Genomic DNA, 115,343 nt, shown 5'->3' on the forward strand with positions numbered 1-115,343 from the left:
AACAGTGAGCAGGATGCATTAAAACAAAAAGATCAAATGCAAGGCATATTAAAAGAATTAAATTCAAATGCTAATGTGATTGTAGTGGAATAAGTTTTAAACCCTAACTCTAAAAATAAGAGTTAGGGTAGAAATAATTAAACTCAAACAATCAATCAAGGAGGGAAAAAACTAAAAGATGCAATGCATCAATGTTCTTTAAAATAAAGAGAAATCTTTCTTTCTCTTGCCACCACTTAATTTTTTTCTTTTTTTATTTTTTAAAGATTTTTTTAAAACAAATCTTTAGCAAGTTACACAACAAACTATACAACAAAATATGCTTTTTTGAAAGTTTTGGCATATTCATAATGAACTCCTGTTAAGTGGTGGTAGGAGAGGGAAAAAATATTACTATCTTTAAAATTATTTGTTCCATTTTTTTATTCTAAAACTATTACCAATTACCAAAAGCGAACTAAAACTCATACTTAAAGCCGCAAACAAAGGAATAATAAAACCACAGAGTGCAAGAGGTATCATCAGGATATTATAAATAATACTAAGCACGATATTTTGCTTAATTATTCTATAGGTTTTATGTGAAATTCTAAAAATCTTATTTAAAGAAGTCAGGCTCTGATCCAAGATTATGACATCTGAAGCAAGGGATGCAATACTATTTTGGGTATTAAAGGCTATACCTATACTACTTTTACTTAGAGCCAAAGAATCATTGATTCCATCCCCTACCATAATGGTTATAATCCCTTGATCTTGATACTTTTGAACAAAATCTGCCTTTTGCATAGGTAGAAGGTTAGAATAATATTTATCAATTCCTAAACTTTTTGCAATAGATGCAACACTTCTTTCATTGTCTCCACTTAGCAAGGCAATATTTGGGAATTGATGGCGGATACTTTCAATAATGGGTTTAGCATCTTCTTTTAGAGAATCCTCTAATAAAAAAATTGCACATAATTTCTTATCAAGAGCAAACCCAAAATTAGTAAAGTTCTTTAAATCAAAATCTCCAATTTCAACTCCCTTTTCTTTTAAAAATAATAAACTTCCTCCAATTAACTCTCTACCATCGCTAAATCCTATAATCCCTCTTCCCAATATTTCTTGAACCTGATCTAATACTGGAATATCTTCTTGTGAAAAATACTCTTTAATTCCCTCAGCAATTGGATGTTTTGTATAGGAGAGTAAAGCCACTAAAAGCTTTGTATCAAAATCTTGAATCTTTAAAAAATGCTTTACTTGTGGCCTACCCAAAGTCAAAGTTCCTGTTTTATCAAAAAAAAGATGTGTGGCTTTTGCAATTGTTTCTAAAAATTTTACCTCCTTTAAAATTATTTTTTGTTTATAAGATTCTGTAATTCCTACAACCGAAGCTATAGGGGTTGCCAATGCCAAAGCACAGGGACAAGAGATAACAATAACTGAAATTCCAATCATTAATGCTTGTTCAAACGAACTATGCAATAAAAAATACCAAACCAAAAATCCACAAACTGCAATAAGCAAAACAACATTAGAAAAATACCTTGAAAGCTTATTGGCAAGATTTTGTATTTGTGGCTTTTGAGATAAAGAGTGCTCCAAAATATCCACAAGCCTAAAGAGTAAAGAATCACTAAAACATTTTTGAGCCCTATACCTTAAAATCTTTTGTGTATTAATACTTCCAGATAAGATCTCATCTCCTCTATTCTTTAAAACAGGAAGAGATTCTCCACTAATATTTTGCATATCCAATAATGCCTCATCTGAGAGCAAAATACCATCAATAGGAATCACCTCATTAGGTAAAACCTCTATAACATCATCAACCTGAACTTCTTGAGGTGAAAGCGCTATTCTTTTTTTGTTTTTTATCACATTGACTTGAGTAGGTAAAATAAAAGTAAGTTTATCAAGATTATTTCCTGCATCTTTTTTTACCTTAACTTCTAAAAACTTTCCAATAAAGACAAAAGTAATAATCATACTTACTGCTTCAAAATATGTTTCACCACTTTGAGTGATACTCACATAAATAGAGTAGCAATAAGTTAGCACAGCCCCAACACTTACTAAAAGGTCCATACCTATAATTTTATTTTTTAATTGATTAAAGGCATTAAGATAAAAGAATCTCCCTGTCCATAACAACACAGGTGTAGCAAGCAAAAATGAAGCAAAATTTAAGACATTTTTCATAGTTTGAGAAATATCAGAAAAATAACCCGCATATTGCGCAACTGCGATCCACATTATATTCATTGTGCAAAAAATTGCCACAATCATTGCAATATAGTACTTTTTATTCTGATCTTGAAAGCGTTGCTCGGAGAGATTTGGATCATAGACATTTGCATCATAGCCTAACTTTCTTATAATTCTCACAATCTCACTAGGTTTAATTTTATCTTTATTAAAGCTCACTTGTATCTTGTTATTGGTGTAATTGAGAGAAACCTCAAAGATTCCCTCTTGTTTTTCTAACATCTTTTCAATTAGCCACACACAGGCCGTACAATGAATTCCCTCCAACACCAAAGCAAAACGATCAAATCCTTGAGAATCTTTATAAATATATCTTTGAGAGAAGCTAGGAGTATCAAAAAAATTTAAAGTCTCATCAATTTGTATCTTAGGGGGTGTTAAGCTCTGATGAGACAATTTATCATAAAAGCTATTAAGGTTATTTTGGTGCAACAAAAAATACACTCCCTCGCAACCATTGCAACAAAAAAAGAGTTCATTATCATTATGAATAACTTTTTTAAGCATTTCCTCTTTATAGAGATTTTGACAATGAGAACAAGCGCGCATCTTCTTCCTTAATATCCTGAGAGCAAACCTTAATGCTATATGTATTGCAATCCTTGTAGATTCTTTGAACTTCTGGGGTATTGTCTTTTTGTTCCATACTATTATGGGTAATTAAAGGAGGTAGGATCTTAAGGCTTGATTTTGAATTTATTTTCGCCTCTATAAGAATTAATGTAGCCTCTTTATCCACCCTAGGATAAACAAAGCGACAGGTTCTTGCATACAACCCATTGTCTTTAAGTGTGTGAAAAATATGATGCACCTCTTTTGCATCATAACAAAAGATAAAATGCCCATTTGGATGCAGATTTCTTTTTACCTTTTTACACAAAAGATCAAATGGCATGTACCTTGCATTTCTTGCAACCCTTATCCTTTCATTTACAGAATCTATAATTTCCTGTCGATAAAAAGGAGGGTTTGACAAGATGACATTAAATTTTTTATCAAAATCAATTTCAAAGATATCACTGCAAAATACTTGCGCATCTAAACCATTAAGCAAAGCATTTTTATGTGCCAAAAAAGCACTATACAAATCCTTTTCCACAAGTGTTGCTTTAAGCCTAAAATCCCTAGCGCACAATAGGCCTATAATCCCACTCCCGCAACCTATATCTAAAATCTCCCAATGAGATTTTAGATATAACTTTGCAAAATCAAATAAAAAAAGACTATCGCTGTTATAACAATACCCATCTGAAAGCTGATAGATTCTTAAAAGTTTTTTATCCATAAAAGCAAATCTTCCCCAAGTTTTCTTGAATGCAAAATCTCTCCTTTATAGGCAAAGCCAGTTGTAAATGTATCCTGTGACAATGTAGGTGATAGATGCAAAAGCAACATATCTATTTGATCTTTCAAGCTCTTAAAAAGTTCCCATCCCCCCTCAACTATATTAAAGCCCTCACCCAAGATAGGGATTTGATTAAAAATATTAACTTCTTGATGTATCTTAAAAACCTCTAGCGTTTTAGGTATATTGCTTCGCCTTGTTAAAATATTAACCCTTGGAAGATGTGTATTTTCATAAGGTTTATTGGCAAAACGAGAATCTAAAAGGGGGTTATCATGAACTAAAGTATTACCACTAATATAAATACTACTGCTGACACTTCTTTGATTATGTGTAAAAATTCTTGCCTCTTGAGAAGATATTTTTCCACTTTTATAATCACCATTTAATCTTTGTGCGATCTTAAAAAGATTGAATTTCTTATTTTTCACATAGATTTGGAATGGTAAAAGTAGTTTCTTGCATTCTTGCTCTTGGATATGCGTTTTGACAGCAATTCCCTCTTGTATCAACACTTTTGCTCCGCCTTGATTACAAGTAGTTTCCATAGCACCAATAATCACTTCTTTGGGTTTTAACTCTTTTAAAAGACTGGCACAAGATGGTGTTTTCCCCTCTAAGCTACAGGGCTCAAGCGTGACATAAATCGCACAATTTGAAAATACTCCTTGATGATTTTGAAGCAAAAAATCATAAACCAATCTAGGCTCTTCTAGTTGCAGTATTTTAGCATCTGCAGTCAATGTGACATAGGCCTCTTTGAGGGCTAATAATTCTGCGTGTGCATTACCACTTTTTTGATGTGCCTGAAGAGATAAAATCTTACCAAATTGATCTACAACCATAGCACCAACTGATGGATTTGGAAGCGTGAGAGTTTGGAATTCCCAAGCCTTATTTATACACAGTGACATTAGTAAGTTATCGCTTAATTCCATCTGTAACCCTTTTGGCAAAATTATAATGTTTTTTATTTTATTTTTCTATAGAAATCATATTTTGCTATGCTAAAATAATCACCACTAAATATCTCACAAATAGGCAACAAGATGAAAAAATGCTTCATTTTCTTTTTGAGTTGTATGTTTGTCTTTTCTCAAAATCTAACTCAAGAAGATGTGCAAGAAACAACCAAAAAAGAAGAAGTAGAACCTAAAAAATCTTGGAAAGACAATCTAGTGCCTCCAGAAGTATCAGGCAACTCTTATGGTGTCTTTAGAATAGGTTATAGCTATCAATACCAAAATGGAGGCACTATCACAAAAAACAATACCACAAGCTTTGATTATAAAGGAAATTTCAATGGTGTTTATTTTGGCCTAGAAAGGGGTTGGATTGGTGGAAAAAATAAGATGTTTATGGCAAGTGGATATCTGGATGGAGTTGTAGGACAGACTTACTCTTTATCTGTTGGAGCCAAAGGATCACTTTTTTTACTCAATGGTTGGTTAATCCCCTACATTGGAATAGGCTATCAGCTTCAACATCTCTCATTTAATAATGACAGTAACCAATATAATATGCACACAGCTGTTGTGTCTTTGGGAACACATATCACTATTGCAAAAGGTTTTGGTATTGATTTGGAACTTAGAAGTGGTGCTCCTTTTTATATTCTAAAACCAAAAGATGCACAAACTTATGGCAACCCTAATATTAATCATGTAGGTTTTATTCTTAGCTTTTCTTTCTATGACTTTAACATATGAAATATATTCTTAGCTTCATTATTCTATTTGTTAGCTTATATGCTTGTACTGGGGATTGCGCAAGCTGTCATTATAATCTAGATTACAAAAAAGATGAGCGACATTCTCCAATGCTTGATTGCAAAACCTGTCATACAAAAGAAAAAATGAGTTCAATTAACATGGGAGATACTTGTGGTGAAGACTGCTTTGCTTGTCATAATGCAGAAAAACTCCAGAGCAAAGAGCTTAAAAAAGCTCACGGTGTGATCATTGATTCTTGTATGCAATGTCACAAGAATCTTGTCAAAGAAACTTTAGACAAAAGTTTTATGAAACAAGGAATTATCCACCAAAATTTTTTCAATCAATCATTGGAATCTAAATAAGAGCATCCCACTAAAATCCTTATCTTTATAAAATTCTGCCCTAAAAATCTTTCCGTTTTTATCAATTGAAAATTTATTCTGACATTTTTGCAATGTAATTTCTATACCAACTTCATTAGGCTTAGATGTATTTGCATTAGGTGCTACAAATCCAATTACATTGGCACGATATCCCTCATGTTCTAAAATCTCAAAGGATTTTTTCACATCTATGATACTTCCTATTGCAACTTCTTTTTTAATGCCATCTACTTTTATCTTTACCATCTTCAAAGAATGATCAAAAGTAGTATATTGTGGATTTAGCTTTGTCATAAGTTTATTGCCATATTTCAAAAAAACCTGATTAGCTCTTAGAGAAAGTCCAACTATATGTGAATTGCTCTCAACTTTTATATGATGGATATCTTTTTTTGGCAAAGGAAAAAAGTTTAACTCACTTCTTAGGCCAAATAGGGGTAGTCCAATAATCTCTTCAATCTTAACTTCCAATTTTGTGTCATTAATGAGACGATAAATTGTTTGTGGATTTAACACAAATTGTCTTTCATATTTAATTCCAATCTGTTGCATAATTCCCTCAATAGCCAATAAATGATAATAGACTCTTTGCTCCACAGTAAGATTCTTAGAGGCTTCATTTGCAAAAGCTGATTTATTGTTTCTAACTGCAAAAAATGTAAGAGCCTTTTCCATCTCAATATCACCCTTTGCAGTCTGTGTATCTCTTTTATAATATTTGTGTTCTGGTTTTAAAAGATATTGATTAATATGAAGAATTGTGTGTGTAACAATCTCATCTAAGTTTGGAAATTTAGAATTAGGCAAAAATGCCTGATCTATGATGCTACAAGACCCCCATCTATTTGGATTCATATTTGCATTGATATATGTAGGACGATAAAAACCACTGCCATCATGCAGATGCAAAACTACATCAACTTGGGGATTTACAATTAAAGTTTTAATATCTTGGATAAGTTGATATTCTGGATCTTTTTGAGATAAGGTTGCAAACTTTCTATTCATATCATCATAAACACCACGATGATTTAAAAGCATAGAATGTCTATTTAATACAGGCACCACCCAAACATTTCCACTCAAAATCTTATAGTATTTTGAAAAAACATTAGTGGCATTAAATCCCCCTGGCTCATCGCCTTGAATACCACCTATGAGCAATAGGGTTGGAGCAGTAGCATCGCCTTCTTTTTTAACAACTTCAAAATCAAGAACAGGTATTTTTTGTGCAAAAACAGCGCTTAAAAAAATAAAAATTAACACAAAAAATCTCACATTCTATCCTTACTAAGAATACTTTAAAAACACACTGGGCCCGTATTATATCAAAACTAAATGGAATAAAAAGTGCTTGCAAGTGTGATTGATAAAGTAAAAATAAAAGGCTTAGCTATGTTGAATAAAGAAATATTAAACACTTTAAAAAAACATTTGAAAGATATTGAAGGAACAGATTTTGAGAGCATTGGAGCAACACATTCTAAAAATAAAATATTAAAGTTTGGAGAGGATATTAAAAGTGCCAATGAGTTTATAGGGGCCCTTCAAGTATTGGATATAACAATTAGAAAAATTATTGCTGAGGCAAGAAAAATAGATACAGAATTGCTAGAGGATGCAGTTCAACTCAATTGCACAACCTTTAATATTGAGCAATTAATTCAAAAATGTAGCTTTATGGGAAAAGGCCTTTTTGATGTAACTATGGCTACAACGATGGGAGATTGTGAAATTGAGCTTGAAGTTGCATCTCCTCTTAACTTTGCGCTCCAAAAAGATTTTGATAGCCTTATCCAATATCTTGAAGATAAAAGAGAAGAAATTAAACAAAAACTTGCTCTAATTAGCCAAAATATTTCCAACAGTAAAAAAGAGGACAATGCTTATCATCAGGATTTTTCACAAGATTTTAAAGCAAAAGATTTTCTAAAAATGTTTTGAGTTGAAATGATGTTTTGGTAGAATCCTAAAAATTTTTACAAGGATTAAGGGATTTATGTTACGTTTTGCTCCATCTCCTACTGGGGATATGCATATTGGAAATTTGCGCGCAGCTATTTTTAATTTCATTCTTGCTAAGCAGAAGGGTGAAAAGTTTTTAATCCGCATTGAAGATACGGATTTTTCTCGTAACATAGATGGTAAAGATAAAGAAATCCTATCTACTCTTAATCTTTTTTCCCTGCTTTGGGATCAAGTTGTTTATCAAAGTCATAATTTTTCTAAACACCAAAGATTTGCACAAATGCTAATTGATCAAGGATTGGCATTTTATTGCTATTGTACAAAAGAATTCTTAGAGCAAAAAAAACAAGAAGCTATTGCTAGCAAACAGCCCTTTAGGTATCAAGATTCTTGGGCAGAGTTACACAAAGACACAAACCCAAAACCTGTAATAAGACTAAAAGGAAGCAGTTCTTCTTTATTTTTTGAAGACAAAATCAAAGGAAAAATAGAGTTTGATCATCACGAACTAGATAGCTTTGTTATCTTAAGAGAGGATGGCATTCCCACTTATAACTTTGCGTGTGCAATCGATGATATGCTTTATGATATCTCCTTTATTGTTAGGGGCGAGGATCATGTAAGCAATACTCCAAAACAAATGTTAATTCAAAAATATCTTCATTATGAAAAAGAAATACAATATGCTCATTTGCCAATAATTTTGGGCGAAGATGGTAAAAAAATGAGCAAGAGGGATGCAAGTTCTTCGGTAAATTATCTTTTAGAACAAGGATTTTTACCTCAAGCAATCACTAACTATCTTATTGGTATGGGAAACAAAACCCCCACAGAAGTCTTTAATCTAAATGAAGTAATTGGATGGTTTGACATCTCTCATATTGCAAAATCCCCTGTTAAATTTGATCTCAAAAGACTTAGATTTTTAAATCGCGAACATTTAAAAAGATTAAACGAATCTGAGTTTGCTCTCTTGCTCGAAACACAGGATTTAAGTGTGGGTGCTTTGGCTAAGCTATTTTTAGAAGAAGCAAGCACCTTAAATGAGATTAGAGAAAAAATAAATCTTATCTTTATGCCAAAAGATATTCATAAAATATATGAAGATCAAAGCTTTTATCCTCAATGCAAGGTTCTTTTTGAAACTTTAAAAGAAATTTCAGATACACAAGATTGCTCAAAAATGGACTATTCTACATTTAAAACCCAAGCAATGCAAAAAAGTCAGCTTAAGGGTAAAGATTTTTTCAAGCCCTTGAGAATTCTTTTGACAGGAGAATCTCACGGATTAGATCTTGAAACTTTATTTAATTATCTTAGACTGCATTTAAAAGAAGTTTTAAAAATAAAAGAAGGATAATAAAAGAATGTTAGTCAATGAGTTAATTCTTATTTTACACTACCTTATTAATATTTATATTTGGATTGTAATTATTGCAAGTTTAATGACTTGGTTTAGAGTGGATTATTCTCATCCAATTCCAAGGTTTCTTATTCAAGTAACAAATCCAGTATTTGAATTTTTAAGATCTAAGATAACCCTACAATATCAGGGTATGGATTTTGCTCCTTTGGTGGTTGTTTTAGTTTTAAGCATTATAGATAGGATGTTATTAGGAGTGTTTTAAGTGTATTTTAGAAAGATATTATTATTACTTTCATTAAGTCTTTGCGGTTTTAGTAAAGATGTTAATTTGGATTTTATTAAAAAACAACCTGCGGGGATAGCTAGAGACTTTTATATTTGGTATTTTATTGACAAGAATAGCACAAGCATTGATGAAGCAAAACAGGCTTATGATTTGGTTTTTAAGAAAACCTCTCGTATCGAATCTGTTATGGAAAAAAAGGGTGTTATTCACGAAATGCCTCGTGATATTTTCTGCAAAAAACTTGACTTTGATCAATTAAAAAATGAGGATATTGATTGCATTGTCTATGGGCTAAAACTAAGCAATGTTTTAACGCTAAAGCAAGAGGATGCTGATCTTTTACTCCAAAAACTACAAGGTCAAGCTCAAGCAATTGATCTTTATGAGCAAATCAAAATCCTAAGAAGTGATGATGTTACAAAATCATTAATGCAAGCATCAGCAAAGAATTTTGCAGCCATATTTACTGGCTTAACTTATGTTCAAAAATTATCTCTTTTAGAAAAGAGCATCAACCCCAAAAATTTAGCACGTCTTTTAAATGAAAATAATCCTGCATTAAATCGTGTGATGACAACAATTATTCTTGATGCAAAATTTGATTCCATAAAAAAAGCATTAGGCAAAATCGAAGTAACTAGTTCTGATACCAATACTTTTTTTCTTCTAGGCATCAATGAACTTATGCTCCAAAATACAACAAGGGCTTTAAGTTACTTTAGTAAATCTCAAAATAGCGCTTATGATCCTTTTATGAGAGATCGTGCTTTATTTTGGCAATATCTAGTCTCTGAAGATGAAAAATATCTCCAAGAATTGCAAACAAGCACTTTTGTAGATATTTTTTCTATCTATGCAAATCAAAAACTCAAGACAACTCCAAACTATAAGATAGTTTCAGAATTTAATCTTCCAAAAGATAAAAAGAATTTTGAAATCAATAATCCTTTCACTTGGCAAATAGCTCGATCTGAGGTTTTAAAACTCGATGGAGAGGAGTATGAAAATAAAACTAAAGATTTTTTATATCAAGATACTCTACCCCATTATCTCTTTTTCCTAAGTCGCAAGCACCGCTATCAGTATAATTATTTTATTTTTGCCTATGATGATCCAAAAATGTGGAGAGATAATGAACAAAAAGCTATCACCTATGCAGTTGCTAGACAAGAAAGTCATCTTTTGCCCGCACTTGTATCCACTTCTTATGCACTAGGGATGATGCAAATTATGCCATTTAATGTTATGCCATTTGCCAGAGATATGGGATTAAAAAATATTAGCTATTTTGATATGTTTGACCCAAAGACAGCACTGCAGTTTGGAAGCTTTTTCCTTGATCAACTCAAAAAGGAATTTAAGCATCCATTGTTTGTGGCATATGCCTATAATGGAGGTCCTGGTTTCTTGCGTCGCACACTTGAAAAACAGAGGCTTTTTTTACAAGATAGAAAATATGAACCTTGGATTTCTTTAGAGCTCTTGCCTTATGAAGAATCTAGATTTTATGGAATGAAGGTATTGGCAAACTATCTCATCTATATGCAAATGCTAAATCAAGAGATTGATTTAGAATCCCTTCTTCAAGAAACTTTAATTTACAAAAAGGGAAAGTAATGATTACTAAATGTTTATTTCCAGCAGCAGGATATGGAACTAGATTTTTACCCGCTACAAAAGCAATGCCAAAAGAGATGCTTCCTGTTGTTGATAAACCGCTCATTCAATATGGGGTTGAAGAGGCATTGAGTGCTGGATGCCATACAATGGCAATTGTTACTGGAAGAGGGAAAAGAAGCATTGAGGATCATTTTGATATAAGTTATGAATTAGAGCATCAAATTCAAGGTACAGATAAAGAAGATCTTCTTAAAGAAGTAAAAACATTGATGCAAAATTGCACTTTTTCTTACACAAGACAAAATGAAATGCTTGGTTTAGGGCATGCAATACTTACAGGTCAAACGCTCATAGGAAATGAGCCCTTTGCAGTGATACTAGCTGATGATTTGTGCGTTACAGAAACAAGTGATAGTGTATTGGCTCAAATGGTAAATCTCTACAAAAAATATCAATGCAGTATTGTTGCAATTGAAGAAGTGATGATGAGTGAAGTAAATAAATATGGAGTCATTGCGGGAGATGAGATAGATGAGGGAATATTTCAAGTAAATTATATGGTAGAAAAGCCAAAGCAAGAAGAAGCGCCAAGCAATCTTGCTGTAATTGGTCGTTATATTCTAACCCCTGATATCTTTGATATTCTACGCATTACCAATCCTGGAAAAAAAGGAGAAATACAAATCACAGATGCCTTAATGCAACAGGCAAAATCTAAAAAAGTATTAGCCTATAAATTCCGGGGGAAACGCTATGATTGTGGTAGTATTGATGGTTTTGTAGAAGCCACAAATGCTCTTTATAAAAAGATGAAATCAGGGAGTGTGATTGTATAACATTCATTTTTATGTCTGTTGTCTACTTCTTGCATTTTTCATTGGAGTTTTTTGTCTTTTAATCCTTTCTATTATTGCTTGGAACAATAGCCTTAAAGCAAGAGATCAAATAACACTGGCTTTAATTCACAATAAGGTTAAACTTGCTAGAAATAGCAAGGAGCTAGAGATTGTTTATAATAAATTTTTAGAGCATTTTAAAAAAATTCCTGAAAATAGCTTTCAAGAGTGGATACAATGCGTAAATGATCTTATTGCTACTGATTTGGCAAGTTTGGATATGATTATACAACTTAAAGAAGAGCTAGAAAATGAGAATCCTACAAAACGGAAGGAAATTGCAAATACCGTGGCTCTTATATTGAAAAATAAGAAAAATTAGGAAGAAGATAAATGGATTTTTTAAGAATATTGGGGCAACAAAAAATTAATGGTAGTGTGTCTATAGGAGGAGCAAAGAATTCTGCTTTACCAATTCTAGCAGCCTCATTACTCTATGAAGATTTTTTAGAAATTAAAAACCTTCCTGATGTTGTTGATGTAAAAACACTTGTCAGATTACTTGAATATCTTGGTTGTGAAATTCAATGGAGTAACAATCATCATATAAAAGTGAGTGCAAGAAGATTGGTGCATACAAAAGCAACCTATGATATTGTAAGAAAGATGCGTGCTTCTATTCTAGTCCTAGGACCACTATTGGCAAGATTTAGAAAATGTGAAGTAAGCCTGCCAGGTGGTTGTGCCATAGGAGCAAGACCCGTAGATTTGCATATTAAGGCAATGGAAAAAATGGGAGCGGAAATACTCATAGAAAATGGGTATATCGTAGCTAGAGCTCCACAGGGATTACAAGGCGCACACATTACTTTTGATAAGATTACTGTAACAGGAACAGAAAATGTTTTAATGGCTGCTGCACTTGCAAAAGGTAAAACAACAATTGTAAATGCTGCTAAAGAGCCTGAAGTCGTTCAATTATGCCAACTGCTCCAACAATCTGGAATTAAAATTGAAGGGATTGGAACAGATATTTTAGTCATTGATGGCAATGGAGGAGAGGCCTTAAAAAACAATAGTCTAAGCATTATACCCGATCGTATTGAAGCTGGAACCTATATGTGTATTGGTGCAATAATGAACACTAAACTGCGCATTCAAAATATTATCCCTGAACATCTTCAAAGTCTTATTGATAAATTCCAAGATATTGGTTTTACAATTAATCTAGAAAATGATGCATTAGAAATATTGCCTGCAAAAAAGCTAAATGCATTTGAAATTATCACAACAGAATATCCTGGCTTTCCTACAGATATGCAAGCACAGTTTATGGCATTGGCTACACAATGCGAGGGAATGAGTATTATAGAAGAACGCCTATTTGAAAATCGCTTTATGCATGTAAGTGAATTACAAAGACTGGGTGCCCACATTTCTTTAAAAGGAAAGATTGCACAAATTACTGGAGGCAAGGAATTAAGAGGTGCTGATGTAATGGCTACAGATTTGAGGGCTTCATCTGCTTTAATTCTAGCAGCTCTTGTATCACAGGGCTACACACAAATCCATAGAATCTATCACCTTGATCGTGGCTATGAAAATATTCAAGAAAAGCTAAGTAAAATTGGGGTTTTTATTGAAAGATTAAAAGAATAATAAAATCAACACAAAACCATACTAATAGAACTTAAAATGGAGTTTTTCTTGTATCAACTAAAAAATATTTTATGGCAGTCCTATTCGAACAAATTCTCAAGGGCTAGTACCCAATGCAACAAAGATTAGAAGATTTATATAGACTGCAAGACCTTTATATGCTACAGTCTTTTGGGCAAATTTACATTGATGCAAAGCAACCCAAAACCCTCCCCTCTCAAGATTCTTCTCAAGATAGCATTCAAAACTGCAATCTCTGCGATAGAAGCAAGATATCAAAACCCACCATTGGTGTTTTAAATCCCAAAAGCAAAATTATATTTGTAACACAAACACCACTCACTGATGAAAAGGGATTGTTTCTACAAACTCGTAGTGCAAAAATGTTACAAGATATTATTCAAAAGGTTCTTTATCTTAGAATCCAAGAATGTAGCATTCTTTCTTTATTAAAATGTGGAAATATATTTGAGTATAATAACGATGTTGAAGTTTGTAAAAAGTATTTATTTGACCAGTTAAAAGCAAGGCCTGATGCCTTGATATTATGCTTTTTAGATCTTCCGGCATTAAAAATATTTGGTTTTAAGGAAGATTATTTATTTGGTAGGTTTATAAAATGGAACAATCAGCAAATTATCTTCACCCATTCGCTCAAAACTTTATCAAAAAATCCCTCCCTAAAAAAAGAAACAATGACACACCTACTAATGGTTAAAGAACTTTTATGAGACTTTTGTTAGTATTTTTATTTTCTGTTTGTGTTTATTCTAAAAGCTTTGTTATTTCCCCCCTTCCATTACCTCGTCAAGAAGTTTTAGATATCAATATACAAGAATGTGATGAAAAATGTTTGAATGCTTTATATGAAGATAAGAAACTCTTCTCTTTTGTTGCAAAATTTAACCCAACAATAAGAAATCAGGATTTAAGAGCAAAACTTACAGAAACCCTAACAAGCTTGGACTTATTTATGAAAGAGGACTTTTTTGAAAATATTCAAGATGTTAAAAAAATAAAAATTGCGCTTTTAATACCTAGAGAAATTATTGGGCGTTACTCTGCTACAGGCATCAATACCATTTTGGCTTATCTTACAAGTAGAAATGCTTCTTTTTCTTTTGAAGTTTTTGATAGCAGGAATGAAGAAGCTCAAAATTTACACCAAACTTATGAGGAAATTAAGCAAAAAAAATTTGATTGTACAATCGCATTGCTCACAAAAGATGGTGTTTTAAATCTTTTAGAAGATACCACAATTACTATCCCTACATATATACCTACAGTCAATAGACTTCAAATTGGAGAATTTAAAGCTTCTCAAAAAATATTTTTTGGAGGCATTGACTATCAAAAACAAATCCAAATGCTCTATGAACTTGCAGGACAAGATGAAGTCGTAGAATATGATGATTCTAGCAGTATTGGATCTTGGCTACAAACCCTCTCTGATCAAAAAGGTTTTAATGTAGTTTTTAGAGATGTAATTACAAATGAAAAAGCTGCACGCTTTATGGAAGAGATTGCACGACACAAAAACTATATCAAAAATCGTGCAATTTTATTAAATATCCCTGTGATTAGAACAGGACTTATTCTCCCTCAAATCGGTTTCTTAGAAGAAAAACCTACAAAATTTCTTTCCACACAAATAAATTACAATCCATCTTTATTAATGCTCCTAAAACCAAAAGATAGAAAGAATTTTTTTATCATTAATGCGATTGGGAAAACAGATCCCTATCTTATTGAATATGGATTATTGCTAGGAAGCGATTTTCAATATGATTGGGTGAGCTATTCTATTGGCATAGGCATAGAAATGTTTCTTTTAAATAGAGGTGAGAAGATTAGTAAGTTTTTTTCTGAGAGCATTGAAGAATCTCAAGTGGAATATACAAATAAGATTTATAAAACCTATAAAAATTCTTTTATAGAAGTTAAATAAAAACTAAAGGATATTATTTTGAAATCAAAACTTAAAAAAAGAATTAAAGTTCAAAGAGAAATGCAAAAAGTTGCATTTGTTTTAGGATTTTTGTTCTTAGTCGCTTATCTTGGTATGCTCTTTGGCAATACAGGAGAATATCCTATCCTTATTATTTTTGCCTGTGTTGTAGGTGCATACATGGCAATGAATATTGGTGCAAATGATGTTGCCAATAATATGGGTCCTGCAGTTGGTTCAAAATCTCTTAATATGGTAAGTGCTATTATCATTGCAGCAATTTGTGAGGCTGCGGGAGCTATTTTTGCGGGGTCTGATGTTGTTAATACTGTTAAATCAGGCATTATCAATCCTTTGGCATTTGAAGATGCCAAAATCTTTGTAATGGTAATGCTTTCAGCACTAATATCAGGGGCAATTTGGCTACATCTTGCAACCATTATTGGAGCTCCTGTATCTACCACACATTCCATTGTTGGTGGTATTTTGGGTTCAGGGATTGCTGCAGGAGGCTTGGGAGTTGCAAAATGGAGTGTTTTAGGAAGCATTGCTCTAAGTTGGGTAGTTTCTCCACTACTAGGCGGAGTGATTGCTGCACTTTTCTTGTGGATTATTAAAAAGACAATTACTTACAAGCAAGATAAAAAAACTGCTGCTAAAAAAACTGTTCCTTTTTTAATCTCAATTATGGGATTTGCCTTTAGTCTTTATCTTATCAACAAGGGACTAAAAAATATTATCAAGCTCAATATTTTTCAATCCCTAACCCTAAGCTTTTGTATTGGTTTTTGCATCTTCTTGATAGTTAGAAATATACTCTTAAAGCAGACTCAAAAATTAGAAAATACAAAAGAAGCGGTGAATTCACTCTTTGCAATCCCACTCATTTTTGCTGCTGCATTTTTAAGTTTTGCCCACGGTGCAAATGATGTTGCCAATGCAATTGGACCATTAGCTGCAATCAATCAAATGCTTGGGGATTTAAATAGTATCAATACAAAAGCAACCATTCCTCTTTGGATTATGATAATTGGAGGATGTGGAATATCCTTAGGACTCGCACTTTATGGGCCTAGGTTAATTAAGACAGTTGGAACAGAAATAACAGAGTTAAACAAAATCCGAGCCTTTTGCGTTGCAATGTCAGCTGCAATAACAGTTTTAATTGCCTCTGCTCTTGGTCTCCCTGTAAGCTCTACTCATGTGGCAATAGGCGCAATCTTTGGTGTTGGTTTTTTAAGAGAATTTTTAAAGAGACGCTATGCAAGAGCAATAGATACAATACACCAAGCACACACAAAAAAAACTGAGCTTGATGTATTCTTAGAGAGATTCCATAAAGCAAGTGTAAAACGCAAAGGTTTGATGCTAGAAAGTCTTAAAAAAAATAAACACAAAGAGATTTTATTAGCAAAAAATGAAAAAAAAGAACTTAAAAAAACCTACAAACAAGAATTAGTAAAAAGAAGTGCTATGCAAAAGATAATTGCTTCTTGGCTAATTACAGTTCCTATATCATCTTTATTTTCTGCCTTTGTATATTGGATTTTAAAAATTGTCCCATTTGCTTTTTAGCAAACTATGCTAAAATAAAGGCATCTTAGTTAATTTAAAATTTTAAGGAGATTACTTTTTGGACCCCTACCAGTCGGTTTTGATGTTAATTACGGTTCTAGTATTAGTTTTTTTAAACGCTTTCTTTGTTCTCTCTGAATTTGCTATTGTTAAGGTTAGAAAAACAAGACTTGAAGAGTTGGCAAAAACAAATACCAAAAATGCGGCTCTTGCCCTTAAAATTACAAACAATCTTGATACCTATCTTAGTGCTACTCAACTTGGTATTACACTCTCTTCTCTTGGGTTGGGTTGGGTTGGAGAGCCAGCCATTGCAAAGATCTTAAACACTTTATTTTCAAGCTTTTTCACTGATGATAGTATTTTGTTGCATACTTTAAGCTTTGTTATTGCCTTTACTTTTATTACATTATTACATGTTGTTTTGGGGGAAATTGTTCCAAAATCTATTGCAATTGCTAAAGCAGAAAAATGCACCTTGGTTGTTGCAAGCTTCTTGCATCTATTTTGGATTATTTTTTACCCCATTATTTGGTTTTTTGATAATTTGGCTGCATTCTTTTTAAAAAAGATTCGGATTGAGCCTGCAAAAGAGCACGAAAGTGTCCATTCTGAAGAAGAATTAAAAATCATTGTAGGAGAGAGTCTAAAGGGCGGATTAATAGATTCTATTGAGGGTGAAATCATCAAAAATGCTGTTGATTTTTCTGACACAATTGCTAAAGAGATTATGACACCAAGAAAAGATATGATTTGTTTAAGCGCGGACAAAACATATGAAGAGAATATAGAAATTATTATGGAAACAAAACACACAAGATATCCCTACTATGAGGGAAGTAAGGATAATATTTTAGGAATGATACATATTCGTGATCTCTTGCGCAATACTTTCACAAGAGAAGAGACTGATTTAAAACAAATTCTTAGAGATATGATTATTGTTCCTGAGAGCGCATCAATTGCTCAAATCCTTATTAAGATGAACAAAGAACAAAAGCACACCGCGCTTGTGGTAGATGAATATGGTGGAACAGCAGGACTGCTTACAATGGAGGATATTGTAGAGGAGATTATGGGAGATATCTCTGATGAGCATGATGAAAAATCTCAAGGATTTCACAAAGTAGATGATAATACATTTATTTTTGATGGTATGACTGATCTTGAAAGTATTGAAGAGATTTGTGAGATTAAATTTGATGAAACCTTTGATCAAGTTACTCTTGGTGGCTATGTTTTTTCTCTATTGGGTAGACTCCCTGTTGTTGGGGATACCATCTCAAATACAAACTGTCAGTTTGAAATTCTAGAAGTTGATGGTGCAAGAATCAAAAAACTAAAACTAAGTAAAAATCAAGATGCCCCTGAAGATGAATAAATTCTAAAGGTCAAATCTATAAATGTAGCAGGACTTTTTAGTCCAAATATTCAAATATCAAAGTGTTATAATTACAGGACTATTTAAAGAGGATTTTTATGGTAGATTATGGGATAAAATTTTGGTCAGGTGATGACTTTATTATTGAAGATGGTGTAATAAAGGTTAATGATGCAGGGAAACCTGCTTTGATTAATATTGTAAAGGATGTCCGCGAAAAAGGCTTTAGGGGTCCTTTATTAATTCGCTTTCCTCATCTCATCAAAAAGCAAGTGGATAAGCTTTTTGATTCCTTTGCACACTCAATGGATATCTATAAGTACAAGGGTCAATTTCACGCTGTCTTTCCTCTAAAAGTAAATCAAATGCCACATTTTGTTCTTCCTTTGATGCAACTTTCTACTCATAGAAGCTATGGCCTTGAAGCTGGAAGTAAATCTGAGCTTATTATCGCAATGGCATATACAAATAAAAATGCTCCAATTACAGTTAATGGTTTTAAAGATAAAGAAATGATAAAACTGGGTTTTATTGCAGCAAATATTGGTCATTCCATCACCCTAACAATTGAAGGATTAAATGAGCTTGAAACTATTATACAAGTAGCAAAAGAAATGGGAGAGCCCTATCCAAATATAGGGCTTAGAATCCGACTGCACTCTACAGGAACCGGGATTTGGGCAAAAAGCGGAGGAATTAATTCTAAATTTGGCCTCACAAGTACAGAACTTTTAGAAGCCATCTCTTTGTTAGAAAAATCAAATCTCTTGCATAAATTTACAATGATTCATTTTCATATCGGTTCTCAAATTAGTGATATTTCCCCTCTAAAAAAGGCAATTAGAGAGGTGGGTAATATTTATGCTGAATTAAGGAAAATGGGGGCAAAAAATCTCACTGCTGTTAATATAGGAGGGGGACTTGCTGTAGAATACACTCAACATCAAGGAAATAATAACAGAAACTATACCCTAAATGAATTTAGTGGTGATGTTGTTTTCTCACTTAAAGAAATTGCAAAAAACAAAAAAGAAAAAGAACCTGATATTTTTATAGAATCTGGTCGCTTTATTTCGGCAAACCACGCTGTTTTAATCGCACCCGTATTGGAACTTTTCTCACAAGAATATGATGATAAGGCACTCAAGCTCAAAGAAAAAAACCCTCCATTAATTGCGGAAATGTTTGACCTTTATCAGAGTATTACAGAAAAAAATGCAATTGAATATCTCCACGATAGTCTAGATCACATGGAATCTTTGCTTACACTCTTTGATCTAGGTTATATTGATTTGCAAGATAGAAGTAATACAGAAGTTTTGGTTCATCTTATCATCAAAAAAGTTATTAAGCTTTTAAAACATAAAAACCACAATGACATTATCCGTATTCAAGAACAGGTACAAGAGCGCTACTTATTAAATTGTTCTTTCTTTCAAAGCTTGCCAGATTATTGGGGGTTGGGACAGAACTTTCCTGTAATGCCTCTAGATAGACTGGATAAAAAACCTACCCGATCTGCTAGTCTTTGGGATATTACATGTGATAGTGATGGTGAGATTGCATTTAACTCTACAAAACCCTTATTTTTGCATGATGTAGATGTTACCCAAGAAGAATACTTTTTAGGATTTTTTCTAGTTGGAGCCTATCAAGAAGTTCTTGGAATGAGACATAATCTCTTTACACATCCTACAGAATTTAGTGTCATCTTAGATGATAAACACTACAAAATTGAAAGGCTTTTAGAAGCCCAAACTATTTTAGATGTTCTAGATGATCTTGATTATGATACTAAAGAGATTGAAAGGATATTGAAACAAAAAATTGAAGATTCTATACTTTTAGATGATGAGAGAAGAAAAGAAATACTAGGACAACTTTATATTATGCTAAGTGAGAATGGTTATCTTAGGACAATTATTAATGGTGATAAAGAGTGATCTGCCCACACTTTGATATTTGTGGTGGTTGTCAAACCAAAGAAGATTATCCCATAGCATTAGAGCAAAAAACCAAAGTCTTTAAGGACATTTTTTGCTTTTCACCCAATAAGGTTTTTGAATCTAAAATACGCGGTTTTAGAGCAAGAGCAGAATTTAGAATCCATAGAGATGGTGAAAAGATATTTTTATCAATGAATACTCTTGGAAAAAATGAGCGCGTTGCTATACAAAATTGTCCAAATCTTTTGGAACACCTACAGCATATCCTATACCAACTACCAAATCTGCTAAATCAAGAAATCTTAAAACACAAGCTTTATGCAATCAATGTATTAGGAAGCACCAATCAACACGCAATCATTACACTTATTTATCACAAAAAGCTTGATTTATTATGGCAGGAAGAGGCTTTGTTACTTGCCAAGCATCTTAATGCCTCTATTATTGGTCGTAGTAAAAATCAAGAAATCATATTAGGAACAAACCTTATAGAAAGCCATATAAAAACTAAAAATAAAATTTTAAGATACTTTTACAAAGAAGGTAGTTTCTCTCAACCCAACCCCTTTATCAATGAAAAAATGATCAATTTTATTATTGATAATATCCAATCACATCATCGAAAAGATTTATTGGAAATGTATTGTGGTAGCGGGAACTTTACCATTGCACTTGCACAATACTTCACTAAGGTTTTTGCAACAGAAGTTGTAAAATCAGCAATCCCTATTTTGCAACAAAATGCACAAAACAATCAAATAAAAAATCTCTATTATGCAAGATTAAGTGGTATTGAAACTATAGAAGCCCTAAGCTTTTCTCGTAAATTTTTTCGCCTAAAAGATATCAATCTTTCTACTTTTAACTTTTCACACATTCTTGTAGATCCTCCAAGAAGTGGCATTGCAGATATTAAGATTTTAAAATTTATGGCAAATTTTGAATACATCATTTATATTTCTTGCAATCCCCTAACTCTTAAAGAAGATTCTACTCACTTACTAAAAACACATAAAATTACTAAAAGTGCCATTTTTGATCAATTCCCGCATACCCACCATTTAGAATCAATTTTTATTTTCCAAAAAAACTCTTAAAAAACCTAATATTTTAAAAATTAATTAACTCTCTATAACTCTTGCTATAATTTTAGGCAAACTAGTCCTTAATCAAGAGAGAAGAATGAATACTGAAGAACAAATTTTAAGAATTATGCACCAAGAAATACAACCATCTCTGGGTTGTACAGAACCTGTATCAGTGGCTTATGCTTGTGCAATTTTAAAAGAAAATCTCGAAAGTGAAATTCAAGAAATCACACTTTTTGTTTCTGCAAACCTTGCTAAAAATGCAATGGCTGTAACCATTCCAAAAACTAATGTGTGTGGATTAAAATTTGCAGCTGCACTGGGGTATTTATGCGGTCAAAGCAGTTTGCAACTTGAGGTTTTGAAACATATTACTCAAGATGATATAGAGAATGCAAAAGAAATGCTCAATGCTATCCATATCCATATCAAAGAAAATGTTCCAAATCTCTACATTGAAGCAATTGGTCGCGATAAAACAAACACTGTGCGCATTATTATCCAACAGGATCATACCTATGTTCTACTTTTAGAAAAAAATCAAGAAATACTGATACAAAATCCTCCAATTAATGAAGAGGATTCTATGAAAGTCTTTGACTCTTTAAGTCTAAAAGATATTTATGACTTTGCTTGTTGTATAGAAGAGGACAAAATTGCCTTTATTGCAGAATCCGCTGTATTAAATACTCGTCTTTCTGAAGAAGGTCTAAAAAAATCTTATGGATTGGGTCTTACAAAGACATTTCAAAAATATATTGACAATAAGCTTTTAAATAATGATCTCTCCACACAGATTCTAATGCAAACTACCGCTGCCTCTGATGCAAGAATGGGGGGTGCTCCTTTTCCTGCAATGACTAACTCTGGATCTGGGAATCAAGGTATTACTGCAACAATACCTGTAGTTGTAGTAGCAAAACATTTGGATAAAGAAAATGAACTCAATCGAGCACTCTTTCTTTCTCATCTTATTGCAGTTTATATCCATTCAAAGCTTCCAAGACTCTCTGCGCTCTGTGCTGTAACTACTGCTGGAATTGGAAGCTATGCTGGAATTGCCTGGCTATTTAGTAAGGATTTTGAAGTTGTTTCGATGGGAATTTGCAATATGATTGGGGATATTAGCGGAATACTTTGTGATGGCGCAGGAAAAAGTTGCACAATGAAAGTATCATCAACTGTGCAATCTGCCTTTAAGTCCCTCTTACTTGCCCTTGAAAAAAAGCGTGTTAGTGGGATGGATGGCATCGTTGATGATGAGGTTGATAAAAGCATCCAAAATCTCTGTAGTATTGCATCAAAGAGCATGTCTGCTGTAGATAAACAAATCTTAGAAATTATGCTTGCAAAGAATTCTCAATGATATGCTGTACTATCTCCTTTGCACCATCATTTTGAATACTATTTTGCAGTCTTTTGCTCACCGTAGCTATTTCAGCTTTCATTGTTTTTATAAAATCAAAAAGCTTGTTGGCATCTAAATATTCTTGTTCTACTATTACTCCTAGATCCATTTTTTCAAAAAACAATGCATTATAATATTGATGATTGCCTGCTGCATGTGGATAAGGAATATAAAGACAGGGGATTCCATTTGCTGCCAGTTCCCACACGCTACTTGCCCCTGCTCTGCAAACACAAAGATCAGCTTTTGTAATTTTTGAGAGTATGTTGGCATCAAAATCAAATAGGGTGATTTTTTCTAAAATCCCCAATCGCATATATTCTTGCCTCATCCTCTCTAGATCCTTGGTGCCACATTGATGAATAATTTCAAACCCCTGATCTAATAGCTCAAATACGACCTTTAATGCAAAATCATTAATAGCTACCGCACCCTGACTGCCACCTAAAAAAATAATAGTCTTAATCTCTTTACGCTCCCTAGATTCTAAGAAAAATTCTCTTCTAACAGGATAGGAAGTCTTTATAAAATTCTTCGCCTTATCATCAAAACTTCCAAAAATATTAATAGCAAATGGAGTAAGTTTTGCATTGAGCTTGCCCTTGATTGCATTTTGTTCGTGAATAAAAAGTTTTTTTCTAAATAAAACTGCACCAATGCTTGCAGGTCCTGCACTAAATCCTCCAACGCTAATAACGCTGGTAATTTGATATTGATTAAAAATTTTTCTTACTTTCAATAAAGCCTTTACTTGAAGAAATAAAGCTTTTAAAAAACCTATGCCTCTTTTATTTACAACTCCCGTAGTATCTAAAAAATAAACCGCATCAAACAAATCACTTTTTTCAAACCAATCCCTATCTTGTCCTTGAAGAGATCCTATGTAGATAATATGCTGTTTCCTAGCTTTTAATTCTACTGCTAAAGACTTTGCAATAGCTAAATGTCCTCCAGTTCCACCTCCTGTAATTACAAACATAAAAAAACTCCAAACATTAAAATATAACCAAATCAAACTTTTTAGAATTTTACAGAATTTGTATAAATCTCAAATCATAAGCATTTAGGGGCGTATTTTTTGATATTATTGTGAAAATATTTTGGAGCCTATATTAAGGAGTGAATGAATGAGCACTGTTTTACAAATTGGTGCTGGTGGGGTTGGGTGCGTTGTAGCACATAAACTCGCAAAAAACAGAAACACTTTCAGCAAGATTATTTTAGCCTCAAGAAATATCAAAAAATGTGAGGCAATTGCAAAAAGCATTAAGGAAAAGAATCTTGGAGAGATTATCTGCGAAACTGTAGATGCAGATAAAGTAGAAGAATTGGTTGCTTTGATAAATAAGTATAAACCAAAGATTGTTATTAATGTTGCGCTTCCCTATCAGGATTTAAGCATTATGGAGGCTTGCCTACAAACAAAAACTCATTATCTTGACACTGCAAACTATGAACATCCAGATACCGCAAAATTTGAGTATAAAGAGCAATGGGCTTATAATGATAGATTTAAGCAAGCAGGTATTTTTGGATTACTTGGCAGTGGTTTTGATCCAGGTGTTACAAATGTATTTTGTGCTTATGCACAAAAACATCTATTTGATGAAATTTATACTATAGATATCTTAGATTGCAATGCTGGGGATCACGGTTATCCCTTTGCAACAAATTTTAATCCAGAGATTAATCTTAGAGAAGTAAGTGCAAATGGAAGATATTGGGAAAATGGAAAGTGGATTGAAACAAAACCATTAGAAATAAAGCAAACTTGGGCATATCCTGAAATTGGCGAAAAGGATTCTTATCTGCTCTATCATGAAGAACTAGAATCTTTAGTCAAACACATAAAAGGATTGCAACGCATTAGATTCTTTATGACTTTTTCACAAAATTACATTACCCATATGAAATGCCTTGAAAATGTAGGTATGTTAGGCATTCATGAGGTTGAACATGAAGGAAAAAAAATTATCCCTATACAATTTTTAAAAACACTGCTTCCAGATCCTGCTTCCCTTGCAGGTAAAACAGTTGGAAAAACAAATATTGGTTGCTATATTGTAGGCTCTCAAGGTTCTCAAGATAAGAGTGTTTATCTTTATAATGTATGTGATCATCAAGAAGCTTATAAAGAGGTTAATGCTCAAGCTATTAGTTATACAACAGGGGTTCCTGCTGTAATTGGAGCCAAGCTTATTTGTGAGGGCATTTGGGGTGATATTCCTGGTGTATGGAATATAGAACAACTAGATCCAGATCCATTTATGGAAGAATTAAATAAACAAGGATTGCAGTGGCATCTCATAGAGAAGGTGGGGAATTAGATTTTACCTACCTCTTTTTATAAAATAAATATCAGCAATCCCTTATACCAACTCCCAAGAAATTGAAAACAAGGATAAAAATGAAGAAGATTTTTGAGAGTATTTTATGGAATGCAAGGCTTATTATATTGCTTGCTGTAGTTTTGTCTTTAGTAGGGTCCATACTTCTTTTTATTGTGGCAAGTTGGGATATTATTAATGCTGGTATCCAAACTATGTATTATTACACAGGCAAAGGTGGTCAGGGTCATGATATTCACAACATCTTGCTTAATGCTATTATTAGCTCCATTGATCTTTACTTAATTGCTGTTGTCTTAATGATTTTCTCATTTGGACTCTATGAACTTTTTATCTCAAAAATATCCATTAAAGAACTATCAAATATTAAAGTCTTAGAAATTCATACACTAGATCAACTAAAAGACAAACTAGCAAAAGTAATTGTAATGGCTTTAATTGTTGCTTTTTTCTCAAAAGTTCTTAATATGGATGTAAAATCTACTCTAGATATGATCTATTTTGCACTCTCTATCCTTGCGCTCTCCCTTGGTTTATATTTTTTACATAAGGATGCCTCAAAACATTAAGTTTTGAGCCACAAACCCCCTATCTAAATCCGCATAATCCTTAAAAAAATAGGTTGCATAGCCTAGATTATTCAAATACTTTTCAAGTACTTTCTTTTGATCATATCCCATTTCACAAGCAATGATTGCAATCTCTCTTTTGTGGCATTCAAGGATCAATCGTTCCAAAATCTCTGTCCCCCTATCACCTCCAAATAAAGCACAATGAGGTTCTTTCATTACACTTGTTTCTAATGGATATACTTTAGCAATGTATGGAGGGTTGGATATTAATAAATCAAATTTTTCACTTACCCCTTCTAACAAATCTGTTTGGATTAAACAAATACGATTTTTTATATCAAATTTTTCAATATTTATCCTTGCTACTTCAAGCGCATCTTGAGAAATATCTGTTGCAACAATTTCCAAAAAGGGAAATTTTAAAGCAAGAATAATTGAAATAATCCCGCTACCAACCCCCACTTCTACAATCTTTTTTGGCTGAGTTCTCTCAATCCATACGCTCACTTGATCAATTAAAATTTCAGTTTCTGGTCTTGGAATCAGCACTCTTTCATCAACAAAAAAATTTTTAGAATAAAAGCTTATTGTATTTGTAATGTATGCAAGTGGCACACCTGATTTTCTTTTTAAAATACATTCTTGATAGTATTGAAACACCAAAGGTAAGATCTCTTTATCCCCCCAAATATGAATTTTTTCTCGAGAAACCCCAAGAACAAAAGCAAGCAACAACTCGCTTTCTAAATTTGGACGGATATTTGGCTGTGATAATAATTCCCCTCTTCCCCAAGACAGAGCATGCGAAATTCTCAAAATTGATACTCCAATGCCTTTAGACGATCCAATAATGGTGGATGGGTATAATAAAAAAATACATAAAGAGGATGAGAATATGGAAAGGCTTTATTCTCATTTACAATCCTCACCAATGCATTTGCCAATGTGGATTTGCTGAATAAATTAGCACTAAAATTATCAGCATTATACTCAGCCTTACGACTAAAATATCCAATAAATGGCATCATCCAAAAGCTAAAAATAGGAGATAACAAGACAATAAAAGCAAAGATACTACCGCTATTGCCATCAAGTCCCAGTCCTTTTAATATCTCTTGGGTAAAACAACCCATCAATACAAAAAGAATAAATATAAACAAAATGGTAAAAAATAAATTTTTGAAAATATCTTTATGTTTAAAATGACCTAGCTCATGCCCTAAAATTGCCAAAAGACCATCACTGCTTACTTTCTCTAAAAGAGTATCAAACAATATTACACGCTTGGTTTTTCCCAATCCTCCAAAATATGCATTTAACCTCCCATCCCTTTTGCTTGCATCCATTACAAAGATTCCATTACTTTTAAAATCTACCTCTTCTAAAAGACCCTCTATCCTCTCTTTTAAATTCTCATCTTCTAGGGGAGTAAATTTATTAAAAATTGGAGCAATTATTGTGGGATAAAGGACATTAATCAGGAGCACCACCAAAACAATAAAAATAAATCCATAAACCCACCAAAATTCAAAATTAGAAACAAGATAAATCAAAACATAACCAATCAATCCACTAAATACTAGCGTAAGCAAAAGACCTTGTAATGTATCTTTTAAAAAAAGCAAAAAGTTTGTCTTGCTAAAGCCAAACTTTTTATCAAGAACCATTGTGAGATAAAATGAAAGAGGAATATGAGTGAGTGTGTAAATAAGAAAAAAAGATAATAAAAAAAACAGACTGTAGTTATATGGATTATGAAAGAATTTTCCTACAAAATCTTGCAGAGCAAAAAAACCAAAACCAATCCAGCAAAAAAAAAGCACGCACTCATACAATGTAGAACAAATTGAAAATTTCAATTTCTGTATCGCATATATCCCTGCTTTCTTATAATCCTGCTCTCCTAAAATCATAGGAGAAGAATTGAGTTTTTTTTTCACAAAAGAAATCTGAACTAGGTCAATGTAGATTTTTGGTAAGATATACAGTGATATGAAGATCACAGACAAAAAAAGCAACATTTTCTTCTCCCTTATAATTGTTGGGAGGATTTTACGCTAAAAATATAAATCTTTATTAAAAATTAAAAAGGGTTTTTATACTATTGCATAAAAATTTTGTTTTTCTATGGAATGATGAGGTAATTTAGATGCAACCAAAATATATTTTTGTAACAGGCGGTGTGTTAAGTTCTCTAGGAAAGGGGATTTCTTCCTCTTCTATTGCTACACTACTTCAAGCTTCTGGTTTTAAAGTTTCAATACTAAAAATTGATCCTTATATTAATGTGGATCCTGGAACAATGAGTCCCTTAGAACATGGTGAAGTTTTTGTCACAGCAGATGGTGCTGAAACAGACCTAGACATCGGACATTATGAAAGATTTTTAGATACCAATTTAACAAAGCTTAATAACTTTACAACAGGGCAAATCTATCTTTCTGTGATTGAAAATGAGAGGCAGGGAAAATATTTAGGAAAAACCATACAAGTTGTTCCTCACATTGTTGATGAAATCAAAAATAGAATCAAGAATGTAGCCAAAGGCAATGACTTTTTAGTTGTAGAGCTAGGTGGCACAGTGGGTGATATAGAGGGCATGCCTTATTTAGAAGCAATGCGTCAAATGAAACACGAGCTAGGAAGCAATAGTGTAATTAGTATTCATGTAACCCTGATACCTTTCATCAAGGCTGCAGGGGAACAAAAAACAAAACCCACTCAACATTCTGTGCAAGAATTACGCCGTATAGGTATTAGTCCTCAAATTATTCTTGCAAGATGTGAAAAACCTCTTGGCAAGGAATTAAAAAAGAAACTAGCGCTAAGTTGTGATGTAGATGATGATAGTGTGATTGTGGCAGAAGATGCTCAAAGCATCTATCAATGTCCTCTTAATTTCCTAAAAGAAGATATTCTCACTCCTATTGCAAAATACTTTAATCTTAGCCCAATTAAGCCAAATATGGATGAATGGGATATTTTGGTTAAAAAAATTATTTCTCCAAAAAATCAAGTCAATATTGGTTTTGTAGGAAAATATCTTGATCTAAAAGAATCTTATAAATCTTTGACAGAAGCATTGATACACGCGGGAGCCAATATTGATACAAAGGTAAATATCAAGTGGATTGATAGCGAAAACCTTGAAGATCAAAATTTACATTTATTAGAAGATGTGGATGGGATTTTGATTCCAGGTGGATTTGGACACAGAGGTATTGATGGAAAAATAAGAGCAATCACCTATGCAAGAGAAAATAAAATTCCATTCTTAGGTATTTGTCTGGGTATGCAACTTGCAATTTTAGAGTTCTTGCGCAATGTTGCAAATCTTCCTAATGCAGATTCTGTTGAATTTAACCCTAACACCAAAGAGCCTGCAATCTATCTTATTGAAGACTTTATTGATCAAAATGGAGAAAATCAAATCCGCACCCATCAATCTCCTTTAGGTGGCACTATGAGACTTGGGGAATATGAATGCATCCTAAAAGAGGATTCTGTAATTTATAAAAGCTATCACTCCAAAAGCTTGATAAAAGAAAGACATAGACACCGCTATGAGGCAAATCCTAAGTATAAAGCGGTATTAGAACAATATGGTATGCAAGTTAGTGGAGAATCTCCAAACCAACTAATTGAAGCTGTAGAGATTAAAGATCATCCTTTCTTTGTAGCTGTGCAATTCCATCCTGAATTTACCTCAAGACTTAAAAACCCAAATGCAATCATCCTGGCTTTTGTCAAGCATGCATTTAAAAATAGAAGATAATGGATATCTTAAATCATCAAGACATAAGAGATATTTTACAAAAAAGATTTGAGGGGGATTTTTTCTATAGTCTCAAGGACCTCCCTCACCCCCATACCCTAAAAGATTCAAAACTTGGTGCTGAAATGGTCAAAGAGGCCATCTGCCAAAATCAAGAAATTTTAATTGTAGGCGATTATGATGTAGATGGTATCCTTAGCGTTGTTATTATGATGTCTTTTTTTGATGCTATTGGTTATAAAAATATCAGATACCATATACCCAATCGCTTTAGTGATGGCTATGGAATCAAAGTCCATCTCATCAAGCAATTGGTTGCCTCGAATTTTAATGGCATTATTATTACCGTAGATAATGGCATCTCTGCATTTGAAGTAGGAGAATATTGCAGAGAAAATAATATCAGACTGATTATCACAGACCATCATATGCCCCAAGAAAAACTACCTCTAGCAAATGCAATTATAAACCCTCAACAGCCAAATTGTAATTTTCAGCAAAAATCTATTTGTGGTGCCAGTATAGCTTGGTATTTTTGCAATTCAATTAAAATTGCATTGGATCTAAAAATATCAATGTTGGATCTACTCAAATATGTAGCAATTGCTACAATAGCTGATATGATGCCACTTACTCATGTAAATAAAATTCTTGTGAAAAAAGGTATTGAAGTCTTTAGAAACTCTACAAAAAAACCTGACCTTTTGCTAAAAACATTATTCAAAACACCAAAATTTGATTCTCAAGATATCAGTTTTAATCTTACCCCTCTTTTAAATAGTGCCGGAAGACTTGGTGATGCAAAAGTTGTGGTTGATTTTTTTCTCTCAAAAAAAGAAGAAGAAACTCATTTTATTTTTAATCAACTAAAAAATATCAACCAGCAAAGAAAGAATTTGGTTGAAGAGATTTTAATGGAATCTAAGAATTTTATTAAAGAAAACAAATACTGCATCATTGCATATAAAGAAGATTGGAATGAGGGGGTTTTAGGAATTATTGCAACCAAGCTTGCAGAACAATATAACAAACCTGCTTTCGCCTTTAAGATTGAAAATTCTATACTTAAGGGAAGTGGAAGGAGTGATGGCAAGATTGATATTTTTCAAACTCTTTTAATACAAAAAGAATTGTTTTTGCACTTTGGGGGACATTCTCAAGCTATTGGCTTAAGTCTATCTTATGAAAACCTAGATGCCTTTTTAGACATCTTTAAAAATGCAAAACCTCTTTTACAGGAAGAAAAACATAATATTTTAGGAAAAATCAACCTTGATATGATTGATCAAAAACTTTTGCAAATCTTAGAAGAATTTCAACCCTATGGACAAGCAAACCCATATCCCCATTTTGTCCTTGAAAATGTAACAATATTGGAATCTAAACCTATCAAGCAGGTGCATCAAAAACTTCTTTTTAGAAATCAAATTGAGGGAATGATATTTTTTTCAAATGAATTTTATAACAAAAATGACAAAGTAAATTTATGTGTAACCTTACAAGAATCCCTTTATTCAAAAACCCCCACACTGATTATTAAAGAAATTTCAAAATGCCCTTCATAACAAAAACCTATCATATCCAAAAACCAATCAAGGCCTTTCAATTAATTCAAAAAATACTCCAATGCAACAATAAAGAAGCACAAAAAATAATTGATAAAAATCGTATCAGATATAGAGGAAATCCACATCCAATTAAAAAATCTGATATTGTTTTGGGAGAAGTTGAAATTGAAGTTTTTGAACCAAAAGTTTCTATATTGCCTTTTTTCACGCATAAAGATTTTGCCCTCTATCACAAACCCTCAAATTTACTCACGCATCCAAAAGGAAGATTTTATCATCAAAGTCTTTGTGATAGCATTAAAGGAACTTTTGGTAGAGATTCTAATCCTGTGCATCGCTTAGACTTTGAAACAAATGGTATTTTGCTTGTTAGCACTCACAAGGCAAGTGAGGTTGTTTTAAAAAAGCTCTTTGAAGAAAATCAAGTAAAAAAAACCTATCTTGCACTCGTGGAGGGCATTGTTATAAAAAATCAAACCATTAATCTTCCTATACTAGAACCCAACAAAAGCTCTAAAAGTCAAGATCTAGGCATTAAATGCAAAATCCACCCAAAGGGAAAAGAAGCAATCACCCATATTAAAATTCTAAAATATTTTACAAATTCTACGCTTCTTGAGGTCACACCCATTACAGGGCGCACTCATCAAATTAGACTGCATCTTTTTACTATTGGGCATCCTATTATTGGGGAACCTCTTTATACATCAAATAAAAATGAAGCAAGAAAATATTTAGATACAAAGTTATTAACCGAAAATAAATTATGGCTTCAAGCCAAAAGTCTTGAGTTTTCTTACAAAGGGATAAAATACTTTTTTACTACACCATTTGATTTTTTCTAATCATCCCATTTAAATAAGATAAACAAAATAGTATTTAAAAGAATTGCAAAAAAAAAGGGGGGGGGGGCAGAGAAAATTCTGCCCAAATAAAAGAGGTTACTTAGCTAATAATTCATCAATCTTTTGGCTAATTGTAAGCTTATTATCAGGCTCTACTAATCTCTCTGTAACCTCAACACCATCTTTAAGAAACAAAAGTGTTGGAATTCTTCTAACTGCCAACATATCCTTTAATTCCTCATTTTTTTCAATATCTACTTTAAAGAATTTAACTGTTGAATATTCTTCCTCTAGAACTTTCATAATAGGTTCTATCCTTACGCAATCAGGACACCAAGAAGCACTAAAATCTACAACAGCCAAACCAACTTTGGCCTCTTTTTCAAATTGACCTTGATCTATATTTTTCATACTTTTCTCCATTATATTAGTATTTTTGTTAGAAAAAATCCACCAACCATAAGTATAGCAAATAGAACAAAAGCTAATCCAAATGCACCCTTACCAGAATCTGCAAACTTTTTAAGATCAATTTGCAATCCAAGAGCCACCATCGCAAAAGTCAAAGAAAGCTCGCAAATAAATATTAACACACTAATCATCTGTTTTATGGTATCAGTATTCATAAAATGGCCTGCTAGAGAATAAATATATGAGTTTAATACCACAACACCTAAAAACATAAAAGCAAACCAAGGAATGTGTAAATTCCTTTTTCTACCCACATGGTGACTTTTGGTTATAAACAAAGGCACAAGAAGCAATAAAGGCACAAGAAGAATCACGCGTATCATTTTAACAGTAATAGCACTTGCACTTGCAGTATCTCCAATGGATGCAGATGCACCAACTACATTAGCCACTTCATGAAGGGTTGCTCCTATATATACACCCATTTGACTTTCATTCAAATAATTATGCAAAAACAAACCATAAAGCAAGGGATATAAAAACATTGCAAAAAGTCCAAAAATAATTACAGTCCCTACTGCAACAACCCCTTTATAAGCCTCGGACTTGATTGAAGTTTCAAGAGCCAAAACTGCTGCTGCACCACAAATTGCACTACCACCACTAACAAGCAATGCTATATCCCTATCAAGGCCAAAAAATCTTGTGCCAATATAAAACCCTATTATCATGATAAAAACCACCACAATAGTGGCTATTAAAAGCCCATTGATACCTATACTTCCTATTTCATTCAAAGTCACCTTAAAACCATAAAGAATGATTCCTAATCTTAAGAGCTTCTTGGCACTAAAACTAACTCCAAGCTCCAAATCTTTTTTGCTTTTTCTAAACACAGGAGATAAAACTGCTCCTAAAATAATTCCAATTAAAAGTGCTGAAATATGAAAATGTTTGATCACATCCAATCCTGCAAAATAAAGCGAAGCAAAAACTATAACAGCTACAAACAATATCCCATATACATAACCCTGCTTTTCATTTTCCATTTTCTTGATCCTCTTTGAGTTTTAGTTTAAAAAGTTTTTTGTCAAAAATTGCGATGTAAAACATACCCTCAAAAATCTTAATATCTAATAAAAATCCCTCTACTTTTACCTCACATTTTTTAAATCCATTTTGCAAAGCTGTCGCTCTAAATAAGATTTCATGACCCAATTCAATTGGAGCTAAAAACTTCACTTCAGATGAAATAATAATGGCATTTTTTTTATTGATAGCACAAAGGGCTGCATAAGAGGCTGAATTAAAAATAAAGCCAAGATGTATTGTTCGCTCACTATCACTAAGCATTGCAGAGGAGGCGACAAAAACTACTTCTGCACTATTTTCTGCAATTCTTACCAACTCACCACAAAAATCTGTATTAACATTTGTGCAAACAACGAGTTTATCTGCGGGTTTTATCAAAGATATTGGTGCATCCATTTCTTGTTCTTGCATCACCTGCTCCTTTTAAATTTAAAATATCCTCTTTTAGGAGGTGGATAACCCTCGATTGTTTGATCTTGAGATAGATTCAAAAAAGAATCAAGACTTAAAGAATCAATCCAAGGGGTTTGCCTCTGCTCTTGTGTTGTAGTTTCTTTAATGCTTAAAACCTCAACCAATTCAAGATTGGCTCTAAAGCACCAAGCTTGTAGTGCTGGTATAGAAGGAATAAAATAAACATTTTTCATTCTAGCATAACTTACTTTTGGAGTGAGTGCAACCTCATCTTGATGATCAATGATTAAAGTATCCAAAATCAATTCTCCATCAGTTTTAAGACCTTGAGACAGACTTTTAAGGGATCTGATAGGATCGCTACGATGATATAACACACCTAAACAAAATATCACATCAAACTTCTTTTGATAATCCTTTAGATCATCTACTCCAAGCATTTCATAAACGATTGTTGTTTTTAAAAAGTGATTAATAAAACTAAATTGAGCAAAAAAAAGCTCACTTGGATCAAAACCAACCAAACTCTTTGGTTTAGACTTTAACATTTCAAATAAATAATAACCATTATTGCATCCAATATCTGCAACTTCCTTATCCCTTAAATCAATATGTGGAGCAATTTGATTCCATTTAATAAAGCTTCTCCACTCACTATCTATAAATAAATCATTTAGAAAAAAGGGTCCTTTGCGCCAAGGTTTTAATTCTTGTGCAAGATGATAGATTTTATTAGCTTCTTTTTCATCACTCTCAAATGAGATTCTAACGCCCTCATCACATAAATAAGTTGCATCAACTTCTCTTAGTTCTTGAATCTTCTGATAGGATTGATAAATCTTTGGATTTTTAAAATGCATCAAAACAGCGTTGCCATAGGCTCTATAACTGGCCTATTTAAAATTTGTGCCAAGTCTTGATTTTCTATCCCAAGAACAAGTGCAAAGTTATACCTTTTTTTACCAATAAGTTCTAAAAGTTCCTCTTGATTTTCATAATATGCCATCTCAAAATCAAAACTCACATCACAGTCCTTAGGAAAAAAGCCCACTATTCTTCCCCATCTCCCATTCTGCAAAATATAGTTTGCATAGTTACTAAAATCTATGAGAGATTTTTGGGCAATCACAACCCTCTCACTTGCACCATAATCCAATAATTTTGGCGTAGAATCTACAAAGCTTGGCAAAACACTGGGTAGGGATTTAAAAAGCCCTAAATTAAAATCAATTTGATAGGTTTGACAAAGATGTACAACTGCACTCAATTCGTTGAAAAACAATGCTGGGAGCAATAAATAATATTGTGAAAGCTTGTAATAAACTTTCATATCAAACAAAGTTGCAATATGTATTTCTAAAACCTTTTCTTGAGGCACTATGCTTTTTGTATATTCTAATGCAAGATTTAAAAAGCTATGATCAGAAACTACAACTCCCTTATAACTAGTGTCTTGACTAATCTTTTCTAATAATTTTTCTAAATTTCCATCAAAACACAATATCCCATCATCGGTGCAAACCTGTAAAAATATTTCAAACTCTCTAGGTTTAAGATAAAAAACCTCAATATTTTTATTCAACAGATAATATCTCACAAGGCGTGCTATAGATTCTTGCATATCCTGCACTTTGATCCACGCAATTTCTGCATCAATCATTTGTACAAATTTATCATATACAATTCCATATGCACCCATTGCAATTGCCATATCAATCTCTTCAAGACATTTTGCAAAAAAAAGACTTCCTTTTTTTAGACTATTTAGGCTTAATGCAATTCCATTAAAAGATCCAATTGCTGGGGAATTACTTAACTCACCTTGAAGCAACTCTACAACTTGGTTAATTCTCACTAGCTAACCCTACTTCCATTTTTTCTAAAATGATCTATACTTAATAAAGACAATCCCTCATCATCACTGACTGCTAAAATCATACCCTCTGAAATTTCTCCCATAAGCTTTGTGGGTTTGAGATTACTCAAAACACAAACTTGCTTATTGATTAACATTTCAGCTTGATAAAACTGGGAAATACCTGACACAATCTGTCTTAATCTCCCCTCACCCAAATCCACTTGAAGTTTTAATAATTTAGTGCTTTTGGGTATAGCCTCTGCTTTTATTACTGTTCCTATTTTTATTTCAATTTTTTTAAATTCATCAATAGTAATAAAATTTTTCAATTCTTCTACTTTCTTATCGCATTCTTTTTTTTCATCATCTTGCTTCAACTCTACTTTTGGAAATAGTGCAGATACTTTTTTAAGTTCAAATTTAGTTTCTATTTTAGCTTCTTGGACAAATTTTTTATAGTTGGAGCTATTAGGAGTTAATCCAAACACTTCTAATATTTTGCTTGCACTTGATGGCATTATAGGATAAAGACTTAAAGATCCCTTTATTAAAATATTGCAGAGCAATACCAATAATCCTTGCACTCTAGATACTTCACCCTCTTTTATAAGCCTCCAAGGCTCATACTTTGCAACAATAAGATTACCTAGTGCAAACATCTTCCATAGCTCTTCTAGATATTTTGAGGGCTTCATCTCCTCCATTAAACCATTTAAAGAATCTAATATTTTACTTACTTCATTAATCTCTTCTGGGAGGTCCTCCTTTTTACACTCCAACCTTAAATCAAAATATTTTTCTGCCATTCCAAGCAATCGATTTAGTAAATTTCCCAAAACATCTGCAAGTTCTGCATTAATCTTATTTACAAGAGCTTTTTTTGAAAAATCCCCATCTTGGCCAAAACTCACTTCGCGCATCAAAAAATATCTCAATGTATCAGTACCAAACTCTTCAACAATCTCTTTTGGATTGACTACATTTCCTAGGCTTTTGCTCATTTTAACACCATCTATCAGCCACCACCCATGTACATAAATATGTTTAGGTAATGGTAAATCCAAACTCATTAAAAATGCAGGCCAATACACTGCATGAAATCTTAAAATATCTTTTCCAACAATATGAGTTGCATTTTTCCAAAGATCTAGATCAAAATTATTACTACCATATCCCAATGCACTCACATAATTCATCAAAGCATCAAGCCAAACATAAATGATGTGTTTTTCATCTTGGAGAGACTTTGGCAGTTTAATACCCCACTCAAAGCTTGTACGCGTAATAGAAAGGTCATTCAATCCTCCCTTTACAAAGCTGATGACTTCATTTTTTCTAAAGCGAGGCAAGATACAATCTGTCTCATACCACTGTAACAATTGATCTTGGTATTTACTAAGCGCAAAGAAATAACTCTCTTCTTTTATCAAGGTCGTTTTTCTTCCACAATCTGGACAACATCCATTTTGCAATTGAGAGTTTGTAAAATAACTCTCACAGCTTACACAATAATTCCCCTCATATTCCCCCTTATAAATATCTCCTTTTTGATACATAATCTCAAATGCTTTTTGAACTCCGGCAATGTGATTAGAATCTGTAGTGCGTATAAAATAATCATAATCAATTGCTAACACATCCCAAAGGTCTCTAAACTTGGCACTAATAAAATCTGCATAATCCTTTGGACTTTGGGATTTTTTAGTAGCAGATTGTTCGATCTTTTGCCCGTGCTCATCGGTGCCTGTAAGAAAAAACACATCTCTACCCCTAAGTTGGTGATATCTTTTTAGCATATCTGCAATAAAGGTTGTGTATGCGTGTCCTATATGTGGGACATCATTTACATAATAAATAGGAGTAGTAATAAAAGATTTCATAATTTTAGCCCTTGATTTTTTAAAGGATTAATTATAACAAAAATTACCTAGTGGGAATAGCGCAATACTCTCCTACCAGATTCATTAATAATATCAGCAAAACTATCTAAATAATCAAGATAAGCAATAAGATATTTTCTACTAATCCCCCAAGCCTCCCTTAAAATTTCAAGATTTAAATATCCATTTTTCTCTAATAACAAACGCATCTCTTGAATGAGGGTTTGTAGTGTTTGTGTGGGGACAAATAAATTATGTGCTAGCCGAACAACCTTTTGTGAAGCACAAAGTTCTTTTAAAGCATCATCTCCAATCTTTCTATCAATATCTAAGAGATCATAAATATTATATGGGGCTTGAGGACTAAACTTACCATCAAGGAGAATTTGATAGATTCTATCCCTAACATAATGATTGAGATCATCTAACTTATTCTTGATACTTAGATACAAATTTTGGTTTTTTGTAATCAACCCACCCTGATATAGTTTTTCAAGAACAAAAGATAAAACATTAGGACTTGCCCAAGCTATTTTCAAAGACAATGCTTTTGCAGAGAGCAATGCTAAGGGATTTTTATCAAAAATTTTTAATATTTCTCTTTCTAAAATATCTAAACTCTCTTGATGATATAAAACAAGGTTTTTATCATCCAAATATCCTGATGATATGTTTTGTGCAATTTCCAAAATCTCTTGATGATTTAAACAAAATCTTTGTGAAGATGATATGAGACCAAACCCGCGCTTATGAGCTGAAGAAATCAATTGAAATGCACTAAATAAATCATCCAAAAACAGAGCTTCTAAAAGCTTTATTTTTTGGTTTTTCTTCATTGGATCTATAATTGGATTTAAAACCATACCCCCTGCAATATTTCTCTCTTCATCTCTTAAGATAAAGCGCTCTTTAAAAATAGAAAAAATCTTAGTATCACTTTTTAAGGTTGCAAAAACCCCATCTTTAGCTTGCTCCAAAACTATTACCTTAACCAGACTTCTCTTTGCTCCAATAAATAATTGAAAAGTTTTATTGTGCAAATCTTTTTTATCCAAAGGAAATAAAATCACATCAATTTGATCAAAACCCCTCATATATCCTTTTTGAGTCAGTAAAAATCCTCTTTGCAACTCACTGCTTGAGATTCCGCTAAGATTAATGGCTACACGATGTGAAGTAAAGGCTTCTAGAACATTTTTGTTATGAGTCTGTAGTGATTTTATGGTTAATTCTTTATCTAGCTCACAAACATATACTTTCTTATCACAACTAATACTCCCGCTTATGATACTCCCGCTAACAACACTACCAATACCCTTTAAAGAAAAGCTTCTATCAATGTAATATCTAAAAAAACCTGCACTCTTATTTGAAAACTTTGGAATATTATCTAGTATATTTAAAAGATTTTTATGTGTTTTTAAATCAAAAATACTAAAAAACACAACCTCTTTAAGATGAATTTGATTGAATTTTTCAAAGAGCTTAACTACAGAATCCTTGAGCTCTAAAAGCCTTGTTTCATCTTCGCATAAATCAATTTTACTAATCACACAAACTGCTTGTTTAATGCCTAAAAAATTTGCAATCTCAAGATGCTCAATTGTTTGAGGCATAATCCCATCATCAAATGCAACTACAAGTAGCATTACATCTATTCCAAAGGCACCAGCTATCATATTTTTTATGAGTTTATGATGCCCTGGAACATCAATAAAGGCAATTTGTCTTTTTTGTGTTTTTAGGTCTGAAAAACTAATATCAAGAGTAATTCCCCTCTCTTTCTCCTCAATACTCTCATCACCATCAAAGCCATTAAGGCATTTGATCAATGAGGTTTTTCCATGATCAATATGTCCCCCTAAACCAACGATGATATCATTATCCATTGCGATTTTTATAATCTAAATAATCAAAAGTTTTAACTATTTCAAATTTTTCATCATCAATAATTCCTAAAGATGGAAGAGGTATCCCATTAAAGGTTGTATTTTTTACAATAGTGTAGTGAATCATATCTTCAAATATAATACGATCTCCTATTTTTAAAGGGGTCTTAAAACTATAATCACCAATCACATCTCCTGCTAAGCAAGTTGGCCCTCCCAATCGATACTGATAAACTCCAACCCTCTCACCTAAATCAAACTCTACTTGATGAGTATCCTGACAAACCTTCCTCACCTTTGGTCTATAGGGCATTTCCAAGCAATCTGGCATATGCGCGCTTGCAGAAACATCCAATATAGCAATTTGCATTTCATTATAAATAATATCCACCACCTCACCAATTAAAAAACCACACTGCCAACCCACAGCCTCTCCTGGCTCCAAGAACACATCAATATGGTTGAAATGGGATTTAAAATCTCTAATGATTCCATTTAATAAACCAAGATTATAATCCTCTCGCGTAATATGATGGCCTCCACCAAAGTTTATCCATTTCATTTTAGGAATAAAATCCCCAAAATGAGAAATAAAATGTTCAAGTGTTCTTTTCAATGCATCAGAGTTTTGCTCACAATGTGTGTGAAAATGCAAACCATCAATCCCATCTAATCCAAATTCTCTAAACCCCTTATTAAACTCACTAGGATTAATCCCTAAACGACTCCCTGCAACACAGGGGTTATAAATAGGAGGTTCCACCTCACTATACAAAGGATTTACTCTCAATCCTACCTCAATGGGCTTTAATCCAAGCTCTATAAATTGCTTATTCTTTTGATCAATTTTTGGCTTAAACTTCTGCCATTGATAGAATGAGTTGAAGATAATATGCGTTGCAATAGGCAATAAAGCATTTATTTCATCCTCTTTATAAGCGGGGGAAAAAACACAAATTTCTTTATTAATCTCTCTACCGCCAAACTCTTCAAATCCAAGCCTTGCCTCATAGATTCCACTTGCAGTGGTTCCACTCAAATACTGGCTTGCTAAATCAAAGCTATGCCAGAAAGCAAAACCTTTAAGAGCTAATAAAATTTTTGCTCCACTATCCTTTTGTACAGAATCCAAAATTTTTAGATTCTTCTCCAACAATGCCTTTTCAAGAACATAGCATGGAGAAGGTATTGAAAAATAATCCATCAAGAACCTACCAATAATTTTCTAATAATTGCCTCTAATTCTACAGGATTTGACTTTGAGACAAAATAATCAGCTTTCAAAGAAAGTGCCATCTCCTCATTACTACTTCCGCTCATTGAAGAATTTACAATAATTGGTATATGAGCAGTTTGAGGATTATTTTTAGTTTGTTTAATAACCTCAAACCCACTCACTTCAGGCATTTCTAAGTCTGTAATAATAAGGCCAATATCTGCAATGTTTGTTTGATTTGCAAAGAGATAATCTAATAACTTTTGCCCATTAATAAAATCAAAATGTTTTAACCCCAGCTTATCTAAAATCAATCGCATTGTCTTTAGCACACTCAAACTATCATCTGCCAATAAAATTATCTTTTGGCTCTCAATTTTTTTCAATCTAAGCAACTCTGATTTCTTTTCGCTTTCAATCCAAGGGAAGACATCTATAAGCATTCTTTCAATATCTACTACCTGCACTAATCTTCCATCAAAATATCTTGTATGACTCACTATTTTATTATTTTGACTTCCCCCTGTAACGCCAATATTTTGTTCCATCTCCGTCCATTTCTTTGACAAGATTCTATCAGCCTCATAAATGCGAACGCCTATGGTCCATCTTGAAAACTCACAAATCATCACCACATCATCTTTTGTTTGAGGGCGTGTCACTTTATAGGGCGCAAGACTTCTTGTTGGATTATTGGAATCATAATGAAACCACTTTCGCATATCCACTAAGGGCAAAGTCATATCCCTAATAGTGATTAACCCATCAACAAGTGAATTTTCCTCATAGCTTACAACACTCAATGCACCACTATATTTAATAACTTCTCTAATTTTAAAAACATTTACTGCATATAAATCTTTATCTTTTTCTAATCGAAAACAAAATAACTGCAACTCGTTATTTTTGTGCAAGCTTGTAACTTGATCAACTTGTGACAGATTAGACATAAAAACCTCAAAAATTATTAAGATAGCTTGGCAAAATCATACCATTTTATTTCGAGTTTAATTTAACAAAGTTCTTGTAGTAGGAAACAAACATTTCTTGCATAAATCCTCAATAGCCCTATGATTTCTAAATCCTTCTTTTATTTTTCTTGCCCTATCAGTGCTTAAAACTTCTTCCAAACTATCATCCCATAAGCTCCCTAGGGCAATATCTCCTTGGGTATCCATACAACAAGGAACCACTATTCCATTTGAGAGGATGCCCACCTGATCTTTTAGTGCATGGCAGACTTTATAATCTTGTAAGGCTTCTTTTTTCACACTAGGCCATTCAAAAGTCTTGGTAATATTTAAAAAAATATATTCTTCTAACTTTATTCTCTCAAATGCTTTTAAATTCCTTGGAATCTCCTTATTAAAAAATTTAAAAATATCTTGAAGTGGCAACAGATTTAATGTAGTATCTTGGATTCTTAGGTTGATAAAAACCTTACTAGGATAGCTCATTTTAAATGCACAAAAATCCAAAATTTTTTGTAGATAATCAGGATGTTTTTTATTATTTTTATCAAACCCTGCATCCAGAGAAAAAGCGATTTGATGTATAGGAGGTTGGATTAAAAAATCTTTGGATTTTAAATAAAAGCCACTTGTAACTAAATCCACAGACAAATTTGCATTCTTTAGGATTTCTAAATACTCTTGCAAATTCTTGATTCTGCAAGGATCTCCCAAAATGTGCAAGCAAACATACTTACATTTTCCCCGTATTTGATCTACTATTTTTATAAAAAGCTCTTTTGACATTTCTCCCCGTATACCCTTTTGGCTAGGACAGAAACTGCACTTAAGACCACAAATATCACTGAGTTCAATATAAATCTTTTTAAAATACATAAAAATCCAAAAATTTGATAAAAAAATAAGTAAGTTTAGAATATTATCAAGTTTCTAGAGACAAAAATTACAATAAGGAATTTTAGGATAGTTTTATGAAAAAAAATCTTTTAATGATGCCTGGACCAACGCCAGTTCCCAACTTCTTATTAAAAGAAATTGCAAAAGATCCAATACCACACCGGAGCACAGAATTTATCACTCTATTAAAAGAAGTATATGAGAATCTCAAATATGTTTTTCAAACCCAAAATGATATTTTTATCTATGCATCTAGTGGAACTGGTGCAATGTGTGCTGCATTAGAAAATATCTTAAATCCAAATGACAGAATCTTGTGTCTTGTAATGGGTAGCTTTAGTCAAAGATGGGTTGATATTGCAAAAATGAGAGGCGCACAAGTGGATATCATTTCTTGCCCATTAGGAAAGAATATTAATCCCACGCTCTTACAAGAGCATTTAAACAAAAATGCACCCTATAAAGTAATCACGCTTACACACAATGAAACATCAACAGGAGCCGCAAATAATCTACAAGTTCTTTGTCCTATTATCAAAGAATCTGGTGCTTTATGTGTGGTGGATGGGATCTCAAGTATCTGTGCAATGCCTTGTAAAATGGATGAGTTGGGGATTGATATTCTTATATCTGGCTCTCAAAAAGGCTTTATGTTACCTGCAGGATTATCTTTTCTTGCTCTTAGTCAAAAAGCCTTTCAAATGCATCAAGAGTGCATCCATCCGAGTTTTTACTTTAATTTTTCACTCTATAAAGATGCTCTAAAAACGCACTCCACTCCTTTTACTCCATCCATTAATCTTATTTTTGGGCTTTATTATGCCTTGCAGTTTATCAAACAAAAAAAGCTTGAAACACTTCATATGGAGCATAAGCAACGCACTTTAGCACTTAGGAGAAGTTTTAGAGCTTTGGGGCTAGATCTTGTCGTTCCAGATGATGCAGATGCAGGCTATGCACTTACTGCGATATTTCCTCCTAAAAACATTCAGGCAAACACTCTAAGAGAAATATTAAAAAACCAATATAAAATCCTTGTAGCTGATGGACAAAACGAACTAAAAAATAAAATTATCCGCATTGGAACCTTGGGGTATATTAATAACAAGAATCTAATCTTTTTTACTCAAGCACTAGAAAACACATTGTATCAATTAGGCTATAAGTTTAAACCAAACATAGGGACAAAAACCCTAATAAAAGCTTTGGGTCTAGAAAAATAAAGCTTCCTTAAAGCTTAAGTCCTATTTAAGATCTGCCCAACTATCACCTATATTGACGCCACATTTTAATGGAACCTCTAGTTGATAGATATGATTCATAATATATTCAATTTCCCTACCAACTTCTATAGCCTCGTGTTCTGGAACTTCAAAAATCAATTCATCATGCACTTGTAAAAGCATTTTTATGGTTTTGTTTTGATACTTTTTATAAATTTCTAACATAGAAAGCTTAATCAAATCCGCTGTGCTTCCTTGAAAAATAGAATTGATTCCCTCGCGCAAGTAATTGCTCTTTATAAACTCTGTAATACCTTGAAAATTAAAATATCTTCTATGTCCCAATAGTGTTTGAGAATAACCATTTTGCAAAATCAATTCTTTTTGAGTATCTAAAAAATTTTTTACAGTGGGAAATAAAGCAAAATAGCGCTCAATATACTCTCTTGCCTCTGCCATTTTAATTTTAAGTGTTTGAGACAGCTTTTTTGCTCCCATTCCATAAATAAGTCCAAAATTAATGCTTTTTGCAATTTGACGCTTACTTTGTGCTTCATCCTTTGTAAAAATCATCTCAGCCGTTTTTAAGTGGATATCTAAATCTTGCCTAAACCCCTCTATCAACTTTTCATCTTTTGAAAAATGTGCAAGAAGCCTAAGCTCAATTTGCGAGTAATCTACACTTAATAGTTTTTTGCCTTTTGTTGCAACAAAACCTCTTCGTATCTCTCTTCCCAAATCACTTCTTACAGGAATGTTTTGCAAATTTGGAGATTTTGAGCTAAGCCTACCTGTGGTAGTGCCTGTTTGTAAAAAAGAGGTGTGTATCTTGTTTTCACTTGTTTTTAGCTTCAAAATTGGTTCTACATAAGTATTTTTAAGCTTAAAGAGTTCTCTATATTGCATAATACAAGGAACAATAGGATGGTCATTATAAATTTCCTCCAATGTTTGCTCATCGGTGCTATAACCACCCTTAATCTGTCTTACTGTCCTTAGTTTTAGGTTATTAAACAAGACTTCAGAAAGTTGCTTGGGTGAGTTAAGGTTAAAAATTTGATTTGCGTGGGTAAAGATTTCCCCCTCTTTTTGTGAAATTTTTGAGCCCAATTCAATCCTTAATTTTTCAAACCACTCCACATCAATTGCGATTCCATCAGCTTCCATATTGTGTAAAATTTTTATAAAAGGATATTCTAAGTTTTCAGCCAACTCCAACAAAAAATCTAGTTTTTTTTCCTCTATAACAGCCAAGAGTTTGAAATAAAGCTGATAGGTTGCCACAGCATCTTCACTTGCATACTCACTAGCCCTCTTTAGATCCACATCACTAAATACTTTCCCCTTTTCAACAACATCTTCAAAAGGGATCATTTTGTGAGAAAATAAACGCTCCATCATTGCATCTAAACCAACAATGCTAGCACTATCAATGAGCCATCCTAAAATCATTGTATCTTTAAGATTTTTTGGAAAATTGAGTGCAAAGTTTGAGTGGATTGCTAAAAGATCAAACTTAATATTATGGCCCACCACTTGATGAGAAAAAATTTTCTCAATCACTTTTTTTGCACATTCTAAACCAATTTGTTCTTCAACTCCCAAATAATTGTGTGCAATTGGAACATAATATCCATTTATTCCATCAAAACAGAAGCTAAAACCCACAACCTTGGAATGTAGAGCATCCAAAGAATCTGTTTCACTATCAAATGCAACAATTGCATCTTCTGGAATCTTTTCTATAATTTCAAGAAGCTCTTTCTCATCAGTTATAAGATTAGCTTTAAAATTAAATTCTGATTGTGAAGGAGGAATATAGCCAATCCCTCCTATGCCCTTTGCGCGTATTGTTTTAATTGAAACTGTAATAGGCAGTTTCTTTATTCTTTGTAAGAGTTTATAAAATTCATAATATTCAAAATCATCTACAATTTTTTCTAAGGGATTTTGACTGGGCAATTTTGCACAAGAAAAGTCAAATGTCTCAAACAAATCTTTTTTTAATGTTACAAGTTCTTTACTCAAATAAGCACTTTCTTTATTTTCCCTAATATTTTGAGCAATCTTCTTGCTCACCACCGTATCTAGGGAATCTAAATTTGCATAAATTGTATCAAGATCACCAAAATGCCTTATAAGTTTTTGTGCTGTTGTAGGACCTATCCCATTGATACCTGGAACATTATCGCTGCTATCACCCACCAAACTCTGATACTCAATAAAATCCTTAGGATAGACTCCAAATTTTGAAAAACATTGCTCTTCTTTTATCTGTACCTTTTTTATAGGATCAAATAAACAAATATGCTCATTAATAAGCTGGTATAAATCCTTATCATGACTCCAAATCTCTACATTAAAGCCCTGCTCAATTGCCTTCTTACTTAAAGAGGCGATCACATCATCTGCTTCATATCCATCAACACTTACACTTGCCAATCCCATTTTTTCAATCCATCCCATAGCAATAGGAAGTTGCAAGGTTAAATCTTGGGGCAACTCATGGCGTGTTGCTTTATACTGGGGATAGATCTGCTTGCGGTGATTAGTTTTCCCCTCAAGTGCAAAAATCACATAATCAATGCTACGATCCTTATAAACATTCATTAAAAGATTTGCAAATCCCATTAAAAGACCTGTTGGGAACCCTTCTTTATTTTTCAAGGGAGGAAGGGCATAGAAACTGCGAAATAAAAAACCAAAAGTATCAACTAATACTATTGATTGCAATCTTGCATCTTTTCAATAAAAATAAACTGGTGATCGCTTGGTAGTGCCTCAAAAACAGCTCTTGAAAGCTCCCTAATCTCCCAAAGTGCTGACCTTGAACTTCTTAATTCTAAAAAATTTTGCAGACTTCTTGCATTCACGCTCCACGCTAATTCTGTTTTGTAGCTCTCTGGCAATGCATATTTTGCAATATCATTTGAGATTCCACTTAAAAGCAGACATCGCAATTTCTCAAGTGCAAAAATAGAGGCCTCATCCACTAAATCATTATGAGTAAAAACTAAAAACTTACTAGCTCTATTCTTGTTTTCTTCACTAATTGGCAAAAAAGTCTCTTGATCTTTTAGCTCTTTTAATGTATAGCGCGTAGATTTAACACTCAAACTTGCTATTCTATGACGCGCAAGTTCTTGCAAACAAGATCTGCTAATATCTTGAATATAAAAATTATAATACAAATGCTCTAAAGTACTAGAATGCTTATTCTTGTTACCAACCCTATCAATGAGTGCCATATCTTTTTCCCCGCCATTATCGCTTTTATCAAAACTTTGCCAACAGGTACGAATAGACAAGGAACAAATCTCTATTGGGGTATAATGCCTCAAAGTTACTTTCATTTAAACAACCTTAGTCTTTTTAATCAAAAAATTATACTAGCCAATTTTTAATCATTTTATAGTTTCATATACAAACAAGATTCTATATTTTTACTACAATTCAAAGACTTATAAAAAACAATAAACAAAATCATTTTTAGCATTTTTGATTCTATTTTTTCATCCCCTTATTTCTTCCCCCTAAAGCTCATCATCTCTATATTTTTTCAATATGCAATTATTTATGGCATTTCTTTTACTTTATCTTGGTCTCTTACATTGCTTGATTGCAAAACCCTATGATCTTAATCGCATCTCTTATAAATCTTTTTACACAAATATCCCATTTGCTATCTCACAAAATCCTAAAAAATTAATCCCAGAGAGTGATTACAACAACATTTTATCTTTTATTCTTTTCTTAAATAGATTACCCAATAAACCAGCTTAATGTTTTATTTTCTAAATTAAGCATAGGCTCTGTTTATTTATTTAATCCCATCCTACAAGCTTCTAATCCTAGCAATCTCATCTCTAATTCTAGCAGCCTCTTCAAAATCCAGTTTTTTAGAAGCCTCTAGCATCTTTTTATGGAGCTCTTTTATAATACTTTCTCTCTCAGCCTTTGGAATCTTATTCTTCTTAGAAGCCTTGTCATAAAGGTTTGCACTAGATTCTAATTTAAGCTCTTCTTCAAGGTTTCTTACTACAGTTTTTGGAGTAATTCCATATTTTTTATTGTGGTCTTGTTGTTTTTTACGACGATAATCTGTAATGTCCATCGCTCTTTGCATACTTTGAGTAATTTTTTTTGCATACAAGAGCACCTTACCATTTACATTTCTAGCAGCTCTTCCCATCGTTTGGATAAGGCTTGTCTCACTTCTTAAAAAACCTTCTTTATCTGCATCCATAATTGCTACCAAACTCACTTCTGGAAGATCTAATCCTTCTCTTAAAAGATTGATTCCTACCAAAACATCAAACTCCCCAAGTCTTAATAATCTAATAAGATGATTTCTCTCAATTGCATCAATTTCACTATGCATATATTGAATCCTAATGCCTAGCTCTGCATAGTATTTGCTTAACTCTTCTGCCATTTTTTTAGTCAAAGTGGTAATCAATACGCGTTCTTTCCTTGAAACTACTTGCTTAATTTCATCAAAAAGATCTTGAACCTGATTATCGCTATCCCTCACTTCATAAACTGGATCTAAAAGCCCTGTGGGTCTTATAATTTGCTCTGCAATATTTTCCCCACTAAGATCTAATTCTCTTTGTGATGGAGTTGCAGATACGAATAAAAAATGTGGAGCCTTTTGGATAAATTCTTCAAACTGCAAAGGGCGATTATCTAGGGCACTAGGAAGTCTAAAGCCATATTCTACAAGCACTTCTTTCCTGCTTCTATCACCCGCATACATACCACCAAACTGCGGTAAAGAAACGTGAGATTCATCTACAATAACCAAATAGGGTTTCTTTTTTTGCTCAAAATAATCCAATAAAGAATAGGGAGTTTCTCCTTCTTTTTTTCCCGTAAGATGTCTGGCATAATTCTCAATCCCCTTGCAAATACCACTTGCTTGTATCATTTCTAAATCAAACTCTGTGCGAGACTTTAAACGATTGTATTCAATCATTTTTTTTTCTTTTTCAAAAAAACTCAATCTTTGACTTAACTCATCCTCAATATTTTTTATTGCAATCTTTTGGCGGTCATATCCTACAATAAATTGATTTGCAGCATATATGACATAACTTTGTAGTTTTTTTACCTCTTTCCTCTCAATGCTATCAAATAAAGCAATACGATCAATCTCATTACCAAAAAACTCAATCCTTACAAACTCAAGCTCATTGTATGCAGGAAAAATATCTACACATTCTCCACTTACCCTAAAATTACCTCTCTCAAAAAAATTATCATTGCGCGTATATCCCATATCTACAAGTTTCAATAAAAAATCTTTATAGTTATGACTTGCTCCAACTTCAACTTTTTCTATCATTTGTAGATATTCTTGTGGATTTCCTAAACCATAATTAGCAGAAACAGATGCCACAACAATTACATCATCATATGCTAGGAGCGATGTTGTTGCGCTAAGTCTTAGTCTTTCTAAATCCTCATTGATACTAGAATCTTTTTCTATAAACAAATCCCTCCTTGGAATATAAGCCTCTGGCTGATAATAATCAAAGTGTGAGATAAAATATTCTACATGATTACTAGGAAAAAAGCCCTTAAATTCACTGTAGAGTTGGGCGCACAAAGTTTTATTATGACTCATAATCAATGTGGGCATATTAAGTTTTGCAATAATATTTGCCATTGTATAAGTTTTTCCGCTACCTGTAACTCCTATTAAAGTTTGATAACGATGGTTTTCTTGTATGCTTTTTACAAGTTTATCAATTGCCTGGCCTTGATCACCTGCTGGCTTATAAGATGAGTTTAAGATAAATTTTGACATTTAATCTCCAAAAAATAAACTTTCAATTATACAGCCTAACCTAAAAGTTTAAGGCCAATTACAGAAGCAATGATAATAAACAAGCAAATGCCCTTGAGCCAAGTTATATTTTCTTTAAAAAACAAGGATGCCATAAATACCCCTCCTATAGTTCCTATTCCTGTCCATACCGCGTATGCTACACTTATTTCAATTTCTCTCATTGCTAAAGAAAGAAATCCCAAAGAAATCCCAAAGATACTCATCATACACAAAAACCAAATGATTGAACTTATGCCTTTTTTCATTGAAGTCTTTTTCATCACAAAAATAGAGAGAATCTCAAAAAAACCTGCAATAACTAGATAAATCCAACTCATTTTGCATCCCTACTAAGTAACTTAAGCCCCATAACTCCGCAAAGTAGTGTAATAATCAAAACTAATTTTTTTAAAGAAAAATTATTGATCCACATATCAATACAAGTCAAAAGCCCTGCCCCAAGTCCCACAAATATTGTATATACAATGCTTACTTCCATTTTTTTACAAGCTTGTATAAGACAAAGAGAAGAAGATAGGACACAAAGAGCAATGCCTATTATTTCCCAAATATTTTGAGTTGTGTATTTAAGACCCAATGCCCATAAAATTTCAAATGCCACTCCAAGTAAAATCCAAACCATTTTTTCTCCTTAAAAAAAAGCGTAATTCTATATAATTTTTTAATAAAAAATCTAAAATCTAAAGCCCCTCAAAAATTCCCATAATTTTCCGCAACTCTCTTTAGAATAATAAGTATTTTTAAAAAAATTGATATACTAGAAAAACTAAAAACATGATAGGAAAAAGGGAATGCTACTTGAAAAACTAAATCAAAAAATTGATGAGCTTTTACAGATTATCCAAGAGCAAAAAAATGAGCTTCAATCACTCCGACTAAAGGTTACAACCCTCACTACACAAAATGAAGAAAAGGATCGTCAAATCTCTCAGCTTTATGAGCAAATTGCACAAAAAGATTCTGAAATACAAAAAATTTATGAGAAAATCCAAGAAAATCTACAAAATGGATAGCAAGGTCATTATCAATTTAGAGCACAAGCATTTTGAACTGGACCTAGAAATGTTTGACATAGAAGCAAAAAAAGAAATTTTTGCAACTTTTCACAATAAACATATGAAAGCAGAGGAACTTTTGAGGCTTTATCTTCAAAAGATTCAAAAAGAACATATGCAAAATGCTCAAATTCAAAATATTCTTAAAAAAATTACACTTTAATGTTTTATTACCTCATTGCTCTTTTAAAATCAAATGCGCCCTTATTAACCTATGCATCAAAAGAGGAATTGTCAGATTATGAGATTGTATCTTTAGATTTTAAAAATAAGCAAAAGATAGGCATTGTAATAAAAAAAGTAGAACCCCCCTCTTTTGAGTGCAAAGAAGCAAAAAAAACCCATCTTTGCTTTACACAGCTACAAATAAAGCTTGCAAATTTTATTGCTCAATATTATTGTTCAAGCTATGGTGAGACTTTTGGAATCTTTTACCCCAAAGAGGCACAACAAAATGCCACCACTCTATCGCATTATAATCCCAATCTTCAAGAGCTCAATAAAGATCAAAAAGAGGTATTTAATTTTTGCAAAAATAAAAACTTTTCTTTGCTTTTTGGAGATACGGGTAGCGGGAAAACTGAAATTTATTTTCATCTTATAGATTCTATCTTGCAACAAAATAAACAGATTCTTTTTTTAATGCCTGAAATCTCCCTAACACCTCAAACAGAAAAAAGACTAAAAAATACCTTTGGGGATATTATAGGAATCTGGCATAGCAAGATTTCTACCAAAAAAAAACAAGAGATTTTAAAAAACCTAAATAATGGTCAAATTAGGATTATTGCAGGGGCTAGAAGTGCGCTTTTTTTACCTCTGGAGCATTTAGGTTTAATTATTGTGGATGAGGAACATGATGATGCCTATAAGTCCCAAAGCAGACCTCGATATAATGCAAAAGATCTTTGTATTTTTTTAGCAAAACATACAAAGATCAAGGTTGTTTTAGGATCAGCAACTCCAAGTCTTCAAAGCTATCATCTTGCAAAAAAAGAGCAAGCAATTGCAAGAATTAAAGGAACCTTTCATAAGACAAAAAAAGAAATTTTGTTTGATAGCTCTCAAGATATTTTAAGTCAAAAATTACTCCAACTCCTTAAAGAAAGTCTGGATAAAAAAGAACAAGTCATTGTATTTGTTCCAACTAGGGCAAATTTTAAAACCCTGCTTTGTAGTCAATGTGGAAACACCATAACTTGTAAAAACTGCAGTGTTGCAATGAGCTTGCATCATAAAAAAAATATGATGCTTTGTCATTATTGTAATTTCTCTAGCCCTATTACAGAAAAATGTCCTGCTTGCAACTCTACTGCACTCACTTCAAAAAGACTAGGAACTGCTCAGCTTCTCTTAGAACTTCAAGAAATCTTTCCACAGGCAAAAATTGATATTTTTGATAAAGACCACACAAGCACAAATAAAAAACTCAAAAAGATTCTTCAACAATTTAAAAATCAAGAAACTGATATTTTAATTGGAACTCAAATGATTAGCAAAGGACATGATTTCCACAATGTCAATCTAGCTGTTATTTTAGAGATTGATTATATTTTAAAAAGTCCTGATTTTAGATGCAATGAAAAAGCCCTAAGCCTTATTTATCAGGTTTCTGGAAGAAGTGGCAGAAAAGAAAATGGAAGGGTTTTAATCCAAAGCTTTAACGCTCCTTTTTTAAAATCTCAAATTTTTGATTATCAAGACTTTTTAGAATATGAATTAGAAAATAGGATGGATTATTACCCTCCATTTGTAAAATTAATTCTTCTACACTTTGAGGACAAAAAGGAAACAATAGCTCAACAAAATATGCAAGAGATTCTCTCAAAACTTTCATCTAGTTTTTTTGAAATCGTAGGTTATGGAAAATCAGGAATAGAAAAGGTAGCAAATATCTATCGCTACCACATTTTAATCCGCACCAATCAACCCATAAAAACCATTAAATTTTTACAACATCTTTTTGAAAAATATAAAAATTTTGAAATTGATGTTGATCCTATTGATCTCTCCTAAATTTCTGGTATTTTCAATCATAAGACACTGGTTTTTCGCATTTTTTATTTTATAATTTTGAATGTAAATCTCATTATCGGAGTTTTTTTTATGAAAAAAAGTTTATTTAGAAAAATACATATTTATGCAAGTGTATTTTTTTTACCAATGGCTATTATATTCTCTTTGACAGGGGTTTTATATATCTTTGGTATTGATCAAAACTACAAATTGGAGCAAAAAAAATATGAAATAATTCAAAAAGAACCTGTTGAAAATTTACAAAAATTTGTGCTTGATTTTTTAGTAGAAAATAATATTCCCCTACCAAGCAACACAGAACTAAAAAATGGAAAAAGAGGTATGAGTATGGGTAGTACAAAATACTTCATTAGCATAGAGCAAAAACCAAATCAAATTACTATCCAAACTAATAAGCGTAGTTTTTATGGCAACTTGATGATGCTACATAAAGCAAAGGTTGGAAAAGCTTTTCAAATCTTTAGCATTATTTTTGGAATTGCACTATTAGTTTTTTATTTTAGTGGTTTCATTATCACTTCTTGGTGCAAACAACATCGAAAGGAAAGTGTCATTTTTTTAATTTTAGGAATCTTAGTTACAAGCATTCTTGGATATATTAGTGTTTAACCATCAGCCTCTCTAAAGAGGCTTTTAAAACTTTGCATAAGTAAAACCTACAGTAAAAAACATATTGTTTTTTATATCTGCAGCCTGATCAACTAATGTTGCAAAAAATGGAATGGAGCATCTGATATGAACCGCATAAAAATCTCTAAATATAAGCCTTAAACCGATATTTGCTCTCATATCAAAGCTAAATGCAGTGGAAGAAAGTTTCAAACTATAAGAGCCATCAACACTATTAAGCATTTGATTGTAATGAATCACATCAAAACCAAGACCAAGTCCCGCAATAAATCCCACTCCAAAATTATCACTATTATAAGCATTCATCACAGCATTAGTATTGAGTGTTGAGGTAATCATAAAGCCTGTAAATTTATTTTCAAGATAACTTGATGCCATCTTGGTATTTAAAACCTTATCGTGGATATAGCCAAATTCATAATAATATTCTAATCCAAAGTAACGATTCCACATTGTCATCGCACCAATTTGCGCATTTAGGTTAAAGGAATTATGAGAAGGAAAATCAAAATATAACCCCAAATCTTTTCCTTTTGGTTTTGAATTTACAAATCCAAGTCCTATACCAGCTAAAAGTCCTGTGCGTTTTATGTCTTTATTTGGTTGTGAAAAAACTTTACTAGGGATTTTGATATTTTCTTGTGGATTTTTATTTTGTGATGGAATCTCTTGATTATTTTTTAGATTCTGAAGCTTTTGTCTGAGTTCTTCATTTTTAATTTGTAATTCTAAAGCCTTATTTTGTGCCTCTAAGTCCTGTAAGGAAGAAGCTAGTAAATACCCCCCCCCCATAGGCCTAGTAATAATACTATTTTTTGCATTTTTTCTCCTTTCTTAAAAAAGTAGTATTTTATCCAAAAAATAAGATCTATAGCTGGTGGCTTTTAAGCCACTCTAGCATATCTTGCAAATATTGCTCTTTATTTGTTTCATTAAAAACCTCATGGCGACACAATGGATAAAGATATAAACTAACATCACTATACCCCTGATCACAAATATGTTTATAGGCTCTTTTTGCCCCCTTACCAAATCCTCCACAAGCATCTTCTTTGCCGCTTAAAAATAAAATGGGTAATGTAGTTTTTTTTACATCAGGATAATCTGAAAAAACCTGTTTTAATCCCTTTAAAAGATTCTCAAAACTATTAAGCGAAAAGATAAATTGACACTTCTTATCATTGTCATAATCCCTCACTACATCTTTATTGCTACAAATCCAATGTGATGCACTTTTTGGGCTAAGATGATGAAATCTAGAATTAAAATTCCCTAAAACTAAACGATTGATAAGCCTTTGCATTTTGGTTTGTAAAAAGCGATTAAAGCTTACTTTTTTTAGAAAAAAACTAAGTCTTGAACCAAAACCTGCAAAGAAATTTGGGGATGGGGTTCCAGATAGAATCAATGCATCAATTTTATCTTCATAAAGTTGTAAAAAGCGTCTTGATAATAAGGACCCCATGCTATGTCCTAGTAGAATAATTTTTACATTTTCATTTTCTTCCCTAATAATTTGATTTAAAGTTAGCATATCTTTTACTGCATTTTCAAAACCATCTTTTCCCATTTCTCCAAGATAGATACCACCACCAATACTATCTCCATGTCCCCTGTGATCATTAATATATACTTTATAACCTGCTTGTGTAAGTCTCTCACATAGCCACTCATATCGTTCTTTATGTTCTACCATCCCGTGAGCTATTTGTATAACTTTTTTATTAAAATCTTTTGGAATATAACAATCATAAACAATCTCTCCAAAATCACTTTTAAAGGTTAATCCTTTATTTTTCATACCCTCTCTCCCTCTAGCAAAAAGATAATTCCTGCTCCTTGATTGATCTCAATACTTGCACTTTGATAAAAATTTATAAGCTTTCTGTATCGCAAAATTACAGAATCTAAACTTTCAAAATATCTAACATGAGAAGCAAAATCATAGTTTGGAACAGAAATTATCATCTTTGTTTTTGGTTTAAATAATGATAAAAGTTTGAGATCCTCTTCTAAATGTTCCAAAACTTCTAAAATTACAACATAATCAAAACTCTGATCTAAAAGATCTGAATGAAAAATATCCTCTTTCTTAAAAATAAAATTTTTTAATCTTTTTTGCCTAGCCTGCCTAATTGATTCTTGACTAAAATCAATACTACAATAATGCTTCAATCCATTATCTTTTAAAAAGCTTGCAAATTGCCCCACTCCACAACCAATATCTAAGATTTTTTTATCTTCTAGACTTCCTATAAAAAGGAGTAGTTTTTCCCAAGATTTTAAATAGGGAGAACAACTATAATGTTTGAAATAATTACCATTCCACCCACCTGTTTGATACATTTCATCATAGTATCCTGCATCTACTTCTTGTTTTTTCATATTTTAGTTTCAACTAGTTTTAAAAGCTCATTAATAGAATCTTGGCTAATTTGCTGTAGATCTTGAATACTACCTCCATCTTGAATTTTCTTTACAATCCCCATATCAACAATTTGAAATCTTTCATTGCTGATTTTATAGGCGAACTCAATACTTGGGTTTTGATCCAAAAATCCTAAAAATAGGATCTCCAAAGAAACAAAATAATGAACCTTATTCATACTTGCTTTTTCAAAACTTAAGCATTTTTCATATCCCTGCTTAATTAGCATTGATTGAATCATATCCTTTGGGTGATCCACCCACTGGATATCATTATAAATCTCAATCTCACCATTACTCTTTTTTCTAATAATATTTTTATTATTTAATGAAGTAATTGCTGTGATATTTCCGATGCCTATTGTCTTAAACCGACTGCAGTGCCTAGCATTAATATCTCTTGTATCAAGGTCATAATAGGTTCTTTTTGGTATTTCTGATTTGATCTTTACATCAACACATCCAAAAAATAAAATAAAAACTAAAAATAATATAATTTGCTTCATTTCTTTTGTTCCCCAAAAATAGTGTTATAAGGATCCTTTTCAAATTTTTCTAAAATATTTCCACCTCTTTTAAAAAACTGGTCCATATAGTTTAAGCTTGTATTTAGCCTTATCATAAATGGATTAAGTATCTCTCTAGCATTAAAATCCCCATTCTCAACTTGCCGGTTTAAATTTTCTATCAAAGTATTCATATTATTACTCAAAGTTGCAACATTAGCTTGCATATTTTTAAGATTCTGACTTAAAATATCAATAGATTCTATGGTATTGGAAATGTGTTGCATATTATTTTCATTCAATAGCAATTTTAAATTTTGTATTAGAAGCATCATATCTTGACTTATTTTATCAGCCTTCAAAGAAAGTTTCCCAAAAAAGTTTGGCTCAAAATTTAAAATAGCATCTTTTTCCTCTTTTATAAATTCACCCTGATTATTCTGCCTTAATGAAAGATAATTTAATCCTGCTAACCCTTGAGAATCCACAACTAAAGTAGAATTTTTACGAATAGGCACAGTCTTTTTTATCTTTACAATAATTTTAACCACTCCAAGCTTATCTGCCTCAAAACCAATATGATCAATGCTACCTATGGTAATGCCTTTATATCTCACTGGTGTATTAATACCTAATCCAGAAACCTCATTTTCAGTATAAATCACATAGTTTCTATATTCATTTTTATCAAAGTTAAATCTACCCATAATTACAATAAAAATTACTAGAGCACTTAAAATTGAAAAAAATACAATCCCTATAGCTAAAAAGTTTACGCGTCTTTCCAAAATCTTTCTCCTCTTGTGCTATTAAATAGGTTGTCCTTGCAAATTCCATTTCTTGCAACTTGTTCTGAAAACTCCTTTAATGTTCCCTTGAACTCAATTCCTCCATCTTTTAATAAAATAAATCTATCTACCATATCTTTTATTGTGTCTAGATCATGCGTTACAATCACCACACTAAAAGGATTTGTCTCTTTTAGCTCTAAAATCAAATCATCAAATCTCCCTGCACTCAATGGATCAAGACCACTTGTTGGTTCATCTAAAAATAAAATTTCAGGATTTAAAATCATTGCCCTTGCAAGCCCCACTCTTTTTTTCATCCCTCCACTTAATTCATAAGGATACAAATTAAAGGCCTTTCTACTAAGACCCACTCTATCTAGCCACATTTTAGAAACTTCCTTAATAACATTTTTTGGATAATTACTATATTCTTCAAGCATAATACCTACATTTTCTAAAACACTTAAAGAGCTAAATAAGGCGCCAAATTGGAATAAAACACCACAACGATTCAAAATTCTACTCCGATCTAAAAGATCAAGCTTGCAAATATCTTGACCAAAAATTTTAATTTCACCCGAAATTGGCTGATTTAGCATAATCATATTGGCTAATAATGTGCTCTTTCCACTCCCACTGCCACCGAGTATTGCAAAACTTTCTCCCTTATAAACTTCAAAATCAATACTATTGTGAATGATCATATCACCATATGCTGTAGTTAGGTTTTTAACCTCAATAACTTTCTCTCTCACATATCCAACCTTGTGAAAATAATAGAAAAAATAGCATTAATAAAAATAATCCAAAAAAGAGCATTTACAACACTAATAGTTGTAAACTTTCCTACCTGCTCTGTATCTCCTCTTACTTGAAGCCCTCTAAAACAACCAACTAGAGCAATTGCTCCTCCAAAAAATGGTGCCTTGATGATACCCACTAAAAAATTATTCCAACCAACAGTTTCATAAAATCTCTCGGCATATTGCAAAAAGCTTACACCCAATTGCGATTTAATAGCTATCATCCCAGCAAAAATACTTGCAGCATCAGCCAAAAATACCATTAAGGGCATAACAACTACTAGGGCTAAAAATCTAGGAACTACCAAGAAATCCATCAAATTAAAATTCATCACGCGCATTGCATTACTTTCTTCTGTAATATTCATAACCCCAATTTGTGCGGTAAAACTTGATGCGCTTCTACCAGCTAAAACAAGTGCCAAAACAAAAGGCCCCATCTCTCTTAATGATAATTTTGCAGTCATATCTACACTCAAAAGGGGTGCCCCCATTGCTTCAAGTTGAATAGCTCCTTGTAGAGTGATAGCACCACCCACAATAAAAGCAGTCAATAATGCCACTGGCAATGCTCTAAAACCTGCTTCATTTAAGTGATATAAGAAGGATTTCCAACGAAAACGCTTAGGTTCCAAAATACTAAGGTAAATACAAAATAGCATCAAACCAAAAAAATTTAAAAAATCTACAAAATCTCTTATAAAACTATAAATACGATTTCTAAAAGCTCCACAAATAGATATTAATATGTTTTGTTGTTTGGGGTTTGCATCCTTTGATGGCATATAAAGTTTATTAAAATCAGCAATTGCCAATTTAACTATGTCGCTTGCATTTCTATATTCCTCTACTTTTGCATTCAGGAATAAAAAAGTGATGGAAATTAAATCTATTTTTTTTATTTGAGAAAAATCTAATATTATGGAATTATGTTTTTTTGCTTCATTCTCATAATTTTTTAGAATCTTTTTTGGAGTATAAAAATCCCATACACCTTTGATAAAAAATATTACCTGATTACCTTGTATATTAACTTCAAATCCACTACTAGATAGCATTAACTCGCTCATTTTTGGATAAGATTATAGCAGAAGTTATAAAAAGAAGTTGCATAGCAAACTAAATGAATGGGGTTATGAGGATTTTATTTTTTCTATTTTTTTTATGTATTTTTTTTGGATATTCCAATGATGCCTATGAAGAATATGACAATGTCTTTGCTTCTGAAGATGTTAGGCAGGTTTATGAAGAACAAAAATTGGTAAAGCAAAAAAGTGGAAAATATTTAGCCATTAGTCTGGGAACCTCTTATCAGAGAGTTGCAAGATTTATTGCCAATCCAAATGATGGGTCATATATCCCTATTGTCTTAGGACTAAAAACTGGGGCGCAAAGTTTTTTTACAAAAAATATTGGGATTAGGGGATTTTTTGCATTTGATACCTATACAAAAGTTGGAATGGGTAAAAAAGAAGGTTCTCCTACAGCTTTTTTTGGTTTCTTTTCTCTAGGAATTGATGCAATTGCTGAATTTGCGATCACAAAAAGTCAGAAGAATTTTTTGGGAGGTTTTTTTGGTATAGGTTTTGGTGGAGTTTTATATACAGACAGCCAAAACTATCGAGGATTTAAGAATATGTTTATATCTGGGGGCTTTATCGTAGAAGCTGGCTTGGAACTTACACTTATGATTAAACACCGTATCGCCATAGGGGCAAAGGTTACACCTATACAAAAAAATATCTCACAATCCATTGTAGAACGAACTGATATCCTACCTTTTGTAAGTTATCAATATCAATTTTAAGATAAGATCAAAAATCCTAATTGATTAAAAATTATAAAATGACTACTTGTAGCAGTCATTTTATGCCTTGCTCTATAAACCCTTGTAGGGCTTACCCTATATCTTCTTATATAAACACTTAAAAAATAATCTCTGAAGTCCTTACATAATTTAGCTTATATTTAATTTACTCGACTGTCACGCTTTTTGCTAAATTTCTTGGCATATCCACATCATTACCTAGTTTGATTGCAATTTCTAATGCTAGAATCTGTAGCACCACCATCATTGAAAAAAACTCTTCCATATATCCTTTTGCCTTTGGAATAAAAACCATATCATCTGCTACTTCACAATATTGAGAGCTTACCACACAAATTGTCGCATCCCTTGCGCTTAATTCTTCAACATTGCTTTTAACTTTTTCAAATAAAAGATGCTCTGGCATTAATGCAATTGTAAAAAGATGAGAATCTGCTAAGGCAATAGGTCCATGTTTCATTTCACCACTTGCATAGCCCTCAGCATGAAGATAACTAATTTCTTTTAACTTTAATGCTCCCTCTAACGCTAATGGATAAAATACATCTCTGCCAATGAAAAAAAATCCATGTCCGTGTAAATAGCGCTTTGATAAGCGCTTGATTCTTTCGTGTGTTTTAGAATCTACCTTCGTTGCTTTTACTGCCCTTAACATCTCTTGAATTTGAGACTTGATTTCTAAGGAAGTCATTAGCCCTCTTATTTGTGCAATGAAAACTCCCAAAATCCATAAAATTAAGACTTGAGAGGCAAAAGCCTTTGTGCTTGCAACTCCCTTTTCTATACCTACACGAGTTAAAATTACTCTATCACTATCTCTTACAATAGAACTATTATCTACATTGCAAATTGCCAATGTTTTTAATCCATACTTTTTTACAAGTTTAAGAGCTTCAAGTGTATCTGCAGTTTCTCCGCTTTGAGATATTGCAATAAAAAGCTCATCTTCTTGAGTTACAAAGTTTCCATAACGAAACTCACTTGCGATCATAACATTTACTCTTATTTTTGCAATTCTCTCTAAAAGATACTTACCAACCATTGCCGAATGATAGCTTGTCCCACAAGCACAAATTGTAATTGATTTTATATCCTTTAAAAAATCTTCATCTAAATTTTCTAAAGCAATTTTCTCTTCACTCACCCTTCCTATCATTGTCTCTAATAACACATTATGTTGCTCATAGATCTCTTTTTCCATAAAATAACGATAGCCATCTTTTTGTGCAAAAGATTTATTGGTATTTAATAGCTGGATATTCTTTAATTTCTCAAAATCTCCCTCTTGCATAAATCCAAACTCACCATCTTCAAGATAAACAACCTCTTTTGCAAGTCCAATCAAAGGAGTATCTGAACTTGAAAAATAAATTCCTCCTTCACCTTTAGCGATAATAAGTGGAGATCCATTTTTTGCATAAAAGACTTTTGTAGGATCTTTTTTAGTAATGAGTAAAATTGCATAAGCGCCTTTAATTTTTTTTATAGTTTCTTTGAAAGCTTCAAAAGCGGTTTCATAATGTTTTAAATTTTCTTCAAAAAGATGCACGATTACTTCTGTATCAGTTTGTGATAAGAAATGATGACCCTTTAGTTGCAAATCTTCTTTAATCTCTTGGTAATTTTCAATAATTCCATTATGCACTACATTACTAAATTCTGCAATATGTGGATGAGCATTTGCTTCTGTAGGCTTTCCGTGTGTAGCCCATCTTGTATGCCCTATTCCCACTCCAAAATCTTTGGTTTCAAAATCCTTAGTTTTATTTTCAAGGTTTATAATTTTTCCAACAGTCTTAAATGTAAAGAGATCTTGATTCTGCAATACTGCAATTCCAGCACTATCATAACCTCTATATTCTAATTCTTTTAATCCATTAAGTAAAACTTCTTTAATCTCATTCTTACCTATATAGCCTACAATCCCACACATTGATTTTAACTCCCAAAAAACTTATAATGCATTTTATCATAATCAGGGAGATAACTTAAATGGATAGAATTCTTATCCGAGATGAGTGGAAAGAATTACTAAAAGAAGAATTTAATAAACCCTATTTTTATAAAATTAAAGAAAAATACATTCAAGCAAAAAAGCAAGGACAAATTGTTTTTCCTCCAGCAAAACTCACTTTCAATGCTCTAAATCTTACCCCTCCTCATAAGGTCAAGATAGTGATACTAGGGCAAGACCCCTATCACGGAAGTATAATAGTAAATCACCAAGAAATTCCTCAAGCAATGGGACTTAGCTTTTCAGTCCCAAGAGGAGTACCTATTCCTCCAAGCTTGAAAAATATTTATAAGGAATTAGAACAGAGTGTGAATTTTGTCGCTCCAAACCACGGGGATTTAAGTAAATGGGCTAAAAATGGTATCTTACTCTTAAATGCAATTTTTAGTGTTCAAAAAGGGAATCCTGCTTCACATCAAAACTTTGGTTGGGAAGAATTCAGTGATGCTATTATTAAAGCTATCTCTAGTCATCTAAGTGGAGTTGTCTTTATGCTATGGGGAAATTTTGCAAAGAAAAAAGCTTCTCTTATAGACACAAGTAAGCATACAATTATTATGGCACCTCATCCAAGCCCTCTTGCAAAAGGCTTTGTAGGAAGTGGTGTTTTTAAAGATGCAAACCTTGCCCTTAAAAAATACAATAAAGAATCTATGGATTGGGGATTGGATTAAAGATTAGTTATGAAGTTTTTATTCCCCTAAAAACATTTGAATACTATCAATTCCAATTTGTGCACATTTTTCATCAAGACGACCATCCAAAGCCCCATCTACACCAATACCGCCAACAACAAAATTATCTACTACAATGGGCAATCCACCTTCAATAAATACAAAATTATCATTAAGATTTATAAGTCTCTCTGATGCCTTTGTTTCTTCTATATTTTGAACGATTACAGAAGTAGGATTTTTCATTGACATCGCAGTATATGCCTTTTTAAAGCTAGCCTGCAATGTATGAGTTCCTGCTTCTTCATTTTTTATCACTACTAAAGTATTTCCTCTATTATCAACCACAGTCACAGTAACAGCATAACCATCATTTTTGCATTGTTTCATACTTTCCTGTGCAGCTCTAATTGCTAAATCAGTTGTTAAAACAGGATATTGTGGAAGTGCAGCAAATATGCATCCCAAAAAAACAAAGTTTAACACTAAAAATTTTCTCATCACAACCCTTAAAAATATAATATGCAAATATTATAAGGAATTTTCTTTTAATTTCAAAATTAATAATGTTTTGCTTGTGTTAGAACTTGTACCCAAAAGTAATTTTAACATTTAGACCTGGTTCTGGTAGAGCTTTTCTTACACTATTTATAAGTTCATTTGAACTTCCATCTGCTTCTACTTTAAAGGGCGAAGCTTGATTAATATAATATTGGTTAAAAAGATTTTCAATTGCAAAATAAAGACTATAGTTTTTATATTTTGGATTTGTATAAGTCAAATAAATATTATGAATGCTATAGCCTTTTTTGTCTATATAAGAAATCTCATCATTATAAATATCATAACCATCATAAGCAACTCTTTGAACAAACCTACTCACCCAGGAAAGATTAAGACCTATAGACTTAAAGTCATATGCTAACTTGATAATGTATGTATTTCCAACAGTTGCACCTAACTCATAGGTATCTGCAAGAAGTCTTCCTCTAGTTGTAGGAAAACTTCTTGAAAACGAAAAGCTTGCTAAAAAGTCTTTATAAAAATAATCAATACCTGCCTCAACTCCATAAATATTAATCAAGGAATCTAAGTTATTTCTAATTACATAATCCCCTATGTTTTCTCTTGCTCTTCCATAACTATTAATAAAATCTTTAATAGTCTGATAAAAAACTGCCCCACGAATTGCAAAATTATCATTTGAATAATCAATATTTAACTCTACATTTTGACCTTTTTCTGCCTTTAATTTTGGATCAATTAAAATTTTATCATCTTGCAACAATAAAGCATCTCCAGGTAAAGCACCCCTTGTAACATAAGAATAAGATACCTTTATATCCATTGATTCAATGGGATTATAAATAATAATAGCAGATGGTGAAAATCCCCAAGTATGATGATTTTGTGAATTTTTATCAAAATAAAAATAAGAATCATATCTACTACCTGCACCAATATTTAAATTATCCAAAATATAGTAATTTGCCTGAATATAACCTCCTATAATATGAGCATCTTCTCTACCTCTTTGATTGGCATTAATTATTTTTTGTGCTTTGTCCATTACAATCATTCCTTGATAATTTAAACCATATTCAAAAGTATTTCTGTTATTTCTATTTATAGGATGAATCACATTTAAATCAAAACCATAATTATCTAAAAAAATATCCCTTGGTGTGGTCCCTTCTTTATCTTCTTCATTTTGAACCACCTGATAAGGTGTAAGATTTACATTTCTAATACTTCCATATGAAGTGGCCTTTATTTTAGGCTGATTAAACTCACTGCCACCCATTCTTTCATAAATTAAAGAAAAATTATTATTAGTATTTTTGTGTTTAAAAAGCTGTTGTGCAAAATTAACACCATTATTTAAAGAGGGATCCACTCCTGTAATATTTGCCCTAAAAGGTCTCGTAGCATAATCATATGTAAGATTGTAACTAAGTGTTAATTTATCTTTTTGTGTGAGAAACAAATTCCCCTTAACCAATAAATTATTTTGCATTGAAGGAGAACCCAAAACTTTATCATCAGGAGTTGGATGAAAAAGATTTGTAAAAGTATGTTTGCCATCACGATAATAAAAAATATCCTGAAAGTCATAATATACTAGGAGATCAAAAAATTTATGATCACTTCCATAAAGAGCAATATTTTCCTTGATACCAAAATTACTAAAAAATGAAGTGCCCAATTTAAAACCAAATTTTTGATCAGGTTTTAAAAAATCACTTGCATCTTTGGTAGTAAGTAATATACTACCTGCTAATGCCCCAGGTCCTGCAGAGGCATTAGCTGCACCTTTTGTAATTTCTATACTCTTTAACATTGAAGGGTCAAAAAGTAAATTTCCCTGATGATGGAATGCATTCCCATTTTGGGCACTTCCATCAATACTTACTCTCAAAAGCCTATCTTCTATACCCCTTACATAAACTTTTTGAGCCATCATACCACCGCCTCCAACATCAATTGCAGCTTGATCTGAAAAAACTTCACTAAAATTATTTACTTGTTTTTCATCAAGTTCTTTTCCAGAAAGATATGTTTTGTTGTTTGCATTAAATTCCTTTAATGCGGTAGTATTAATATCATCAAGCTCTTTATCAACTATTTCTTGAGAAAGAGCATAAGAAACCAACAATATAAAACCGAAATATCTTTTAGACATAAAAAATCCTTATAATTATGATAATTGTTATCATAAATAATACAATAAAAAAATTAGAAAGTAATTTTAGTTTTTATGCCTACAATGCAATCATCAAGGATATCTGGTTTTTTAATACTGATTTTCATAGTTTTCAAGCAAAAAAATTCTTTTTTTAAAGATGAAGAAATATCCTTGATTGCATCTTCTAAAAGAAAATATTTATTTGTTATAAAAAGTTCTTTAATTTTATCTTTAACCAAAACATAATCTAAAAAGTTTTTATCTTGATACTCAAAAATTGCATCAATAATAATTCTTTGTGGATTTTTTCTTTCTGAAGGCAAAATACCTATAATGGTATCAAACTCCAATTTTTCAATAATTATTGAAAAAGTATCAGACAATTTTTTTTTCCTCTCCTTTTAGTAAGCGCTTGATATTTGGAATATGGGTATAAAGAATCAAAATTCCAATCAAAACTACAGGAACATGGGAATGGATTTGTTTTAAAATATTAATACTAGTTGGCAAATTAAAATAATAAGGGATAATGAAAGTGAATAAAATACCACTTAAAACACCTAATAAACTAGATAAAGAAGAAATTTTTAGAATCTTTCCTATAAATCCCCAAACAAATAATCCTAAAATTCCTTCAACTGGTATGAGTAATATTACAGAACCAATTGAAGTAGCAACACCTTTACCCCCGCTAAAATTTAAATAAGGACTATAACAATGCCCTACAATTGCTAATACCGCTATCATCCATTGCACAGAATATTCTAGTCCAAAAAGTTTTGCAAACAAAACTACAACTAATCCCTTTGTAGCATCTAAAATAATTGTTAAAATAGAAAAAGTTCTTGCCTTTTTAGGATTAATTTGTTTAATTGAGCGATAGACATTAGTAGCACCTATACTTCCTGAACCAACTGCTCTAATATCTATTCCAAAAAACAGTTTTGTTAAAATTAATCCAAAAGGAATTCCTCCAAACAAATAAGCAATCAAATAAAAAATAATATTAATATTTGTAACTAGATTCATTACATCATTTATCATATTTTCCCTTAAAAACGACCTTTTAATCCTTCTTACTTACTGACCAAGCAAGGGATATAATCCATCCTATGAAAGTAAAACCAAAAAAAAGATTGATAACTAAAATACCATATCTACTGCTATGTTTCCTTTTAATAGCAATAAAAGTGGGTAAAAAATAAATAAAAAAACAAAGGATTCCAATAAATATTGCTACAGCCCAATGCCAAGTAAAAAAAGAATTTTCATTTATAATTTCAATACCATCTATAATTTGCATCTTTGAAACCATCTCATACATCTAAATGTTTAACATTCTTGGCATTTTCTTGAATATAAGCTCTTCTAGGTTCAACTTCATCACCCATAAATAATGTAAAAATTTCATTAGCCTTTTCATCATCTTCTAACTTCACTTTTATCAAAGTTCTATTTTGAGGTGTCATTGTTGTTTCCCAAAGCTGTTCAGGATTCATCTCTCCTAAACCTTTATAACGTTGGATGTAAGCACCTTTTTTAGCAGAATCTTCTATTTCTTCAAGCAATTCAATTAAATCTTTGTTTTTTGCAAAACTTAGATCTCTTTCTATAACCTTGTTATAGATAAAATATGCTTCCTCAAAAAAGTTATCTATAAATAGATTCTCATCAATAGTCATTTCAACCAAACCTATTTTAGTCTGGATATAAAGGATAATTTTTTCTTGTGAAATAATTTTGCTTAAGATATTGCATTCTATACTTTGTAAAAATGTTTCAATTTTTTCATACATTTCCTCAAAACTTAAAGAAATATATTCTCGGTTTTCTATTAAAAATTTAATAAGTTCAATCATAGGATAACGCTTTTCTAATTCTCTTAATACACTCCTATAATGAGCAATGTACTTTAAAATTTCTAAAAGCTCTTTATTACCAATACCTTCAAAACTAAAATTTTCAATCCCATTTTCTATGAGATATTCACTTAAGGCTTTTTCATCTTTTAGATAAATTTCTTTTTTACCCTTTTTAAATCTATAAAGTGGTGGTTGGGCAATATAAACATGTCCATTTTCTATAAGTGGCTTTAAATAACGGTAGAAAAAAGTCATCAAAAGTGTCTGTATATGACTACCATCAACATCAGCATCTGTCATTATAATAATTTTGTGATAGCGTAATTTTTCTAAATCAAATTCATCACCAATTCCACAACCAAAGGCAGTAATCATATTTTTGATTTCATCTGATTTTAAAATTTTATCAAGACGAGATTTTTCAACATTTAAAATTTTACCTCTCAAAGGTAGGATAGCTTGATAAACCCTGTCTCTTCCCTGCTTTGCACTTCCTCCCGCACTATCACCCTCAACAAGATAAATTTCAGATTCTCTAGGATCTTTACTTTGACAATCTGCAAGTTTTCCTGGCAAGGTTCCTACAGATAAAGAATCTTTTTTTCTTGTTAATTCCCTTGCTTTTTTTGCAGCTTCTCTTCCTCTTGCAGCAAGTAAAGCTTTTTGCATTATTGCTCTTGCTTCATTTGGATTTTCTTCAAAAAACTTTGCAAGTTTTTCATAAGTAAGTTTTTGAACAATCGGTTTTACAAATGAACTACCTAATTTTCCCTTGGTTTGTCCCTCAAATTGAGGTTCCATAATCTTTGTAGAGATGATTGCTACAAGGCCTTCTCTTACATCTTCACCTTGGATTTTAGAATCTTTTTCTCTTGCACTCGCATTTGCCTCAATATAATTCATAATAGCACGACTAAGACCTGTTCTAAAACCTGCTTCGTGAGTTCCTCCATCAGGTGTTCTAATATTATTTACAAAACTTAAAACCTTTTCATCATAGCCTTCATTATAAGCCAAAGCAATTTCTACTTCTGTATCTTCTTCAGAAGCTTGAAAACTAATAATTGGAGAAATAAAAGGCTTTTTATTAATGTCTTCTACAAACTGATGCAATCCATTTTCAAAATGATATTTTTCTTCTCTACCTGTTCTTTCATCTTTGAAAAATAAAGTTACATTTTGGTTTAAATAAGCCATCTCTTTGAAACGCTTAGTTAAAACCTCTGGATCAAAATCCAATACTTCCATTACTTCCCCATCAGGGAAAAATTCTATTGTTGTTCCGTGTTCCTTTGTTTCTCCAATAATTTCTAAATCTGTTGTAGGAATACCTTTTTGAAACTCTTGACGATAAATATTTCCATTTTTTTTGATTGTCATAATTAATTTTTTAGACAATGCATTAACAACACTAACCCCAACACCATGTAATCCACCAGATACTTTATAAGTGTCTTTATCAAATTTACCACCAGCATGCAAAACAGTTAAAACAACTGTTGCTGCAGGCAAATTTTCTGTAGGATGCATATCTACAGGAATACCCCTACCATTATCTTCAATAATGGCGCTTCCTTCACTTGTGAGAGTAACTTTTATTACATCACAATGACCAGCCATCGCCTCATCAATGGAATTATCCACAACTTCATAAATCATATGATGTAATCCATTGATATTTGTATCCCCAATATACATACCAGGACGTTTTCTTACAGCTTCTAATCCTTTTAGAACTTTTATATTACTTGCGCCATATTCCTTATTTTCCATATAAATCCTTATCTATCAGATTACCGGTAGAATAATCGTAGAAAAATTACCATCTTTAACTACAAAAGGAGTATTTGATTCATTGATACAAATTTCAAATTCTTGAGATTCAATTTGTGTAAGAAATTCCAGCATATATTTAGAATCAATTCCTATTGAAAAATCATTAGTTAGTTGTGTATTAAAATCCATCTTTGTTTGAGCTTGTTCTGAACTATCTGCTGACATTGTTTCAAACAAGATTTCATTACTTTTAAATGTCATTTTAAATTTTTGAGATAAAGAATTTATAAGCTTAATTGCATCCACAATCTCATTTTTAGGAAGTTTCATTTGGATTTTAAATTCTTTTGGAATTATTTTTTCATAATCAGGGAATCTGTCATTGATTAGCTTTGTGAAAAAAGTATAGTACTGATTTTTTATTGTTAGTTGTGTATCACTATAAAAAATTTCCATTTCATCTGAGAATAATTTTACTATCTCATTAATAGCTTTTTTAGGAAGTATAATAGAAAAACTTTCAACAGACTGTATATCCTGTCTTACTAAGGCTAATCTTCTTGTATCAGTTGAAACAAAACTAAAGTGAAAGTCTTTTAGTTCTAATAAAGCTCCTGTAAGAGAGATTTTTTGATTATTTCCATCAATGGCAGGAGTTACCTTTCTTAGTGATTGTATAAAATTAGAAGTATCAATATTTATTCTTTTTTCTTCTTGGTTTTTTATATTTTTTGGAAATTCATTTGTATCAAACATAGGTAGTTTAAATTTAGATGTTCCTTGTGTAATATAGATATTTTGAGTATCTGTTTCTAATGTTAAATTTCCATCTTTAAGTCTTTTTATGATATCTAATATTTTTTTTCCATTAACAGTTGCATTGCCATCTATTTCTTTTTTTATTTCAATTTGTGTATCTAGTCCTATTTCATAATCAGTTGCTTTTAATAAAACTTTATTTTCTCGAGTTTCAAGATATATATGAGATGTAATTTGAGAGGAATCTTTTTTATCTAAAAAAGCTTGTAAGTGATTGAGAACATTTTCAAAACTGTCTTTGTTAATATCAAATTTCATATAAAATCCTTATAGAATTTATTTTTAGTAATATTAGTATATTTGTGAAAAATGTGAAAAGGAACTTAGAATTGCCAAAGAATCGTTATTTACAAAGTATTTTTTCTTTGGCAATTTTTCACAAAAATGTCCCTTAATTGTATCTAAAAATAATAAAATAAATTTTAGAGTTTGTTTTTTATTTCATCAATTAAGAGCTTTAAAGATGGATTTTCTTCAATTTCTTTGTTTATGGTTGATATTGCTTTAGAAACTGCACTATGATCTTTCATATTAAGAGATTGAGCAATCATTGTCATGGAATTTGGAATGATTTGTCTTGATAAATAAATCACAATTCTTCTTGCTTTTGCAATGTTTTTATGCTTATTTTTTGATGAGATTTCACTAGGCTTGATATTAAATTCCTTGGCAACAGTCTTGATAATATTATCAATAGTTATATTTTCATAACTTTCTTTTTGAGTATCTTTAAGTGCGTTCTTTGCACTTGTTAGAGTAATTGTTTGTCCAAATAATAAAGATTGTGCATTTAATTTAATAATTAGACCCTCAATTTGTCTAATGTTTTCTCCGACATTTGAGGCCAAAAATTCTATAACATCTTGACTGATATCAATCCTATTTATAATACATTTTTGTTTAATAATTTCAATTTTTGTTTCAAGACCTGGGGGTTGTATATCTGCTGTTATACCCCACTCAAATCTTGATTTTAATCTTTCTTCTAATCCAATGATTTGTTTTAAACTTTTGTCTGCTGTTAAAACAATTTGTTTGTTTTTTGAATGTAAGTCATTAAAAGTGTGAAAAAATTCTTCTTGAATTTGTTGTTTTCCACCAAAAAACTGAACATCATCAATGAGTAAATAATCACAATTGCGATATTTTTCTCTAAATTTTTCCATACTATTATTCTGTAATCTTGAGACATAATCATTCATAAACTGCTCTGCGGTAACATAAATTACAACTTTATTTTTTTCAATTACCTTATTACCAATGGCATTTAAAAGATGTGTTTTTCCCAATCCAGTTCCACCATAAAATAAAACAGGATTATAATTTTTTGCTTGTTTTTCAGAAATTTGTTTTGCAATTTCATATGCAAATTTATTGGATTCTCCACAAATAAAGGTGTGAAAAGTATAGGAGGGATTTAAAATAGTCTCTGTTTTTTGAATGATTTGTTTTGAAGTTTTCACATTCTTTTTTTGAGTTTCTGAAGTAAAACGAATTTGAGGCCTTATGTTATAGTATTTTTCTATAACATTTAAGATCTTATCGCTGTAGTTTGTTTGTATCCAATTGGCAAGAAAAATATTTGGAGCACAAAATACTAAAATATCCTGTTTTGAGGAGTTTTCATTATATTTTATTTTGGAAATATAGGTTTTAAAGTCAGCTTCTTCAAACTCTTTTTTAAAGATTTCCTCAAAGTTTTTTTGTGTCATTTTTTAATAAAACCCTCGTTTTCACATATGTGAAATATTTGTGAAAAAATTGATATGATTATATCAAAAAATGGTCTTAAGATGAACATATTAGGTATTGATCCAGGTAGTAGAAATTGTGGCTATGCAATCATAAAATTAGATTATGGAAAACTTTCCTTAATTGAAGCAGGGTTTATAAAAATTAAAGAAAGGGTATTACAATATCAAATTACAGAATTTATTGATGGTATTGATTTAGTTTTAAAGAATCATAGAATTGATAGTGTTGCCATTGAAGATATATTTTATGCTTATAATCCAAAAAGTGTTATCAAACTTGCTCAATTTAGAGGTGCTTTAAGTCTAAAGATATTGCAAGATTTTGGTAATTTTTCAGAATATACCCCTTTACAAGTAAAAAAGGCATTAACTGGAAATGGCAAGGCTAGTAAGAATCAAGTTGCTTTTATGGTGAAAAGAATCTTAAATATCAAGGGTGAAATCAAACCACTTGATATCACAGATGCAATTGCTGTAGCAATTACTCATTCTCAGAGAATTTAATATATTTCTCCCATTCATAAGCACTTTGTATGATTGTGTTTAAGTTGTCATATTTTGGAATCCAATTTGTTAATTCTAAAATTTTTTTATTATCTGCAATTAATTTTGCTGGATCACCCAATCTTCTAGGTTGATTTTCTACAATAAAATCTTGCTTTGTTATTGTTTTTACTGCATTAATGACTTCAGCAACACTATAACCTTTAGAATAACCTACATTAAAAATATTAGATTTTTTATTTTCTAATAAATAATCATAAGCACTTAAATGAGCGCTTGCTAAATCATCAATATGTAAATAATCTCTAATGCATGTTCCATCTTCTGTATCATAATCATTTCCAAAGATTCCCATTTTTTCTCTTTTTCCTACAGCACATTCTAAAGCTATTTTTATTAAATGGGTGGCTTTTTTGCTTCTTTGACCAAGACCAGATTTATGAATATCTAGTTGATTTTTCATACTTGCACCTGCTACATTGAAATATCTTAAAGCAATATAATTAAAATCATAGACTCTACTCATATCTTCTAAAATTTTTTCACTCATTAACTTTGAAGAACCATAAGGATTAATAGGACAAGGGAAAAAATCTTCATTAATTTTCTCAAAATTTCCTTTAGGCTCTCCATAAACTGCTGCTGTAGAAGAAAAAATGAAATTTTTTACACCATATTTGATACAAAGTTGTGCAAGATAAATTGTATTTATTACATTATTTCCATAATAAAGGAGTGGATTTTTTGTAGATTCTTCAACAATTAGTGATGCTGCAAAATGTAAAATGCATTTGATTTTATTATTTCTAAAAACCTCTTCAAGTTTTTCTATTTCATTTAAGTTTATTTCTAAAAAAGTAATTCTTTCTTTAAAAATGCTCTTTAAATAATTAAAGTTATCCAAGAATCCTGTAGATAAATTATCAACAATGATTATATGATTTTGTGTTTTTTCTAGAAATTCTAGTATTGTATGTGATCCAATATAACCACAACCACCAGTTACTAAAATAGTATCCATATAAAACTCCTAGTTGTTGAAGATTTTTCCTAAGTATAAGATAGTCTATTTGAAAGTTGCATAAAAAATATTACTTTGAGTGAAAAAGTAATAAATATTTTTTTCATATGATAAAAATAAATATTTTTTGGATATATTAGCGCATCTAAGTGTTTACAATATCTTATGAAAATACTTATTGAATGGAGATAAATAATGAAGAAGGATAATAAAAAAATGAGAGGGATTCATGAAGCATACGCTAAAGATCCTCATAAAGCAGATTTAGATATTTTTGGAAGAGAAGTTGATCCAATTACAAGGAGAGGATTTTTAAAAAAATCTTCCCTTTTGGCTATGGCTTCAATTATAGGTTCAAATATACCATTTGCAAGTAATATGCCAGGAGGTTTGATGCCTGCTTTATTTGCAAATAGTGATGCGCCTTTTAGTTTTCCTGGTAAAGATGGATTGATTTATTTAAATGATAGACCAATTGCTGCTGAAACACCACCTCAATTTCTTGACAGTCCTTTTACCGAAGCTAAGTATTTTTTCATTAGAAATAATGGAAATGCACCAGATGAAAAGGATTTAGATCCTAAAAACTGGACTTTAGAGATTTCAGGAGAATCTTGTATCAAACCTCAAACTTTTACAATTGATGATTTGAAGAAAAAATTTAAAACTTATACTTATGCTTTAACAATTGAGTGTGGAGGTAATAACAGAGCTGAAATAGTTCCAGCAACAAAGGGAAATCAATGGGAAATGGGAGCTGTTTGTTGCGGAAGATGGACAGGGGTGAGATTAAAAGATGTTCTTGAGTATTGTGGAATTAAAAAAGATGCTGTTTACATTGGGTATTATGGTGCAGATATACGCCTTGATGGTAATACTGATAAGCATGTTATTTCAAGAGGGGTTCCAATGAGCAAAGCTCTTGAAGATGAAAGTCTTATTGCTTGGGAGTATGAGGGAGAGCCCATACCTTACATAAATGGGTTTCCTTTAAGACTTGTTATTGGTGGTTGGTCTGCAAGTGTTTCAGGAAAATGGCTAAAAAAGATTGTAATTCGTAACAAGGTTCATGATGGTGAAAAGATGAATGGACAATCTTATCGTATGCCATGTAATCCTGTTGCGCCAGGAGAAAAAGTTGAAGATAAAGATATGTGCATCTTAGAATCCATGGTTGTTAAATCACTGATTACTTATCCAGTTTCTGGAATTAAAACCCCATTAAATAAACAACTTGATTTAAGAGGAAAGGCTTGGGCAGGCGATCGAAGTGTAAAAGAAGTTTTTGTAAGTATTGATTTTGGAGCAACTTGGAAGAAAGCAGAACTTAAAAAACCATTAAATAGATTAGCTTGGCAAGAATGGAAAACAACTGTAAAATTCCCAAAAGAGGGTTATTATGAGGTGTGGGCAAGAGCAGTTGATGATCATGGTGTATCTCAGCCAATGGTGCTTCCAGGTTGGAATCCAAGAGGGTATTTAAATAATGCTTGTCATAGGATTGCTGTTCGCGTAATCTAAAGGAATGTTATGAAAAAAGTATTTTTTATTTTAGTTTTTAGCATAATGGGTTATGCGGTTGAAATAGATCAAGAGACGGGGTTAAAAATTGCTGATGGTTTTGAAGAAGTAAAGACTAATTGCACTGTGTGCCATTCTGCACAACTTTTTACAAAAGCAAAAGGAAATCGTGAAGAATGGCTTGCATCAATTCGATGGATGCAAGCTACTCAAGGGCTTTGGGAATTTGATCCTAAAACAGAAGATATAATACTTAACTATCTTTCTACTAATTATCCTCAAACTAATGATTCTAAAAGAAGACCTTTGCTTAAGGATAAATATTTACCAACAAAATAATTTAAATAATCTTTATAATTTGTAAGATTCTGATAATCCAGATCTTACAAATAGTTGTTAAAATTCAAAATTAATTTTTCTAGGAAGCTTCCAAAGAAAGGTGTATATGATAGAAAAGAGCATTCAATCTTTTGATACAAGAACTTTAACCATGTCTATTTTAGTAAGTCCTTCTATGTCTAATTTTAGTGGGGTGATGCATGGAGGAGAATTATTAAAGTTATTGGATCAAGTTGCTTATACATGTGCGACAAGATATTGTGGGGTGGGTGTTGTTACAATGGCTGTTGATAGCGTAATTTTCAAGCAACCAATTCCAATAGGTTCCTTACTAACTTTTTTAGCAAGTGTAAATTATACCGGGAAAACAAGTTGTGAAGTTGGCATCAAAGTTATTAGTGAAGATATTAAAAGTAAAGTTGTTCAACATTGTAATAGTTGTTATTTTACGATGGTGGCCATTGAAAATGGTAAAAAAGTTCCAGTTCCACAGTTTAAACCTGAAACAGAGACACAAAAGCGTAGATGGGACAATGCTATATTAAGAAGAAAGAGACTACAGAAGTAGATTCTCTAGGCTTTCTTCTTGCATATAAATTTTTATAAAATTTTGTGATTCTTCTTGGATGTCTTTGTTTCCATAATAATCTAAAAATATTTCTTTATCAACTTGTGTAAGATAAATAATTCCAATGATTTCTTCTTTTTTCTTTTTAAAACAAAGCTCAATATATTTATAAAAAGTCTTTCCAATAGTTAAAAGATCCCTTTTTGTCTTTGATATTAATCCATAAAGTGGTATTTTTTCTTGGATAAAACAATTATTTTGATAAAGATGATATTGAAGAGTTGGGATACTGCTATTTTTAATAAATTTTTGCTCAATATTGATGCCAAAAATAAGATCTTTTTGTGATTTTATATTAAAGGATTTGAGATACTCTTGAAGACTGATATGGCTTTTTTCAAAATTATTTTCAGAATTAATTAAAAAATTAAGCAAGCTATCCACATTTTTGTTTAGTTGTTCAATTTTTGCATTTGTTTGTTCAAAAATATTTTTTTGATTTGCAATTTCTACACAGGCTCGGTTAAACATACTCTCCAGGGTTTGAATATAGCTTTTTTGTTCATTGATAATCTTTTCGTAATCCTTTTTCATTGTTTATCCTTAAGTTTTATCCCTAAAAGTATAGCATTGATATAACTTTGTATGTCAGCTAAATTTTTATAGGCAATATCAAACCCTACTCCGTGATCTACGGAGGTTCTAAGAATAGGTATATTTAATGTCACATTAATACTTTGAGAAAAATAGAGTGCCTTTAGTGGAGCAAGTCCAATATCATGATAAAAGGCTATATAATATTTATATTTTTTTCTTTGAGAAGGAGTAAAAGCAGAATCTGCACTGATGGGACCTTGAAAAATTTCATGCTTTAGATCATAATTTACTTCATCTATTGTTTCTTTAATGATAAAGTCTTCTTTTCCAATGATTCCATTATCACCACAATGAGGATTCAAGCCCAAAACAGCAATATTTTTTTCTTTAATGCATTTATAAAAATCTAAAAAAAATTTTTTTAGATTTTCTTTTTTGATAAGCGTGCTTACTTTATTGAGTGGAATATGATCTGAAAAAAGAGCAACAAACATTTCTTCGCAACCAAGCATCATAATTCCATCTTTTTGATAACGCTCCCTAAGATAGTCTGTATGTCCAATGTTTTCAATTCCAGCTTCTTTCCAAGCAAATTTATGTATGGGTAATGTAGTGATAAAATCTACCAGTCCACTATCTGCTAAATCACAAGCCATTAAAAAGCTAGAATAACTATAAAGTCCAGAATCCGCACAGATTTTTCCAACATTTATTGATGGAATTTTTGTATTTAAATCTATGAAATTCGCTTTAGCTGGAAAATCTAAATTTAATTTTTTTGCAATCTCTTGTAACAATTCCTTATGAATACAATAAAAAGGCTGACAATACTTTTCAATAATATGATGAGATTTTAATAAAATCTCAGGCCCAATCCCATTGATATCCCCAACACAAATAGCAACCTTATACATTAAATTCCTCTAATGATTTTTACCAATTGTTACAATTAAAACTATCTTCATATTTAAAAAGTTTAGTTGATTAAATCCAACATATCTTTTATTGCTTTTTCTAGTCCTACAAACACGGATTTTGCGATGATACTTTGACCGATATTAAGTTCTTCAATTTCAGAAATTTTTGCAATTTCTTTCACATTGAGATAATTGAGTCCATGCCCTGCACAGACATAAAGTCCTAAATCTTTTGATTTTTTAACAATGGTTTTAATTTCTCTTATTGCATCATCTAGTAAGGATTTTAAGTCTTTGTCTTCTAGGCTTTTTATACTATTTGGAGTTCTCTTAAGATTACTATAAAGCATCAAAAAAATATTTGCATATTTTCCAGTATGAATTTCTATACCATTAGCTTTATACTCCTTAGAAAGTTCTATAGATTCTAAGCAAGGGTCTATGAAAGTTGTTACGAGTATATTTTGACTCTGAAATAATTTTATTACATCTTTAATTTTTATATGAGTCATAGACAAACCTCCCTCTGTAGTAACCTCTTCTCTTTTTTCCGGAACCAAGGTTACTTTATAGGGTTTTTGATTACAAATAAAATCAACAATCTCATCATTGATAGAACATTCAATATTTACAGGAAGAGGAGAGGATTGAATAATTCTTTTTACATCAAGATCATTAATATGTCTTCTATCCTCACGCAAGTGAATAGTAATTTGTGAAACTCCTGTATTCTTTGCAATAAAAATAGCCTCTAATGGATCGGGATCATTGATTTTTCTGGCTTCTCTAAGAGTTGCTATGTGATCGATATTTAGTCCAAGTCTCATTCTTTTTCCTTAATAATAAAATCTCTTTTTTATTTCCAAAAATATCTTTTCAAAAGTAGCTTCTTCTTTCTCAAAAAAAGATTGATTGTTTTTTCTTTTAAAACCAGAAGTGATATATTTTTTTACTATGCTTAAAACTTCTTGCGCATTTTTACAATGATACATTAATTTGTTATCTAATAAATATTTGTCGTGGAATAAAAAAAGAGATCGTGTGGATATTGTAGGAATTCCAAGATAGCAGGATTCTAGATTCATTGTTCCACCACCACCTATTAGCATATCAATAAAGGGATAAAAATCTTGAGGTGGAAGTTTGTTTTCCAGGATTGTTAGATTTTTTGTATCAGAAAACTGATTTTTTAAATCATCAATTCCATATCTTGGCATTAGTACTAAATTTACTTCAAGATTTTGTAATAAGCCAATACAATCATAAATAATTGGATTTTTTTCTTTAACATAGTGGGCTTTGTATTCTTCTTCTCTAATTAAAATTGTGGGTTTTGTATCATCTAATTTATATCTTTTTCTAAAATCATTACCAGCAGGAAGATTTTTTAACCAAATAGCCACATCAATGAAATTGTAGGGAATAATATTTTTGGGTTCTATTCCTAGATTACTATAGCATTTTTCAGGAACTACAAAAGGTCTAAAAATCAAGTTGCTTAGGGGCAGGGTAAGCTTTGCTACGACAGTAGTTTTATCTGTTGAAAAAAAGTTGCTTGCCAATGGGGTATCAGAAAATTGAATAATGGGAATTCCTAGTGCAAATGCGGTTTGAGTTCCCTCTACACTTACACCTGTGATAAAAATTTTTGGAATCCCAGTCTTTTGAAATAGTTTTAAAAAATCTTTTTGTCTCTTCAATCTTGAGTTAAATTTATCAAGCTTGCTCGCCCCTCCATAACTTCCCAATGATATTGCTTCAATTTGAAATAATTTTAAGAGTTTATAACACTCATTGTAATCTTTAGATTTTCTAGTAGTGATAACCACCTCATCAAGATTTTTTAATAAAGGGATGAGATTTTTAAAAAACAAAACATATTTTGGATCAGTAATATCTAACCAAATCAAAATTCAAAATCCCCATCTTTTCCTTTATTCATGCTTTCATACACAGCCTTGACATATTCTTCTCTTGTTTGACAATCTAAAACCTTCTCACATTCCAAACAAGACTTTTTGCCTTTATTTTTTTGACATTCTTGAAGGAGCTCTAATTTTTTGTCCAAATTTAATACATAAGAATCTAAAGGTGTATTCACTCAATTTTCCTTGAAAAATGATTTTAATTTCTGAATTTCTTGTTTGCTACCAAAATAGCAGGGAGTAGTCTCATGAAGACTATTGCAAGGCAAATCCAATAATCTTTGCTTGCCATCAATTGCTTCACCACCACAAAGTTCAAACAAATGAGCAAATGGAAAAACCTCAAAGAGTTTTCTTAGTTTTCCCTCTTTTGCATCACTTGTTGAGGGATAGCTAAATAATCCCCCTCCTTTGATAAGTATCTGGTGCAAGTCAGGAACCATTCCTCCAGAATACCTTAATCGATAGCCTTCATTAAAAAGTGATTGGATAAAAGCTCTATGCGAATTGCTCCAATTTTTTTGAGTTCCACCTGTTGCATTGATTTTTCCTTTCTCTTTTAAACTAAAGGGTGTTTTCTCTTTCCAGTTCTCTCCATCAAAGGATAAGTGAGTAATTTTTGTATCTCCAAAAACAATTTCTAGTCTTGGACCATATATAATATAAGCACTAGCCTTGAGATTTTTAGCATCAAATTCCTTGGTATAGATTCCAAAAATTGAGCCTATGCTTAAATTGCTATCAAAGAGACTAGAACCATCTAATGGATCATAGGCAATAAGATAATCCCCACTTTCTTTTAAAATAGCCTCTTTTTTTTCCTCACTACAAACACCCTTGATAGAATCCAAACTTAAAAGCTTTTTTTCAATAATTTTATCAGCCATTACATCAACTTGTAATTGTTGATCACCACTGCTATTACTACTTTCAAGATAATTTGTATCTGATTTCAACAATAAGATTTGAATTTCTTGAGCAATTTCCTTAAGCAAACAAAAAACTTTTTGCATTTTTTTACCTTAAATTTTTTACTTAAATTATATCTTAATTATGTTTTATGCTATCCTTTGGAAAAACTTTAGGATATTTTCTATGTTGGTTGCCCCTAGTATTTTGTCTGCAAATTTTTTAAGACTAGAAGAAGAAATAAAAAGTATCTGTGAGGCTGGTGCAGATTTTATTCATATTGATATTATGGATGGCCATTTTGTTCCCAATCTTACTTTTGGTCCAGTAGTTTTAAAGGGAGTTAAAGAAGTAGCCACTAAGCCACTAGATATACATCTTATGGTAGAAAACTTACCATTTTTTATTGATTTATTTGCTCCATTAAAACCAAAGTATATGAGCGTGCATATTGAAGAGACAAAGCACCTGCATCGTATAATTCAGCAAATTAGGGATTATGATATTTCTCCAGCAGTTGTTTTAAATCCTCATACAAGTGAAGAAACTCTAAGATATATTATTCAAGATATTGATATGGTTCTTTTAATGAGTGTTAATCCTGGATTTGGAGGGCAAGAATTTATTCCTAGTGTGCTAGAAAAAGCTAAAAGATTAAAAGAATTAATCTATAACAAAAACCCAGATTGTTTGATTGAAGTTGATGGTGGGGTTAGCAATAAAAATATTCTTGATTTAAAGCAATGTGGTGTTGATATTGTTGTTGCAGGGAGCTATATTTTTTCTCAAAAAGATTACACAAAGGCTATTTCTTCTTTACGCTAAATGATTTACAATAAGGTTTATTCAAAGTTTCAAAAAAATAAGGTTACAAGGCAATCCTTTTTAGATTATATGAAGGAGTATTTGCATCTTGATGATAGCAGTTTGGTATTAGAAGTTTTAAAAGGATTGGGTTTTTGGTTTTTAGATCGGGGTGATTTTTTTGAACTAGGGACTTCTTATCAAGATATTGAAACTGCAACTTTTTGTTTTGTGGATATTGAAACAACAGGTTCAAAGCCCTTTCAATCTCAAATTATAGAAATAGGGGCAATTAAATATTGTAATGGAAAAATAATAGATAATTTCCAAACGCTTGTATATGCAGATTTCGTGCCAGATAGTATTGTAGAATTAACAGGAATTAATACACAAATGTTAAAAGATGCTCCTAGAGAAAAACAAGTTTTAAGTGACTTTAGGGACTTTTTAGGGAATAGTGTTTTTGTAGCACATAATGTTAATTTTGATTATTCTTTCATAAGCAAAAGAAATGAGGTATATGGGAATATTGGTTTATTAAACCCTAGATTATGTACAGTTGAGCTTTCAAAAAAAGCAATTTTGTCTTTACGACACTCCCTTGCTTATTTAAATAAGTTTTTGGGTATCAATATCCCAGATAATCATAGAGCATACTCTGATGCATTGGCTTGTCTTAGGGTATTTGAGATAGCAAAGTTAAGCTTACCTAGTGATGTAAGAAGTGTTCAAGACCTTATAGAATTTTCAAGAGGAAAGAGGTTTTAACCCTAAGATTTTGTGGTCTTAGGGTTAAAAAATTATTTTTGATTTAAAATACCCAAAACCGCAACAGCATGAGGAGTCATTGCCCCGCACTTATTGCAAACAGTATACACCGCTGGTACATATGGACTATTGATGCTTACATTGCCATCAATTTTATTTTGAAGCATAAGATTCCCAAAACCTGGTGCAATTCCTAAATCCTTACCTCCACAAGATGGACAAACTAGCTTTGCCCCCTTTTCCTTTAGTGTTTCTAAAATACTTTCAGGTGTGATGCTTACATCTGCCATCTGCAACTCCTTGCTTTTAAATTTAGATTTTATATTAAGACTATATTATACTTCAACTTTCTAATATTAATAATTTTTTTGCTGGATTAGATCAAAGTTTAGAAAAGCTTCAAGATTAAAAATCAGAGATATTGCAACCAGGCTAATAGTCAAATATTGCTTTAACAATCAGATATTCTTAACTTTGTTTTTGGTAAAATTTATTTTTCTTACGAAGCTTAGAAATAGAGCTAAATCTGGGTAAAGCTTTGGACTTTTCTTGGGATTTTTTTGTTTCATTTTAGCTTAGATTTATAGAAAGGAGCAGAGATGCAAAAATTGGAAGGTAGAGAGTATAATGTATTTGAGAGTTTGTTGAAAAATGCGAAAGCAAGAGGACCTATTAAGGTTGCGGTAGCACAGCCAACTGATGAGACAAGTTTGAGTGGGGTGGTGGATTCCTATCAAGAGGGGTTGATTGATCCAATTTTGGTTGGAGATAGACAAAAAATAGAAAGAGTAGCAAAGGAATTTTCTTTTGATATTTCTTCTTTTGAAATTATTGATGTGGTTGATGATAAAGAGGCTGCAACAAAAGCTGTTGAGTTTGCTACCAAGGGTGAAGTGAAGGCTCTTATGAAAGGGAACTTGCATACAAATGATATTATGGGCGCTGTTTTAAAGAGAGATGCAGGGCTAAGAACAGACAATAATGTTTCTCACGCCTTTGTTATGGATATACCCGCTTATCATAAGGCCTTAATCATTGCAGATTGTGCAATTAATATTGCCCCAGATGTTAATGCAAAAATGAGTATTTTAAAAAATAGTGTGTATCTTGCAAAACAACTTGGTATTGATAAGCCAAAAGCTGCATTGCTTAGTGCAGTTGAAATGCCTTATGAAAAAATTCAAAGCTCTATGGAAGCATTTGAAATTTCTCAAAGAGCAAAAGAAGAAATAAAGGATGCAATTGTTGCTGGACCTTTGGCATTTGATAATGCTATTTCAGCCTTGTCAGCAAAAATTAAAAAGATAGATTCTCCTGTATGTGGGGATCCTGATATTTTAATTGCACCACAAATTGAATCAGGCAATATTTTATTCAAAGCACTTGTGTATCTTGCTTATGCCAAGGTTGCTGGAATTGTTTTGGGTGCTAAAGTTCCTGTAATTTTGACCTCAAGAGCAGATAACGCAGAAGCCAGAGTTGCATCATCAGCTTTAGCTGTTATTGCAAGCAAATAAGATTAAGGAGAATTTATTATGAAAGAGATTATTTTAGTAATTAATGCAGGAAGCTCTAGTTTAAAGTTTAAAATCTTTGATTTGGAAAATCAGGCAATTGCTTCAGGACAAGTAGAGGGGATTGATCAAGCTCCTAGCTTTAAGGCAAAAAATTCTAAAGGTGAAGTAATTGCAGAGCATGCTTGGAGTGAAAAAGAAGCTCATAATCACGCACTTGTTTTAGAATATCTTATCTCTTGGATTATGGAAACATTTAAGGAATATAAGCTTAGAGCTTGTGGCCATAGAGTGGTTCATGGTGGAACAATTTTTAATAAGTCTGTGCGTATTGATGATAAAGTGATTGCAGATATTGAGAGTTTAGTACCTCTTGCTCCTTTGCATCAACCACATAATTTGCGTGTTATTAAGCTAATGTGCTCAATGTTCCCTGATATGCCACAGGTAGCTGTTTTTGATACAGCATTCCACCAAACAATGCAAGGAAATGCTACAATGTATGCCATCCCTTATTCTCTTTATAAAGAGGGTGTAAGAAGATATGGTATGCATGGGACTTCTTATGCTTATATTGCAAAGAAAATGAAGGAATCCTATCCAACTTTTGCGGATAAAAAATTAATAGTAGCTCACATTGGTTCAGGTGCTTCATTATGTGCAATTGAAAATGGAAAATCTGTAATGACTACAATGGGAATGACAGCTCTTGATGGTGTTCCTATGGGAACAAGACCTGGTTCAATTGATAATGGAATCCTCCTTTATTTAATGGAAAGTAAGGGATATGGTGTAGATGAGATTCGTGATTTTCTTTATTATAAGTCAGGAGTTGGAGGATTGTCTGAGTTTAGCTCAAACTTCTATACACTAGAGTGTAATACTGACAAGAATGAGGGTGCTAAGAGAGCATTTGATTTTATGACTTTTCGTGTAGCTGAGGAGATTGCTAGATTAATGGTATCTCTTGGAGGTTGTGATGGTATTATTTTTACAGCGGGTGTGGGTGAAAATTCTGCATATTTTAGAGCAGGTGTTTGTAAGCAATTGGCATATCTGGGTGTAAAAATTGATGAGTCTAAGAATGCTTCTAGAGAAGAGTTAATCAGTCAAAGTGATAGTAAAATTGCGGTATTTGCAATTCCTACAAATGAAGAGTTGATGATTGTTCTTGATACAATGGCTTTAAGCTAGGATTTTGGCATCCTCTATGGATGCCAAAATATTTTTATTCTTTTATTCTTTTATTCTTTTATTCTTTTATTCTTTTATTCTTTTATTCTTTTATTCTTATTGATATCTTTCCATTTCTTTTTATTAAGCAGTGTTTTTAATCTTTTTAAAAAACCAAAAAGACTAGGTAAATAGTAAATAATCAGAGTTTTTAGTGAAAGGAAGTCTTTATAGTTTTTTAGAGGGAGTTTTGGGGCATTATGACCCCCTATTTTTAGCTCATATAACATTGAGTAGGTGGTAGGTAGATAAAATTTCTTGATATATCTTTTGATGATTTTAGCCTCTTTTTCACTGTAGTTTTGATGGATGAGTTCATCAGTAATTATGCGATAGCTCTGGTAATTTAATAACAATCTTTGAGGGCTTATGATATTGGGCCTTGTGATACTATTTGCACTCAAAACACAGTTATAAAGAAAGGGCTTTAAGATCATTACCTTTTTAGCTTTTAAAAATAGCATGATTCCAAAGTTGTGATCTTCATAGATTATATCTTCAATAAAACTTAGATTATTTTCTTTAAAGAATTTAAAGGAGATTAAAAGACCCCATATAGCATGAAAATATTCAAAAGGAGAGGCTTTTACTACCTCTAGGCCGTGCAAAATTTCTTCTTTTGGAACATTTTTTAATAAACCATAACCTTGCTGGATATATTGATAATCACGCGAATATTCTTTTATTCCTGCTCCTACAACATCTAGATTATGCTTTTGTGCTACAACAAGCTTTTGTTCAATAGAGTTGGGATCTAAGAAGTCATCACTATCTAAAAATTCAATATAAGATACATCCTTGGGAGGAGGGGATAAAGAAATAATTTCTTTAAAATCTTTTAAAGAGTTTTTTAAAAAATCAATACCTCTATTTCTTGCCTTTCCAACTCCCCCATTGGGACAATCAATAAGAAAAAATCGTGCGTCTTTGAGAGCATATTGTTTGGCAATTGCAAGACTATTATCACTACTGCCATCATTAACTAAGATTGCATAAAAGTGTTTGTAGGTTTGATGAAGCAGGGAATCTAAGCACTTTTTGAGATGATCTTGTACATTAAAAATAGGAACAATAATGGCAACTTTAATGGGCTTAGTTTCTTTAATACTCTTGCTTTCTTCCATCCTTTCTCCTGCTTTTAGATATGCTAGTTTTTGATTCCAGCACCTACAAGGGTATGTAGATGTAGTACACCTTTTATATTTTTTTGACTATCTGTGATGATTAGTAATTGGATTTTGTTGTTTTCAATCAATTCAAGTGCTTGATGAGCGAGCATTAATTCATTTGTGCAGTATCTTGGATTTAGATTTGCATAATTTTTCACTGGAGAATTGAGGTTAAAATCCTCTTGCATCATTGCACGCCTTAAATCCCCATCACTTAGGACCCCATAGAGCTTGTTTTCCAAAGCGAGTATGGCTGTGCCAAGCCTTGCTTCACTCATCTTGATAATAGCGTCTTTTAGTGGCAATTGTGGGGAAATGATTGGCAAATTTTCTGTTTGCATTAAGTCTTTGATTTTTACAAAAAGTCTTTTGCCTAAGCTCCCACCAGGATGAAATGAGGCAAAGTCTTGCTTTGAAAAATTTCTTGCTTTCATCAAGCAAACCGCAAGAGCATCACCTAGAGCTAGAGTTAGTGTCGTGGAGCTTGTAGGGGCAGTATTGATAGGGCAGGCTTCTTTTTGTATAGAAATAGGGATAAAAAAATCCCCAAATTTTGAAAGTGAGCTATTTATATTTTTACTCATAGTGATAATTTTTGAAGCTAAACGCTTTAAGTGAGGGAGTATTGCTAAAAGCTCATCGCTTTCTCCACTATAGCTTATTGCAAGGATGATATCTTGTTTTTCTATCATTCCAAGATCTCCGTGCATTGCCTCTGTAGGATGTATAAAAAAGCTGGGTGTCCCAGTGCTTGCAAGAGTTGCTGCTATTTTTTTTCCAACCAAACCACTCTTTCCAACACCTATAACAATAAGTTTGCCCTTAGAATCTAAAATGCATTTGATAATACTATCCCAATCAATCTGTTTTTTGCTGGCATCTAAGAGAGCTTGTGCTTCAATCTCTAATACCTCTTTTGCAATTTGCTCAAAATCCATAACTTACCTTAAATATGAATGCACAACAATTGTTGGGTATTTTTTTGTCTTTTTAAATAAAAATTTTCTCAATGTATTTCTTAAATCATTTTCCAATAATCTATGATTTGCTATCACTTCTGGCTTAATGTTTTTAATATGGAGCTCTAATAATGCCCCAATTTCTTTTGTAAAGGCCTTTTCTTCTTTAGGATTTATAATTCCAAGAGAAGTGATTTGTGTTTCTTTAAGTAGTTTTTGCTCACCCTTATGGATAAAGGCAACCAAAAGAAGTAAGCCAGAATCTGCTAAAGTTTGTCTTTCTGTAACAACGATTTGATCAATCTCATTGCAAGCTTGATTATCAATAAATACCTTACCACTTTTAATGGTTTTTACTTTACGAATATAGCTAGGATTAACTTCAATTTGATCGCCATCTTCCATTAAGTAGATATTTTTTTCTAAAACACCACATTTGATTGCAGTTTCTTTATGTTTTGCCACATGATTATATTCTCCATGTACAGGGAGAAAGAATTTTGGTTTAATCAATCTTAGCATCAATTTTTGCTCTTCTTGAGCAGCATGCCCACTAACATGTATCTCACTAAAATCTTGATAAGCTACTTTTGCTCCAGCTTTCATTAGATAGTTTAATACAGTAGAAACCGATCCTTCATTTCCAGGGATTGCCTTTGCGGATATAATGACCATATCTGTAGGTTTAATTTTGACATGGCGGTGTTCATCTGTTGCCATACGATAAAGAGCACTCATTGTTTCACCCTGAGAACCTGTTGTGACAATTAATACTTCCTCATCAGGATAATTATTCACTTCATGTGCTTCTATAAAAATATTATGAGGCAATTCTATATAGCCAAGCTCTCTAGCTATATCAATATTTTTCTCCATTGATCTTCCAATAACAGCTACTTTTCTATTGTATTTCATACCATAGGTAATTGCCTGATAAACGCGATGAATATTAGAAGAGAATGTACTCATAATGACTCTTCCTTCAGCAGATTTAAATAAAGCATCAAATGTAGGACCTACACTTGCTTCAGATGCGGTATTACCACTTTTATGAGAGTTTGTCGAATCACTTAATAAAAGCATTACCCCTTGCTCTCCATAGTAAGCAAGACGATGTAAATCTGTAGGAAGATTGTCAATAGGAGTATGGTCAATTTTAAAATCTCCTGTATGGATAATGATGCCTGCTTCAGTCTTTATAGCAAGTGCTGATGCATCAATGATTGAGTGTGTAATATGAATCCACTCAATTTCAAAATCACCAATTGGGATAGGTCTTCTTTTTTCTACAATTTTGAAATAGGATCTAAACTTTTTTAACCCATGTTCATCAAATTTATTGCCAATCATACCAAGTGCTAAAGGGGTTCCATAAAGTGGAAATTGTAATTGTTTGTAGAGATAAGGAACTGCACCGATATGGTCTTCGTGAGCGTGTGTAATAACTACCCCAACAATCTTGTCCTTAATTGCATGAATATAACTAAAATCAGGAATTAAAATATCCACACCATGCATGTTTTCTTCAGGGAAGCTCATTCCAACATCAATAATAATGGCAGAATTCTCCGTTTCCATTACCATCATATTTCCACCAATTTCTCCTAATCCTCCAAGTGGTGTGATTCTAACTTTTGCTTTAGTATTAAGATTGAGTTTATAGTGAGGATTAAGACTGCTTTTTTGAATGCGATTATTGGCTTCAACTCCTTTCTTTAGATCTTTATGAAACCCTATATTGCTTTTTTCATTAACATTTTGAATATCCCTAACGCCATTATTGGATCGATCATTTTCTTTATTATTTTGAGCCTGAGCATTTTTATTTTTAAATACCCATTTTCTTGGCTTCTCTGTAGGGGTTTTTTCTGGAGTGTTATTTACTTCTTTTTCAGATTTTTCTTCGGAATTTTGTTTTTTGAATCTAGGTTTAAAATACCTTTTTTTTTGTGTTTCTGCTTTAGTATTTTCATTATTTTCCATCGTATTTATCCTTTTTATTTAGTTCTCTAAAAATTTGGTGATATGTTTCACTTAATAACTCATGTGCTCTTACATCTTCCATCAACCCTAATTTTTTAAATAAATCCTCAAGAATTTCTCTTTTATAGCACCTTGCAAGGTTTTTTAAAAGCTTTTTGCGTGGCGAACAAAATGCAACCTTTAAAAAATCTTCAAAACCACTATCTAATATATTAGCACTCTTTTTTACCATAAAGACTGATGATGTTACCTTTGGCATAGGCTCAAAAGCTTTTGCTGGAACATCAAAAAGTATTTCTGCACTTCCAAGAGTTTGGGTTAAAACACTCAATGCGCAAAAATCACTATCCTTACTTTTGGCACAAAATTTCTGTGCCACTTCTTTTTGGGTCATTACGATAAATCCTTTGCAATAAGGATCTCTTAAAACCCTTAGTATAATATGAGTAGCAATATAGTAAGGTAAATTTGATACTAAGATATAATCCTGATGGTGTAACCAACCCTCTTTTTTCTCTATGGTTAAAACATCCTGATTGATTAATTCAAGCCTACCTAATTCTAGAGCCCTAATATACTTTTTTCTGAGAAAAGAACACAAATCATTATCGATTTCATAAGCTTTCACTTGATAAAGTTTGAGCAACTCATCACTTAAATCACCCAAGCCAACCCCAATCTCTATAATTTGTTCATTTTGGTGTATGTTGGGAATGGATTGGACAATCCTCTCTACAAACTCCTTATCCTTTAAGAAGTTTTGACCAAATTTTTTCTTTGCTTGGTACCGCAAAGCCTTCCTCTCCAAAACTTTTTACCTATTCTATCTAAAAATTGTTGCATTTCTGTTATATTTTGGTTTGCTACTGGGCAAGTTGATGTATTATTTTAAAACTTGATTAAAGTTGGTATAAAAATTTAACAAGCTTTATGTTTTGAGTAAAGCAAGGGAGACAAATATAAGCCTTGATGGCTTAAAGATATTAATAATCACACTAGGATGTCCTACCATTGTTTTTATATTTAAGAGGCAGAAACTAGAGGTTAATATCTTTATTTATTCAAATAAAAGAGAGAATAAAATGTTTATTTGTGCAGGAAATGGAGAGGATTTCAAATTTGCTACAAGTATTGGTGTAGGACTTATAGAAAGCGCTATCAGTTTAACTCAAATTTGTATCAAGGATAAACCTAATTTTTTATGTTTTATTGGGAGTGCGGGAAGTTATGATTTTAGTCTACCACTGCTTGAGATTTGTATGAGTCAAGAATCTACCCAAATTGAAACTAGTTGTTTTAAAGATAAAAGCTACACTCCAATTCAATTACATCAAAAGAGTCTTGATAATGTTTCATGTGAAACAATTGATAAAATTAAATCTTTAGGACTAAGGCCTGTAGTTGTAAATTCAAGCAATTATATTACCACTAATGTGCAGATGGCTAAAAATTTTATACAACAAGGAATCTTACTAGAAAATATGGAGTTTTATTCTATTCTTTCTGTAGCAAAAAAATTTCAAATTCCCTGTATTGGGATTTTTTGTGTGAGTAATTATTGTAATGCTCAAGCGCATCAGGATTTTATGAAAAATCGTGATGTAATAATAAAAAAAATAGAAGAAGCTATAAGAGTAGTGAGTAGCGCTCAATCCTAAATTAAGGTATATTATTAAAAATCTTGTTTTAGCTTATGAAGAACAAGGCAGAATACTCCTAAAATTATAAGCGCACCCCACCAAAAACCTACCAAGCAAAATAAAGCGGTTAAAATTACCCCACAAAGACCCAAAAGAGGATGCTCGATAATGACTTTTATAAATAAAAAAAGAATGAGTAAAGCTACAGAGAATAATAAGATCATTATTTCCATTTAAGAACCTTTCTAATTTATAGAGATGTTTGGTTAATCCTTTGTTTGCCCCTTTAATTTTATATCGAGTTTTTTATTATAACCAAACCTTATATTGAGTTTATAATCATAGTTCTTAACTATTTAAGATAGTTGTTTGTAGCAGTATAAACCAAATATTTTTTGAGATTCCTCAATTTACCCCTCAAATGATTATAAATAAAAAAGAACTGCAGATTGATCAAACTTTTTTTGATACTGATAGGGAATAAAGAACAAGGTTTATAATGGGAATAAGTTGCCATCAACCATTCATTCTTGTATTGCAGTTTTCCTGCGATCATTGATGAATGAAATTAAAAATAGTATAAATAATAGTGTTGGTGGTGTCATCTATGATGGTTTTTAAGACATTAAATAAAAAATAATTATAAAATTTATTAATACTGCCACCAAAAACTCTTTCTACTTGTTATGTTATGAAAATTGAAGGTATTCCACATTCTATGTTGTGATGCAAACATATTATTCTCCTAATTTGCAAGATTTTAACCTGGATTTTACCCCCATCCCCACTTAAAATTGACTTAATATAGCAAGGCTTTTTTGTTAGAATTTCAAACAAAATTTTTAAAGAGATAAGAATGGAAAATATTTATAACTATACTTTAGAAGAATTAGAAAGCATGATCAAACCAAGCTTCAGAGCCAAGCAGATTTATCATTGGATTTATATTAAATATGTACAAGATTTTGATTTGATGCATAATTTACCCAAGCAACTAAAAACGGATTTAAAACAAGAATATAAAATCAAACATTTAGAACCTATAAAAGTAGAAATCAGTCAAGATGGCACAAAAAAATATCTTTTTAAAACATTAGATGGACATACTTTTGAGAGCGTGTTTATTAAGATGCGTGATAAAAAGTTAGATAGCCAAGGCAATATTATAGAGGGAGAAAAATATACTTTTTGTCTTTCAAGTCAGATTGGCTGCAAGGTTGGATGTGCATTTTGTTTTACTGCTAAGGGTGGTTTTATAAGAGATTTAAGTGCGGGTGAAATTGTGGAGCAGGTTGTTTGGTTAAAAAAAGATAATAATCTTTTGCCAGAAAAAAGAGTAAATATTGTTTATATGGGAATGGGAGAGCCTTTAAATAATTTAGATAATGTTTCAAAAGCAATCAGAATTCTAAGTGAATTAAATGGACTTTCAATTTCTGCTAGGAGACAAACAATTTCTACAAGTGGAATTGCTCCAAAAATTAAAAAATTAGGAGAAATGAATCTTGGAGTGCAATTAGCTATATCTCTTCATGCAGTCGATAATGCGCTAAGGACAAGGTTGATTCCAATGAATAAAGCTTATAATATTCAAAGCATTATAGAGGCAGTAAAAAACTTCCCTGTAGATACAAGAAAAAGAGTAATGTTTGAATATCTTGTCATAAAAGATGTGAATGATGATTTGCAAAGTGCTAAAGTTTTACTAAAATTACTTGATGGAATTAAGGCAAAAGTAAATCTAATATTGTTTAATCCACATGAAGGAAGTGAATTTAAAAGGCCGGATATGGAGCAAGTAAAAAAGTTTGCAGACTTTTTAATCCAAAGAGGATTACTTGCGACAATCAGAGAATCCAAAGGTATTGATATATCTGCAGCCTGCGGCCAACTAAGAGAAAAAACTTTGCAAAATGTTCCACGTGAAACAAAGGAATAGAATGGAATTGATAGACTTTTTGTTATTAATTTTTATCATTTTGGTATTTATTATAGGGATTGGTTATTACCTATTTATTGTATTTAAAACAAGGAGATAAAAGTGCTTGTCCATATTTGTTGTAGTGTAGATAGTCATTATTTTTTAAAAAAAGTAAAAGAACAGTATCCAGATGAAAAATTGGTAGGATTTTTTTATAATCCAAATATTCATCCAAAAGAAGAATATGACTTAAGATTGTCAGATGTAAAAAGAAGTTGCGATTTGCTTGGGGTTGAGCTTTTGGTTGGAGAATATGATATAAAAAATTGGTTTGATGGCGTTGTAGGATTGGAGAGTGAGCCAGAAAAAGGTAAAAGATGCAACCAATGCTTTGATATTAGATTGGTAAGAAGTGCCATAGAGGCTAAGAAACATAATGAGACAAGTTTTACTACTACATTGTTATCTAGTCCAATGAAAGAACAAAATATTTTATTTGATCAAGGTGAGAAAATTGGCAGGGATTATGGATTGGAGTTTATAAAAATTGATACAAGATCTAGTGGAGGAACACAAGAGCAAACACAGCTTGCAAAGAAGGATAATTTATATAGACAAAACTATTGTGGATGTATCTTTGCCTTAGCACAACAACGAGATAAACAAGGAAAAAAATCTTTAGAGATGATGAGTGATATTTATGGTAATAATCAGACAGGAAGCATCTCTAAAAGACAAGAAGAATTTGCAAAAAGGGATTATTTTGAGAAAGAAAATATTCCCTATGTCTTAGTACAAAGAAAAACTTTAGTTTATAGAAATTTATCTTGCCTATTACAAAATCAAAATGGAGTGATACCTAGTTATGCATTGATTAACTCCCAAAGCAAGAAAAAAATAAAAATTGGTGAAATTTTGTGGATAAAGCCAAAGCTAGAGCTTGAGGATTCTATTTATCAGGATTATTTGAAAAGTGATATCAAGATAGGTTTCTCAAAAAAGGAGGATAGTATTTTTGTCCCTCTTGATTGGATTAATCTCATACTTAAGAAAAATTTTTCGACTTTATTGGATTTAAAACAAAATGCTTTAAGTCTAGAGGATGAGTTTTATTTGCGTAAGATTTTGTGTGGTAGCCAGAGCATCAATCCCATTTTTCTTGTAAATAGTATTTTTGAGGCACCTGTTACCCTGGAGTTACAAAGTTTATTTCAAGAGGAAAGTGTTTTTAGCGTTGTGGAGTTTCTATAACAAACATTAAGTTTATTTTGATAGAATCTAGAGTTTTTTAGGCTTCAAATGGGGCCTGTAGATAATTCAAGCTTTAGTTGAGGTGTTGTCTATGCTAATGGATGTAAACAAAATAAAGAAGATTTTGCCACATCGATATCCTTTTTTACTAGTGGATAGGGTTGTGGAATTGAATGTAGGAAAAGATATCTGTGCCTATAAAAATGTAACAACAAATGAGGAAATTTTTCAAGGACATTTTCCAGGTCAGCCTATTTATCCTGGTGTGATGATTATTGAGGGAATGGCTCAAGCAGGTGGAGTTTTAGCTTTTGTGAGTGCTTGGGGCGAAGATGTAGAGAAAGCAAAAGATAAAATTGTTTATTTTATGACCATTGATCGTGTAAAGTTTAGGATACCTGTTGTTCCTGGGGATAGGTTAGAATATCGTTTAAGTGTAATTAAGAATAAAGGTGCAGTGTGGCAACTAGATGCAAAGGCCTATGTGGATGGAAATCTTGTTGCAGAGGCTGAACTTAAGGCAATGATTGCAGATAGAAAAGAATAGGAGAGTGGTTTGAGCAAGATAGCAAAGACAGCCATAGTTGCAGAGAGTGCAGTTATAGGCGAGGGTGTTGAAATTGGTGATTTTTGCGTCATTGGAGAGGGGGTGCAAATTGGTGATGGCACCAAACTCTATAATAATGTGACTATACTAGGAAATACTAAGCTAGGAAAAAATAATACAGTTTTTCCTTACGCAGTCCTTGGAACAATTCCTCAGGATTTGAAATATCATGGTGAATATGTGGAGCTAATTATTGGAGATAATAACTTAATTAGAGAGCATTGTATGTTTAATCCTGGAACAGAAGGCGGTGGTGGAAAAACAATTTTGGGAAACAATAATCTCTTTATGGCATATGTACATATGGCACATGACTGTATCATTGGTAATCACTGCATATTTGCTAATAATGCAACCTTAGGAGGACATGTTGTTGTAGGTGATTATGTTAATTTTGGTGGTTTATCAGCAGCCCATCAGTTTGTAAAAGTGGGTGATGGTGCAATGGTAGCAGCTGGTTCTATGCTTGCACAAGATGCTCCACCCTATAGTATTGTCGAGGGTTCAAGGGCTATTTTTAGAGGACTTAATCGCCACCGTATGAGAAAACTTTTTTCAAGAGAAGAGATAGATTTTATTAGTAGTTTATATAAGCGTTTATTATCTGGTAGCGATCTAATTACCAAACTTGCGGAGCAAGAGTTACAGGCAAATCCTGATAATATTCACACACAAAAAATTTGTAATTTTATTTTAGATTCTCAAAGAGGTATTCCTATTAGAAGAGGGGCAGGTAGTGAATAATCATAAAACAATACAATGCAATTTTTGTGGTAGAAATGGAGATGAAAATGAACTTTTTATCTGCGGTGATAAGGGTGCTTTAGGGGTAGAGGCATTTATTTGTAAGGATTGTATGGAATTTTTGTATCAAAGCTTTGTGGGATTGGATGAGGAGGTAGAACAAGAAACACCACTTAGTTTTGAAAAGTTTCCGACACCCAAAGAGCTTAAAGCGGTTTTGGATGATTATGTGATTGGTCAAGAAAGAGCTAAAAAGGTTTTCTCTGTTGCAATCTATAATCACTATAAGCGTATCTCAAATAAGGACAAGATTGATGATGGTGTAGAGATTGCAAAGTCAAATATTTTATTTATAGGTCCAACAGGTAGTGGAAAAACCCTTATGGCTCAAACTATAGCAAAGGCTCTAGATATACCTATTGCTATTGCTGATGCTACAAGCTTAACAGAAGCAGGATATGTTGGCGAAGATGTTGAGAATATTCTTACAAGACTTTTGCAAGCAGCAGATGGTGATGTTCAAAAAGCACAAAAGGGAATTGTCTTTGTAGATGAGATTGATAAGATTGCAAGGTTATCAGAAAATCGATCTATTACAAGAGATGTTTCGGGTGAGGGAGTTCAACAAGCTTTATTAAAAATTATTGAAGGAAGTGTTGTAAATATTCCCCCAAAAGGAGGAAGAAAGCATCCTAATCAAGAGTTTATTCAAATTGACACAAATGATATTTTATTTATTTGTGGCGGAGCTTTTGATGGGCTTTCTGACATCATCAAAAAGAGATTGGGTAAAAGCTCCTTGGGATTTGGTTTTGATAAAGTGCAAAAATTTAAAGAAAATGAAGAAGTGTTGCATCTTGTAGAATCTGATGATCTTGTTGCATATGGGATGATTCCAGAGTTTATAGGTAGATTACATGTTGTTGCCACTTTAGAGCCAATTACCAAAGAGGCAATGATTGATATCATGACTACACCAAAAAATTCTTTAATTAAGCAATACCAGAAACTTTTTTCTTTAGATGGGGTAAAGCTTGTTTTTGAAGATGAAGCATTAGAAAAGATTGCAGATTTGGCAATTGCTAGAAAGACTGGCGCAAGAGGATTGAGAACTATTATAGAGGGGATTTGCACAGACATTATGTTTGAACTTCCCGAAATGAGTGGATATGAAGTAATTATTGGACCTGATTGTGTTGATGGAAGCGCAAAACCCATTCTTATTAAGAAAAAATCAAAATAAAGGATTGTGATGCTATTAGATAGAATTATAGGACTATTTTCTCACGATATTGCTATAGATCTAGGAACAGCTAATACAGTTGTGTCAGTGAAGGGGCAAGGAATTGTGATTAATGAGCCATCAATTGTTGCAGTAAAAACAGATCGTTTTGATGGACATGGGGCAGTTTTAGCTGTGGGGCGTGAAGCAAAAGAGATGATAGGTAAGACCCCTGGTAGTATTAAAGCTATACGTCCAATGAAAGATGGTGTTATTGCAGATTTTGATATTACAGAGAAAATGATTCGATATTTCATTGAAAAAGCACATAGAAGAAAATCATTGATACGCCCAAGAGTAATGGTATGTGTTCCTTATGGACTCACAGGGGTTGAAAGAAAGGCTGTAAAAGAATCTGCTATGAGTGCAGGAGCTAGAGAGGTATTTTTGATTGAGGAACCTATGGCTGCTGCAATTGGTGCAGGATTACCTATCAGAGAACCACAAGGGAGTTTGATTGTAGATATTGGTGGAGGAACCACAGAGATTGGAGTAATTTCTTTAGGTGGGCTTGTTATTAGTAAATCCATTCGTGTTGCTGGTGATAAGATTGATTGCGCAATTGTAGATTATATCCGTAAAAAATATAATCTTGTCATTGGGGAGCGAACAGGAGAGGACATAAAGATTGAAATTGGCTGTGCTTATCCGCAGAATCCACCTCTTACAATGCAGGTAAAGGGAAAGGATCAAGTAAGTGGATTATTAAATTCTATTGAGCTTAGCAGTGAAGATGTGAGAGAGGCAATCAGGCATCAGTTACAAGAAATTGGCAATACCTTAAAAAATATTTTAGAAGTAATTCCACCAGATTTAGCAGGTGATATTGTGGAAAATGGAGTGATTCTTACAGGTGGTGGAGCTTTGATCAGAGGATTGGATAGATATTTGTCTGAAGTAGTTAAGTTGCCTGTAGCTGTGGGTAATGAGCCATTGTTAGCTGTAGCAAAGGGAACAAGCGAGGCGCTGGAGAATTTAGACTTATTACAAAATCTTAAATATGATTAGTAATGCGCTATAGGTCCTTATTTCTCATTTTATTTTTTATATTTTATTTTGCTATTGTATTTGTATTTAGCCAAGGGGTGAGGGACAAATTTTTTAAGGTTACAGGTGCAATTAAAATGCAGTATCTTGAGTTTTCCCAATCACTAGGAAAAAATTATGATAGATTTTTTAATCAGGCCAAGAGCATTGCCTTTTTACAAGAAAAATATAAAGAGTATCAAAAAATTGAACTTGAGCTCTTAGAAACAAAAAAAAGACTAGAGCAAGTTTTTGAGTTTGTTCCTCAACTTGATCTTTATCCAAAGGTGACCTTTGAGCCTGCATTGGTAATATCATATGTAGATTTTTTAGAGTATGATAAAGTCTGGTTGCATACTAAGATGCCTTATCAGAATAATAAGATATTTGGTATTGTTCAAGATGGGTATGCTTTGGGGATTGCAGTTGTAGATAAGGATCGGTTAGTTGGTCTATTCAATGGTAATGAGCAGTGCGGTTATAGCGTTTATATTGGCAAGGATAAAATCCCTGCAACCTTGCATTATAACCCTCAAAATAAAGAAACGGTTTTAGCTGATTTTATACCTCAATATTTTAGCATTCAAGCAGGAGATCAGGTTTTTACTAGTGGTTTGGATAATATTTTTGTACAAGATATTCCGGTAGGAGTGGTTGTTGAAGTAGTAGATAAAAATGGCTATATCACAGCAGTTGTAAAACCTTATGCAGATATAAAATCTCCCAAATACCTTTGGCTGATTAATAAGGAAAATATAGATGCACAATAATAAATTTGACAATCTTTTAACTCTACTAAAAGATGCGCAAAACAAGCACCAACTGGATATTGCCCTAAATTGTCTTTTAGAGATGATTGAAAAAGAGGTTTTAAATTCAAAAATTCCTACAGAGATACAAGAGATCTTTAGGGATAAAATTTATAATCTGGTAATTTTAAGAGGAGATATCGTAGATAAGCTTTATTTGGCTTTATATATTATTTATAAGGATTGTAAATTTGATGATAGATTCCTTAAAATAGAGGGAATTGCTAAAGAGGCAATGCTTCAAAATGGAATTAGTGATAATGAAAAATTGATGCTTTTAGAGTTAGCAGTGCTTGCAAAGATTTTGAAAGGAGAGGCAGATAACGCAATAGATTTTTACATTCAAAATATTGTCTTAATTGATATCCATGCTTTAGAATCTCAAAAGAGCGCAGAATTTATTTTACAGGCTTTTAAATACTTCAAAATCCCTTTTGAAACTCTGAAAAAAAACCTACTCCATATTTTAGATTCTTTTGATTCTTTAGACTATAAACAAAAAAGATCTTTTTTTAATTGGCAACTGCATATTTTCTGGAATGTCACACACTATTTTAATCATAAGGGTTGGTTAGATTTTTATGATATTTGGAAAGGCATTTTTTATCAGGAAGTGCAAAAAATTGAAGTCTCAAGTATGGATTTTGCGCTCTATTTGCATTTTTTTATTTATCATATGTGCGGTAATAACTTCTCCTCTCAAAAAGACTGGGAAAAATTTAATACAGAGATTACGCTTTATGCATCTTCTTATTATAAGGACTTTGCACAAAAATTTGAATTGCCAAAAGCTCAAAGACAAGATACAAAAATCATTGGTATTTTAAGAGATCGTATTGTTGAGAATTCTCCTTATAAGGTTGAGTATAGTTTTTTAAAAACTCTATTGCAAGATGAGGATTTTAAAAAAAATTACAAAATCAAAATCTATTTAATGAGTTTTATAGAAAAAAGTGATAATGACTTAGATATTGTAAAAAACTATGTGGATTTAGGAGTAGAAGTCTTAGATGTAGGACAAGAATACAATAAGCTGGGATATTATAATTCTCATTTAGGAAAAGCTCTGGCTTTGCGAGATATGCTTTTAAAAGATCAGGTAGAGTTTTTAATCAGCCCAAATAATGGTTATGGAATTAGTGATTTTATTTTATCAACTCGCAGTTGTCTCAAACAGATTTTTTGGAGTCATGGTAATTTTGTTTATGATGGGGATTTTCTAGATACAAAGATTACACATATTTGTGGCAACCAAGAAAAAATTCTGCATCAAGGGTATAATTTTAGAGGTATTCCTGTAAAGATGGATAGATATTTTTATAATCCAGATATTAGTGAAAATGCAGTAAAAAAAATTAGAGATTTATATCCTAAGGATGCTTATATTCTAGGCAACATAGGGCGTTTGGTAAAAATTGACAATGAAGTATATCTGCAGACAATCATTGATATTTTAAGGGATAATCCAAAAACTATATTCTTAGCTTGTGGTTCTGGAAATATTGAAGAAATCAAGATGAAGATTCAAAACATAGATTCTTCTTTGATGCATCGATTTTATTTCACAGGTTTTGTAGATAGTGCGGTTTATGGGCATGTGTTGGATTTATGGCTAGATAGTTTCCCTATGCAACAAGGAGAAAGCAGGATAGAATTTAGTGCAAAAGATAAATTAAGCCTAGTGCTTTCAGAAGAATCTTTAGACCAGAGAAGAAATCGCTTGGAACAGTGGTTCCAAATCCATCAAAAATTGCTTATAGACATTGCTTTAAAATATAAAATTACTGAGGAAGAAATCCATCAGTTTCTATGTCAGGATAATCTGCTTGTAGCATTTTGTATCAAAGACTATATTGCAAAAGCAAAAGAGCTCATTAATCTCCCAAAAGAAAGCCTAGAGCAATTAATCATTAAACAGCGTATTATTAGAGAGGTAAATGACACTTTAAGACAAAGACTTGGCAAAAAATTATTTTTAGAGATGCTAAGTAGTTTATGAGAATATTAGTTTTATGTGCAGCAAATCCTGCAACAAACCCAAGACCTTCAAGAATGATTGATAATCTTAAGGAAAAACATATAGTTACAGCGATGGGTTTAAATAGTTCTCCAATTGATGATGTTGAGGTTCTAAGCTATAGCAATTATAAAAAAAGAAATATTTTTCAAGAAATTTGGCTTTATATCAATGTTTTGTTTAAAAGATGGGATCGCTTAATTTTTACGAAAAATCGCTTAGAAATTCAAACTTTTTTAAAAAGAAGAGATTTTGATCTTATCATCTGCCATGATTTGGTTTTGCTCCCAATAGTGCTAAAGAACAAACAAAGTGCAAAGGTGCTTTTTGATGCAAGAGAGTTTTATCCTAAGCAATATACAAACTCTCTAAGGTGGAGAATCTTATTTCAAAAATTTAATGATTTTTTGTGTAAAACTTATATGCCACAAGCAGATAAGGTGATAACTGTTGGAATGGGGATTAAAAAAGCTTATCAGAACTTTTATCAAGTAGATAGTGAGGTTTTTTACTCACTAAGTAAATTTTATGATCTCTCTCCAAGTCTTATGCAAAATACACAAATAAAAATGATTTATCACGGGTATGCTAATAAAGCAAGAGAGATAGAAAAAACAATTGAAATTATGGATTATTGTCAGGATGATTTTTCCCTAGATTTAATGCTGATTTGTTATGACAAGGGTTATTTAAAAAAGCTTGAGAAAATGGTATTGCAACGCCAAAAAAGAGGCAAAAAGATACGGATTATTCAACCTGTAAAGTTTGAGGAGCTTATTACCTTTAGCAATCAATATGATATTGGAGTATATGCGCTTCCAAAATCTAATTTTAATTTAGAATTAGCAATGCCAAATAAATTTTTTGAATATATTCAATCAAGATTGGCACTTGTTACCATACCTCATAAAGAAATGGAGTGGTTTATCAATCGCTATCAAAATGGAATTGTATCCAGTGATTACACACCAAAATCTATTGCACAAGCCCTGAATTCCTTGAGTAGAAGTGAGATTATGAAAATGAAAATACGATCTCATACTATTGCAAAGACACTAAGCAATGAACAAAACAAACAAAAGATAGCAAATATTTTAAAGGAAATCTTTACTTATAAAATATCATAAGCAGATTCCATTGCCTCTTATCTTTTTAATAAATTAGAGATTGGCAGAAGAGTTGGATAACTTATTTTTTATAAAAAATATGATTGATAAATAGGGCTAAATTTTTTAAATTTAGCCTAAAAATAGATTTCTTTAGTATCTCAAAAATATTTTTATTTCATCCCCACTTGGATCATTTTGCGTCTTAAATAAGCAATCTTGCTTTGAAGAGGTAGTTCCTTGGGACAAGAATCATGACAAGCCAGTAAGCTCATACATCCAAACACTCCCTCATCATTACCTATAATTTCATAAAAATCTTCGTCACTTCTTTTGTCATGAGGATCTAGCATAAACCTTGCAACCCTATTTAATCCAGCTGCACCCACAAAATCTTCACGCATTAGCTTGGTAGCACAACCTGCAATACAGCAACCACATTCTATGCATCTATCTAGTTCAAATACTTCCTGAGCAACATCAGGATCAATTTTTTCTTCTACTTTGGTAATATCTACAGGATTATTGCTATGAATCCACCCCTTTACTCTTTTAGTCATACCTGCAAACCACTCCCCAGTATTAACACTTAAATCTTTGATTAGTTTGAAAGCAGGTAATGGCATTAATGTGATCACATCTTCTTTAAATTCTTGAGTGAGGGTTTTACAAGCAAGCCTAGCCTTGCCATTAATCATCATCCCACAGCTCCCACAGATTCCAGCACGACAGACAAAATCAAAGCTTAAATCAGGATCAAATTTTTCTCTAATCATATTCAAGATAATAAAAATACTCATAGAGTGGGCTTCTTCAATTTTATATTCTTTGAAATGGGGTTTTGATATGGCACTTTGAGGGTCAAATTTTAAAACCCTTATGGTTAAAATCCGTGGCTTCATTATTTATCTCCTAATCTTTGATTTTTGGCTTTGTATTGTGCCAAAAGTCTAAAGGGCATCAAGGCCTCTTGCAAGTCATATCTATCCCCACCTTTTTCTTCAATTTCTTGAGTGATTTTTTGTATCTCTTCATCACGTTTAGCCTTATTGGGATGAGGAATAAAATTGCCCTTTAATCCATATCCACGCCAATCAGGAGTAAGCTCCATCTTCATTACATCCAATTCTTCATATTCTATTGTTGGTAAAGTTTGATTCTCATCACTCCAAGAAGTAAGAGTGCGCTTTAGCCAGTTTGCATCATCTCTTTTAGGATAATCTACTCTTGTATGAGCCCCTCTAGATTCTCTTCTCTCCAAAGCCCCTTTTGTTACACAAAGTGCAAGTTTTAGCATTTTGGGAACCCTATAGGCCTCTTCAAGCTCAGGATTATTATGAAGTTTTTTATTTTTTACTTGAATATTTTTACTTCTTTTATAAAGATCTTCCAATTCATCTAATGCTTCTTTTAGATTCTTTTCATCTCTAAAAACCCCTACTTTCTCATCCATTATTTCTTTCATTCTATTTTTGATTTTAAAGACATCTTCATTGCCATTATTATTAATGAGTGAGAAGAGATAGTTTTCTTGATTTTTTATAAAAATTTCAATTTGTTGCGTAGCAATGCTGATATTTGCTTCTTGGCAATGTTGTGTAAAATAATCCCCAATAATCATACCAGCAACCACGGCTTCACTTACAGAGTTTCCACCTAGGCGATTAAATCCGTGTAGGTCCCAACAACTTGCTTCACCCGCACAAAACAATCCCTTTAGATGCGTTTCACCCCTATAATCTGTTCGTACTCCCCCCATAGAATAATGTTGCATAGGGCGGATGGGAATCCAATCTTTTGCAGGATCAATTCCTGCAAAAGTAATAGCAATATCTTGCACATCACGCAAATTCTTTTCTATGTGCTTTCTTCCTAAAATAGATATATCCAGCCATACATGTTTTCCATATGGAGAATCCACACCCTTGCCTTTTTGGATATGTTCCAAGATTCTGCGACTTACGACATCTCTACTAGCTAATTCTTTTTTTTCTGGCTCATAATCAGGCATAAAACGATACCCATCTTTATCTCTTAAAACTCCACCATCTCCACGACATCCCTCTGTCATCAAAATGCCACTTGGAACAAGACAGGTAGGATGGAATTGGACAGCTTCCATATTTCCTAGTTTTGCAACTCCACTCTCCAGAGCAATTGCTATCCCAATACCCTCGCAAATTACTGCATTTGTAGTATTGGCATAGATTCTCCCATAGCCACCTGTTGCAAGGAGAGTTCCCTTTGCCACATATGCACTAATTTCACCATTTACCAAATCTCTTACAATTGCACCATAACAAGTATTGTTTTCATAAATTAATGCAATCGCTTCTTTTCTGTCTCTAATATCTACTCCATATTTATAAGCCTCATTTGTAACAGCATAAAGCATACTATGTCCTGTAGCATCAGCTGTGAAGCAAGTTCTCCACTTTTTGGTTCCTCCAAAATCTCTACTTTGAATAAAACCTTCTTTTTGGCTATCTTCAGTAATAGCTACGCGCTCTCCATTGATAATAGCTTCTCTCTCTCCTGCCTTAATTCTAGTCCAAGGCACCCCAAAGCTTGCAAGTTCTCTAATAGCCTTTGGGGCAGTTGTAACAAACATTCTAGCAACTTCTTGATCACAACCCCAATCGCTCCCTCTTACAGTGTCTAAAAAGTGTAGGTCTTCGTTATCTCCCTCACTCATCTTTCCATTTCCAAGACTTGCTTGCATACCGCCTTGTGCTGCAGCAGAATGGCTTCTTCTCACAGGAACTAGGCTTAAAACTATGGTATTAAGTCCTTGTTTTTTTGCTGAAATGGAGGCTCTAAGCCCTGCTAATCCACCACCTATAATCAAGGCATCGCAATATGTAATTTTCATCTACAACCCCTTTGAATTTCCAAACTTTTTATCATCATACTGCTTGTAGTAGTCAATAGATTTTTTTTCTTGCCCCAGTCCAATTTTTACATATGCACCAAAGCTTAAAAGCCCAAGGACAATAAAAAATATACTCATTAAAGTTTTGATTTTTCTAAGATTTTTAATTCCCAATCTCTCAAAAAATCCCCATTTTACACATAAGCGATAAAGTCCTATACTGCCGTGTATTTCCACAACAAAAAGCAAAACAATATATAAAATCCAAAAATTTTGATGAACAAAGCGATAAGAAGAAGCATTTGGACCTATATAACTAGGTTGTGTGAGAACTACAAAAAGATGAATACTTGCTAGAAAAAAGAGCATAAAGCCACTCACAGCCTGAAGAAACCAAAGACTTGTATCACTATGTTTCATTAAATACTTATGAATTCTTAGAATCTGGAATTGTTTGTAAGTAATGGGAAATTTTCGTAGGGCTAAAATAGAGTGCAATATAAAAGCAATAATCACAACTCCAGCAACAAGGCTAACTAAAATAGGTTTTCCTTCTTGAAAAAATAAACTACCCTCAAAAAACTTCGTAACAAAATACATCGCTTCTTGACCCAGTAAAATACTTGATACAAAAAACAAATGTATGATCATAAAGATTGCTAAAAATAATCCAGAGATGCTTTGAAGAAAGTCCAACTTCGCGGGATATTTACTTTTTTCCTTGCAAGAGTTAAAGCCTAAATATTCCTTGATAATTTTATTATCTTGCATATTCTTCCTTAAACTTTAAAAAAATCAACGCATTATATTTTTTTTTAAAATTCCTGTCAAAATTTTTAACATAAATAATCTAGCCAAACTTAAGATAAGGTCTGATTTTATCTATCTTAAAGATTTCTGATTTTTAGCAAAATGCTGATTTTGAGATTTTTTGTATTGCCTTGCGTTATAAAGAGGGATTCTTGCACCAAAAACCTCTCAATATCACAAAAATCTTTTTTGTGGATAAATATCAAAAACTTTGGAGTGTTTTATAGCCAAGAAGTTAATACTGGTTGCATAGATTCTAATGATTACACAAGGGACAAGATTATTTTTATCTTTAAAAGCAATTTTTCAAGCTTTAAAAAATCATCCATAGGTTATTTTAACACTATAAAAGTTTTTAATTCTGTCTTAGTGTAAGCAATTTCTTTTAAAAACAATCATCGAATCTACTCTTTTTTTCAAAGAGGTTTTTGGAGGGAAAGTTATTATAGATTAAATCAATCTAGGGTTATTGATAAGCTAAAGGAGGCAATACAGTGTCCTTAAAACCGATTATTAAAGATTAAATAAAACTAGATGTAATTATGATAAAAATTTTTGTATAGCCTCATAAATAAGAGTAGAGCCAAAATAGATAAAGATGAAACAAGCACTTATATCAACTATTTTTATGTTTCTTAAAAAGATATTTAAAAACTTTTTTATAGTAAATACCTGCACTACAAAATAAAACCAGCATAAAGGAATAAGAAGCATAAGAACTAGTAATCCCAGCTTTAGGGAGTATGGGGTATGGATTGGGAGTTTTGCAAGAATAATGCTTACAAAGATTGGAGGTTTTGGATTAGAAAGATTTGTCCATACACCAAGTAGGAATGAAAAAAGAGTGTTTTTTTGTGGTTGGCTGGATATCTCTTCTTTTACAGGTTTGTTTATGGACATAAAAATTCTTCCTGCCATATAAATGAGATAAATTCCTCCTAATAATTTTACAGAATCAAAAAATAGGGTTTTGCTTAAGATATCTATGAGAAAAAAGCCAACAAGAAGCCAAATAAGAGTTCCTGCAACAACGCCAAAAGCACATCCCAATGCCTGTGCCTTACTCCTTATTGAGGTTCTAATCATCAAAAACATATCAGGACCAGGCATAATAACTGCAAGGGACCAAATAAATAAAATGCTAGCAATCTCACTGCTATATTGATGATAAGAAAAATCAAACATAATCATTCCTCTTTCATTTTTATAAGCTTAGACATCTTTTTAAAGTCTTGTTTTATCTTTTCTTCTGCAGGTTGCAAAAGACTTATAATGATAATCACAATGCTTGCACAGACAAATGCAGGAACTATCTCATAAATAGGAAAATAAGCTTTAAAAATATTTTTGTGCAGTATAACAACAATTGCACCTGTAATCATTCCAGAAATTGCTGCTAATCTTGTCATTTTTTCCCAAAATAGTGAGAATAGTATTACACTTCCAAAACTAGCACCGAAACCTGCCCAAGCATATGCAACAATGGACAAAACACTTGAATTTTTATCAACAGAAATCAAAAAAGCAATGCAAGCAATTAGCAAAACACTGATTCTGCTAATTCTCATGATAGATTTTTCTGATGCTTCTTTTTTTAAAATCTTGTGATAGAAATCTTGTGCAATTGTAGAACTTGAAACTAAAAGTTGAGAGCTAGCAGTACTCATAATGGCTGCTAATATTGCACTTAGCAAGATTCCACACATCCAAGGATTAAAGAGTATTTGGCTAATTGCAATAAAGATTTTTTCAGGATCTTTCAAAGAGAGGTTAAACTTATTTACATATGCAATTCCAAGCAGTCCAATAAAACAGGCTCCAATAAGTCCTGCTACCATCCAGCTAATGCCAATACCTGTAGCTAGAGGTATGTCTTTTATAGATCGGATTGACATAAATCGCACCAAAATGTGAGGTTGTCCAAAATATCCTAGACCCCATGCTAATGCGGATAAAATGCTTATGAGCGAGATATTAGAAAAAAAATCTAAGCGATTATTAGTGCTAAACTTTTCTTCTTGTAGGGTGCTTAAAAGATCTTTAATCATAGAGATTGCAACTTGGGGATTTTGCAATAAAAGTTCCTGTGCTTGTTTAAATGAAGCAAGAAATTCTATATTTGTTTGATTTTTGATTTTGATATCCTTGCTGTGCTCCAAAGCAAGAGTGATTTCTTGGAGTTTGGGCAATGTTTCTTTGAAATCTATAGAAAGCTGAGAGAGAATAGTGGGAATGGATTCTTGTAGTTTAATCAGTTCTTGCTTGGCGTGATCTGATTGTTTGATGAGATGAAAAGCTTCTTTAGCACCCCCTAGATGATAAAGCATCACAATGGGTACAGTGAGTAGGGCAAAAAGCATTAAAAAACCCTGTATAAGATCTGTCCAGCATACTGCTTTATATCCTCCAAAGAAGGTATAAATAACAATAACCAATGTCCCAACAATAAGGGCATGGTTATATTCTAAACCAAATGTTGCTTCAAAGAGCTTAGCTCCTCCTACAAGGCCACTTGCGATATAAAAAGTAAAAAATATAAGAATAATACTTGCACATAAAAGTCTTAAGATATGTTTTTGATCATTAAATCTTGCCTCAAGATAATCAGGAATAGTCAGGGATTTGCTAATAGAGTTTGTATAAATTTTTAAGCGTTTTGCTACAAATAACCAATTTAAAAGTGCGCCTATGCTTAAACCAATTGCAATGTAAAATTCAATAAGTCCGCTTAAATAAAGAGCCCCAGGAAGACCCATTAAAAGCCAGCCGCTCATATCCGAAGCACCTGCAGAAAGGGCAGAGATGATAGGACCCATTTTCTTATTTCCTAGAAAATAATCACTGCTTGTTTTATTTTGGTTGAAAAAATAAAATCCAATGCCTATCATCAAAAGGGTATAGCAACTAAAAGTAATGATGATAGGTAGATTAAAATCAATTACTTCAAGATTCATAATTTCCCTTATAAAAATATTGAAATCTGCCAATATATCACAATAATGCTTTAGATAGACTTATTAAGATAGGAGTAGTCCATAGATTAATAAAAAAGCCTTTATGTTATTCATAACGCAAAGCCTGTATAGGATCTAGTTTTGAAGCTCTTCTTGCAGGTAAAAAGCCAAAAATAATGCCCACAATGGCAGAAAATAAAAATGCTCCAATAGCTACCCAAATATCAAACACAAAAGGTATTTGCATATAAAAAGATAAATACAATGAGATCAAAAATGCTAGAGTGATGCCAATGATTCCCCCAAAAGCGCTAATTACAATAGATTCTATCAAAAATTGTAACAATACATCACTAGCCAATGCACCAATTGCTAATCTTGTGCCTATTTCTTTTGTTCTCTCTGTCACTGAAACAAGCATAATGTTCATAATGCCAATACCACCAACAAATAAACTCACACTTGCTACTGCACCCAAAAACAGGGTAAGGGTTTTGGTGGTGCTTTGAAGAGTTTTTTGTATCTCTTTTGTATCCATTACTTCAAAAGTATCCAACTGTCCTGCCTTGATACTTCTTACTTCTCTTAGTATATTTTTAACTTCCTGAGTGGCCTGTGTGCTATCTGTAGTGTCTTTTAGTGCAATAAAGATTCTATTGATATTAAAGATGCTATTGGTGCCAGATATGCTACGATTAAAAACTTTAAATGGAATAAGAATTACATCATCTTGATCTTGTCCCATAGCTCCTTGACCCTTTGATTCTAAAACGCCCACAACCTCGCATACAATTTTTGAGATTCGAACTTGAGAGCCTAAAGGATTGGCTTCATTAAAAAGAGCCTTTTTTACACTTTGTCCAAGAACGCATACATTTTTTGCATATTCATTATCCTTGAAATGGCGCCCCATTGAGACTTTCCATTCTGTAACTTCAAAATATTCTTTTGTTACACCATTAATTGTAGTTTGTGTATTAGAACCTTGAAATTGTGCAAGTGTGCTTGAACTAGATACGGGAGCAATGGCTTTATAGCCTTGAAGACGCATTTTTAGATTATTAACTTCTTGCATGCTAAAGTTTCTTTTTAAAGAACCGCCACCTGTATTTAACCCTCTAGCAGGCATTATTATTAAAAGATTGCTTCCTAGGCTAGATATTTGTTGTGTAATCATTTTTGTAGTCCCATTGCCTAATGCAATCATTACAATCACAGAGCCAACCCCTATGATAATGCCTAGCATTGTAAGAAAAGCTCTCAAATAATTTTTTCTAATTTGCTTAAATGCAAGAAAAAAGGCGTTTAGAATCATTTTTTACCCATCTTTGTTTCAATCTTTTTATTGATATTGCCATCAAGAAAGTGTATTTCCCTAGTTGCATATTCTACCATATCAGGTTCGTGGGTTACCATTAAGATAGTAATTTTTAGATCTTGATTTAGTCTTTGTAGGATTTGCATAATCTCAATACTTCTTTTTGTATCTAAGTTTCCGGTAGGTTCATCTGCAAGTAAGAAAAGAGGTCTTGTTACTATAGCTCTTGCAATTGCAACTCTTTGGCATTGTCCTCCACTTAGTTCTGCACTACTATGATTTGCCCATTTTTCAAGACCCACCATCTCTAAAGCCTCATAAGCAAGCTTTCTTCTTGCTTGTTTTTTTACTCCACGATACAAGAGGGGCAGTTCCACATTTTCTAATGCTGAAGTTCTTGTCAAAAGATTGAAGCCTTGAAAAATAAAACCAATAAAATAACGCCTGAGTAAGGCACGCTGATTGCCACTAAGTGAGGATACATTAGTCCCTTCAAATAGATATTGCCCGCTTGTTGGAGTATCAAGACAACCAAGTATATTTGCCATTGTAGATTTTCCAGATCCAGATGGACCCATTAGGGCAATGAAATCACCCTTTTTGATATCAAGACTCACCCCCTTTAGTGCCTTAAAGGTATTTTTCCCGCTTCCATAGGTTTTGGTGATATTTTTTAGTTCAATAAAGTTCATTTGGTTGTGGAATCTGTAATGATGAGAGTATTTTCTGTGATAAAGTCTGAAATAATTTGAACAAACTTTGAGTTAGAAACCCCAAGTTCTACATTTATTTCTTGAGGTTGATTGTCTTTTAAAACCCATATAGTAGCTTGTTGGCTTGTAATGGTTTGATTTGGGTTAATGCTACGCTTTTGTCTTGGAGGTTGGGTTGGAAATAATGAGGTGCTTTTTTTCTTTTGTGCCACTTGGACTTGAGGCCGATAAAAGATTGCAGAGACAGGAATAAGCATCGCATTTTTTGCAGATGCAACTTCAATATTTGCAGTTGCACTCATTCCAGGTCTAAGCAGAAGCTGATCATTATCTACAAAAATATTTGTCTCATAGCTTGTAATATTATCTGTGGTAGTAGAGGCAAAATTAACACGATTGACTTTTGCATAAAACACTCTATTAGGATATGCATCTACGCTAAAAAAAACTTTTTGATCTATTTTTACTTTTCCAATATCAGATTCTGAGATATTGACAACAAGTTTCATATCTTTTAAATTTTCTGCAAGTGTAAAGAGAGTAGGGGTATTTAGACTTGCAGCTACTGTTTGTCCCTCACTAATTTCCCTTTTAAGAATAATTCCATCAATAGGACTTGTGATGACAGAGTTTTGTAGATCAATTTTTGCAGCATTGATATTGGTTTGAATTTGTTGGATATTTGCTTCTTTAATCTTGATATCTGCTTGTGCTTGAAGGAAGTCTAGTCTTGCAGTTTCAAGCTCTAGTTGAGAGGGGCTTTGTCCCCTTGTAGCCTTATAGAGCTTTGAAAGTTTGTCATAATTCCACTGCTTTTGTTGAAGAGTAATTTTTGAGGCTTCTAAATTTGCTTGCGCGGAGTTGAGTTGCGCTTCATAACCATCAAGGGTTTGTTTAAGTTTATTGGGATTGATTTCTGCTAATATCTGACCTTTTTTTACATTATCATTAACATCTACATAAACTTTGTAAATTGTGCCTGATATTTGACTACCTACATCTACATCATTTGTAGCTGATAGGGTTCCTGTAGCAGAAATGGTTTGAGTAATATCCCCAAAGGTAGGTTTTGTGGTAATAAAAGTAGTTTTTGGTTTTTGAGTAAAAACAAAATAGGCAGTAATAAAAAAAATAACAACAAGTAAGAATAAGGTGATATAAAGCCAGTAGTATTTATTTTTTTGAGGGGTGATTACTTCTTGAATGGACCTTTTTTTCATTACTTCTCCTCTATGGTATTAAAATTCCCTGCGAAGGCTTTATATAAAAGAATAAGAGCAGTGTTTAGTTGCAAAGATGCACTAATTAAATTATTTTTAGCTTGGTAATAATTATTTTCTACTTCAAGCACAGAGAGGTCATCAATAAGATTTTGATACCTTCTTTTTTTAGTATTTTCAAGAACATTTGTAAAAAAATTAAATCCTTCTTGTGAATTTTGAAAACTCTCTTGTGAGGTTTTTAGATTGATGCTTGCATTATTGATTTCTTGTATGGCTGTATTAATAATGTTTTGAAGACTATAATAGGCTTGTTTGAGATCCTCTTTTGCGCTGATATAGGCTTGTGTAAGGGATTGTCGATTTAAAAGAGGCATTGCAAGAGAGCTTGCAATCTGCCAGACTAATTGACCAGCACCTGCACTTGATAATAAAAGTTCTCCAAGACTTCCACTAATACTAATGGAGGGTAAGAGAGCTAATTGCTTATTTGTTTTTGTATAAAAACTTGCCCTTAGGGTATGGATTCCAGAGCTGACATCAGGACGATTTAAAAGAACACTTGAGGGCATAGAATTAATGATTGGAATTTGTGCTTGAGCAAAGATTTTTTCATTGTCAAAATTAAAGTTATACTCTTGTTGATTTAAAAGAACAAGCAAAGCATTTTGATTTTGCTCTAAGGAATATTGCAATGATAAAAGGCTGTTTTTTTGTGATAAAAGATTGTTTTTGGCAGTGTTTAGATCACTAATATCAACAAGCCCAATTTTATATTTTTGTTCAGTAATTAGAAAAATATCTTCAAGATTATTGATAATTAATCTATTGAGCTCAATCATTTGATGAAGTTGTAAAATTGTAAAATAATAGGTTGCTACATCAGCAATTAGGCTTACTTTTGCATTTTCTAAAGTCTGTTGGCTTGCAAGATAGGTTTGAATATTTGCCTTTCTTAATGCATTGAGTTTCCCAAAAAGATCAATTTCCCAGCTTAATGAAAGCGCTGCATTTAGAGAGTTTTGATTGTAATTGACTTGGACATTTTTATAGTTTCTGTCACTATAGTTATAGTTTAAATTGATGGATGTGGATGGAAAAAGATTTGCTGTGCTGATTTTTGCATTACTTCTTGCCTGTGCGATTTTAGATTCTAGAGTTAGTAGATTTGTATTGTTTTTCAAGGCCTGATGGATGAGTGCTTCAAGTTCCTTGTCTTGAAATAGATCAAAAAAAGTTTGCAAATAATCCTTTTGGACTATGTTTTTTTGTCCCAATGTTTGCAATGTCTTTTGATGTATAAAATCTTTAGGGACACCTATTTGAGTGATTAGTTCATCATCTTTTGGGAGTGTAGCACAACCCGTGAAGAATATGATAAGAGCTAAAGCAGATACAACAAACTTCAACCTCATTTCCTAATTTTGCTTATTTTAAGAATCTAAAAAAAGTAGCTCTATTCTATCTAAAAATAGTAATTACTTTCATTGTAGTAGGAATATTTTTAAGATAGTATTTATTTTTTATTTAGAAAAGTATCCTTAAATAACCTTTTAAAACTCTAATAAAGCAAGGAACTTTTTATGAAAAGTAAGATTTTTTTAAGTTTTGTTTTAGCAGGTGCTTTGTGTGCTTTTGAAATACAAAGTATGCCTGATGTCTCTAATCGTATAGGACCAGAGGTTAATGAAAACTCAGTATATTCTTACCACAATTCTATTAAAGAAGCTATTTCTGTAGTTGTTAATATCTCCACTCAAAAAAAGATAAAAACACAATTTCAAAATAATCCAATGTTTAATGATCCATTTTTCCAACAATTTTTTGGGGATTTGTATAACCAGATTCCAAAAGATAGAATTGAAAGAGCTCTTGGGAGTGGCGTGATTATTTCTTCTGATGGTTATATTGTTACAAATAATCATGTGATTGATGGGGCTGATAAAATTTTAGTTACATTACCAAATAGCACCAAAGAATATAATGCCACTCTTGTTGGAACTGATCCAGATAGCGATCTTGCTGTAATAAGGATCGATAAGAAAGACTTACCTTTTATTAAATTTGCCAATAGTAGCACTACAATGATTGGAGATGTTGTATTTGCAATTGGCAATCCTTTTGGAGTTGGGGAGACTGTTACAAAAGGAATTGTTTCTGCTCTAAATAAAAATGGTGTGGGGATTAATAATTATGAAAACTTTATTCAAACAGATGCTTCAATCAATCCAGGAAATTCAGGAGGAGCTTTGATTGATACAAGAGGGGCTTTAGTAGGCATTAATACAGCAATCCTTTCAAGATCAGGGAATAGCTCAGGTGTTGGTTTTGCAATTCCTTCTGATATGGTGAAGCAAGTTGTAATGCAATTGATTAAAGATGGAAAGATTGAGAGGGGTTATTTAGGAGTAGGTATTCAAGATGTAAGTAATGACTTACGAGAGACCTATAATAACCAAGAGGGGGCTGTAGTTATTAGTTTGGATAAAGATTCCCCTGCAAAAAAAGCAGGTTTAATGGTATGGGATTTAATTACAGAGGTAAATGGTAAGAAAGTTAAAAATAGTGCAGAACTTAAAAACTTTATTGGAATGCTAAAACCAGATCAAGATGTTGTGCTTAAGATTCTAAGAGATAAAAAAGAAATGGCGATAAATGTTAAACTAGCAGAGCGCAATAAGAGCAAAAAAGATAGCCCTGTTAGCACTAAGGGAAATGAAGAGGGAGAATTAAGAGGATTGAGAGTAGAAAGTATTACGCCACAAATCCGCCAAAGATATCGCATTGGTAATGATATTCAAGGGGTAATTGTTACAAATGTAGCAGAGGATTCTCCTGCGCAAGAAGTTGGTTTTATGCAAGGGGATATAATTGCTCAAATAGAAAATATTACAATTAAAAATACTAGTGATTTTACAAATGCTCTCAATAAATTTAAAGGCAAAACTAAAAGAATTTTGGTTTATTCAGCAAATGGAGTAAAAACTATAGTAACTAAGTAACTCTTAGTAAAAACCGACTATCTATGTGTGGCTATAAGTAGTTTCCTACTTATAGCTTTTTGATTCTAAACTTTTTTGCAATCTCTCTTTCTTGGGATAAACAAATATGCTTTTTTTCTTGATCCTAATTTTAGGATTATCCACCTTATAAAAAACAATCTCTATAGGAATTAATACATCATTTATATCATTTTGTACTTCTAAGTTTTTTGCTCTTAAAATTACTACTTCTTTTATCTTGCTATGAGATTTGACCTTAATATCACCTTTTGGTTTGATGATTTCAATATCTTTATGATTAATACTAAAGCTAAAATAGGATTCTGATTTACTTGGATTTTCAAATAAGAAAGTATAAAAGTTATCAACAGCACCACTTTTTCTAACTTCATAAAGTTGCGTATTGCGATCAATATTTACCAGCAAAGGTGTTTTTTGAGAAAACATTAAAAGGGCAACGCATAAGGCAATCAGCAATACGGCAATATAGCCCATTGTTTTGGCTCTTAAATATTTTATCTTTGATTTTGTAGTAATTGCATTAAAAGAACTCCAATTTACCAAAGTGGGTTTATCAAACTTTTTCATAACACTCGTGCAAGCATCCACACATTCTAAGCAGTTAATGCACTCAAGTTGCATACCCTTGCGGATATCAATATGAGTAGGACATACCTTAACACACTGATGACAATTGATACATTCATTATTTATATCTCTTTTTTTGGGTGGTGCAAGTAGGGTAGAATCACTACCATAAACTAAGCCACCGCGATTTGTATCATAAATCACCATTTTTGTATTATCATCATAGAGAACAGATTGCACCCTTGCATAAGGACACATATAAATACAAAAGTTTTCTGCTATCCACACAATATCGATAATCATAAATAGTGCAATACAAATCCAAAAAATGAATAAGACTGTATGATCAAAAGGATTTGCTAAATAGGAGAAAAACTCTTTTGGAGGAACAAAATAAAAAAGAAATGTAGCTGAGGCTAAAAAGGCTACAAATGAAAATAAGACAATGGCAATAAACTTCTTAAAAATATTGTTGATAGTTAAGGGGGCTTTTAATTGCTTGTTAGAGATACTTTTATGTAAGCCTAAAATTTTGGTTTCAATTAAATCTCTGTAAATAACCCTAAAAATTGTTTGAGGGCATCCCCATCCACACCAAATCCTACCATATAAAGATGTAATAAAAAAAATACCAACAAATAACCCAATTAATAAAAATGGAACCAAAAAGAATTCTTGGACATTAAAAACCACCCCCATGAGGTGAAGTTCTTTATGAATAAAAGAAAGCAAAAAAATCTGATTATTGTTGATTGTGATAAATGGCAGAAAAGTTAGAATGAGAGATAGTAGGCTATAAAAAAAGTAGCGTTTTTTTCTGTATGAGATTTTCATCATTTCTTCCTTGTTAAATTTAAAGGCATATTTTAAGCTAAACAATCAAAAATAAGAAGATATTTTTAAAGATTACTATGTGTTTTTTTGTAATTTTTGATCAGTTCTTCCTAGAACTATTGGTTTAGATTCTATGTTTTGATTTTTTAAACTAAGAAGTGATGGTTGGGTATTGTTATAAGGGCTGTTCTTTTTAGAATCCTTTTTTTATTAGCATTTGATACCAATAGGTTATTAATAAGAAGAGCCTTATAATCTACTCCTTATTTTTAACAAAAATATTTAGAGTCTTATAGACAAGGCTTTATAAATAATCTATGAGGCTTTTAAACAAAAATCCCTTTTCTTTTAAAATTTTAATAACAGATTTTAGTCCCTCATAAGTATCTTTTTGTGGATGATTAAAGTGATAGATTAATATAGAGCCATTTGTAACTTTTTGTGCTTGAAGTAGTATCTGTTCTTTATCAAAAGTAGCACCCCCATCACCAATTACATCAAAGCCAATAATCTTATACCCCAAGTCTTTTGCAATTGCAATGGCTACATCATCATAGTATGCAGTTCCTGAACGAAACAAAGTGGGTTTTTTCCCTGTAAGATGAGTGATGAGCTCATCTGATAGGATAATCTCTTCATAAAC

General features: G+C 32.1%; 108 protein-coding genes and 1 pseudogene (1 of these 109 running past the window's edge). 47 read left to right on the top strand and 62 right to left on the bottom strand.

Going from position 1 to position 115,343, the window contains the following annotated elements; genetic code table 11:
• Positions 1-405: 405 nt before the first annotated feature.
• From C6H31_RS00420 to ribD, 3 genes are read right to left on the bottom strand one after another with little or no spacing between them, the layout of a single operon-like run.
• Positions 406-2,805: a heavy metal translocating P-type ATPase gene (locus C6H31_RS00420; protein WP_104696845.1), complete on the bottom strand. Its 2,400-nt coding sequence runs from the start codon at positions 2,803-2,805 to the stop codon at positions 406-408.
• The gene (locus C6H31_RS00425) at positions 2,771-3,541 is read right to left on the bottom strand and encodes a tRNA1(Val) (adenine(37)-N6)-methyltransferase (protein WP_104696846.1); all 771 of its coding nucleotides are present in this window, start codon (positions 3,539-3,541) and stop codon (positions 2,771-2,773) included. Before C6H31_RS00425 ends, C6H31_RS00420 begins: the two co-directional genes overlap by 35 nt.
• Positions 3,523-4,539, bottom strand: coding sequence for a bifunctional diaminohydroxyphosphoribosylaminopyrimidine deaminase/5-amino-6-(5-phosphoribosylamino)uracil reductase RibD (gene ribD, locus C6H31_RS00430; protein WP_104696847.1), 1,017 nt, complete (start codon positions 4,537-4,539; stop codon positions 3,523-3,525). The genes C6H31_RS00425 and ribD overlap by 19 nt, the downstream gene beginning before the upstream one ends.
• 111 nt (positions 4,540-4,650) lie before the next feature.
• Between ribD and C6H31_RS00435 the strand changes: the two genes are divergently transcribed.
• Entirely contained in the window at positions 4,651-5,310 is a 660-nt protein-coding gene (locus C6H31_RS00435) for a hypothetical protein (protein ID WP_104696848.1), read from the top strand.
• Positions 5,307-5,678, top strand: coding sequence for a hypothetical protein (locus C6H31_RS00440; protein ID WP_104696849.1), 372 nt, complete (start codon positions 5,307-5,309; stop codon positions 5,676-5,678). Before C6H31_RS00435 ends, C6H31_RS00440 begins: the two co-directional genes overlap by 4 nt.
• On the opposite strand, the gene C6H31_RS00445 is transcribed toward C6H31_RS00440, so the two are convergent.
• On the bottom strand, positions 5,661-6,977 hold the full coding sequence (locus tag C6H31_RS00445; protein WP_233709914.1) for a M99 family carboxypeptidase catalytic domain-containing protein: 1,317 nt from the start codon (positions 6,975-6,977) through the stop codon (positions 5,661-5,663). The genes C6H31_RS00440 and C6H31_RS00445 overlap by 18 nt on opposite strands.
• Before the next feature lie 117 nt (positions 6,978-7,094).
• Here C6H31_RS00445 and C6H31_RS00450 point away from each other — a divergent pair, with 117 nt between their 5' ends.
• From C6H31_RS00450 to C6H31_RS00515, 14 genes are all read left to right on the top strand, one after another.
• Positions 7,095-7,643 (top strand): flagellar FLiS export co-chaperone, encoded by a 549-nt coding sequence (locus C6H31_RS00450; RefSeq protein WP_158654725.1) that lies wholly within the window; start codon positions 7,095-7,097, stop codon positions 7,641-7,643.
• A 55-nt stretch (positions 7,644-7,698) separates the two neighbouring features.
• Positions 7,699-9,027, top strand: coding sequence for a glutamate--tRNA ligase (gene gltX, locus C6H31_RS00455; protein ID WP_104696851.1), 1,329 nt, complete (start codon positions 7,699-7,701; stop codon positions 9,025-9,027).
• Between the two features lie 7 nt (positions 9,028-9,034).
• Complete coding sequence (locus C6H31_RS00460; RefSeq protein WP_104696852.1) at positions 9,035-9,295, top strand: YggT family protein; 261 nt, start codon at positions 9,035-9,037, stop codon at positions 9,293-9,295.
• Positions 9,296-10,936, top strand: a complete 1,641-nt coding sequence (locus C6H31_RS00465; protein WP_104696853.1) for a lytic transglycosylase domain-containing protein — start codon at positions 9,296-9,298, stop codon at positions 10,934-10,936.
• Complete coding sequence (gene galU, locus C6H31_RS00470; RefSeq protein ID WP_104696854.1) at positions 10,936-11,775, top strand: UTP--glucose-1-phosphate uridylyltransferase GalU; 840 nt, start codon at positions 10,936-10,938, stop codon at positions 11,773-11,775. The genes C6H31_RS00465 and galU overlap by 1 nt, the downstream gene beginning before the upstream one ends.
• Positions 11,768-12,157, top strand: coding sequence for a hypothetical protein (locus C6H31_RS00475; RefSeq protein ID WP_104696855.1), 390 nt, complete (start codon positions 11,768-11,770; stop codon positions 12,155-12,157). The genes galU and C6H31_RS00475 overlap by 8 nt, the downstream gene beginning before the upstream one ends.
• An 11-nt stretch (positions 12,158-12,168) precedes the next feature.
• The gene (gene murA / locus C6H31_RS00480; RefSeq protein ID WP_104696856.1) at positions 12,169-13,434 is read left to right on the top strand and encodes a UDP-N-acetylglucosamine 1-carboxyvinyltransferase; all 1,266 of its coding nucleotides are present in this window, start codon (positions 12,169-12,171) and stop codon (positions 13,432-13,434) included.
• Positions 13,435-13,547: 113 nt separating this feature from the next.
• Complete coding sequence (locus C6H31_RS00485; RefSeq protein ID WP_104696857.1) at positions 13,548-14,165, top strand: uracil-DNA glycosylase family protein; 618 nt, start codon at positions 13,548-13,550, stop codon at positions 14,163-14,165.
• Positions 14,162-15,382, top strand: coding sequence for a hypothetical protein (locus C6H31_RS00490; RefSeq protein ID WP_104696858.1), 1,221 nt, complete (start codon positions 14,162-14,164; stop codon positions 15,380-15,382). The genes C6H31_RS00485 and C6H31_RS00490 overlap by 4 nt, the downstream gene beginning before the upstream one ends.
• A 60-nt stretch (positions 15,383-15,442) precedes the next feature.
• Positions 15,443-16,957 carry an inorganic phosphate transporter gene (locus C6H31_RS00495; protein ID WP_104697350.1) on the top strand — a complete coding sequence of 505 codons (1,515 nt, stop codon included), beginning with the start codon at positions 15,443-15,445 and terminating at the stop codon, positions 16,955-16,957.
• A gap of 82 nt (positions 16,958-17,039) precedes the next feature.
• Complete coding sequence (locus C6H31_RS00500) at positions 17,040-18,338, top strand: hemolysin family protein (RefSeq protein WP_104696859.1); 1,299 nt, start codon at positions 17,040-17,042, stop codon at positions 18,336-18,338.
• A 98-nt stretch (positions 18,339-18,436) separates the two neighbouring features.
• Entirely contained in the window at positions 18,437-20,281 is a 1,845-nt protein-coding gene (gene speA / locus C6H31_RS00505) for an arginine decarboxylase (RefSeq protein ID WP_104696860.1), read from the top strand.
• Positions 20,278-21,381, top strand: a complete 1,104-nt coding sequence (gene trmA / locus C6H31_RS00510; protein WP_104696861.1) for a tRNA (uridine(54)-C5)-methyltransferase TrmA — start codon at positions 20,278-20,280, stop codon at positions 21,379-21,381. The genes speA and trmA overlap by 4 nt, the downstream gene beginning before the upstream one ends.
• A gap of 85 nt (positions 21,382-21,466) precedes the next feature.
• Positions 21,467-22,738 carry an L-cysteine desulfidase family protein gene (locus C6H31_RS00515; protein ID WP_104696862.1) on the top strand — a complete coding sequence of 424 codons (1,272 nt, stop codon included), beginning with the start codon at positions 21,467-21,469 and terminating at the stop codon, positions 22,736-22,738.
• On the opposite strand, the gene murG is transcribed toward C6H31_RS00515, so the two are convergent.
• Positions 22,713-23,759, bottom strand: coding sequence for an undecaprenyldiphospho-muramoylpentapeptide beta-N-acetylglucosaminyltransferase (gene murG, locus C6H31_RS00520; RefSeq protein WP_104696863.1), 1,047 nt, complete (start codon positions 23,757-23,759; stop codon positions 22,713-22,715). The two genes, C6H31_RS00515 and murG, sit on opposite strands and share 26 nt — an antisense overlap.
• Before the next feature lie 148 nt (positions 23,760-23,907).
• Between murG and C6H31_RS00525 the strand changes: the two genes are divergently transcribed.
• Both C6H31_RS00525 and C6H31_RS00530 read left to right on the top strand, forming a co-directional pair.
• Complete coding sequence (locus C6H31_RS00525) at positions 23,908-25,107, top strand: saccharopine dehydrogenase family protein (protein ID WP_104696864.1); 1,200 nt, start codon at positions 23,908-23,910, stop codon at positions 25,105-25,107.
• A gap of 80 nt (positions 25,108-25,187) precedes the next feature.
• A complete protein-coding gene (locus C6H31_RS00530; RefSeq protein ID WP_104696865.1) occupies positions 25,188-25,697 on the top strand; it encodes a YqhA family protein in 510 nt (169 codons plus the stop codon).
• On the opposite strand, the gene prmC is transcribed toward C6H31_RS00530, so the two are convergent.
• Positions 25,686-26,516, bottom strand: a complete 831-nt coding sequence (gene prmC, locus C6H31_RS00535; RefSeq protein ID WP_233709916.1) for a peptide chain release factor N(5)-glutamine methyltransferase — start codon at positions 26,514-26,516, stop codon at positions 25,686-25,688. The genes C6H31_RS00530 and prmC overlap by 12 nt on opposite strands.
• On the bottom strand, positions 26,513-27,721 hold the full coding sequence (locus tag C6H31_RS00540) for a M48 family metallopeptidase (RefSeq protein ID WP_104696866.1): 1,209 nt from the start codon (positions 27,719-27,721) through the stop codon (positions 26,513-26,515). Before C6H31_RS00540 ends, prmC begins: the two co-directional genes overlap by 4 nt.
• A gap of 128 nt (positions 27,722-27,849) precedes the next feature.
• On the opposite strand from C6H31_RS00540, the gene pyrG reads away from it, so the two are divergent.
• From pyrG to C6H31_RS00555, 3 genes are read left to right on the top strand one after another with little or no spacing between them, the layout of a single operon-like run.
• A complete protein-coding gene (gene pyrG / locus C6H31_RS00545; protein ID WP_104696867.1) occupies positions 27,850-29,475 on the top strand; it encodes a glutamine hydrolyzing CTP synthase in 1,626 nt (541 codons plus the stop codon).
• Positions 29,475-31,040 carry a single-stranded-DNA-specific exonuclease RecJ gene (gene recJ / locus C6H31_RS00550; protein WP_104696868.1) on the top strand — a complete coding sequence of 522 codons (1,566 nt, stop codon included), beginning with the start codon at positions 29,475-29,477 and terminating at the stop codon, positions 31,038-31,040. Before pyrG ends, recJ begins: the two co-directional genes overlap by 1 nt.
• On the top strand, positions 31,028-31,888 hold the full coding sequence (locus C6H31_RS00555; RefSeq protein ID WP_104696869.1) for an RluA family pseudouridine synthase: 861 nt from the start codon (positions 31,028-31,030) through the stop codon (positions 31,886-31,888). The genes recJ and C6H31_RS00555 overlap by 13 nt, the downstream gene beginning before the upstream one ends.
• A gap of 96 nt (positions 31,889-31,984) precedes the next feature.
• Here the strand turns inward: C6H31_RS00555 and C6H31_RS00560 are convergent, their stop codons facing one another.
• The 10 genes from C6H31_RS00560 to C6H31_RS00605 are packed head-to-tail and all read right to left on the bottom strand — an operon-like array spanning position 31,985 to position 42,495.
• Positions 31,985-32,299 carry a thioredoxin family protein gene (locus C6H31_RS00560; protein ID WP_104696870.1) on the bottom strand — a complete coding sequence of 105 codons (315 nt, stop codon included), beginning with the start codon at positions 32,297-32,299 and terminating at the stop codon, positions 31,985-31,987.
• A gap of 11 nt (positions 32,300-32,310) precedes the next feature.
• Complete coding sequence (locus C6H31_RS00565) at positions 32,311-33,348, bottom strand: YeiH family protein (protein ID WP_104696871.1); 1,038 nt, start codon at positions 33,346-33,348, stop codon at positions 32,311-32,313.
• On the bottom strand, positions 33,338-33,802 hold the full coding sequence (locus C6H31_RS00570; RefSeq protein ID WP_104696872.1) for a thioesterase: 465 nt from the start codon (positions 33,800-33,802) through the stop codon (positions 33,338-33,340). Before C6H31_RS00570 ends, C6H31_RS00565 begins: the two co-directional genes overlap by 11 nt.
• Positions 33,802-34,665, bottom strand: coding sequence for a tRNA 5-methoxyuridine(34)/uridine 5-oxyacetic acid(34) synthase CmoB (cmoB, locus tag C6H31_RS00575; RefSeq protein ID WP_104696873.1), 864 nt, complete (start codon positions 34,663-34,665; stop codon positions 33,802-33,804). Before cmoB ends, C6H31_RS00570 begins: the two co-directional genes overlap by 1 nt.
• The gene (locus tag C6H31_RS00580) at positions 34,665-35,660 is read right to left on the bottom strand and encodes a hypothetical protein (protein ID WP_104696874.1); all 996 of its coding nucleotides are present in this window, start codon (positions 35,658-35,660) and stop codon (positions 34,665-34,667) included. Before C6H31_RS00580 ends, cmoB begins: the two co-directional genes overlap by 1 nt.
• Positions 35,660-37,543, bottom strand: coding sequence for a methionine--tRNA ligase (metG, locus tag C6H31_RS00585; RefSeq protein ID WP_104696875.1), 1,884 nt, complete (start codon positions 37,541-37,543; stop codon positions 35,660-35,662). The genes C6H31_RS00580 and metG overlap by 1 nt, the downstream gene beginning before the upstream one ends.
• A gap of 47 nt (positions 37,544-37,590) precedes the next feature.
• Positions 37,591-39,432 (bottom strand): selenocysteine-specific translation elongation factor, encoded by a 1,842-nt coding sequence (gene selB, locus C6H31_RS00590; RefSeq protein ID WP_104696876.1) that lies wholly within the window; start codon positions 39,430-39,432, stop codon positions 37,591-37,593.
• A complete protein-coding gene (gene nspC, locus C6H31_RS00595) occupies positions 39,425-40,636 on the bottom strand; it encodes a carboxynorspermidine decarboxylase (RefSeq protein WP_104696877.1) in 1,212 nt (403 codons plus the stop codon). Before nspC ends, selB begins: the two co-directional genes overlap by 8 nt.
• Positions 40,636-41,598, bottom strand: coding sequence for a chemotaxis protein (locus tag C6H31_RS00600; protein ID WP_104696878.1), 963 nt, complete (start codon positions 41,596-41,598; stop codon positions 40,636-40,638). Before C6H31_RS00600 ends, nspC begins: the two co-directional genes overlap by 1 nt.
• Before the next feature lie 57 nt (positions 41,599-41,655).
• Positions 41,656-42,495, bottom strand: a complete 840-nt coding sequence (locus C6H31_RS00605) for a radical SAM/SPASM domain-containing protein (RefSeq protein ID WP_104696879.1) — start codon at positions 42,493-42,495, stop codon at positions 41,656-41,658.
• 95 nt (positions 42,496-42,590) lie between these two features.
• Between C6H31_RS00605 and C6H31_RS00610 the strand changes: the two genes are divergently transcribed.
• Positions 42,591-43,739, top strand: coding sequence for a pyridoxal-phosphate-dependent aminotransferase family protein (locus C6H31_RS00610; RefSeq protein ID WP_104696880.1), 1,149 nt, complete (start codon positions 42,591-42,593; stop codon positions 43,737-43,739).
• Positions 43,740-43,760: 21 nt separating this feature from the next.
• Here the strand turns inward: C6H31_RS00610 and polA are convergent, their stop codons facing one another.
• The 5 genes from polA to C6H31_RS00640 all read right to left on the bottom strand — a co-directional run bounded on the left by polA (position 43,761) and on the right by C6H31_RS00640 (position 50,215).
• Positions 43,761-46,472, bottom strand: coding sequence for a DNA polymerase I (gene polA / locus C6H31_RS00615; protein WP_104696881.1), 2,712 nt, complete (start codon positions 46,470-46,472; stop codon positions 43,761-43,763).
• The gene (thyX, locus tag C6H31_RS00620; RefSeq protein WP_104696882.1) at positions 46,460-47,092 is read right to left on the bottom strand and encodes an FAD-dependent thymidylate synthase; all 633 of its coding nucleotides are present in this window, start codon (positions 47,090-47,092) and stop codon (positions 46,460-46,462) included. The genes polA and thyX overlap by 13 nt, the downstream gene beginning before the upstream one ends.
• 482 nt (positions 47,093-47,574) lie before the next feature.
• Entirely contained in the window at positions 47,575-49,551 is a 1,977-nt protein-coding gene (gene uvrB, locus C6H31_RS00630; protein ID WP_104696884.1) for an excinuclease ABC subunit UvrB, read from the bottom strand.
• 35 nt (positions 49,552-49,586) lie between these two features.
• The gene (locus C6H31_RS00635) at positions 49,587-49,910 is read right to left on the bottom strand and encodes a DMT family transporter (RefSeq protein WP_104696885.1); all 324 of its coding nucleotides are present in this window, start codon (positions 49,908-49,910) and stop codon (positions 49,587-49,589) included.
• Positions 49,907-50,215: a DMT family transporter gene (locus C6H31_RS00640; RefSeq protein WP_104696886.1), complete on the bottom strand. Its 309-nt coding sequence runs from the start codon at positions 50,213-50,215 to the stop codon at positions 49,907-49,909. The genes C6H31_RS00635 and C6H31_RS00640 overlap by 4 nt, the downstream gene beginning before the upstream one ends.
• 169 nt (positions 50,216-50,384) lie before the next feature.
• On the opposite strand from C6H31_RS00640, the gene C6H31_RS00645 reads away from it, so the two are divergent.
• From C6H31_RS00645 to C6H31_RS00660, 4 genes are all read left to right on the top strand, one after another.
• On the top strand, positions 50,385-50,606 hold the full coding sequence (locus tag C6H31_RS00645; protein ID WP_104696887.1) for a DUF904 domain-containing protein: 222 nt from the start codon (positions 50,385-50,387) through the stop codon (positions 50,604-50,606).
• Entirely contained in the window at positions 50,599-50,811 is a 213-nt protein-coding gene (locus C6H31_RS00650; RefSeq protein ID WP_104696888.1) for a hypothetical protein, read from the top strand. Before C6H31_RS00645 ends, C6H31_RS00650 begins: the two co-directional genes overlap by 8 nt.
• The gene (locus C6H31_RS00655) at positions 50,811-52,664 is read left to right on the top strand and encodes a primosomal protein N' (RefSeq protein WP_104696889.1); all 1,854 of its coding nucleotides are present in this window, start codon (positions 50,811-50,813) and stop codon (positions 52,662-52,664) included. Before C6H31_RS00650 ends, C6H31_RS00655 begins: the two co-directional genes overlap by 1 nt.
• A gap of 90 nt (positions 52,665-52,754) precedes the next feature.
• The gene (locus tag C6H31_RS00660) at positions 52,755-53,294 is read left to right on the top strand and encodes a PepSY-associated TM helix domain-containing protein (protein ID WP_104696890.1); all 540 of its coding nucleotides are present in this window, start codon (positions 52,755-52,757) and stop codon (positions 53,292-53,294) included.
• Positions 53,295-53,318: 24 nt separating this feature from the next.
• Here the strand turns inward: C6H31_RS00660 and C6H31_RS00665 are convergent, their stop codons facing one another.
• From C6H31_RS00665 to C6H31_RS00695, 7 genes are all read right to left on the bottom strand, one after another.
• Complete coding sequence (locus C6H31_RS00665; RefSeq protein ID WP_104696891.1) at positions 53,319-54,107, bottom strand: outer membrane beta-barrel protein; 789 nt, start codon at positions 54,105-54,107, stop codon at positions 53,319-53,321.
• A 76-nt stretch (positions 54,108-54,183) separates the two neighbouring features.
• Positions 54,184-55,116 carry an alpha/beta hydrolase gene (locus C6H31_RS00670; protein WP_104696892.1) on the bottom strand — a complete coding sequence of 311 codons (933 nt, stop codon included), beginning with the start codon at positions 55,114-55,116 and terminating at the stop codon, positions 54,184-54,186.
• Positions 55,113-55,700 (bottom strand): class I SAM-dependent methyltransferase, encoded by a 588-nt coding sequence (locus C6H31_RS00675; RefSeq protein ID WP_104696893.1) that lies wholly within the window; start codon positions 55,698-55,700, stop codon positions 55,113-55,115. The genes C6H31_RS00670 and C6H31_RS00675 overlap by 4 nt, the downstream gene beginning before the upstream one ends.
• Positions 55,697-56,248: an ABC-type transport auxiliary lipoprotein family protein gene (locus C6H31_RS00680; protein ID WP_104696894.1), complete on the bottom strand. Its 552-nt coding sequence runs from the start codon at positions 56,246-56,248 to the stop codon at positions 55,697-55,699. The genes C6H31_RS00675 and C6H31_RS00680 overlap by 4 nt, the downstream gene beginning before the upstream one ends.
• The gene (locus tag C6H31_RS00685; RefSeq protein WP_104696895.1) at positions 56,245-57,036 is read right to left on the bottom strand and encodes an MlaD family protein; all 792 of its coding nucleotides are present in this window, start codon (positions 57,034-57,036) and stop codon (positions 56,245-56,247) included. Before C6H31_RS00685 ends, C6H31_RS00680 begins: the two co-directional genes overlap by 4 nt.
• The gene (locus C6H31_RS00690; protein WP_104697352.1) at positions 57,021-57,743 is read right to left on the bottom strand and encodes an ABC transporter ATP-binding protein; all 723 of its coding nucleotides are present in this window, start codon (positions 57,741-57,743) and stop codon (positions 57,021-57,023) included. The genes C6H31_RS00685 and C6H31_RS00690 overlap by 16 nt, the downstream gene beginning before the upstream one ends.
• A 47-nt stretch (positions 57,744-57,790) precedes the next feature.
• Positions 57,791-58,900, bottom strand: coding sequence for an MlaE family lipid ABC transporter permease subunit (locus tag C6H31_RS00695; RefSeq protein WP_233709918.1), 1,110 nt, complete (start codon positions 58,898-58,900; stop codon positions 57,791-57,793).
• 77 nt (positions 58,901-58,977) lie between these two features.
• Here C6H31_RS00695 and C6H31_RS00700 point away from each other — a divergent pair, with 77 nt between their 5' ends.
• Positions 58,978-59,649, top strand: coding sequence for an outer membrane beta-barrel protein (locus C6H31_RS00700; protein WP_158654726.1), 672 nt, complete (start codon positions 58,978-58,980; stop codon positions 59,647-59,649).
• A gap of 166 nt (positions 59,650-59,815) precedes the next feature.
• Here the strand turns inward: C6H31_RS00700 and glmS are convergent, their stop codons facing one another.
• Positions 59,816-61,603, bottom strand: coding sequence for a glutamine--fructose-6-phosphate transaminase (isomerizing) (gene glmS / locus C6H31_RS00705; RefSeq protein WP_104696897.1), 1,788 nt, complete (start codon positions 61,601-61,603; stop codon positions 59,816-59,818).
• Positions 61,604-61,662: 59 nt separating this feature from the next.
• On the opposite strand from glmS, the gene ung reads away from it, so the two are divergent.
• Positions 61,663-62,358, top strand: a complete 696-nt coding sequence (gene ung / locus C6H31_RS00710) for a uracil-DNA glycosylase (protein ID WP_104696898.1) — start codon at positions 61,663-61,665, stop codon at positions 62,356-62,358.
• Between the two features lie 18 nt (positions 62,359-62,376).
• Here the strand turns inward: ung and C6H31_RS00715 are convergent, their stop codons facing one another.
• The 8 genes from C6H31_RS00715 to dnaA form a co-directional block, all read right to left on the bottom strand.
• On the bottom strand, positions 62,377-62,859 hold the full coding sequence (locus C6H31_RS00715) for a GlcG/HbpS family heme-binding protein (RefSeq protein WP_104696899.1): 483 nt from the start codon (positions 62,857-62,859) through the stop codon (positions 62,377-62,379).
• Positions 62,860-62,938: 79 nt separating this feature from the next.
• Positions 62,939-65,041 carry a TonB-dependent receptor domain-containing protein gene (locus C6H31_RS00720; RefSeq protein ID WP_104696900.1) on the bottom strand — a complete coding sequence of 701 codons (2,103 nt, stop codon included), beginning with the start codon at positions 65,039-65,041 and terminating at the stop codon, positions 62,939-62,941.
• Between the two features lie 53 nt (positions 65,042-65,094).
• Positions 65,095-65,427, bottom strand: a complete 333-nt coding sequence (locus tag C6H31_RS00725; protein WP_104696901.1) for a dihydroneopterin aldolase — start codon at positions 65,425-65,427, stop codon at positions 65,095-65,097.
• On the bottom strand, positions 65,420-66,088 hold the full coding sequence (gene plsY, locus C6H31_RS00730) for a glycerol-3-phosphate 1-O-acyltransferase PlsY (protein ID WP_442778065.1): 669 nt from the start codon (positions 66,086-66,088) through the stop codon (positions 65,420-65,422). Before plsY ends, C6H31_RS00725 begins: the two co-directional genes overlap by 8 nt.
• Positions 66,089-66,110: 22 nt before the next feature.
• Positions 66,111-66,347, bottom strand: a complete 237-nt coding sequence (locus C6H31_RS00735) for a superinfection immunity protein (protein WP_104697355.1) — start codon at positions 66,345-66,347, stop codon at positions 66,111-66,113.
• 13 nt (positions 66,348-66,360) lie between these two features.
• Positions 66,361-68,679: a DNA topoisomerase (ATP-hydrolyzing) subunit B gene (gene gyrB, locus C6H31_RS00740; protein WP_104696902.1), complete on the bottom strand. Its 2,319-nt coding sequence runs from the start codon at positions 68,677-68,679 to the stop codon at positions 66,361-66,363.
• Between the two features lie 15 nt (positions 68,680-68,694).
• Positions 68,695-69,759, bottom strand: coding sequence for a DNA polymerase III subunit beta (dnaN, locus tag C6H31_RS00745; RefSeq protein WP_104696903.1), 1,065 nt, complete (start codon positions 69,757-69,759; stop codon positions 68,695-68,697).
• Positions 69,760-69,923: 164 nt separating this feature from the next.
• Positions 69,924-71,213, bottom strand: coding sequence for a chromosomal replication initiator protein DnaA (dnaA, locus tag C6H31_RS00750; protein WP_104696904.1), 1,290 nt, complete (start codon positions 71,211-71,213; stop codon positions 69,924-69,926).
• Between the two features lie 81 nt (positions 71,214-71,294).
• On the opposite strand from dnaA, the gene ruvC reads away from it, so the two are divergent.
• Positions 71,295-71,759: a crossover junction endodeoxyribonuclease RuvC gene (ruvC, locus tag C6H31_RS00755; protein WP_104696905.1), complete on the top strand. Its 465-nt coding sequence runs from the start codon at positions 71,295-71,297 to the stop codon at positions 71,757-71,759.
• On the opposite strand, the gene galE is transcribed toward ruvC, so the two are convergent.
• A complete protein-coding gene (gene galE, locus C6H31_RS00760; RefSeq protein ID WP_104696906.1) occupies positions 71,737-72,780 on the bottom strand; it encodes a UDP-glucose 4-epimerase GalE in 1,044 nt (347 codons plus the stop codon). The two genes, ruvC and galE, sit on opposite strands and share 23 nt — an antisense overlap.
• A 195-nt stretch (positions 72,781-72,975) precedes the next feature.
• Here galE and C6H31_RS00765 point away from each other — a divergent pair, with 195 nt between their 5' ends.
• From C6H31_RS00765 to C6H31_RS00775, 3 genes are all read left to right on the top strand, one after another.
• Complete coding sequence (locus C6H31_RS00765) at positions 72,976-74,301, top strand: sulfite oxidase (RefSeq protein ID WP_104696907.1); 1,326 nt, start codon at positions 72,976-72,978, stop codon at positions 74,299-74,301.
• A gap of 9 nt (positions 74,302-74,310) precedes the next feature.
• The gene (locus C6H31_RS00770; protein WP_104696908.1) at positions 74,311-74,640 is read left to right on the top strand and encodes a hypothetical protein; all 330 of its coding nucleotides are present in this window, start codon (positions 74,311-74,313) and stop codon (positions 74,638-74,640) included.
• A 106-nt stretch (positions 74,641-74,746) separates the two neighbouring features.
• On the top strand, positions 74,747-75,208 hold the full coding sequence (locus tag C6H31_RS00775; protein WP_104696909.1) for an acyl-CoA thioesterase: 462 nt from the start codon (positions 74,747-74,749) through the stop codon (positions 75,206-75,208).
• On the opposite strand, the gene C6H31_RS06995 is transcribed toward C6H31_RS00775, so the two are convergent.
• The 6 genes from C6H31_RS06995 to C6H31_RS00800 form a co-directional block, all read right to left on the bottom strand.
• Complete coding sequence (locus C6H31_RS06995) at positions 75,197-75,802, bottom strand: hypothetical protein (RefSeq protein ID WP_158654727.1); 606 nt, start codon at positions 75,800-75,802, stop codon at positions 75,197-75,199. The two genes, C6H31_RS00775 and C6H31_RS06995, sit on opposite strands and share 12 nt — an antisense overlap.
• Complete coding sequence (gene pdxA, locus C6H31_RS00780; RefSeq protein WP_104696910.1) at positions 75,799-76,719, bottom strand: 4-hydroxythreonine-4-phosphate dehydrogenase; 921 nt, start codon at positions 76,717-76,719, stop codon at positions 75,799-75,801. The genes C6H31_RS06995 and pdxA overlap by 4 nt, the downstream gene beginning before the upstream one ends.
• 62 nt (positions 76,720-76,781) lie before the next feature.
• Positions 76,782-77,549, bottom strand: coding sequence for a pyridoxine 5'-phosphate synthase (locus C6H31_RS00785; RefSeq protein ID WP_104696911.1), 768 nt, complete (start codon positions 77,547-77,549; stop codon positions 76,782-76,784).
• A 9-nt stretch (positions 77,550-77,558) separates the two neighbouring features.
• Complete coding sequence (locus C6H31_RS00790; RefSeq protein WP_104696912.1) at positions 77,559-78,632, bottom strand: DUF354 domain-containing protein; 1,074 nt, start codon at positions 78,630-78,632, stop codon at positions 77,559-77,561.
• Positions 78,629-78,823: a hypothetical protein gene (locus C6H31_RS00795; RefSeq protein WP_104696913.1), complete on the bottom strand. Its 195-nt coding sequence runs from the start codon at positions 78,821-78,823 to the stop codon at positions 78,629-78,631. The genes C6H31_RS00790 and C6H31_RS00795 overlap by 4 nt, the downstream gene beginning before the upstream one ends.
• A complete protein-coding gene (locus C6H31_RS00800; RefSeq protein ID WP_104696914.1) occupies positions 78,824-79,660 on the bottom strand; it encodes a class 1 fructose-bisphosphatase in 837 nt (278 codons plus the stop codon).
• 82 nt (positions 79,661-79,742) lie between these two features.
• On the opposite strand from C6H31_RS00800, the gene rpe reads away from it, so the two are divergent.
• Both rpe and C6H31_RS00810 read left to right on the top strand, forming a co-directional pair.
• Positions 79,743-80,381: a ribulose-phosphate 3-epimerase gene (rpe, locus tag C6H31_RS00805; protein ID WP_104696915.1), complete on the top strand. Its 639-nt coding sequence runs from the start codon at positions 79,743-79,745 to the stop codon at positions 80,379-80,381.
• Positions 80,382-81,128 carry a 3'-5' exonuclease gene (locus C6H31_RS00810; RefSeq protein ID WP_104696916.1) on the top strand — a complete coding sequence of 249 codons (747 nt, stop codon included), beginning with the start codon at positions 80,382-80,384 and terminating at the stop codon, positions 81,126-81,128.
• 32 nt (positions 81,129-81,160) lie between these two features.
• Here C6H31_RS00810 and C6H31_RS00815 read toward each other — a convergent pair whose 3' ends face one another.
• Entirely contained in the window at positions 81,161-81,418 is a 258-nt protein-coding gene (locus C6H31_RS00815) for a hypothetical protein (protein ID WP_104696917.1), read from the bottom strand.
• 309 nt (positions 81,419-81,727) lie between these two features.
• On the opposite strand from C6H31_RS00815, the gene C6H31_RS00820 reads away from it, so the two are divergent.
• Positions 81,728-82,645, top strand: a complete 918-nt coding sequence (locus tag C6H31_RS00820; protein WP_104696918.1) for a bifunctional enoyl-CoA hydratase/phosphate acetyltransferase — start codon at positions 81,728-81,730, stop codon at positions 82,643-82,645.
• An 18-nt stretch (positions 82,646-82,663) separates the two neighbouring features.
• Positions 82,664-83,836, top strand: a complete 1,173-nt coding sequence (locus tag C6H31_RS00825) for an acetate/propionate family kinase (protein ID WP_104696919.1) — start codon at positions 82,664-82,666, stop codon at positions 83,834-83,836.
• 473 nt (positions 83,837-84,309) lie between these two features.
• Here the strand turns inward: C6H31_RS00825 and C6H31_RS07160 are convergent.
• The 4 genes and pseudogenes from C6H31_RS07160 to rsmA all read right to left on the bottom strand — a co-directional run.
• Positions 84,310-84,999: pseudogene (locus C6H31_RS07160) on the bottom strand (glycosyltransferase family 2 protein); the annotation flags it as partial.
• A 23-nt stretch (positions 85,000-85,022) separates the two neighbouring features.
• The gene (locus tag C6H31_RS00835; protein WP_104696921.1) at positions 85,023-85,982 is read right to left on the bottom strand and encodes a KpsF/GutQ family sugar-phosphate isomerase; all 960 of its coding nucleotides are present in this window, start codon (positions 85,980-85,982) and stop codon (positions 85,023-85,025) included.
• Between the two features lie 3 nt (positions 85,983-85,985).
• Entirely contained in the window at positions 85,986-87,986 is a 2,001-nt protein-coding gene (locus C6H31_RS00840; RefSeq protein WP_104696922.1) for a ribonuclease J, read from the bottom strand.
• The gene (rsmA, locus tag C6H31_RS00845) at positions 87,976-88,779 is read right to left on the bottom strand and encodes a 16S rRNA (adenine(1518)-N(6)/adenine(1519)-N(6))-dimethyltransferase RsmA (protein ID WP_104697356.1); all 804 of its coding nucleotides are present in this window, start codon (positions 88,777-88,779) and stop codon (positions 87,976-87,978) included. The genes C6H31_RS00840 and rsmA overlap by 11 nt, the downstream gene beginning before the upstream one ends.
• Before the next feature lie 289 nt (positions 88,780-89,068).
• Between rsmA and C6H31_RS00850 the strand changes: the two genes are divergently transcribed.
• Entirely contained in the window at positions 89,069-89,644 is a 576-nt protein-coding gene (locus tag C6H31_RS00850; protein WP_104697357.1) for a phosphorylase family protein, read from the top strand.
• Positions 89,645-89,658: 14 nt separating this feature from the next.
• On the opposite strand, the gene C6H31_RS00855 is transcribed toward C6H31_RS00850, so the two are convergent.
• Positions 89,659-89,859: a hypothetical protein gene (locus tag C6H31_RS00855; RefSeq protein ID WP_104696923.1), complete on the bottom strand. Its 201-nt coding sequence runs from the start codon at positions 89,857-89,859 to the stop codon at positions 89,659-89,661.
• 623 nt (positions 89,860-90,482) lie between these two features.
• Here C6H31_RS00855 and rlmN point away from each other — a divergent pair.
• The 9 genes from rlmN to C6H31_RS00900 all read left to right on the top strand — a co-directional run bounded on the left by rlmN (position 90,483) and on the right by C6H31_RS00900 (position 100,410).
• Complete coding sequence (rlmN, locus tag C6H31_RS00860; RefSeq protein ID WP_104696924.1) at positions 90,483-91,565, top strand: 23S rRNA (adenine(2503)-C(2))-methyltransferase RlmN; 1,083 nt, start codon at positions 90,483-90,485, stop codon at positions 91,563-91,565.
• Positions 91,566-91,667: 102 nt separating this feature from the next.
• A complete protein-coding gene (locus tag C6H31_RS00865; RefSeq protein WP_104696925.1) occupies positions 91,668-92,798 on the top strand; it encodes an epoxyqueuosine reductase QueH in 1,131 nt (376 codons plus the stop codon).
• Between the two features lie 91 nt (positions 92,799-92,889).
• The gene (fabZ, locus tag C6H31_RS00870) at positions 92,890-93,345 is read left to right on the top strand and encodes a 3-hydroxyacyl-ACP dehydratase FabZ (RefSeq protein ID WP_104696926.1); all 456 of its coding nucleotides are present in this window, start codon (positions 92,890-92,892) and stop codon (positions 93,343-93,345) included.
• Between the two features lie 9 nt (positions 93,346-93,354).
• On the top strand, positions 93,355-94,149 hold the full coding sequence (lpxA, locus tag C6H31_RS00875) for an acyl-ACP--UDP-N-acetylglucosamine O-acyltransferase (protein ID WP_104696927.1): 795 nt from the start codon (positions 93,355-93,357) through the stop codon (positions 94,147-94,149).
• Positions 94,142-95,392 (top strand): ATP-dependent protease ATP-binding subunit ClpX, encoded by a 1,251-nt coding sequence (gene clpX / locus C6H31_RS00880; RefSeq protein WP_233709921.1) that lies wholly within the window; start codon positions 94,142-94,144, stop codon positions 95,390-95,392. The genes lpxA and clpX overlap by 8 nt, the downstream gene beginning before the upstream one ends.
• 9 nt (positions 95,393-95,401) lie before the next feature.
• Positions 95,402-96,439: a rod shape-determining protein gene (locus C6H31_RS00885; protein WP_104696928.1), complete on the top strand. Its 1,038-nt coding sequence runs from the start codon at positions 95,402-95,404 to the stop codon at positions 96,437-96,439.
• Positions 96,440-96,441: 2 nt separating this feature from the next.
• Positions 96,442-97,227, top strand: coding sequence for a rod shape-determining protein MreC (gene mreC, locus C6H31_RS00890; RefSeq protein WP_104696929.1), 786 nt, complete (start codon positions 96,442-96,444; stop codon positions 97,225-97,227).
• Positions 97,217-99,265, top strand: a complete 2,049-nt coding sequence (locus C6H31_RS00895; protein ID WP_104696930.1) for a hypothetical protein — start codon at positions 97,217-97,219, stop codon at positions 99,263-99,265. Before mreC ends, C6H31_RS00895 begins: the two co-directional genes overlap by 11 nt.
• Positions 99,262-100,410 (top strand): capsular biosynthesis protein, encoded by a 1,149-nt coding sequence (locus C6H31_RS00900; protein ID WP_104696931.1) that lies wholly within the window; start codon positions 99,262-99,264, stop codon positions 100,408-100,410. The genes C6H31_RS00895 and C6H31_RS00900 overlap by 4 nt, the downstream gene beginning before the upstream one ends.
• Before the next feature lie 152 nt (positions 100,411-100,562).
• On the opposite strand, the gene C6H31_RS00905 is transcribed toward C6H31_RS00900, so the two are convergent.
• From C6H31_RS00905 to C6H31_RS00950, 9 genes are all read right to left on the bottom strand, one after another.
• Positions 100,563-101,291: a fumarate reductase iron-sulfur subunit gene (locus tag C6H31_RS00905; protein ID WP_104696932.1), complete on the bottom strand. Its 729-nt coding sequence runs from the start codon at positions 101,289-101,291 to the stop codon at positions 100,563-100,565.
• Positions 101,291-103,261 carry a fumarate reductase flavoprotein subunit gene (locus tag C6H31_RS00910; protein WP_104696933.1) on the bottom strand — a complete coding sequence of 657 codons (1,971 nt, stop codon included), beginning with the start codon at positions 103,259-103,261 and terminating at the stop codon, positions 101,291-101,293. Before C6H31_RS00910 ends, C6H31_RS00905 begins: the two co-directional genes overlap by 1 nt.
• The gene (locus tag C6H31_RS00915) at positions 103,262-104,032 is read right to left on the bottom strand and encodes a fumarate reductase cytochrome b subunit (RefSeq protein WP_104696934.1); all 771 of its coding nucleotides are present in this window, start codon (positions 104,030-104,032) and stop codon (positions 103,262-103,264) included.
• A 579-nt stretch (positions 104,033-104,611) separates the two neighbouring features.
• Entirely contained in the window at positions 104,612-105,256 is a 645-nt protein-coding gene (locus C6H31_RS00925; protein WP_158654728.1) for a LysE family translocator, read from the bottom strand.
• A 2-nt stretch (positions 105,257-105,258) separates the two neighbouring features.
• Positions 105,259-107,025, bottom strand: coding sequence for a sodium:solute symporter family transporter (locus C6H31_RS07165; protein WP_104696937.1), 1,767 nt, complete (start codon positions 107,023-107,025; stop codon positions 105,259-105,261).
• A 106-nt stretch (positions 107,026-107,131) separates the two neighbouring features.
• Positions 107,132-108,340, bottom strand: coding sequence for an ABC transporter permease (locus C6H31_RS00935; protein WP_104696938.1), 1,209 nt, complete (start codon positions 108,338-108,340; stop codon positions 107,132-107,134).
• Positions 108,337-109,035: an ABC transporter ATP-binding protein gene (locus tag C6H31_RS00940; RefSeq protein WP_104696939.1), complete on the bottom strand. Its 699-nt coding sequence runs from the start codon at positions 109,033-109,035 to the stop codon at positions 108,337-108,339. The genes C6H31_RS00935 and C6H31_RS00940 overlap by 4 nt, the downstream gene beginning before the upstream one ends.
• A complete protein-coding gene (locus C6H31_RS00945; RefSeq protein ID WP_104696940.1) occupies positions 109,032-110,276 on the bottom strand; it encodes an efflux RND transporter periplasmic adaptor subunit in 1,245 nt (414 codons plus the stop codon). The genes C6H31_RS00940 and C6H31_RS00945 overlap by 4 nt, the downstream gene beginning before the upstream one ends.
• The gene (locus C6H31_RS00950; protein WP_158654729.1) at positions 110,276-111,685 is read right to left on the bottom strand and encodes a TolC family protein; all 1,410 of its coding nucleotides are present in this window, start codon (positions 111,683-111,685) and stop codon (positions 110,276-110,278) included. Before C6H31_RS00950 ends, C6H31_RS00945 begins: the two co-directional genes overlap by 1 nt.
• Positions 111,686-111,859: 174 nt before the next feature.
• On the opposite strand from C6H31_RS00950, the gene C6H31_RS00955 reads away from it, so the two are divergent.
• Positions 111,860-113,278: a Do family serine endopeptidase gene (locus C6H31_RS00955; RefSeq protein WP_104696942.1), complete on the top strand. Its 1,419-nt coding sequence runs from the start codon at positions 111,860-111,862 to the stop codon at positions 113,276-113,278.
• A gap of 45 nt (positions 113,279-113,323) precedes the next feature.
• Here C6H31_RS00955 and ccoG read toward each other — a convergent pair whose 3' ends face one another.
• Together ccoG and C6H31_RS00965 are read right to left on the bottom strand one after the other, a co-directional pair.
• Positions 113,324-114,700 carry a cytochrome c oxidase accessory protein CcoG gene (gene ccoG, locus C6H31_RS00960; protein ID WP_104696943.1) on the bottom strand — a complete coding sequence of 459 codons (1,377 nt, stop codon included), beginning with the start codon at positions 114,698-114,700 and terminating at the stop codon, positions 113,324-113,326.
• 304 nt (positions 114,701-115,004) lie between these two features.
• Positions 115,005-115,343 carry the end of a polysaccharide deacetylase family protein gene (locus C6H31_RS00965; RefSeq protein WP_104697359.1) on the bottom strand. Its footprint extends 405 nt past the window's final position, so the window shows 339 of its 744 coding nt (coding positions 406-744); its start codon lies off the right edge, out of view; the stop codon is at positions 115,005-115,007.

The organism is Helicobacter sp. 'house sparrow 1', assembly GCF_900199585.1.
In the GTDB taxonomy this organism is placed as follows: domain Bacteria; phylum Campylobacterota; class Campylobacteria; order Campylobacterales; family Helicobacteraceae; genus Helicobacter_H.

Coding starts and splice junctions, on each gene's coding strand:
- C6H31_RS00420 (WP_104696845.1), bottom strand. CDS start 2,805: ATGCGCGCTTGTTCTCATTGTCAAAATCTCTATAAAGAGGAAATGCTT.
- C6H31_RS00425 (WP_104696846.1), bottom strand. CDS start 3,541: ATGGATAAAAAACTTTTAAGAATCTATCAGCTTTCAGATGGGTATTGT.
- ribD (WP_104696847.1), bottom strand. CDS start 4,539: ATGGAATTAAGCGATAACTTACTAATGTCACTGTGTATAAATAAGGCT.
- C6H31_RS00435 (WP_104696848.1), top strand. CDS start 4,651: ATGAAAAAATGCTTCATTTTCTTTTTGAGTTGTATGTTTGTCTTTTCT.
- C6H31_RS00440 (WP_104696849.1), top strand. CDS start 5,307: ATGAAATATATTCTTAGCTTCATTATTCTATTTGTTAGCTTATATGCT.
- C6H31_RS00450 (WP_158654725.1), top strand. CDS start 7,095: ATGTTGAATAAAGAAATATTAAACACTTTAAAAAAACATTTGAAAGAT.
- gltX (WP_104696851.1), top strand. CDS start 7,699: ATGTTACGTTTTGCTCCATCTCCTACTGGGGATATGCATATTGGAAAT.
- C6H31_RS00460 (WP_104696852.1), top strand. CDS start 9,035: ATGTTAGTCAATGAGTTAATTCTTATTTTACACTACCTTATTAATATT.
- galU (WP_104696854.1), top strand. CDS start 10,936: ATGATTACTAAATGTTTATTTCCAGCAGCAGGATATGGAACTAGATTT.
- murA (WP_104696856.1), top strand. CDS start 12,169: ATGGATTTTTTAAGAATATTGGGGCAACAAAAAATTAATGGTAGTGTG.
- C6H31_RS00485 (WP_104696857.1), top strand. CDS start 13,548: ATGCAACAAAGATTAGAAGATTTATATAGACTGCAAGACCTTTATATG.
- C6H31_RS00490 (WP_104696858.1), top strand. CDS start 14,162: ATGAGACTTTTGTTAGTATTTTTATTTTCTGTTTGTGTTTATTCTAAA.
- C6H31_RS00495 (WP_104697350.1), top strand. CDS start 15,443: ATGCAAAAAGTTGCATTTGTTTTAGGATTTTTGTTCTTAGTCGCTTAT.
- C6H31_RS00500 (WP_104696859.1), top strand. CDS start 17,040: ATGTTAATTACGGTTCTAGTATTAGTTTTTTTAAACGCTTTCTTTGTT.
- speA (WP_104696860.1), top strand. CDS start 18,437: ATGGTAGATTATGGGATAAAATTTTGGTCAGGTGATGACTTTATTATT.
- C6H31_RS00515 (WP_104696862.1), top strand. CDS start 21,467: ATGAATACTGAAGAACAAATTTTAAGAATTATGCACCAAGAAATACAA.
- murG (WP_104696863.1), bottom strand. CDS start 23,759: ATGTTTGTAATTACAGGAGGTGGAACTGGAGGACATTTAGCTATTGCA.
- C6H31_RS00525 (WP_104696864.1), top strand. CDS start 23,908: ATGAGCACTGTTTTACAAATTGGTGCTGGTGGGGTTGGGTGCGTTGTA.
- C6H31_RS00530 (WP_104696865.1), top strand. CDS start 25,188: ATGAAGAAGATTTTTGAGAGTATTTTATGGAATGCAAGGCTTATTATA.
- C6H31_RS00540 (WP_104696866.1), bottom strand. CDS start 27,721: ATGTTGCTTTTTTTGTCTGTGATCTTCATATCACTGTATATCTTACCA.
- pyrG (WP_104696867.1), top strand. CDS start 27,850: ATGCAACCAAAATATATTTTTGTAACAGGCGGTGTGTTAAGTTCTCTA.
- recJ (WP_104696868.1), top strand. CDS start 29,475: ATGGATATCTTAAATCATCAAGACATAAGAGATATTTTACAAAAAAGA.
- C6H31_RS00555 (WP_104696869.1), top strand. CDS start 31,028: ATGCCCTTCATAACAAAAACCTATCATATCCAAAAACCAATCAAGGCC.
- C6H31_RS00560 (WP_104696870.1), bottom strand. CDS start 32,299: ATGAAAAATATAGATCAAGGTCAATTTGAAAAAGAGGCCAAAGTTGGT.
- C6H31_RS00565 (WP_104696871.1), bottom strand. CDS start 33,348: ATGGAAAATGAAAAGCAGGGTTATGTATATGGGATATTGTTTGTAGCT.
- C6H31_RS00570 (WP_104696872.1), bottom strand. CDS start 33,802: ATGCAAGAACAAGAAATGGATGCACCAATATCTTTGATAAAACCCGCA.
- cmoB (WP_104696873.1), bottom strand. CDS start 34,665: ATGCATTTTAAAAATCCAAAGATTTATCAATCCTATCAGAAGATTCAA.
- metG (WP_104696875.1), bottom strand. CDS start 37,543: ATGAAATCTTTTATTACTACTCCTATTTATTATGTAAATGATGTCCCA.
- selB (WP_104696876.1), bottom strand. CDS start 39,432: ATGGATAATGATATCATCGTTGGTTTAGGGGGACATATTGATCATGGA.
- nspC (WP_104696877.1), bottom strand. CDS start 40,636: ATGGATTATTTTTCAATACCTTCTCCATGCTATGTTCTTGAAAAGGCA.
- C6H31_RS00600 (WP_104696878.1), bottom strand. CDS start 41,598: ATGTCTAATCTGTCACAAGTTGATCAAGTTACAAGCTTGCACAAAAAT.
- C6H31_RS00605 (WP_104696879.1), bottom strand. CDS start 42,495: ATGTATTTTAAAAAGATTTATATTGAACTCAGTGATATTTGTGGTCTT.
- C6H31_RS00610 (WP_104696880.1), top strand. CDS start 42,591: ATGAAAAAAAATCTTTTAATGATGCCTGGACCAACGCCAGTTCCCAAC.
- thyX (WP_104696882.1), bottom strand. CDS start 47,092: ATGAAAGTAACTTTGAGGCATTATACCCCAATAGAGATTTGTTCCTTG.
- uvrB (WP_104696884.1), bottom strand. CDS start 49,551: ATGTCAAAATTTATCTTAAACTCATCTTATAAGCCAGCAGGTGATCAA.
- C6H31_RS00635 (WP_104696885.1), bottom strand. CDS start 49,910: ATGAGTTGGATTTATCTAGTTATTGCAGGTTTTTTTGAGATTCTCTCT.
- C6H31_RS00640 (WP_104696886.1), bottom strand. CDS start 50,215: ATGGTTTGGATTTTACTTGGAGTGGCATTTGAAATTTTATGGGCATTG.
- C6H31_RS00645 (WP_104696887.1), top strand. CDS start 50,385: ATGCTACTTGAAAAACTAAATCAAAAAATTGATGAGCTTTTACAGATT.
- C6H31_RS00650 (WP_104696888.1), top strand. CDS start 50,599: ATGGATAGCAAGGTCATTATCAATTTAGAGCACAAGCATTTTGAACTG.
- C6H31_RS00655 (WP_104696889.1), top strand. CDS start 50,811: ATGTTTTATTACCTCATTGCTCTTTTAAAATCAAATGCGCCCTTATTA.
- C6H31_RS00660 (WP_104696890.1), top strand. CDS start 52,755: ATGAAAAAAAGTTTATTTAGAAAAATACATATTTATGCAAGTGTATTT.
- C6H31_RS00665 (WP_104696891.1), bottom strand. CDS start 54,107: ATGGGGGGGGGGTATTTACTAGCTTCTTCCTTACAGGACTTAGAGGCA.
- C6H31_RS00670 (WP_104696892.1), bottom strand. CDS start 55,116: ATGAAAAATAAAGGATTAACCTTTAAAAGTGATTTTGGAGAGATTGTT.
- C6H31_RS00675 (WP_104696893.1), bottom strand. CDS start 55,700: ATGAAAAAACAAGAAGTAGATGCAGGATACTATGATGAAATGTATCAA.
- C6H31_RS00680 (WP_104696894.1), bottom strand. CDS start 56,248: ATGAAGCAAATTATATTATTTTTAGTTTTTATTTTATTTTTTGGATGT.
- C6H31_RS00690 (WP_104697352.1), bottom strand. CDS start 57,743: ATGATCATTCACAATAGTATTGATTTTGAAGTTTATAAGGGAGAAAGT.
- C6H31_RS00695 (WP_233709918.1), bottom strand. CDS start 58,900: ATGCTATCTAGTAGTGGATTTGAAGTTAATATACAAGGTAATCAGGTA.
- C6H31_RS00700 (WP_158654726.1), top strand. CDS start 58,978: ATGAGGATTTTATTTTTTCTATTTTTTTTATGTATTTTTTTTGGATAT.
- glmS (WP_104696897.1), bottom strand. CDS start 61,603: ATGTGTGGGATTGTAGGCTATATAGGTAAGAATGAGATTAAAGAAGTT.
- ung (WP_104696898.1), top strand. CDS start 61,663: ATGGATAGAATTCTTATCCGAGATGAGTGGAAAGAATTACTAAAAGAA.
- C6H31_RS00715 (WP_104696899.1), bottom strand. CDS start 62,859: ATGAGAAAATTTTTAGTGTTAAACTTTGTTTTTTTGGGATGCATATTT.
- C6H31_RS00720 (WP_104696900.1), bottom strand. CDS start 65,041: ATGTCTAAAAGATATTTCGGTTTTATATTGTTGGTTTCTTATGCTCTT.
- plsY (WP_442778065.1), bottom strand. CDS start 66,088: ATGATAAATGATGTAATGAATCTAGTTACAAATATTAATATTATTTTT.
- C6H31_RS00735 (WP_104697355.1), bottom strand. CDS start 66,347: ATGCAAATTATAGATGGTATTGAAATTATAAATGAAAATTCTTTTTTT.
- gyrB (WP_104696902.1), bottom strand. CDS start 68,679: ATGGAAAATAAGGAATATGGCGCAAGTAATATAAAAGTTCTAAAAGGA.
- dnaN (WP_104696903.1), bottom strand. CDS start 69,759: ATGAAATTTGATATTAACAAAGACAGTTTTGAAAATGTTCTCAATCAC.
- dnaA (WP_104696904.1), bottom strand. CDS start 71,213: ATGACACAAAAAAACTTTGAGGAAATCTTTAAAAAAGAGTTTGAAGAA.
- ruvC (WP_104696905.1), top strand. CDS start 71,295: ATGAACATATTAGGTATTGATCCAGGTAGTAGAAATTGTGGCTATGCA.
- galE (WP_104696906.1), bottom strand. CDS start 72,780: ATGGATACTATTTTAGTAACTGGTGGTTGTGGTTATATTGGATCACAT.
- C6H31_RS00765 (WP_104696907.1), top strand. CDS start 72,976: ATGAAGAAGGATAATAAAAAAATGAGAGGGATTCATGAAGCATACGCT.
- C6H31_RS00770 (WP_104696908.1), top strand. CDS start 74,311: ATGAAAAAAGTATTTTTTATTTTAGTTTTTAGCATAATGGGTTATGCG.
- C6H31_RS00775 (WP_104696909.1), top strand. CDS start 74,747: ATGATAGAAAAGAGCATTCAATCTTTTGATACAAGAACTTTAACCATG.
- C6H31_RS06995 (WP_158654727.1), bottom strand. CDS start 75,802: ATGAAAAAGGATTACGAAAAGATTATCAATGAACAAAAAAGCTATATT.
- pdxA (WP_104696910.1), bottom strand. CDS start 76,719: ATGTATAAGGTTGCTATTTGTGTTGGGGATATCAATGGGATTGGGCCT.
- C6H31_RS00785 (WP_104696911.1), bottom strand. CDS start 77,549: ATGAGACTTGGACTAAATATCGATCACATAGCAACTCTTAGAGAAGCC.
- C6H31_RS00800 (WP_104696914.1), bottom strand. CDS start 79,660: ATGCAAAAAGTTTTTTGTTTGCTTAAGGAAATTGCTCAAGAAATTCAA.
- rpe (WP_104696915.1), top strand. CDS start 79,743: ATGTTGGTTGCCCCTAGTATTTTGTCTGCAAATTTTTTAAGACTAGAA.
- C6H31_RS00810 (WP_104696916.1), top strand. CDS start 80,382: ATGATTTACAATAAGGTTTATTCAAAGTTTCAAAAAAATAAGGTTACA.
- C6H31_RS00815 (WP_104696917.1), bottom strand. CDS start 81,418: ATGGCAGATGTAAGCATCACACCTGAAAGTATTTTAGAAACACTAAAG.
- C6H31_RS00820 (WP_104696918.1), top strand. CDS start 81,728: ATGCAAAAATTGGAAGGTAGAGAGTATAATGTATTTGAGAGTTTGTTG.
- C6H31_RS00825 (WP_104696919.1), top strand. CDS start 82,664: ATGAAAGAGATTATTTTAGTAATTAATGCAGGAAGCTCTAGTTTAAAG.
- C6H31_RS00835 (WP_104696921.1), bottom strand. CDS start 85,982: ATGGATTTTGAGCAAATTGCAAAAGAGGTATTAGAGATTGAAGCACAA.
- C6H31_RS00840 (WP_104696922.1), bottom strand. CDS start 87,986: ATGGAAAATAATGAAAATACTAAAGCAGAAACACAAAAAAAAAGGTAT.
- C6H31_RS00850 (WP_104697357.1), top strand. CDS start 89,069: ATGTTTATTTGTGCAGGAAATGGAGAGGATTTCAAATTTGCTACAAGT.
- C6H31_RS00855 (WP_104696923.1), bottom strand. CDS start 89,859: ATGGAAATAATGATCTTATTATTCTCTGTAGCTTTACTCATTCTTTTT.
- rlmN (WP_104696924.1), top strand. CDS start 90,483: ATGGAAAATATTTATAACTATACTTTAGAAGAATTAGAAAGCATGATC.
- fabZ (WP_104696926.1), top strand. CDS start 92,890: ATGCTAATGGATGTAAACAAAATAAAGAAGATTTTGCCACATCGATAT.
- C6H31_RS00885 (WP_104696928.1), top strand. CDS start 95,402: ATGCTATTAGATAGAATTATAGGACTATTTTCTCACGATATTGCTATA.
- mreC (WP_104696929.1), top strand. CDS start 96,442: ATGCGCTATAGGTCCTTATTTCTCATTTTATTTTTTATATTTTATTTT.
- C6H31_RS00895 (WP_104696930.1), top strand. CDS start 97,217: ATGCACAATAATAAATTTGACAATCTTTTAACTCTACTAAAAGATGCG.
- C6H31_RS00900 (WP_104696931.1), top strand. CDS start 99,262: ATGAGAATATTAGTTTTATGTGCAGCAAATCCTGCAACAAACCCAAGA.
- C6H31_RS00905 (WP_104696932.1), bottom strand. CDS start 101,291: ATGAAGCCACGGATTTTAACCATAAGGGTTTTAAAATTTGACCCTCAA.
- C6H31_RS00910 (WP_104696933.1), bottom strand. CDS start 103,261: ATGAAAATTACATATTGCGATGCCTTGATTATAGGTGGTGGATTAGCA.
- C6H31_RS00915 (WP_104696934.1), bottom strand. CDS start 104,032: ATGCAAGATAATAAAATTATCAAGGAATATTTAGGCTTTAACTCTTGC.
- C6H31_RS00925 (WP_158654728.1), bottom strand. CDS start 105,256: ATGTTTGATTTTTCTTATCATCAATATAGCAGTGAGATTGCTAGCATT.
- C6H31_RS07165 (WP_104696937.1), bottom strand. CDS start 107,025: ATGAATCTTGAAGTAATTGATTTTAATCTACCTATCATCATTACTTTT.
- C6H31_RS00935 (WP_104696938.1), bottom strand. CDS start 108,340: ATGATTCTAAACGCCTTTTTTCTTGCATTTAAGCAAATTAGAAAAAAT.
- C6H31_RS00940 (WP_104696939.1), bottom strand. CDS start 109,035: ATGAACTTTATTGAACTAAAAAATATCACCAAAACCTATGGAAGCGGG.
- C6H31_RS00945 (WP_104696940.1), bottom strand. CDS start 110,276: ATGAAAAAAAGGTCCATTCAAGAAGTAATCACCCCTCAAAAAAATAAA.
- C6H31_RS00955 (WP_104696942.1), top strand. CDS start 111,860: ATGAAAAGTAAGATTTTTTTAAGTTTTGTTTTAGCAGGTGCTTTGTGT.
- ccoG (WP_104696943.1), bottom strand. CDS start 114,700: ATGAAAATCTCATACAGAAAAAAACGCTACTTTTTTTATAGCCTACTA.